Annotated in this window: 118 protein-coding genes (1 of these 118 only partly in view); 81 read left to right on the forward strand and 37 right to left on the reverse strand. The window is 70.9% G+C overall.

The features are described from left to right. The first annotated feature begins 144 nt into the window (after positions 1-144). Complete coding sequence (locus tag IO39_RS16845; RefSeq protein ID WP_043623413.1) at positions 145-4,020, forward strand: DNA-directed RNA polymerase subunit beta'; 3,876 nt, start codon at positions 145-147, stop codon at positions 4,018-4,020. Positions 4,021-4,265: 245 nt separating this feature from the next. Here the strand turns inward: IO39_RS16845 and IO39_RS16850 are convergent, their stop codons facing one another. After that, entirely contained in the window at positions 4,266-4,634 is a 369-nt protein-coding gene (locus IO39_RS16850; RefSeq protein WP_157548487.1) for a DUF5955 family protein, read from the reverse strand. Then, positions 4,631-6,631: an FHA domain-containing protein gene (locus IO39_RS58900; RefSeq protein ID WP_043623418.1), complete on the reverse strand. Its 2,001-nt coding sequence runs from the start codon at positions 6,629-6,631 to the stop codon at positions 4,631-4,633. Before IO39_RS58900 ends, IO39_RS16850 begins: the two co-directional genes overlap by 4 nt. Positions 6,632-7,152: 521 nt before the next feature. On the opposite strand from IO39_RS58900, the gene rpsL reads away from it, so the two are divergent. The 38 genes from rpsL to truA all read left to right on the forward strand — a co-directional run bounded on the left by rpsL (position 7,153) and on the right by truA (position 31,024). Continuing rightward, positions 7,153-7,527 (forward strand): 30S ribosomal protein S12, encoded by a 375-nt coding sequence (gene rpsL / locus IO39_RS16860; protein WP_043623420.1) that lies wholly within the window; start codon positions 7,153-7,155, stop codon positions 7,525-7,527. Between the two features lie 2 nt (positions 7,528-7,529). Next, positions 7,530-8,000: a 30S ribosomal protein S7 gene (gene rpsG, locus IO39_RS16865; RefSeq protein ID WP_043623423.1), complete on the forward strand. Its 471-nt coding sequence runs from the start codon at positions 7,530-7,532 to the stop codon at positions 7,998-8,000. Between the two features lie 84 nt (positions 8,001-8,084). Then, on the forward strand, positions 8,085-10,133 hold the full coding sequence (gene fusA / locus IO39_RS16870) for an elongation factor G (RefSeq protein ID WP_052423021.1): 2,049 nt from the start codon (positions 8,085-8,087) through the stop codon (positions 10,131-10,133). Positions 10,134-10,283: 150 nt separating this feature from the next. Then, positions 10,284-11,477, forward strand: a complete 1,194-nt coding sequence (gene tuf / locus IO39_RS16875) for an elongation factor Tu (RefSeq protein WP_043623429.1) — start codon at positions 10,284-10,286, stop codon at positions 11,475-11,477. Positions 11,478-11,743: 266 nt separating this feature from the next. Next, positions 11,744-12,052 (forward strand): 30S ribosomal protein S10, encoded by a 309-nt coding sequence (gene rpsJ, locus IO39_RS16880; protein WP_012887830.1) that lies wholly within the window; start codon positions 11,744-11,746, stop codon positions 12,050-12,052. Between the two features lie 14 nt (positions 12,053-12,066). Further along, positions 12,067-12,720 (forward strand): 50S ribosomal protein L3, encoded by a 654-nt coding sequence (gene rplC, locus IO39_RS16885; protein ID WP_043623433.1) that lies wholly within the window; start codon positions 12,067-12,069, stop codon positions 12,718-12,720. After that, the gene (rplD, locus tag IO39_RS16890; protein ID WP_043623436.1) at positions 12,717-13,364 is read left to right on the forward strand and encodes a 50S ribosomal protein L4; all 648 of its coding nucleotides are present in this window, start codon (positions 12,717-12,719) and stop codon (positions 13,362-13,364) included. The genes rplC and rplD overlap by 4 nt, the downstream gene beginning before the upstream one ends. A gap of 62 nt (positions 13,365-13,426) precedes the next feature. Further along, positions 13,427-13,729 (forward strand): 50S ribosomal protein L23, encoded by a 303-nt coding sequence (rplW, locus tag IO39_RS16895; RefSeq protein WP_043623741.1) that lies wholly within the window; start codon positions 13,427-13,429, stop codon positions 13,727-13,729. A gap of 107 nt (positions 13,730-13,836) precedes the next feature. Next, positions 13,837-14,673 carry a 50S ribosomal protein L2 gene (rplB, locus tag IO39_RS16900; protein WP_043623439.1) on the forward strand — a complete coding sequence of 279 codons (837 nt, stop codon included), beginning with the start codon at positions 13,837-13,839 and terminating at the stop codon, positions 14,671-14,673. Positions 14,674-14,684: 11 nt separating this feature from the next. After that, the gene (gene rpsS, locus IO39_RS16905) at positions 14,685-14,963 is read left to right on the forward strand and encodes a 30S ribosomal protein S19 (protein ID WP_043623441.1); all 279 of its coding nucleotides are present in this window, start codon (positions 14,685-14,687) and stop codon (positions 14,961-14,963) included. Between the two features lie 24 nt (positions 14,964-14,987). Beyond that, entirely contained in the window at positions 14,988-15,341 is a 354-nt protein-coding gene (gene rplV / locus IO39_RS16910; protein ID WP_020542306.1) for a 50S ribosomal protein L22, read from the forward strand. Further along, a complete protein-coding gene (gene rpsC, locus IO39_RS16915; protein ID WP_043623446.1) occupies positions 15,341-16,189 on the forward strand; it encodes a 30S ribosomal protein S3 in 849 nt (282 codons plus the stop codon). Before rplV ends, rpsC begins: the two co-directional genes overlap by 1 nt. 2 nt (positions 16,190-16,191) lie before the next feature. Next, positions 16,192-16,611, forward strand: coding sequence for a 50S ribosomal protein L16 (rplP, locus tag IO39_RS16920; protein ID WP_020542304.1), 420 nt, complete (start codon positions 16,192-16,194; stop codon positions 16,609-16,611). Beyond that, positions 16,611-16,847, forward strand: a complete 237-nt coding sequence (gene rpmC / locus IO39_RS16925; RefSeq protein WP_043623744.1) for a 50S ribosomal protein L29 — start codon at positions 16,611-16,613, stop codon at positions 16,845-16,847. The genes rplP and rpmC overlap by 1 nt, the downstream gene beginning before the upstream one ends. After that, positions 16,840-17,142, forward strand: coding sequence for a 30S ribosomal protein S17 (gene rpsQ, locus IO39_RS16930; RefSeq protein ID WP_043623449.1), 303 nt, complete (start codon positions 16,840-16,842; stop codon positions 17,140-17,142). The genes rpmC and rpsQ overlap by 8 nt, the downstream gene beginning before the upstream one ends. A 266-nt stretch (positions 17,143-17,408) precedes the next feature. Then, positions 17,409-17,780, forward strand: coding sequence for a 50S ribosomal protein L14 (gene rplN, locus IO39_RS16935; RefSeq protein ID WP_043623452.1), 372 nt, complete (start codon positions 17,409-17,411; stop codon positions 17,778-17,780). A gap of 11 nt (positions 17,781-17,791) precedes the next feature. Continuing rightward, positions 17,792-18,085, forward strand: a complete 294-nt coding sequence (rplX, locus tag IO39_RS16940; RefSeq protein ID WP_245642029.1) for a 50S ribosomal protein L24 — start codon at positions 17,792-17,794, stop codon at positions 18,083-18,085. Beyond that, positions 18,085-18,660: a 50S ribosomal protein L5 gene (gene rplE, locus IO39_RS16945; RefSeq protein WP_043623458.1), complete on the forward strand. Its 576-nt coding sequence runs from the start codon at positions 18,085-18,087 to the stop codon at positions 18,658-18,660. Before rplX ends, rplE begins: the two co-directional genes overlap by 1 nt. A gap of 2 nt (positions 18,661-18,662) precedes the next feature. Continuing rightward, positions 18,663-18,848, forward strand: a complete 186-nt coding sequence (locus IO39_RS16950; RefSeq protein ID WP_020542298.1) for a type Z 30S ribosomal protein S14 — start codon at positions 18,663-18,665, stop codon at positions 18,846-18,848. A 199-nt stretch (positions 18,849-19,047) separates the two neighbouring features. Continuing rightward, positions 19,048-19,446: a 30S ribosomal protein S8 gene (gene rpsH / locus IO39_RS16955; protein WP_020542297.1), complete on the forward strand. Its 399-nt coding sequence runs from the start codon at positions 19,048-19,050 to the stop codon at positions 19,444-19,446. A 16-nt stretch (positions 19,447-19,462) separates the two neighbouring features. Next, positions 19,463-20,005 carry a 50S ribosomal protein L6 gene (gene rplF, locus IO39_RS16960; protein WP_043623462.1) on the forward strand — a complete coding sequence of 181 codons (543 nt, stop codon included), beginning with the start codon at positions 19,463-19,465 and terminating at the stop codon, positions 20,003-20,005. Positions 20,006-20,007: 2 nt separating this feature from the next. Then, a complete protein-coding gene (gene rplR / locus IO39_RS16965; RefSeq protein ID WP_043623465.1) occupies positions 20,008-20,391 on the forward strand; it encodes a 50S ribosomal protein L18 in 384 nt (127 codons plus the stop codon). A 28-nt stretch (positions 20,392-20,419) separates the two neighbouring features. Continuing rightward, the gene (gene rpsE / locus IO39_RS16970; protein WP_043623468.1) at positions 20,420-21,049 is read left to right on the forward strand and encodes a 30S ribosomal protein S5; all 630 of its coding nucleotides are present in this window, start codon (positions 20,420-20,422) and stop codon (positions 21,047-21,049) included. Positions 21,050-21,051: 2 nt separating this feature from the next. Beyond that, on the forward strand, positions 21,052-21,234 hold the full coding sequence (gene rpmD, locus IO39_RS16975) for a 50S ribosomal protein L30 (RefSeq protein ID WP_020542293.1): 183 nt from the start codon (positions 21,052-21,054) through the stop codon (positions 21,232-21,234). Positions 21,235-21,236: 2 nt separating this feature from the next. Then, positions 21,237-21,692 carry a 50S ribosomal protein L15 gene (rplO, locus tag IO39_RS16980; protein ID WP_043623471.1) on the forward strand — a complete coding sequence of 152 codons (456 nt, stop codon included), beginning with the start codon at positions 21,237-21,239 and terminating at the stop codon, positions 21,690-21,692. A 168-nt stretch (positions 21,693-21,860) separates the two neighbouring features. Continuing rightward, entirely contained in the window at positions 21,861-23,165 is a 1,305-nt protein-coding gene (secY, locus tag IO39_RS16985; protein ID WP_043623473.1) for a preprotein translocase subunit SecY, read from the forward strand. Next, positions 23,165-23,815: an adenylate kinase gene (locus IO39_RS16990; protein ID WP_043623475.1), complete on the forward strand. Its 651-nt coding sequence runs from the start codon at positions 23,165-23,167 to the stop codon at positions 23,813-23,815. Before secY ends, IO39_RS16990 begins: the two co-directional genes overlap by 1 nt. A 109-nt stretch (positions 23,816-23,924) precedes the next feature. Further along, entirely contained in the window at positions 23,925-24,734 is an 810-nt protein-coding gene (gene map / locus IO39_RS16995; RefSeq protein ID WP_043623477.1) for a type I methionyl aminopeptidase, read from the forward strand. A 17-nt stretch (positions 24,735-24,751) separates the two neighbouring features. Then, on the forward strand, positions 24,752-25,183 hold the full coding sequence (locus tag IO39_RS17000) for a DUF1707 SHOCT-like domain-containing protein (protein ID WP_043623480.1): 432 nt from the start codon (positions 24,752-24,754) through the stop codon (positions 25,181-25,183). A 102-nt stretch (positions 25,184-25,285) separates the two neighbouring features. After that, positions 25,286-25,699, forward strand: coding sequence for a hypothetical protein (locus IO39_RS17005; RefSeq protein WP_043623483.1), 414 nt, complete (start codon positions 25,286-25,288; stop codon positions 25,697-25,699). Positions 25,700-26,130: 431 nt separating this feature from the next. Continuing rightward, complete coding sequence (gene infA / locus IO39_RS17010) at positions 26,131-26,352, forward strand: translation initiation factor IF-1 (protein WP_012887858.1); 222 nt, start codon at positions 26,131-26,133, stop codon at positions 26,350-26,352. 22 nt (positions 26,353-26,374) lie between these two features. Next, positions 26,375-26,488 carry a 50S ribosomal protein L36 gene (rpmJ, locus tag IO39_RS17015; protein ID WP_003956441.1) on the forward strand — a complete coding sequence of 38 codons (114 nt, stop codon included), beginning with the start codon at positions 26,375-26,377 and terminating at the stop codon, positions 26,486-26,488. A 263-nt stretch (positions 26,489-26,751) separates the two neighbouring features. Continuing rightward, positions 26,752-27,132, forward strand: coding sequence for a 30S ribosomal protein S13 (gene rpsM / locus IO39_RS17020; protein WP_043623489.1), 381 nt, complete (start codon positions 26,752-26,754; stop codon positions 27,130-27,132). Between the two features lie 45 nt (positions 27,133-27,177). Next, the gene (rpsK, locus tag IO39_RS17025; protein WP_020542285.1) at positions 27,178-27,582 is read left to right on the forward strand and encodes a 30S ribosomal protein S11; all 405 of its coding nucleotides are present in this window, start codon (positions 27,178-27,180) and stop codon (positions 27,580-27,582) included. Positions 27,583-27,605: 23 nt separating this feature from the next. Next, positions 27,606-28,232: a 30S ribosomal protein S4 gene (gene rpsD, locus IO39_RS17030; protein ID WP_043623492.1), complete on the forward strand. Its 627-nt coding sequence runs from the start codon at positions 27,606-27,608 to the stop codon at positions 28,230-28,232. Positions 28,233-28,329: 97 nt separating this feature from the next. Further along, positions 28,330-29,346, forward strand: a complete 1,017-nt coding sequence (locus IO39_RS17035; RefSeq protein ID WP_043623495.1) for a DNA-directed RNA polymerase subunit alpha — start codon at positions 28,330-28,332, stop codon at positions 29,344-29,346. 123 nt (positions 29,347-29,469) lie between these two features. Then, positions 29,470-30,039 (forward strand): 50S ribosomal protein L17, encoded by a 570-nt coding sequence (gene rplQ, locus IO39_RS17040; protein WP_043623497.1) that lies wholly within the window; start codon positions 29,470-29,472, stop codon positions 30,037-30,039. Positions 30,040-30,142: 103 nt separating this feature from the next. Then, the gene (gene truA / locus IO39_RS17045; RefSeq protein ID WP_043623500.1) at positions 30,143-31,024 is read left to right on the forward strand and encodes a tRNA pseudouridine(38-40) synthase TruA; all 882 of its coding nucleotides are present in this window, start codon (positions 30,143-30,145) and stop codon (positions 31,022-31,024) included. On the opposite strand, the gene IO39_RS52655 is transcribed toward truA, so the two are convergent. The 3 genes from IO39_RS52655 to IO39_RS50710 all read right to left on the reverse strand — a co-directional run bounded on the left by IO39_RS52655 (position 30,989) and on the right by IO39_RS50710 (position 37,083). Further along, positions 30,989-32,890 (reverse strand): hypothetical protein, encoded by a 1,902-nt coding sequence (locus IO39_RS52655; RefSeq protein ID WP_157548490.1) that lies wholly within the window; start codon positions 32,888-32,890, stop codon positions 30,989-30,991. The genes truA and IO39_RS52655 overlap by 36 nt on opposite strands. A gap of 1,403 nt (positions 32,891-34,293) precedes the next feature. Continuing rightward, a complete protein-coding gene (locus IO39_RS54495) occupies positions 34,294-36,348 on the reverse strand; it encodes a hypothetical protein (protein WP_157548493.1) in 2,055 nt (684 codons plus the stop codon). Between the two features lie 24 nt (positions 36,349-36,372). After that, complete coding sequence (locus IO39_RS50710; protein WP_052423008.1) at positions 36,373-37,083, reverse strand: CAP domain-containing protein; 711 nt, start codon at positions 37,081-37,083, stop codon at positions 36,373-36,375. Positions 37,084-37,453: 370 nt separating this feature from the next. On the opposite strand from IO39_RS50710, the gene rplM reads away from it, so the two are divergent. From rplM to glmM, 3 genes are all read left to right on the forward strand, one after another. After that, the gene (gene rplM, locus IO39_RS17070) at positions 37,454-37,897 is read left to right on the forward strand and encodes a 50S ribosomal protein L13 (protein WP_043623506.1); all 444 of its coding nucleotides are present in this window, start codon (positions 37,454-37,456) and stop codon (positions 37,895-37,897) included. Positions 37,898-37,967: 70 nt separating this feature from the next. Then, the gene (rpsI, locus tag IO39_RS17075; RefSeq protein ID WP_043623509.1) at positions 37,968-38,489 is read left to right on the forward strand and encodes a 30S ribosomal protein S9; all 522 of its coding nucleotides are present in this window, start codon (positions 37,968-37,970) and stop codon (positions 38,487-38,489) included. Between the two features lies 1 nt (position 38,490). Then, the gene (glmM, locus tag IO39_RS17080; protein ID WP_043623513.1) at positions 38,491-39,837 is read left to right on the forward strand and encodes a phosphoglucosamine mutase; all 1,347 of its coding nucleotides are present in this window, start codon (positions 38,491-38,493) and stop codon (positions 39,835-39,837) included. 47 nt (positions 39,838-39,884) lie between these two features. On the opposite strand, the gene IO39_RS17085 is transcribed toward glmM, so the two are convergent. The 6 genes from IO39_RS17085 to coaA form a co-directional block, all read right to left on the reverse strand. Continuing rightward, a complete protein-coding gene (locus tag IO39_RS17085; RefSeq protein WP_043623516.1) occupies positions 39,885-40,601 on the reverse strand; it encodes an ABC transporter permease subunit in 717 nt (238 codons plus the stop codon). A gap of 38 nt (positions 40,602-40,639) precedes the next feature. Continuing rightward, entirely contained in the window at positions 40,640-41,554 is a 915-nt protein-coding gene (locus IO39_RS17090) for an ABC transporter ATP-binding protein (RefSeq protein ID WP_043623519.1), read from the reverse strand. Further along, positions 41,551-42,408, reverse strand: coding sequence for an ABC transporter permease (locus IO39_RS17095; RefSeq protein WP_043623525.1), 858 nt, complete (start codon positions 42,406-42,408; stop codon positions 41,551-41,553). Before IO39_RS17095 ends, IO39_RS17090 begins: the two co-directional genes overlap by 4 nt. Continuing rightward, positions 42,401-43,309: an ABC transporter ATP-binding protein gene (locus IO39_RS17100; protein ID WP_043623528.1), complete on the reverse strand. Its 909-nt coding sequence runs from the start codon at positions 43,307-43,309 to the stop codon at positions 42,401-42,403. Before IO39_RS17100 ends, IO39_RS17095 begins: the two co-directional genes overlap by 8 nt. 40 nt (positions 43,310-43,349) lie before the next feature. Next, positions 43,350-44,276: a DUF389 domain-containing protein gene (locus IO39_RS17105; RefSeq protein ID WP_043623756.1), complete on the reverse strand. Its 927-nt coding sequence runs from the start codon at positions 44,274-44,276 to the stop codon at positions 43,350-43,352. A 169-nt stretch (positions 44,277-44,445) separates the two neighbouring features. Continuing rightward, on the reverse strand, positions 44,446-45,348 hold the full coding sequence (gene coaA / locus IO39_RS17110; protein WP_043623758.1) for a type I pantothenate kinase: 903 nt from the start codon (positions 45,346-45,348) through the stop codon (positions 44,446-44,448). A gap of 185 nt (positions 45,349-45,533) precedes the next feature. Between coaA and IO39_RS17115 the strand changes: the two genes are divergently transcribed. From IO39_RS17115 to tsaD, 12 genes are all read left to right on the forward strand, one after another. Beyond that, positions 45,534-46,943, forward strand: coding sequence for an alkaline phosphatase PhoX (locus tag IO39_RS17115; RefSeq protein WP_043623760.1), 1,410 nt, complete (start codon positions 45,534-45,536; stop codon positions 46,941-46,943). Between the two features lie 13 nt (positions 46,944-46,956). After that, positions 46,957-47,307 (forward strand): holo-ACP synthase, encoded by a 351-nt coding sequence (locus IO39_RS17120; protein ID WP_043623533.1) that lies wholly within the window; start codon positions 46,957-46,959, stop codon positions 47,305-47,307. A gap of 3 nt (positions 47,308-47,310) precedes the next feature. After that, positions 47,311-48,801, forward strand: a complete 1,491-nt coding sequence (locus IO39_RS17125; protein ID WP_052423010.1) for a bifunctional ADP-dependent NAD(P)H-hydrate dehydratase/NAD(P)H-hydrate epimerase — start codon at positions 47,311-47,313, stop codon at positions 48,799-48,801. 4 nt (positions 48,802-48,805) lie between these two features. Continuing rightward, complete coding sequence (alr, locus tag IO39_RS17130; RefSeq protein WP_043623536.1) at positions 48,806-49,966, forward strand: alanine racemase; 1,161 nt, start codon at positions 48,806-48,808, stop codon at positions 49,964-49,966. A 19-nt stretch (positions 49,967-49,985) separates the two neighbouring features. Continuing rightward, a complete protein-coding gene (locus IO39_RS17135) occupies positions 49,986-51,059 on the forward strand; it encodes an alpha/beta fold hydrolase (RefSeq protein WP_052423011.1) in 1,074 nt (357 codons plus the stop codon). Beyond that, positions 51,059-51,517 carry a tRNA (adenosine(37)-N6)-threonylcarbamoyltransferase complex ATPase subunit type 1 TsaE gene (gene tsaE / locus IO39_RS17140; RefSeq protein ID WP_052423012.1) on the forward strand — a complete coding sequence of 153 codons (459 nt, stop codon included), beginning with the start codon at positions 51,059-51,061 and terminating at the stop codon, positions 51,515-51,517. Before IO39_RS17135 ends, tsaE begins: the two co-directional genes overlap by 1 nt. Before the next feature lie 210 nt (positions 51,518-51,727). After that, the gene (locus IO39_RS17145; RefSeq protein WP_157548496.1) at positions 51,728-52,381 is read left to right on the forward strand and encodes a hypothetical protein; all 654 of its coding nucleotides are present in this window, start codon (positions 51,728-51,730) and stop codon (positions 52,379-52,381) included. 4 nt (positions 52,382-52,385) lie between these two features. Beyond that, positions 52,386-52,931, forward strand: coding sequence for a class F sortase (locus tag IO39_RS17150; RefSeq protein ID WP_043623546.1), 546 nt, complete (start codon positions 52,386-52,388; stop codon positions 52,929-52,931). Between the two features lie 6 nt (positions 52,932-52,937). Next, positions 52,938-53,867, forward strand: a complete 930-nt coding sequence (locus IO39_RS17155) for an aminoglycoside phosphotransferase family protein (protein ID WP_043623549.1) — start codon at positions 52,938-52,940, stop codon at positions 53,865-53,867. A gap of 78 nt (positions 53,868-53,945) precedes the next feature. Then, a complete protein-coding gene (gene tsaB, locus IO39_RS17160; protein WP_043623552.1) occupies positions 53,946-54,593 on the forward strand; it encodes a tRNA (adenosine(37)-N6)-threonylcarbamoyltransferase complex dimerization subunit type 1 TsaB in 648 nt (215 codons plus the stop codon). A gap of 11 nt (positions 54,594-54,604) precedes the next feature. After that, positions 54,605-55,036: a ribosomal protein S18-alanine N-acetyltransferase gene (gene rimI, locus IO39_RS17165; protein ID WP_052423022.1), complete on the forward strand. Its 432-nt coding sequence runs from the start codon at positions 54,605-54,607 to the stop codon at positions 55,034-55,036. Continuing rightward, complete coding sequence (gene tsaD, locus IO39_RS17170) at positions 55,029-56,060, forward strand: tRNA (adenosine(37)-N6)-threonylcarbamoyltransferase complex transferase subunit TsaD (protein WP_043623558.1); 1,032 nt, start codon at positions 55,029-55,031, stop codon at positions 56,058-56,060. The genes rimI and tsaD overlap by 8 nt, the downstream gene beginning before the upstream one ends. Before the next feature lie 241 nt (positions 56,061-56,301). Here tsaD and IO39_RS17175 read toward each other — a convergent pair whose 3' ends face one another. After that, complete coding sequence (locus IO39_RS17175) at positions 56,302-58,221, reverse strand: hypothetical protein (RefSeq protein ID WP_043623559.1); 1,920 nt, start codon at positions 58,219-58,221, stop codon at positions 56,302-56,304. A 195-nt stretch (positions 58,222-58,416) separates the two neighbouring features. After that, the gene (locus tag IO39_RS17180; RefSeq protein WP_043623562.1) at positions 58,417-59,607 is read right to left on the reverse strand and encodes a class I SAM-dependent methyltransferase; all 1,191 of its coding nucleotides are present in this window, start codon (positions 59,605-59,607) and stop codon (positions 58,417-58,419) included. Positions 59,608-59,911: 304 nt separating this feature from the next. Between IO39_RS17180 and groES the strand changes: the two genes are divergently transcribed. From groES to IO39_RS54500, 5 genes are all read left to right on the forward strand, one after another. Then, entirely contained in the window at positions 59,912-60,223 is a 312-nt protein-coding gene (groES, locus tag IO39_RS17185) for a co-chaperone GroES (RefSeq protein WP_043623565.1), read from the forward strand. Between the two features lie 71 nt (positions 60,224-60,294). Further along, complete coding sequence (gene groL / locus IO39_RS17190) at positions 60,295-61,914, forward strand: chaperonin GroEL (protein ID WP_043623567.1); 1,620 nt, start codon at positions 60,295-60,297, stop codon at positions 61,912-61,914. Between the two features lie 280 nt (positions 61,915-62,194). Beyond that, positions 62,195-62,794, forward strand: coding sequence for a DUF7711 family protein (locus IO39_RS58905; protein ID WP_157548499.1), 600 nt, complete (start codon positions 62,195-62,197; stop codon positions 62,792-62,794). 339 nt (positions 62,795-63,133) lie between these two features. Next, a complete protein-coding gene (locus tag IO39_RS17200) occupies positions 63,134-63,769 on the forward strand; it encodes a sigma-70 family RNA polymerase sigma factor (RefSeq protein WP_090930520.1) in 636 nt (211 codons plus the stop codon). Beyond that, positions 63,766-63,939, forward strand: a complete 174-nt coding sequence (locus tag IO39_RS54500) for a hypothetical protein (RefSeq protein WP_157548503.1) — start codon at positions 63,766-63,768, stop codon at positions 63,937-63,939. The genes IO39_RS17200 and IO39_RS54500 overlap by 4 nt, the downstream gene beginning before the upstream one ends. On the opposite strand, the gene IO39_RS17205 is transcribed toward IO39_RS54500, so the two are convergent. Both IO39_RS17205 and IO39_RS17210 read right to left on the reverse strand, forming a co-directional pair. After that, positions 63,900-64,277, reverse strand: a complete 378-nt coding sequence (locus IO39_RS17205; protein ID WP_043623573.1) for a DUF5319 domain-containing protein — start codon at positions 64,275-64,277, stop codon at positions 63,900-63,902. The two genes, IO39_RS54500 and IO39_RS17205, sit on opposite strands and share 40 nt — an antisense overlap. 39 nt (positions 64,278-64,316) lie before the next feature. Then, entirely contained in the window at positions 64,317-65,333 is a 1,017-nt protein-coding gene (locus tag IO39_RS17210; RefSeq protein ID WP_043623576.1) for a helix-turn-helix transcriptional regulator, read from the reverse strand. A gap of 636 nt (positions 65,334-65,969) precedes the next feature. On the opposite strand from IO39_RS17210, the gene guaB reads away from it, so the two are divergent. From guaB to IO39_RS17235, 5 genes are all read left to right on the forward strand, one after another. Continuing rightward, positions 65,970-67,451, forward strand: coding sequence for an IMP dehydrogenase (gene guaB, locus IO39_RS17215; RefSeq protein ID WP_043623580.1), 1,482 nt, complete (start codon positions 65,970-65,972; stop codon positions 67,449-67,451). A 4-nt stretch (positions 67,452-67,455) separates the two neighbouring features. Further along, positions 67,456-68,577, forward strand: coding sequence for a GuaB3 family IMP dehydrogenase-related protein (locus tag IO39_RS17220; RefSeq protein WP_211267052.1), 1,122 nt, complete (start codon positions 67,456-67,458; stop codon positions 68,575-68,577). Between the two features lie 160 nt (positions 68,578-68,737). Continuing rightward, positions 68,738-68,992: a hypothetical protein gene (locus IO39_RS17225; RefSeq protein ID WP_043623587.1), complete on the forward strand. Its 255-nt coding sequence runs from the start codon at positions 68,738-68,740 to the stop codon at positions 68,990-68,992. A 48-nt stretch (positions 68,993-69,040) separates the two neighbouring features. Next, positions 69,041-70,246 carry an RNA polymerase sigma factor gene (locus IO39_RS17230; protein ID WP_043623591.1) on the forward strand — a complete coding sequence of 402 codons (1,206 nt, stop codon included), beginning with the start codon at positions 69,041-69,043 and terminating at the stop codon, positions 70,244-70,246. Positions 70,247-70,298: 52 nt separating this feature from the next. Continuing rightward, on the forward strand, positions 70,299-70,733 hold the full coding sequence (locus tag IO39_RS17235; protein WP_043623594.1) for a GNAT family N-acetyltransferase: 435 nt from the start codon (positions 70,299-70,301) through the stop codon (positions 70,731-70,733). On the opposite strand, the gene IO39_RS17240 is transcribed toward IO39_RS17235, so the two are convergent. The 4 genes from IO39_RS17240 to IO39_RS17255 are packed head-to-tail and all read right to left on the reverse strand — an operon-like array spanning position 70,723 to position 74,606. Further along, positions 70,723-71,547: a class II fructose-bisphosphate aldolase gene (locus IO39_RS17240; protein ID WP_043623598.1), complete on the reverse strand. Its 825-nt coding sequence runs from the start codon at positions 71,545-71,547 to the stop codon at positions 70,723-70,725. The genes IO39_RS17235 and IO39_RS17240 overlap by 11 nt on opposite strands. A gap of 10 nt (positions 71,548-71,557) precedes the next feature. Then, complete coding sequence (locus tag IO39_RS17245) at positions 71,558-72,604, reverse strand: 1-phosphofructokinase family hexose kinase (RefSeq protein ID WP_043623601.1); 1,047 nt, start codon at positions 72,602-72,604, stop codon at positions 71,558-71,560. Further along, positions 72,604-73,737, reverse strand: coding sequence for an N-acetylglucosamine-6-phosphate deacetylase (nagA, locus tag IO39_RS17250; protein WP_043623604.1), 1,134 nt, complete (start codon positions 73,735-73,737; stop codon positions 72,604-72,606). Before nagA ends, IO39_RS17245 begins: the two co-directional genes overlap by 1 nt. Then, positions 73,734-74,606: an SIS domain-containing protein gene (locus IO39_RS17255; protein WP_043623774.1), complete on the reverse strand. Its 873-nt coding sequence runs from the start codon at positions 74,604-74,606 to the stop codon at positions 73,734-73,736. Before IO39_RS17255 ends, nagA begins: the two co-directional genes overlap by 4 nt. 131 nt (positions 74,607-74,737) lie before the next feature. On the opposite strand from IO39_RS17255, the gene IO39_RS17260 reads away from it, so the two are divergent. Then, entirely contained in the window at positions 74,738-75,508 is a 771-nt protein-coding gene (locus IO39_RS17260; RefSeq protein ID WP_043623607.1) for a DeoR/GlpR family DNA-binding transcription regulator, read from the forward strand. A 99-nt stretch (positions 75,509-75,607) separates the two neighbouring features. Then, positions 75,608-77,344: a glycerol-3-phosphate dehydrogenase gene (gene glpD / locus IO39_RS17265; protein WP_043623610.1), complete on the forward strand. Its 1,737-nt coding sequence runs from the start codon at positions 75,608-75,610 to the stop codon at positions 77,342-77,344. A gap of 83 nt (positions 77,345-77,427) precedes the next feature. On the opposite strand, the gene IO39_RS17270 is transcribed toward glpD, so the two are convergent. From IO39_RS17270 to IO39_RS54505, 5 genes are all read right to left on the reverse strand, one after another. Further along, positions 77,428-78,675, reverse strand: coding sequence for a S8 family serine peptidase (locus IO39_RS17270; RefSeq protein WP_043623613.1), 1,248 nt, complete (start codon positions 78,673-78,675; stop codon positions 77,428-77,430). Positions 78,676-78,829: 154 nt separating this feature from the next. After that, positions 78,830-80,851, reverse strand: a complete 2,022-nt coding sequence (locus tag IO39_RS17275; RefSeq protein WP_043623616.1) for a beta-propeller domain-containing protein — start codon at positions 80,849-80,851, stop codon at positions 78,830-78,832. A gap of 31 nt (positions 80,852-80,882) precedes the next feature. Then, complete coding sequence (locus IO39_RS56755) at positions 80,883-83,285, reverse strand: serine/threonine protein kinase (RefSeq protein WP_211267053.1); 2,403 nt, start codon at positions 83,283-83,285, stop codon at positions 80,883-80,885. 186 nt (positions 83,286-83,471) lie between these two features. Beyond that, entirely contained in the window at positions 83,472-83,705 is a 234-nt protein-coding gene (locus IO39_RS17285) for a hypothetical protein (protein WP_043623619.1), read from the reverse strand. Positions 83,706-83,841: 136 nt separating this feature from the next. Continuing rightward, the gene (locus tag IO39_RS54505) at positions 83,842-84,585 is read right to left on the reverse strand and encodes a hypothetical protein (protein ID WP_052423015.1); all 744 of its coding nucleotides are present in this window, start codon (positions 84,583-84,585) and stop codon (positions 83,842-83,844) included. 76 nt (positions 84,586-84,661) lie between these two features. Here IO39_RS54505 and IO39_RS17295 point away from each other — a divergent pair, with 76 nt between their 5' ends. Both IO39_RS17295 and IO39_RS17300 read left to right on the forward strand, forming a co-directional pair. After that, positions 84,662-86,155 carry a DUF885 family protein gene (locus IO39_RS17295; RefSeq protein ID WP_043623779.1) on the forward strand — a complete coding sequence of 498 codons (1,494 nt, stop codon included), beginning with the start codon at positions 84,662-84,664 and terminating at the stop codon, positions 86,153-86,155. A gap of 144 nt (positions 86,156-86,299) precedes the next feature. Then, positions 86,300-87,118: an SDR family NAD(P)-dependent oxidoreductase gene (locus IO39_RS17300; RefSeq protein ID WP_043623782.1), complete on the forward strand. Its 819-nt coding sequence runs from the start codon at positions 86,300-86,302 to the stop codon at positions 87,116-87,118. A gap of 95 nt (positions 87,119-87,213) precedes the next feature. Here the strand turns inward: IO39_RS17300 and IO39_RS17305 are convergent, their stop codons facing one another. Beyond that, a complete protein-coding gene (locus IO39_RS17305; RefSeq protein ID WP_043623625.1) occupies positions 87,214-88,143 on the reverse strand; it encodes a DUF2207 domain-containing protein in 930 nt (309 codons plus the stop codon). A gap of 97 nt (positions 88,144-88,240) precedes the next feature. Between IO39_RS17305 and guaA the strand changes: the two genes are divergently transcribed. From guaA to IO39_RS17320, 3 genes are all read left to right on the forward strand, one after another. Next, on the forward strand, positions 88,241-89,788 hold the full coding sequence (guaA, locus tag IO39_RS17310; RefSeq protein WP_043623629.1) for a glutamine-hydrolyzing GMP synthase: 1,548 nt from the start codon (positions 88,241-88,243) through the stop codon (positions 89,786-89,788). A gap of 108 nt (positions 89,789-89,896) precedes the next feature. Then, on the forward strand, positions 89,897-90,499 hold the full coding sequence (locus IO39_RS17315; RefSeq protein ID WP_043623632.1) for a type IV toxin-antitoxin system AbiEi family antitoxin domain-containing protein: 603 nt from the start codon (positions 89,897-89,899) through the stop codon (positions 90,497-90,499). Continuing rightward, on the forward strand, positions 90,496-91,362 hold the full coding sequence (locus IO39_RS17320; protein WP_043623635.1) for a nucleotidyl transferase AbiEii/AbiGii toxin family protein: 867 nt from the start codon (positions 90,496-90,498) through the stop codon (positions 91,360-91,362). Before IO39_RS17315 ends, IO39_RS17320 begins: the two co-directional genes overlap by 4 nt. A gap of 77 nt (positions 91,363-91,439) precedes the next feature. Here the strand turns inward: IO39_RS17320 and IO39_RS17325 are convergent, their stop codons facing one another. Continuing rightward, positions 91,440-91,658, reverse strand: coding sequence for a heavy-metal-associated domain-containing protein (locus IO39_RS17325; protein ID WP_043623638.1), 219 nt, complete (start codon positions 91,656-91,658; stop codon positions 91,440-91,442). Then, entirely contained in the window at positions 91,655-92,071 is a 417-nt protein-coding gene (locus IO39_RS17330) for a nuclear transport factor 2 family protein (protein WP_043623641.1), read from the reverse strand. Before IO39_RS17330 ends, IO39_RS17325 begins: the two co-directional genes overlap by 4 nt. 75 nt (positions 92,072-92,146) lie before the next feature. Between IO39_RS17330 and IO39_RS17335 the strand changes: the two genes are divergently transcribed. Further along, positions 92,147-92,902: a TetR/AcrR family transcriptional regulator gene (locus IO39_RS17335; protein WP_084773001.1), complete on the forward strand. Its 756-nt coding sequence runs from the start codon at positions 92,147-92,149 to the stop codon at positions 92,900-92,902. Here the strand turns inward: IO39_RS17335 and IO39_RS17340 are convergent. Then, positions 92,892-93,164, reverse strand: coding sequence for a winged helix-turn-helix domain-containing protein (locus tag IO39_RS17340; protein ID WP_043623644.1), 273 nt, complete (start codon positions 93,162-93,164; stop codon positions 92,892-92,894). The two genes, IO39_RS17335 and IO39_RS17340, sit on opposite strands and share 11 nt — an antisense overlap. 93 nt (positions 93,165-93,257) lie before the next feature. Between IO39_RS17340 and IO39_RS17345 the strand changes: the two genes are divergently transcribed. The 8 genes from IO39_RS17345 to IO39_RS17380 all read left to right on the forward strand — a co-directional run bounded on the left by IO39_RS17345 (position 93,258) and on the right by IO39_RS17380 (position 100,794). Next, a complete protein-coding gene (locus IO39_RS17345; protein WP_043623647.1) occupies positions 93,258-93,545 on the forward strand; it encodes a hypothetical protein in 288 nt (95 codons plus the stop codon). A 229-nt stretch (positions 93,546-93,774) separates the two neighbouring features. Beyond that, the gene (locus IO39_RS17350) at positions 93,775-94,662 is read left to right on the forward strand and encodes a LysR family transcriptional regulator (protein ID WP_043623650.1); all 888 of its coding nucleotides are present in this window, start codon (positions 93,775-93,777) and stop codon (positions 94,660-94,662) included. Positions 94,663-94,799: 137 nt separating this feature from the next. After that, positions 94,800-95,180 carry a VOC family protein gene (locus tag IO39_RS17355; protein WP_043623653.1) on the forward strand — a complete coding sequence of 127 codons (381 nt, stop codon included), beginning with the start codon at positions 94,800-94,802 and terminating at the stop codon, positions 95,178-95,180. A gap of 274 nt (positions 95,181-95,454) precedes the next feature. Further along, positions 95,455-96,678, forward strand: coding sequence for a serine hydrolase domain-containing protein (locus IO39_RS17360; RefSeq protein ID WP_043623656.1), 1,224 nt, complete (start codon positions 95,455-95,457; stop codon positions 96,676-96,678). A gap of 53 nt (positions 96,679-96,731) precedes the next feature. Continuing rightward, entirely contained in the window at positions 96,732-97,133 is a 402-nt protein-coding gene (locus IO39_RS17365) for a hypothetical protein (RefSeq protein ID WP_043623658.1), read from the forward strand. Positions 97,134-97,407: 274 nt separating this feature from the next. Continuing rightward, positions 97,408-98,631, forward strand: a complete 1,224-nt coding sequence (locus tag IO39_RS17370) for a PP2C family protein-serine/threonine phosphatase (protein WP_043623660.1) — start codon at positions 97,408-97,410, stop codon at positions 98,629-98,631. 31 nt (positions 98,632-98,662) lie between these two features. Then, positions 98,663-100,324, forward strand: a complete 1,662-nt coding sequence (locus tag IO39_RS17375; RefSeq protein ID WP_084773020.1) for a sensor histidine kinase — start codon at positions 98,663-98,665, stop codon at positions 100,322-100,324. After that, entirely contained in the window at positions 100,321-100,794 is a 474-nt protein-coding gene (locus tag IO39_RS17380; RefSeq protein ID WP_043623662.1) for a response regulator, read from the forward strand. Before IO39_RS17375 ends, IO39_RS17380 begins: the two co-directional genes overlap by 4 nt. Before the next feature lie 21 nt (positions 100,795-100,815). Here the strand turns inward: IO39_RS17380 and IO39_RS17385 are convergent, their stop codons facing one another. The 9 genes from IO39_RS17385 to IO39_RS17425 all read right to left on the reverse strand — a co-directional run bounded on the left by IO39_RS17385 (position 100,816) and on the right by IO39_RS17425 (position 110,624). Beyond that, a complete protein-coding gene (locus IO39_RS17385) occupies positions 100,816-101,442 on the reverse strand; it encodes a polysaccharide deacetylase family protein (protein WP_052423016.1) in 627 nt (208 codons plus the stop codon). Between the two features lie 266 nt (positions 101,443-101,708). Beyond that, complete coding sequence (locus IO39_RS17390) at positions 101,709-102,407, reverse strand: class I SAM-dependent methyltransferase (RefSeq protein WP_043623665.1); 699 nt, start codon at positions 102,405-102,407, stop codon at positions 101,709-101,711. Beyond that, the gene (locus IO39_RS17395) at positions 102,408-103,580 is read right to left on the reverse strand and encodes a glycosyltransferase (RefSeq protein ID WP_084773004.1); all 1,173 of its coding nucleotides are present in this window, start codon (positions 103,578-103,580) and stop codon (positions 102,408-102,410) included. A 108-nt stretch (positions 103,581-103,688) separates the two neighbouring features. Next, positions 103,689-105,884, reverse strand: a complete 2,196-nt coding sequence (locus IO39_RS17400) for a hypothetical protein (RefSeq protein ID WP_043623669.1) — start codon at positions 105,882-105,884, stop codon at positions 103,689-103,691. Continuing rightward, on the reverse strand, positions 105,881-107,215 hold the full coding sequence (locus IO39_RS17405; RefSeq protein ID WP_084773006.1) for an acyl-CoA reductase: 1,335 nt from the start codon (positions 107,213-107,215) through the stop codon (positions 105,881-105,883). Before IO39_RS17405 ends, IO39_RS17400 begins: the two co-directional genes overlap by 4 nt. Then, on the reverse strand, positions 107,215-108,246 hold the full coding sequence (locus tag IO39_RS17410; RefSeq protein ID WP_043623671.1) for a LuxE/PaaK family acyltransferase: 1,032 nt from the start codon (positions 108,244-108,246) through the stop codon (positions 107,215-107,217). The genes IO39_RS17405 and IO39_RS17410 overlap by 1 nt, the downstream gene beginning before the upstream one ends. Continuing rightward, complete coding sequence (locus IO39_RS17415) at positions 108,243-109,550, reverse strand: AMP-binding protein (RefSeq protein ID WP_043623677.1); 1,308 nt, start codon at positions 109,548-109,550, stop codon at positions 108,243-108,245. The genes IO39_RS17410 and IO39_RS17415 overlap by 4 nt, the downstream gene beginning before the upstream one ends. Further along, complete coding sequence (locus IO39_RS17420; RefSeq protein ID WP_043623683.1) at positions 109,550-110,401, reverse strand: SDR family NAD(P)-dependent oxidoreductase; 852 nt, start codon at positions 110,399-110,401, stop codon at positions 109,550-109,552. Before IO39_RS17420 ends, IO39_RS17415 begins: the two co-directional genes overlap by 1 nt. Then, positions 110,376-110,624 carry an acyl carrier protein gene (locus tag IO39_RS17425; RefSeq protein WP_043623801.1) on the reverse strand — a complete coding sequence of 83 codons (249 nt, stop codon included), beginning with the start codon at positions 110,622-110,624 and terminating at the stop codon, positions 110,376-110,378. The genes IO39_RS17420 and IO39_RS17425 overlap by 26 nt, the downstream gene beginning before the upstream one ends. 164 nt (positions 110,625-110,788) lie before the next feature. On the opposite strand from IO39_RS17425, the gene IO39_RS17430 reads away from it, so the two are divergent. Next, on the forward strand, positions 110,789-111,525 hold the 5' portion of the coding sequence (locus IO39_RS17430) for a hypothetical protein (RefSeq protein ID WP_245642027.1). It continues 184 nt past the right edge of the window; 737 of the gene's 921 nt are visible here — the first part of the coding sequence; the start codon lies at positions 110,789-110,791; its stop codon lies off the right edge, out of view.

Below are 111,525 nucleotides of genomic sequence, written 5' to 3' on the forward strand. Positions count from 1 at the left end.
CGAGGTGCTCTCCAGCGACGGCATGTCCATCGAGATGCGCGACACCGACGAGGACGTCTTCCGCGCCGCGGAGGAGCTCGGTATCGACCTGTCCCGGCGTGAGCCGAGCAGCGTGGAAGAAGTCTGAGGGGGAGATCGCACACAATGCTAGACGTCAACTTCTTCGACGAGCTTCGGATTGGGCTGGCGACGGCCGACGACATTCGTCAGTGGTCGCACGGCGAGGTCAAGAAGCCGGAGACGATCAACTACCGGACTCTCAAGCCGGAAAAGGACGGGCTCTTCTGCGAGAAGATCTTCGGTCCGACCCGCGACTGGGAGTGCTACTGCGGCAAGTACAAGCGCGTCCGGTTCAAGGGCATCATCTGTGAGCGCTGCGGCGTCGAGGTGACCCGCGCCAAGGTCCGCCGTGAGCGGATGGGCCACATCGAGCTGGCCGCGCCGGTCACGCACATCTGGTACTTCAAGGGCGTCCCGTCGCGTCTGGGCTACCTGCTCGACCTGGCCCCGAAGGACCTGGAGAAGGTCATCTACTTCGCGGCGTACATGATCACGCATGTCGACACCGAGATGCGTGAGCGTGACCTGCCCTCGCTGGAGGCGAAGATCTCCGTCGAGCGGCAGCACATCGAGCAGCGCCGTGACGCCGACGTCGAGGCCCGGCAGAAGAAGCTCGAGGCCGACCTGTCCGAGCTGGAGGCCGCCGGCGCCAAGGGCGACCAGCGCCGCAAGGTCCGTGAGGGCGCCGAGCGCGAGATGCGTCAGCTCCGCGACCGGGCCCAGCGCGAGCTGGACCGGCTCGACGAGGTCTGGAGCCGCTTCAAGAACCTCAAGGTCCAGGACCTCGAGGGCGACGAGCTGCTCTACCGCGAGATGCGCGACCGCTTCGGCCGCTACTTCAAGGGCGGCATGGGCGCGCAGGCGATCCAGGACCGCCTGATCAGCTTCGACCTCGACGCCGAGGCCGAGAACCTGCGCGAGACCATCCGCAGCGGCAAGGGCCAGAAGAAGGCCCGCGCGCTCAAGCGGCTCAAGGTCGTGTCGGCGTTCCTCAACACGACCAACTCGCCGCGCGGCATGGTGCTCGACTGCATCCCGGTCATCCCGCCGGACCTGCGCCCGATGGTGCAGCTCGACGGTGGCCGGTTCGCGACCTCCGACCTCAACGACCTGTACCGCCGGGTCATCAACCGGAACAACCGCCTCAAGCGTCTGCTCGACCTCGGCGCGCCCGAGATCATCGTGAACAACGAGAAGCGGATGCTGCAGGAGGCCGTGGACGCGCTGTTCGACAACGGCCGCCGCGGTCGCCCGGTCACCGGTCCCGGCAACCGGCCGCTGAAGTCCCTCAGCGACATGCTGAAGGGCAAGCAGGGTCGTTTCCGCCAGAACCTGCTGGGCAAGCGAGTCGACTACTCCGGCCGTTCGGTCATCGTCGTCGGCCCGCAGCTCAAGCTGCACCAGTGCGGTCTGCCCAAGCAGATGGCGCTGGAGCTGTTCAAGCCGTTCGTGATGAAGAGGCTCGTGGACCTCAACCACGCGCAGAACATCAAGTCGGCCAAGCGGATGGTCGAGCGCGCCCGCCCCGTGGTGTGGGACGTGCTCGAAGAGGTCATCACCGAGCACCCCGTGCTGCTCAACCGCGCTCCGACGCTCCACCGCCTGGGCATCCAGGCGTTCGAGCCGCAGCTGGTCGAGGGCAAGGCCATCCAGATCCACCCGCTCGTCTGCACCGCGTTCAACGCGGACTTCGACGGCGACCAGATGGCCGTGCACCTGCCGCTGTCGGCCGAGGCCCAGGCCGAGGCGCGCATCCTGATGCTCTCGACCAACAACATCCTCAAGCCGGCCGACGGCAAGCCCGTGACGATGCCCACCCAGGACATGGTCATCGGCCTCTACTGGCTGACCACCCAGAAGGACGGCGCGCTGGGCGAGGGCCGCGTGTTCGGCTCGATCGCCGAGGCGCAGATGGCCTTCGACCGCCGCGAGCTGGAGATCCAGGCGAAGATCCAGATCCGGCTCAAGGACGTCCTGCCGCCGCGCGACTGGGTGGCCCCCGAGGGCTGGGAGCAGGGTGACCCGATCCGGCTGGAGACCACGTTCGGCCGGTGCCTGTTCAACCAGACGCTGCCGGACAGCTACCCCTTCGTCGACTTCCAGGTCGGCAAGAAGCAGCTGTCCACGATCGTGAACGAGCTGGCGGAGACCTACCCCAAGATCGAGGTCGCCAACTCGCTCGACGCGCTCAAGGACGCCGGCTTCCGCTGGGCGACCCGCTCCGGTGTCACGATCTCGATCGAGGACGTCGTCGCGCCGCCCAACAAGCAGGACATCATGGAGAACTACGAGCGCCGGGCCGACAAGGTCCAGCGCGAGTACGAGCGCGGTCTGATCACCGACGAGGAGCGCCGCCAGGAGCTCATCGAGATCTGGACGCACGCGACGGCCGACGTCGAGACCGACATGGTCAACGCCTTCCCGGCGACCAACCCGGTCTGGATGATGGTCAACTCCGGCGCCCGCGGTAACAAGATGCAGGTCCGGCAGATCGCCGGCATCCGCGGCCTGGTGTCCAACACCAAGGGTGAGACGATCCCGCGGCCGATCAAGGCCTCGTTCCGCGAGGGCCTGTCGGTGCTGGAGTACTTCATCTCCACCCACGGCCAGCGGAAGGGTCTGGCCGACACCGCCCTGCGTACCGCCGACTCGGGTTACCTGACCCGTCGTCTGGTGGACGTCGCGCAGGACGTCATCGTGCGCGAGATCGACTGCGGCACCGACCGCGCGGTCCCGCTGCACGTCGGCGACAGGGACGCCTCGGGCAACCTGGTCAAGGCGGAGAACGCCGAGTCCAACGTGCACGGGCGCATCCTGGCCGAGGACGTCGAGGTCGACGGCAAGGTCATCGTCCCGGCGGGCGTCGACATCAACGACACCCACGTGACGAAGCTGGTCGAGGCCGGCGTCGAGACCGTCCGCACCCGCAGCGCGCTCGTCTGCGAGGCCAAGATCGGTGTCTGCGCGACCTGCTACGGCCGTTCGCTGGCCACCGGCAAGCTCGTGGACGTCGGCGAGGCGGTCGGCATCATCGCCGCCCAGTCGATCGGTGAGCCGGGCACGCAGCTGACCATGCGGACCTTCCACACCGGTGGTGTGGCCGGCGCCGACATCACCCACGGTCTGCCCCGTGTCACGGAGCTGTTCGAGGCGCGCATCCCCAAGGGTGTCGCCCCGATCTCCGAGGCCGAGGGCCGGGTCCGCATCGACGAGACCGACAAGACCAGGAAGATCGTGATCACCCCCGACGACGGGTCGGAGGAGATCGCCTACCCGGTCTCGATGCGCTCGCGCCTGCTCGTGCAGGAGGGCCAGCGCGTCACGGTCGGCCAGCAGCTCGTGGCCGGTGCGGTCAACCCCAACGAGGTGCTGCGCATCCTCGGCCCGCGGGCCGTGCAGCTGCACCTGGTGGCGGAGGTCCAGCAGGTCTACCGCTCGCAGGGTGTGTCGATCCACGACAAGCACATCGAGATCATCGTGCGGCAGATGCTCAAGCGCGTGAACGTGCTGGAGTCCGGTGACACCGACCTGCTGCCCGGCGAGCTCGTGGAGCGCCCGCGCTTCGAGCAGATGAACCGCGAGACCGTGGCCGAGGGCGGTTCGCCCGCCGCCGGCCGTCCGGTGCTCATGGGCATCACGAAGGCGTCGCTGGCCACCGAGTCGTGGCTGTCGGCGGCCTCCTTCCAGGAGACGACCAGGGTCCTGACGGACGCGGCGATCCACGCCAAGTCCGACTCGCTCCTGGGCCTGAAGGAGAACGTCATCATCGGTAAGCTCATCCCGGCCGGTACCGGCATGCCGCAGTACCGCAACATCCGGGTGGAGCCGACCGAGGAGGCCAAGGCGGCCATGTACACCGTCGGTGGTTACGACGGTTCGGCGGCCGACTACACCTTCGGCACCGGCAGCGGCGAGGCCGTGCCGCTGGAGGAGTACGACTTCGGCCAGTACAACCGGTAATCGCGCTGAGTGACGCGCCCGGCCTCTCTCCTTGAGAGGCCGGGCGCGTCGCGTTTCGGGGGTCGTTCCGGCGGAGGCTGAGGATCTTGCGGGGAGACGCGGGCTCTCGGTTCGTTACGGCGGTGCCGTGGTTCCCCCAGACGCCGTACGGGGCTGAGGACCTTCCAGGGAGACGCGGGCTGAGCCCTTCAGCGGCGGGCCGCCGTCACGGCGCCACGCCGGCCGGGTTCCGTGGTCCGAGCCGGTCAGAAGAGGCCCTTGATCTTGGTGATGGCGTCGGTGACGGCCGTCACGCTGCCCGCGGCCATCGTCAGGCTGTTCAGGAACAGGCTCAGGCGCCTGGGACTCGGCTGCTCCGACTCCGTCTCCTCCTGGAGCGCCTCCACCGCGTCCGCGGCCGTCTGCGGGTCGGCGAGATGGGCCCGGTAGCGCGTGACCAGCGTGCTCAGCTCGCCGATCAGGGCCCGCAGCTCCTCCTGCTGCGTCGTGGGGCCGCCGTAGTTGTACGTCGCGCCGAAGTGGGAGCCGGACTCGGCGGTGCCGAAGTTGATGCCGTGCTGCTGTCCGCCGGTGAAGTGCACGCCCTCGCGGTGGCGTGACGGGTCTTCGCTCATGGGGTGCCGCCCTTCTGAGGTTGGCCGGTTCTGGCGCCGAAGTGGGAGCCGGCCTCGGCCTTGCCGAAGTTGATGCCGTGCTGCTGGCCGCCGCTGATGGTGACCTTGTTGTTGGTGATCTGGGTGATGCGCGCGGCCGCCTCGCCGGTGTCGATGTTGTGCTCGGCGAGGAACCTGGCCAGGCCCTTGTCCACGGCTTCGAGCACGACCTTGTCGAACATCTCGACGTCGCGGGTGATGAAGAAGCGCCGCGGGTCGTCTCCCATGGCCATCTCGCGCACGCTGTAATGGGCGCCGTAGTCGTACAGGCCGTGGCCCTGGATGACGGCGCGGTCGTCGCGCTCCTGGCGGCGTCTGGCGGCGCCGCGCCCCCAGAGGCGGGCCAGGCGCAGCGGGGCCGTCACCAGGCGGGGGACGGCCTGGGCGGCGCCGTGGGTCAGCGCGACGAACAGGCCGGTCAGCAGGTCCGAGGAGACCCTGTCGACCAGGGAGTACTCCGGGGCCAGCGGATACAGCTCGTACGTCGAGCCCTCCAGGAAGAGGGAGCCGCGCAGCCGTACCGCGCGCAGGAAGATCGTCACGACGAGCTGGCCGCCCCAGCCGATGACCTCCACGCACAGATAGGCGCGCGCCGAGGACTCGGGAGCGCGGGACACCGCGCGGACGAGCTCGGAGTCCACCGTGGTCACCGGCGGAGCCAGCCGGTCGGGCAGCAGCTCGGAGGCGTGGTTGATGTCCACGCCGTTGATGAACAGCCGCTCGGAGATGCCCAGGTTGGGCAGGCCGGTGGCGGCGATCTCCCTGGCCAGGCAGGCGTGCACGTCGTCGGAGTGGAAGGGCCTGGGCGGTTTGCCCTCCTGCGCCACCTTGGTGATGTCGATGGCGAAGGACCAGCCGTGGTCGTGCGGGAACCCGCAGCCGACGAAGGGCAAGTAGTCGGTGAAGACCACCACGTTGCCCCGCTGGGCCCTGGTCAGGCGGGCGACCTCGCGGCGGGCGGCGGCGGAGACCGGGGAGGGCGCCTCGGCCACGGAGAAGCGGCGGGCGGACAGCCGCCGGCCGAGCACGACCACCCGCGTGTGGAAGACGTGCGCCGCCACCACCAGCCAGGCGAGCGCCAGCGGTAACAGGACGAGCGGCGCGAGCCGCAGCAGCCCGGAGCCGCCGAGAGCACCCAGGTCGTCCAGGTCGTTGACGGAGTCGAGCGCGTCCAGGTCGGGCAGCGCGCCGGCCACGCCCGCAGCCAGGAGCGCGATCGTGCCCGCGCCGATGAGCAGCAGGAGCACGTCGCGGGCGGTGCGGCGGCGCTCGGCGGCCAGCGCGTGCTTGAGCACGGCGGGCAGGTCCACGCCGTAGGAGGGGGCGCAGGCGCGGAAGGGGTGGCCCAGCGTCTCGTCGATGACCGCGCGGGCGAAGGGCTCGCTGATGTGGGCGGCGGCGCACAGGTAACGGGTGGTGTTCGTGGGCCGCTGGATCGGCGCGGAGGTGGTGTGGTGCTCGTCCGGGACGCCCCCGCCCTGGATCTGCAGCACCGCCTCGACCCCGCCCATGCGGACGCGTTCGCCGACGGGCAGGCGTACGGGCTGGTGGATGCGGGTGCCGTTGACCCAGGTGCCGTTGGTGGAGTCGCAGTCGGCGATCCACGCCGAGCCGCCGGCCAGCCAGACCCTGGCGTGCCTGCGGCTGATCTCCTGGGAGTCGATGCGCAGCGGGGCCGTGCGGCCGATCTCGGCGGGCACCTCTGAGACGGGCAGGCGCAGGCCGCGCAGCTCGCGGGGGCGGACGAGGACGAGTTCGAAGGGGGAGATGGGGGAGCCCGGCCAGGGCCGGTCGGCCGCCTCAGACAAGGAGCCCTCCACGCCGGCGTGGCCGGAGCTTCCGACGCCGCCCGATCGCCGGTCGGCACTGCCGGCCCGGGTGGTCTGGGGGGTCTGGGCGGCCTGGGTGGTCTCGGTGGTGCGGGGGGTCTGGGCGGTCGTCCCGGAGGCGTCGGTCAAGGAGCATCGACATGGGGGTCATCCCTCTCGACGTGTCGCCAGATGACGGTATCCGGACAGTGAGGCGACCGCTTCAGGGAGTGACCTAGGGATCACCCTAGCCCCGGCCGTGGAGTCTTCACCTTTCCGATGCCGGAGCTTCGGCGAAGAGCTCGCGAGTTGGTCGCGAAGGCCGATATCATGGTCGGCGGAGCTGTAGATGGGCTGGATGAAAAGGCCCCGGCGACCCGGAGTGGCAAGACTTGTCGGTCTTGTCGCGCCGTTTTGACGTGTCGCTGGGGGCTGGGTAGTCTTGAGCATCGTGCCCGTCTTCTAACGGGCTCTCGACCGTGCGCTCAATTACGGGCGCGGGACGGCTTCCTGGCTCGTAATCCTCGCGGACGTGTCTGTGCGACTAGCGCGACACGCCCGAGCGCGGGGGCACCGAGACAAGAAAAACCAGCAGGTCATGACACCGGCAGCACCTGCGAAAAGCAAGACCTGATGACGTAACACCGGCCAAGGCACGAAACGGAGTGGCAGTGCCCACTATTCAGCAGTTGGTCCGCAAGGGCCGGCAGGACAAGGTCGCCAAGACCAAGACTCCTGCCCTCAAGGGGAGTCCGCAGCGGCGCGGCGTGTGCCAGCGCGTTTACACCACGACTCCGAAGAAGCCCAACTCGGCACTGCGCAAGGTGGCCCGCGTTCGGCTCACGAACGGCATCGAGGTCACGGCCTACATCCCCGGTGTCGGCCACAACCTTCAGGAGCACTCCATCGTGCTCGTGCGTGGCGGTCGTGTGAAGGACCTGCCTGGTGTTCGCTACAAGATCATCCGTGGTTCGCTGGACACCCAGGGTGTCCGCAACCGCAAGCAGGCCCGCAGCCGCTACGGCGCGAAGAAGGAGAAGAGCTAACAATGCCTCGTAAGGGTTCTCCTGGCCGTCGTCAGCTCATGTCTGACCCGGTTTACAGCTCGCCGCTGGTGACCGCCCTGATCAACAAGGTGCTCCTGGACGGCAAGCGCTCCATCGCGCAGTCGATCGTCTACGGCGCCCTTGAGGGCTGCAGGGAGAAGACGGGCAACGACCCGGTCGTCACCCTGAAGCGCGCGCTTGACAACGTCAAGCCCACCCTTGAGGTCCGCAGCCGTCGGGTCGGTGGCGCGACCTACCAGGTGCCGGTCGAGGTGCGCGCCGCGCGCAGCACCACCCTGGCCCTGCGCTGGCTGGTGCAGTACTCCCGCGCCCGCCGCGAGAAGACCATGACCGAGCGCCTCATGAACGAGCTCCTCGACGCCAGCAACGGCCTCGGGGCGAGCGTCAAGAAGCGCGAGGACACCCACAAGATGGCCGAGTCCAACAAGGCCTTCGCTCACTACCGCTGGTAGTGGGATCGACGAGACGACGAGGACGCGAGAGAAGTGGCCACGCAGACCGCTCTTGACCTGGCCAAGGTCCGAAACATCGGGATCATGGCCCACATCGACGCGGGCAAGACCACCACGACCGAGCGCATCCTGTTCTACACCGGGATCAACTACAAGATCGGTGAAGTTCATGAGGGCGCTGCCACCATGGACTGGATGGAGCAGGAGCAGGAGCGCGGCATCACGATCACGTCTGCCGCGACGACCTGTGAGTGGGCCGGTCACACGATCAATATCATCGACACCCCGGGCCACGTCGACTTCACCATCGAGGTCGAGCGCTCGCTGCGCGTCCTCGACGGCGCCGTCGCCGTGTTCGACGGTGTGGCCGGCGTCGAGCCGCAGTCGGAGACGGTGTGGCGTCAGGCCGACCGTTACAACGTGCCCCGGATCTGCTTCGTCAACAAGATGGACCGTGTCGGCGCGGAGTTCCACCGCTGCGTCGACATGATGATCGGCCGTCTGGGCGCGACCCCGGCTGTCATCCAGCTTCCGTGGGGCGTTGAGGCCGACTTCAAGGGCGTCATCGACCTCATCAAGATGAAGGGCCTCATCTGGAGCGCCGAGGCGGCCAAGGGCGAGATGTACGACATCGTCGACATCCCGGCCGACCACGCCGACGCCGCTCGCGAGTGGCGTGACAAGCTGGTCGAGACCGTCGCCGAGAACGACGACGAGCTGATGGAGCTCTTCCTGGAGGGCACCGAGCCCACCGAGGAGCAGCTGATCGCGGCCATCCGCCGCGCGACGCTGTCCAGCGCCATCAACCCGGTCCTGTGCGGCACCGCGTTCAAGAACAAGGGCGTGCAGCCCCTGCTCGACGCGATCGTCGCCTACCTCCCCGCCCCGACCGACATCCCGGCCTTCAAGGGCCACGCGGTCGGCAACGAGGAGAAGGTGATCGAGCGTCACGCGGACCCGACCGAGCCGTTCTCCGCCCTGGCCTTCAAGATCGCCAGCGACCCGCACCTGGGCAAGATCACCTACATCCGCATCTACTCGGGCACGCTCGAGTCCGGTTCACAGGTCATCAACTCTGTGAAGGGCAAGAAGGAGCGGATCGGCAAGATCTACCAGATGCACGCCAACAAGCGCGAAGAGCGCCCGTCGGCGATCGCTGGTCAGATCGTGGCCGTCATGGGTCTGAAGGACACCACCACGGGTGACACCCTCTCCGACCCGGCCAACCAGGTCGTGCTCGAGTCGATGACGTTCCCGGCTCCGGTCATCAACGTCGCCATCGAGCCCAAGACCAAGGGCGACCAGGAGAAGCTGTCGACCGCGATCCAGCGGCTGGCCGAGGAGGACCCGTCCTTCCAGGTCCGCCGTGACGAGGAGACCGGCCAGACGGTCATCTGGGGCATGGGCGAGCTTCACCTCGAGATCCTCGTCGACCGTATGCGCCGCGAGTTCAAGGTCGAGGCCAACGTCGGCCGCCCGCAGGTCGCCTACCGCGAGACCATCCGCCGCAAGGTGGAGAAGGTCGACTACACCCACAAGAAGCAGACCGGTGGTTCCGGTCAGTTCGCGCGGGTGATCATCGACCTGGAGCCGCTGGGCGAGGGCAACGACGGTTACGAGTTCGAGAACAAGGTCACCGGCGGCCGCGTCCCGAGGGAGTACATCCCGTCGGTCGACGCCGGCGCGCAGGAGGCCGCCGAGTTCGGCGTGCTGGCCGGTTACCCGATGGTGGGCGTGAAGGTTACGCTGACCGACGGTGCGGCCCACGACGTTGACTCCTCGGAAATGGCGTTCAAGATCGCCGGTTCGATGGCCTTCAAGGAGGCCGCGCGCAAGGCGGACGCCGTGCTCCTCGAGCCGATGATGGCTGTCGAGGTGACCACGCCCGAGGACTACATGGGTGACGTCATCGGTGACCTCAACGGTCGCCGCGGGCAGATCCAGGCGATGGACGACCGGGCCGGCGCCAAGGTCGTCCGAGCGCTCGTGCCGCTGTCTGAGATGTTCGGCTACGTGGGTGACCTGCGTAGCAAGACGCAGGGGCGCGCGAGCTACAGCATGCTGTTCGACTCCTACGCTGAGGTGCCTCCGGGCATCGCCAAGGAGATCGTCGCGAAGGCCCGGGGCGAGTAGTTTCCGATCCGATCCCGCGAGGGATCGGGCCGGGACTTCTGTCCTGGTCCCTGGTGGGGTGGTGCGAGCCACCCCGCCGCCAAGGGGTTCGGGAGTTCCCGGGCCCGAGTGTGTAGACGAAAGTCAGTCAGATTCTCAAGGAGAGAACCAGTGGCTAAGGCCAAGTTCGAGCGGACCAAGCCGCACATGAACATCGGCACCATTGGGCACATCGACCACGGCAAGACCACGCTGACCGCGGCGATCACCAAGGTGCTCCACGACCGCTACCCCGAGCTGAACAAGGCGACCCCGTTCGACAAGATCGACAAGGCGCCCGAGGAGAAGGCTCGTGGCATCACGATCTCCATCGCGCACGTCGAGTACCAGACGGAGAAGCGTCACTACGCGCACGTTGACTGCCCGGGTCACGCCGACTACGTCAAGAACATGATCACCGGTGCCGCTCAGATGGACGGCGCCATCCTCGTGGTCGCCGCCACCGACGGCCCGATGCCGCAGACGAAGGAGCACGTCCTCCTGGCCCGCCAGGTCGGCGTTCCCTACATCGTCGTGGCCCTCAACAAGTCCGACATGGTGGACGACGAGGAGATCCTGGAGCTCGTCGAGCTCGAGGTCCGTGAGCTCCTGTCCGCTCAGGAGTTCCCCGGCGACGACCTGCCGGTCGTCCGCGTCTCCGCGCTCAAGGCTCTTGAGGGCGACGAGAAGTGGGCCGACAGCATCATCGAGCTGATGAACGCCGTCGACGAGAACGTCCCCGAGCCCCCGCGTGAGACGGAGAAGCCGTTCCTCATGCCGGTCGAGGACGTCTTCTCGATCACCGGTCGCGGCACCGTCGTCACCGGCCGTATCGAGCGCGGCATCGTCAAGGTCAACGAGCAGGTCGACATCATCGGCATCAAGCCGGAGAAGACCACGACCACCGTCACCAGCATCGAGATGTTCAACAAGATGCTCGACGAGGGTCACGCGGGTGACAACGCCGCCCTGCTGCTCCGCGGCATCAAGCGCGACGACGTCGAGCGCGGCCAGTGCATCATCAAGCCGGGCACGACCACCCCGCACACCGAGTTCACCGGCCAGGTCTACATCCTGTCCAAGGACGAGGGCGGCCGCCACACGCCGTTCTTCAACAACTACCGTCCTCAGTTCTACTTCCGTACGACTGACGTGACCGGTGTTGTGAACCTCCCCGAGGGCACCGAGATGGTCATGCCGGGCGACAACACCGAGATGCGCGTTGAGCTGATCCAGCCCATCGCCATGGAGGAAGGCCTCAAGTTCGCGATCCGTGAGGGTGGCCGCACCGTCGGCGCCGGTCGGGTCACGAAGATCATCAAGTAGCTAGACCGTCGGGGCGGCGGTCGGCCCCGCACCTTCGGGCCGGCCGCCGCACCGTGTAGGGCCCCATGCAAGGCGCCGTGATCCAGCAGTCGCTTCGGCCAACGAGCGAAGGCGAGTGACCGAAGTCACTGCCGGATCACGGAAGAAAAGGCAGATCGACTACGTCTGCCTCGTGGGGTTAATGCGGGGTTTCACCTGCATGAACACACAGCGGCACAGGCCGCACGATACTTTTTCAGACGACAGCGAAGGACACCGAGGCCACTATGGCGGGACAGAAGATCCGCATTCGGCTCAAGGCCTATGACCACGAGGTCATCGACAGCTCGGCCAAGAAGATCGTCGAGACGGTGACGCGGACTGGCGCGAAGGTCGCAGGCCCGGTGCCGCTGCCGACCGAGAAGAACGTGTACTGCGTCATCCGCTCGCCGCACAAGTACAAGGACAGCCGCGAGCACTTCGAGATGCGCACGCACAAGCGGCTGATTGACATCATCGACCCGACCCCCAAGACCGTCGACTCGCTCATGCGGCTCGACCTCCCCGCGGGTGTCGACATTTCGATCAAGCTCTGAGGGAACGCACTGACATGGCTAAGACGATCAAGGGTGTCCTGGGCAAGAAGCTCGGCATGACCCAGGTCTTCGACGCGGACAACCGGATGGTTCCGGTCACCGTGGTCGAGGCCGGTCCGTGCGTGGTGACCCGCGTCCGCACCGCAGAGAAGGACGGCTACTCCGCCATCCAGCTCGGCTTCGGGCAGGTCGACCCCCGGAAGGTCAACAAGCCGCTCGGCGACTACCTGCGTAAGCACGACATCACCCCGCGCCGTTACTTCGCGGAGATCCGCACCGACGACGCGAGCGACTACACCCTGGGCCAGGAGCTGCTGGCCGACACCTTCGAGGCGGGCCAGTTCGTCGATGTGACGGGCAAGAGCAAGGGCAAGGGCTTCGCCGGTGTCATGAAGCGGCACGGCTTCGGTGGTCTGGGCGCGTCGCACGGTACGCAGCGCAAGCACCGTTCGCCGGGTTCCATCGGTGGCTGCGCCACCCCGGGCCGCGTTTTCAAGGGTCTGCGCATGGCTGGCCGGATGGGTAACGTCCGTACCACCGTGCAGAGCCTCAAGATTCACGCCGTGGACGCCGAGAAGGGCCTCATCCTGATCAAGGGTGCGATCCCCGGCGCCAACGGCAGCCTGGTCCTCGTCCGCACCGCTGCCAAGAAGGGGGCTGCCAAGTGAGCACCACTATTGACGTCCTCGACGCCAGCGGCGCGAAGGCCGGCACGGTTGACCTGCCCGAAGACGTCTTCGGCGCCAAGGTCAACGTTCCGCTGATCCACCAGGTGGTCGTGGCCCAGCTCGCCGCTCGCCGGCAGGGCACCCACAAGGCCAAGACCCGTGGTGAGGTCTCCGGCGGCGGCAAGAAGCCGTACCGCCAGAAGGGCACCGGCCGCGCCCGTCAGGGCTCGACCCGCGCGCCGCAGTTCACCGGCGGTGGCACCGTCCACGGCCCCGTGCCGCGCGACTACTCGCAGCGCACGCCCAAGAAGATGAAGGCCGCCGCCCTGCGCGGCGCCCTGTCGGACCGGGCGAGCGGCAACCGCGTGCACGTGGTGAGCTCCCTGGTCTCGGGCGAGACGCCCAAGACCAAGGCCGCGCTGGAGGCCCTGCGCAAGATCACCCAGGCTCCGCGCGTCCTCGTCGTGGTCGACGCGGACGACGAGCTGACCTGGCTGAGCCTGCGCAACGCTCCCGAGGTCCACCTGCTGGACGCCGGGCAGCTCAACACCTACGACGTGCTCGTGCACGACGACGTGGTCTTCACCCAGGAGGCGTACGACCAGGTCGTGGCGCGGCTGAGTGGCGGGAAGGAAGACGCCTGATGGAGAACACCACCGAACCGCAGGACGTCGCCCAGGCCGCCGAGTCCGAGGTCAAGGGGCGGATGAAGCGGGTCACCGACCCGCGCGACGTCATCATCAAGCCGGTTGTCTCCGAGAAGAGCTACGGTCTGATCGACGAGAACAACAAGTACACGTTCCTGGTGAAGAAGACCGCGAACAAGACCCAGGTCAAGATCGCCGTTGAGCAGATCTTCGGGGTCAAGGTCACCAGCGTGAACACCATCAACCGGCAGGGCAAGCGCAAGCGGACCCGGACCGGTTTCGGCAAGCGTCCCGACACCAAGCGCGCGATCGTGAGCCTGGTCGAGGGCGATCGGATCGACATCTTCGGTCAGATCGGCTAGCGGCCATAGAAGTGAGCGCGGGCCGGATCGGCTCGCGCGGGGCTGAGACCGTCGCACTCAGGTGCGGCGGGCTCACCCATGTAACCGACGAAGGATGAACGAAAAAGATGGGCATCCGTAAGTACAAGCCGACGACTCCGGGTCGCCGCGGATCGAGTGTCTCGGACTTCTCCGAGATCACCCGCAGCACCCCTGAGAAGTCGCTGCTTGCGCCCCTTCACAGCAAGGGCGGCCGCAACGTACACGGCCGAGTCACCGCTCGCCACCAGGGCGGCGGTCACAAGCGCGCCTACCGGATCATCGACTTCCGTAGGCATGACAAGGACGGCATCCCGGCCAAGGTCGCTCACATCGAGTACGACCCCAACCGCACCGCCAACATCGCTCTGCTCCACTACGCCGACGGTGAGAAGCGCTACATCATCGCGCCGACCGGCCTCAAGCAGGGTGACCGCATCGAGAACGGTCCCGCCGCCGACATCAAGCCCGGCAACTGCCTGCCGCTGCGCAACATCCCGACCGGTACCTTCATCCACGCGGTGGAGCTCCGTCCGGGTGGTGGCGCCAAGCTCGGCCGTTCCGCCGGCGCCCAGATCCAGCTGCTCGCCAAGGAGGGCACCTACGCCACGCTGCGTATGCCGTCCGGCGAGATGCGCATGGTCGACGTGCGCTGCCGCGCGACGGTCGGCCAGGTGGGCAACGCCGAGCAGGCCAACATCAACTGGGGCAAGGCCGGCCGCATGAGGTGGAAGGGCAAGCGCCCGACCGTCCGTGGTGTCGCGATGAACCCCGTCGACCACCCGCACGGTGGTGGTGAGGGTAAGACCTCCGGTGGTCGTCACCCGGTGAACCCCAAGGGCAAGCCCGAGGGCCGTACCCGTCAGGCGAACAAGGCCAGCGACAGGCTGATCATCCGCCGTCGGTCGAAGAGGAAGAAGCGGTAGGAGCAGCCGAAATGCCACGTAGCCTTAAGAAGGGTCCCTTCGTGGACGAGCACCTTCAGAAGAAGGTCGACGTCCAGAACGAAAAGGGCACCAAGAACGTCATCAAGACGTGGTCGCGGCGCTCCATGATCGTCCCCGACATGCTCGGGCACACGATCGCCGTGCACGACGGCCGCAAGCACGTCCCGGTGTTCATCACCGAGTCCATGATCGGTCACAAGCTCGGAGAGTTCGCCCCGACGCGGACGTTCCGCAGCCACGTCAAGGAAGACCGCCGCAGCCGGCGGTAAGCGTCCCGGAAGTAGGAGAAAGCGATGGAAGCCAGGGCTCAGGCGCGGTTCGTCCGTGTCACGCCCCAGAAGGCCCGCCGTGTGGTGGACCTCATTCGCGGGCTGCCCGCTTCGGAGGCGCAGGCCGTGCTGCAGTTCGCTCCCCAGTCGGCGAGCGAGCCGATCTACAAGGTTCTCAGCAGCGCCATGGCGAACGCTGAGCACAACTTCGACCTCGACCCGCAGACGCTCGTCGTCAGCCGGGCGTGGGTCGACGAGGGCCCGACGCTGAAGCGGTTCCGCCCGCGTGCACAGGGTCGCGCCTATCGGATCAACAAGCGGACGAGCCACATCACTGTGATCGTGGAGTCCCGCGAGCCGAAGGGAAGGACCCGATAGTGGGCCAGAAGGTTAACCCGCACGGGTTCCGCCTCGGCATCACGACCGACTTCAAGAGCCGGTGGTACGCCGACAAGCTGTACAAGTCGTACGTCGCCGAGGACGTGGCGATCCGCCGCATGCTGCAGAAGGGCATGGAGCGGGCCGGCATCTCCAAGGTCGAGATCGAGCGCACGACGGACCGCGTCCAGGTGGACATCCACACCGCGCGTCCCGGCATCGTGATCGGCCGTCGTGGCGCCGAGGCCGACCGCATCCGCGGTGACCTGGAGAAGCTGACCAAGAAGCAGGTCCAGCTCAACATCCTCGAGGTCAAGAACCCGGAGATCGACGCCCAGCTCGTCGCGCAGGGCGTCGCCGAGCAGCTGTCCAGCCGTGTCTCGTTCCGCCGCGCCATGCGCAAGGCGATGCAGTCGGCCATGAAGTCCGGCGCCAAGGGCATCCGTGTCCAGTGCTCCGGTCGTCTGGGCGGCGCCGAGATGTCGCGGTCGGAGTTCTACCGTGAGGGCCGCGTGCCGCTGCACACGCTCCGCGCGGACATCGACTACGGCTTCTACGAGGCCCGCACCACCTTCGGCCGCATCGGCGTGAAGGTGTGGATCTACAAGGGCGAGGCTCCGACGAGCCGCGCCGAGCGCGAGGCGGCCGCCGCCGGCGCTCGCGCCGGCCAGCGTCGTGACCGCGACGACCGTCGTGGTGGCGGCGGCGGCGACCGTCCGCGTCGTGGTGGCGGTGACCGCCCCCGTCGTGGTGGCGGCCGCGGCGACCGCGCCCCCCGCAATGAGGCGGCCTCGCAGGCCGCCCCCGAGACCGGCCCGGCTGCGCAGCCGGGTGCTGAAGGGAGCTGACCATGCTGATCCCGCGCAGGGTCAAGCACCGCAAGCAGCACCGGCCTGACCGCAGCGGAGCCGCCAAGGGCGGCACCAGGGTCGTGTTCGGCGAGTTCGGCATTCAGGCCGTTGAGCACTCCTACGTGACCAACCGCCAGATCGAGTCCGCTCGTATCGCCATGACCCGTCACATCCGCCGTGGCGGCAAGGTGTGGATCAACATCTACCCCGACCGTCCGCTCACGAAGAAGCCGGCCGAGACCCGCATGGGTTCCGGTAAGGGTTCTCCGGAGTGGTGGATCGCCAACGTCAAGCCCGGACGCGTGATGTTCGAGCTGTCGGGCGTGGCGGAGCCGGTCGCTCGCGAGGCGCTTCAGCGTGCGATCCACAAGCTCCCGATGAAGTGCAAGATCGTTAAGCGTGAAGTGGGTGAGGCGTGATGGCTAAGGGCCTGACCGCCGGCGAGCTGCGGCTCGAGGACGAGGAGACCCTCGTCCAGAAGCTGAAGGAGGCGAAGGAGGAGCTGTTCAACCTCCGCTTCCAGGCGGCGACCGGTCAGTTGGAGAGCCACGGGCGGCTGCGTGCCGTCCGCCGCGAGATCGCCCGTATCTACACCGTGATGCGCGAGCGCGAGCTGGGCATCGTCACGGTCGAGAAGGAGACGAGCGATGGCTGAAACTGAGACCACCGAGACCACCGCGGCCGCCGAGGCCGGCGACCAGCGGAACTTCCGCAAGGTGCGCGAGGGCCTCGTCGTCAGCGACAAGATGGACAAGACCGTCGTCGTCGCCGTCGAGGACCGCGTCAAGCACCGCCTGTACGGCAAGGTCATCCGCCGTACGACCAAGTACAAGGCGCACGACGAGGCCAACGCCTGTGGCGTCGGCGACCGCGTGCTGCTGATGGAGACCCGCCCCCTCTCCGCCACCAAGCGGTGGAGGGTCGTGGAGATCCTCGAGAAGGCCAAGTAAGGCCCTCTCGGATATACCGCGCCTCGTGGGGGCTCTCAGAGCCCCCATGACGGCGTCCAAGGACGCGGGGCCCATGCCCCGCGTCGCCTGCGGTGCGGCGCCCTGAGGGGCGCTGTGGCCGTGGGAACAAGACAATGCCAGGTTCCGCCAGGCTGCGCGAAAGCCCGCTTTCGCGCCCTCAGACACGGGCGCAGCACGATGCCTTTGTCGGGGGGTCGCAGGGGCGAGCCCCCGCGTGAGAACCGGCGCGACTATCAGGAGAAGACGTGATCCAGCAGGAGTCGCGGCTCAAGGTCGCCGACAACACGGGCGCGAAGGAGATCCTTTGCATCCGCGTTCTCGGTGGCTCGGGCCGACGCTACGCCGGTATCGGCGACGTCATCGTCGCCACTGTCAAGGACGCGCTGCCGGGCAGCACGGGCGTCAAGAAGGGCGATGTGGTCAAGGCCGTCGTCGTCCGCACGGTCAAGGAGCGCCGCAGGCCCGACGGCTCCTACATCCGCTTCGACGAGAACGCCGCGGTCATCATCAAGGACAGCGGTGACCCTCGCGGCACTCGTATCTTCGGCCCGGTCGGCCGGGAGCTGCGCGACAAGAAGTTCATGCGCATCATCTCGCTCGCCCCGGAGGTGCTGTAATGCCGAAGTCGCTGCATGTGAAGAAGGGTGACCTGGTTCAGGTCACCGCCGGCAAGGACAAGGGTGCCAAGGGCCGTGTGATCGCCACGCTGCCGCGCGAGGACCGCGTGGTGGTCGAGGGCGTCAACATGATCAAGAAGCACTCGAAGGAGACCCACCAGGGTCCGCGCGGCGCCAAGGCAGGCGGCGTGCAGACCATGGAGGCTCCGATCCACGTCTCGAACGTGAAGAAGCTCAAGGACGACAAGCCCGCCGACAAGAAGGCCGACGAGAAGAAGGCCGACGAGACGGGTGAGGACAGCTGATGACTGCCACGACCACTGAGACCGAGCGCCCGACGCCGCGACTCAAGACGAAGTACCGCGAGGAGATCGCGGCCCAGCTTCGCGAGCAGTTCGGCATCGAGAACGTCATGCAGATCCCCGCGCTGACCAAGATCAAGGTCAACATGGGCGTCGGCGAGGCGGCTCGCGACTCCAAGCTCATCGAGGGTGCCGTCCGCGACCTCACCGCGATCACCGGCCAGAAGCCGGCCGTCGTCCGGGCGCGCAAGTCCATCGCGCAGTTCAAGCTGCGCGAGGGCATGCCGATCGGCGCGCACGTCACGCTGCGCGGCGACCGCATGTGGGAGTTCCTCGACCGTCTGCTGGCGCTGGCCCTGCCCCGTATCCGGGACTTCCGCGGCCTGTCGCCCAAGCAGTTCGACGGCAACGGCAACTACACCTTCGGTCTGACCGAGCAGGTCATGTTCCACGAGGTCGACCAGGACAAGGTCGACCGCCCGCGGGGCATGGACATCACGATCGTGACCACCGCGAAGAACGACGACCAGGGCCGGGCGCTGCTGAAGCTCCTCGGGTTCCCCTTCAAGGAGGCCTGATCATGGCGAAGAAGTCGCTGATCGCCAAGGCGGGGCGCAAGCAGAAGTTCGAGGTCCGGGCGTACACGCGGTGCTCGCGCTGCGGCCGTCCGCGCGCGGTCTACCGCAAGTTCGGCCTCTGCCGCGTGTGCTTCCGCGAGATGGCGCACCGGGGCGAGCTGCCCGGCATCACCAAGTCGAGCTGGTAGGTAACCTGGTGGGCGGCCCTCGTGCCGCCCATCGGGCACTCATATTTCAGTAGAAGAAACAGGACGTCCTTCACAAGGAAGGGCGTTCGTGACCACGCCGAAGGTCCACCGGCAGAGCAGGGAGAGGTAGCCGAAAGGCGGACTCGACCATGAGAACTGCTTGGCCGACTGGAAACCGCGGCGAGGAAGGCCACTGGCCATGACGATGACCGACCCGATCGCAGACATGCTCACGCGTCTGCGCAACGCGAATTCGGCGTACCACGACAGCGTGTCGATGCCGTACTCGAAGATCAAGGCGCACATCGCCGAGATCCTCCAGCAGGAGGGTTACATTCAGGCCTGGACCGTCGAAGACGCCAAGGTCGGAAAGAACCTCGTGGTGGAGCTCAAGTTCGGGCCCACCCGTGAGCGGTCGCTCGCGGGCCTGCGCCGGGTTTCCAAGCCCGGTCTGCGGGTTTATGCGAAGAAGGACAACCTGCCTCGAGTCCTGGGCGGACTGGGCGTCGCGATCATCTCGACGTCCCACGGCCTCATGACCGACAAGCAGGCCGGCAAGCGTGGTGTGGGCGGGGAAGTCCTCGCCTACGTCTGGTAGAGGGGAGGAACACAGCATGTCGCGAATCGGTCGACTGCCCATCCCTGTGCCCAGCGGCGTAGACATCACGATCACCGGCCAGGATGTCCAGGTCAAGGGCCCGAAGGGCACGCTCACTCACTCGGTCGCCGAGCCCATCAAGGTGGCTCGCGACGAGGACGGCGCCATCGCCGTCACCCGGCCCAACGACGAGAACAAGGTCCGTGCGCTGCACGGCCTGTCCCGGACGCTGATCGCCAACATGGTGCAGGGCGTCACCCAGGGCTACTCCAAGTCCCTGGAGATCGTCGGCGTCGGTTACCGCGTCCAGGCCAAGGGCCCGACGCAGCTGGAGTTCTCTCTGGGCTTCAGTCACCCGGTCATCGTCGACGCCCCCGAGGGCGTCACCTTCCGCGTCGAGAAGCCGACCCTGTTCCACGTGGACGGCATCGACAAGCAGAAGGTCGGCGAGGTCGCGGCCAACATCCGCAAGTTGCGCAAGCCTGACCCGTACAAGGGCAAGGGCGTGCGTTACCAGGGCGAACAGATCCGCCGCAAGGTCGGAAAGGCTGGTAAGTAGGCATGGCTCCGAAGACTGCGTTCAGCAAGCACACGGCTGCCCGCACCGTCTCGCGGGCCCGCCGTCACCGCCGCGTCCGCAAGTTCGTCGTCGGTACGGCCGAGCGTCCGCGCCTGGTCGTCAACCGCTCGACCCGTCACATGTTCGTCCAGATCGTGGACGACTCCGTCGGCCACACGCTGGTGAGCGCGTCCACCATGGACGCCTCGCTGCGCTCGCTGGAGGCGGACAAGACCGAGAAGGCGAAGAAGGTCGGCGAGCTCCTCGCTCAGCGGGCCAAGGAAGCCGGGATCACCAAGGTCGTCTTCGACCGCGGTGGCAACCGCTACGCCGGGCGCATCGCCGCGCTGGCGGACAGCGCCCGCGAAGGCGGGCTCGAATTCTGATGACCGCAATTGAGATGAGGAACCACTGATGGCTGCAGCTCCGCGTCGCGGTGGCGGCACCGGTGGCGAGCGGCGGGACCGTCGTGACGATCGCCGCGGTGGCGCCGCCGACAAGGGCGTCTCGTACATCGAGCGCGTAGTGAAGATCAACCGAGTGGCCAAGGTCGTGAAGGGTGGTCGTCGCTTCAGCTTCACCGCCCTCGTCGTCGTCGGTGACGGCAACGGCCTGGTCGGCGTCGGCTACGGCAAGGCCAAGGAAGTCCCCGCGGCCATCGCCAAGGGTGTCGAAGAGGCCAAGAAGCACTTCTTCAAGGTGCCGAGGATCCAGGGCACCATCCCGCACACCGTGCAGGGCGAGGAGGCGGCCGGCGTCGTCTTCCTGCGTCCGGCCTCGGCCGGTACCGGCGTCATCGCCGGTGGCCCGGTGCGCGCGGTCCTGGAGTGCGCGGGCATCCACGACGTGCTGTCCAAGTCGCTCGGCTCGGACAACCCGATCAACATCGTGCACGCCACCGTGGCGGCTCTGAAGGGCCTGTCCCGGCCCGAGGAGATCGCCGCCCGCCGTGGCCTGCCGATCGAGGACGTGGCCCCGCCGGCCATGCTCAAGGCCCAGCGCGAGGGCCTGGCCGAGGCGGCGGCTGCGAAGGCGGTGAGCTAGTCATGGCACGCCTGAAGATCACTCAGGTTCGCTCGAAGATCGGTGGCAAGCAGAACCAGCGTGACTCGCTGCGTTCGCTTGGCCTGAAGCGAATCGGCGATGTCGTCGTCAAGGAGGACCGGCCCGAGATTCGCGGGATGGTCGCCGTGGTGACGCACCTCGTCGAGGTGGAAGAGGTCGACTAGTCATGACTGACAAGGCTCCGCTCAAGATTCACGACCTGCGTCCCGCCCCCGGCGCCAACAAGGCCAAGATCCGCAAGGGTCGCGGCGAGGCGTCGAAGGGCAAGACCGCCGGTCGCGGCACCAAGGGCAGCCACGCCCGCACGACGGTCCCCCTCGGTTTCGAGGGTGGCCAGGTGCCGCTGCAGAGGCGTCTGCCGAAGCTCAAGGGCTTCTCCAACGCCCTGTTCAAGACGACCTACCAGGTCGTCAACCTTGACAGGATCGGCGAGCTGTTCCCCGAGGGTGGCGAGGTCACCGTCGAGGCGCTGGTCGCCAAGGGTGCTGTTCGCAAGAACCAGCTCGTGAAGGTGCTCGGCACCGGCGAGATCTCCGTCGCGGTGAACGTTACGGCTCACGCCTTCTCGTCCTCCGCCAAGGAGAAGATCGCCGCCGCCGGTGGTTCCGTTACCGAGCTGTAAGAGCTATTACGAGGCGTGGGGGCTTTGACAATGGGCCCCCACGCCCGTAGTGCGTTAGAGTTCGCGAGACGGCAGGCTTCTGTCCGGCTCGTTTGACATGAGACTTCAGATGGCAGATCCCCGCACCATCGCTTACTCACACCGCCGTAAAGGCGCGCAGGAGGGACCGTGCTGACCGCGTTTACCCGGGCGTTCCGGACACCGGACCTGCGCAAGAAGTTGCTCTTCACCCTGGGCATCATCGCGCTTTTCCGTCTCGGCTCGGTTCTGCCGACCCCGGGAGTCCACGTCCAGAACCTCGCCGCCTGTTTCGACCAAGCCCGTAGCGGCGACACCGGCAACATCTACGGGATGGTCCAGCTCTTCAGCGGCGGTGCGCTGCTGAAGCTTTCGGTGTTCGCGCTGGGCATCATGCCTTATATCACCGCGAGCATCATTCTCCAGCTGCTCGTCGTGGTCATCCCACGGCTCGAAGCGCTGAAAAAGGAAGGCCAGTCCGGTCAGTCCAAGATCACGCAGTATACGCGTTACCTGACCATCGGGCTCGCGGTGCTGCAGTCCACGGCCTTCATCGCGCTGGCCCGCACCGGTCAGCTCTTCCCGAACTGCCAGCAGGACGTCCTGCTCGACCCCGACAACATCTTCATGATCGTGACGATGGTGGTCATCATGACCGCCGGCACGTCCGTGATCATGTGGCTCGGTGAGCTCATCACCGACCGCGGCGTCGGCAACGGCATGTCCATCCTGATCTTCACGCAGGTCGTGGCGGTCTTCCCGTCCGAGCTCGCCAACATCTTCCAGGCCAACAAGTTCACCTTCGCGGTCGTCATGGTCGTCGGCGTCTTCATGATCGCCGCGGTGGTCTTCGTCGAGCAGGCCCAGCGCCGCATCCCGGTCCAGTACGCCAAGCGCATGGTCGGCCGCAGGATGTACGGCGGCACCTCGACCTACATCCCGCTGAAGGTCAACCAGGCAGGCATCATCCCGGTGATCTTCGCCTCCTCGCTGCTCTACCTGCCACAGCTGGTCACGTCCCTCTTCTCGACCAGCGACAACGTGGTGATCACCTGGATCTCTCAGAACCTGGCCACGGGCGACACCCCGATCTACATGGCCACGTTCTTCCTGCTGATCATCTTCTTCACGTACTTCTACGTGTCCATTACGTTCAACCCCACTGAAGTCGCCGACAACATGAAGAAGTACGGTGGTTTCATTCCGGGCATCCGCCCCGGCCGTCCGACGGCTGAATACCTGAACTTCGTGCTCACCCGTCTGACCGCGCCCGGCGCGCTCTATCTGGGTCTGATCTCCATGGTCCCGATCGTCGCGCTGGCGATCGCCGGTGCGAGCCAGAACTTCCCGTTCGGAGGGACGAGCATTCTGATCATGGTAGGCGTCGGCCTGGACACGGTGAAGCAGATCGAGAGCCAGCTGCAGCAGCGTAACTACGAAGGTTTCCTGCGGTAGTGCGTCTCGTTCTGGTCGGGCCCCCCGGAGCGGGTAAGGGGACACAGGCCCAGTTCATCGCATCGAACCTGTCCATCCCGAAGATCTCGACAGGTGACATCTTCCGTGCCAACGTCTCGGGCGGCACGGACCTCGGCAAGCTGGCCAAGACGTACATGGACCGCGGCGACCTGGTGCCCGACGAGGTCACCATCGCCATGGTCCGCGACCGTCTGTCCGAAGACGACGCGCAGGACGGGTTCCTGCTCGACGGCTTCCCGAGAAACGTCGCACAGGCGGAGATCCTGCGCGACATGCTCAAGGACTGGGGCCAGGCACTCGACCTCGTGCTGGAGCTCGTCGTCGACGACGACGAGGTGGTCAGGAGACTGGCCGGCCGGCGCACCTGCAGCCAGTGCGGCCGCATCTGGCACGTGGAGTTCGACGACAAGAAAGACGACAAGTGTGACGCGTGCGGGGGCGCGCTGTTCCAGCGGGACGACGACAAGGAGGAGACGGTCCGGCACCGCCTGGAGGTCTACCAGGAGCAGACGGCGCCGCTGGTCTCCTACTACGCGGACGAGGGCATCCTGGTCGGCGTCGACGCGACCGGCCCGGTGGAAGAAGTCACTCAGCGGGCCATGGACGCGATCCGGCCCTTCATGGGCTGACGAAGCACGACGGATTCGCGGAGGTGGCACGGGTTTCCGTGCCACCTCGCGGCTATTGTGGGGGAATTGGGCCCCCATCGTGGCCCGTTGAGACCCTGGGGGGCAGAAGATGTTCAAACGCAACAGACACGGCATCCAGATCAAGTCGCCGGAGCAGCTGGAGAAGATGCGCGCGGCCGGCCTGGTGGTCGGGCGCACGCTCGACCTGCTCAAGCGGTCGGTCGAGCCCGGCATGACGCCCCTCGACCTCGACGTCATCGCCGAGAAGGCGATCAGGGAAGCCGGCGCGATCCCCTCGTTCAAGGGCTACCAGGGCTTTCCCGCCACGATCTGCGCGTCGGTGAACGACGAGGTGGTGCACGGCATCCCGACCAACGCCCGCAAGCTGCGCGAGGGCGACATCATCTCGATCGACTGCGGCGCGATCCTGGAGGGCTGGCACGGCGACTCCGCCGTCACGGTCCCCGTCGGCGAGGTGGACCCCAAGCTGACCGAGCTGATGCGGGTCACCGAGGAGGCCATGTGGCGCGGCATAGCCGCGCTGAGGCCCGGGCGGCACCTGTCCGACATCGGGCACGAGATCGAGCGTTACGTGAAGTCTCAGGGCCGCTACGGCATCCCTCCGGAGTATGGCGGCCACGGCATCGGCACCGAGATGCACATGGACCCGTGGATCGCCAACCACGGCAAGCCCGGCCGGGGCCCGGCGCTCGAAGAGGGCATGTGCCTGGCCATCGAGCCCATGGTCAACCTCGGCACCGAGCGGACCCGCGTGCTGGCCGACGACTGGACCGTGGTCACGATCGACGGCAAGCACTCCGCACACTTCGAGCACAGCGTCGCCGTGACACATAATGGTCCTTGGGTGCTGACCGCTCTTGACGGCGGCGAGGAGCGCCTGGCGCAATTGCAGAACTGACCCCGGGAGTGGGTGGGATGGCCAACAGCCCCGAGATGCGTGCCTCCGACGGCGACCGTGACCGGGTGGCCGCCATCCTTCGCGAGCACACCGCGCAGGGCCGCATCACGATGGACGAGTTCAACGAGCGGCTCGAAGCGCTCTACAAGACCAAGACCTACGGCGAGCTGGCCAAGCTGACGGCCGACCTGCCTGAGGTGGACCTGCGTCACCTGCCCGTCAAGGCCACCGCCGCCGACCCGGCCAAGAAGCAGGGGATGCACCCCGGCATGCGGGCCGCGTGGGCCGCGTGGGCCGCGGCCAGCGGCATCAACTGGGTCATCTGGTTAATCATCAGCATCACGTCCGGTGACCTGGTCTACCCGTGGCCGCTGTGGGTCATGGGGCCGTGGGGCATGATCCTGCTGATGAGCACCATCTTCGGGGACAACAAGCCGAAGAACGCCTAGGGGTTTGTGCACTAGTGCACTGTGTGCATTCGTGCGCAGTGCGGATATGTCCGGATTCCTAACGTGAGCGGTGTCGGGAACACGACTCACGGAGGAAACGACATGCGCAAGGTCTTCGCAGCCACCGCTCTCGCCGGCTCGATCGCGCTCACCGGTCTCGCCGTCGCCCCCGCCGCGCAGGCCGCCCCGGCTTCCGCCGGCGCGACCCGGGCCGGCGCCTCGCTGGGCGGCTGGGGCACGTACCACTCCGGCAACCAGAAGGCGTACACGTTCGGCAAGACGTTCCGGTCGGGCGGCCGGGTGCACACCCACTGGCACGGCAAGGAGTTCTCGCCGAGGAAGGGCTACGTCTGGTTCCGCTACGAGTTCAAGAACGGCGGCACCGGCAAGCGCTTCTACGGGTGGAACGGGTCGTACCAGCACAAGTGGAGCATCAAGGGGATCAAGAAGCTCTACACCTACACCTGCTGGGGCGGCAAGGCCACGTTCTGCGGCCCGTCGCACCGCATCTACTGACCCGGCCGTCACCGTCAGGGCCCGCCGAGCTGCTCGCGGCGGGCCTTCGGTCATGTCCGGAGAGGCGTCGGGCGGCCGGGGTGTCAAGCGACGCGGGTGTCGGGAGGCGCGGGTGTCGGGAGGCACGGGTGTCGAGAGGCGCGGGTGTCGAGAGGCGCGGGTGTCGAGCGGGTGCCGAGAGGTGCGGCGGGGCGGGCGTCAAGGGGCGTCGGGCATGACCGGCGTGGGGTACACTCGGACATGGTTGTGTCAGGACACCTGGCACGCGTTTCGCGTTTTTGGCTCAGGTGTCGTACACTCCTTAGTCGGCTCACTATGACTTGTCACGCGTCGGCGGTCTTTGCCGATCGCCGCTCTCTTCGAAGCGTGAAGGTCGCGGCTGCGTAGTGAACCGGAGCCTCAGACGACCGATCAGTGAAACGCGAGGAATTTTGGCCAAGAAAGACGGCGCCATCGAGATCGAGGGCACTGTGGTCGAATCGCTCCCGAACGCCATGTTCCGGGTGCAGCTCGACAACGGCCACAAAGTCCTGGCCCATATCAGCGGACGGATGCGGATGCACTACATCCGAATCCTCCCCGACGACCGGGTCGTCGTTGAACTGAGCCCCTACGACCTGAGTCGTGGGCGGATCGTCTACCGATACAAGTAAGACGTCTGAGGAACAAAGGACAATGAAGGTAAAGCCGAGCGTCAAGAAGATCTGCGACAAGTGCAAGGTGATCCGCCGGCACGGTCGCGTCATGGTGATCTGCGACAACCTGCGCCACAAGCAGCGTCAGGGCTAGTCGCCGCAAGGCTTCTCCGAGTCCGCCCCGTCAGGGTGCGGGCTCGACGCATGAGGAGCCTGTAACAGTTGGCGCGTCTCACACCTGAACAGGCGGCGAGCACCACGGCGCCCCGCGCGAGCGGAGCCCGGTGGCCCGGATCACCGGGCCGCGTGCCGAACCGTTCAGGAGACCCCCGGTCGGAGGCCGGGGCCCTCACCCCGGGCATGGGGAGGGGTAGTGCGGCGTAAGACCTCCGCCACAAAGAAGGAGAATGCCCGACCATGGCTCGCCTGGTTGGCGTCGACCTCCCCCGCGACAAGCGGCTGGAGATCGCTCTCACCTACATCTACGGAATCGGCCGCACCCGCGCCCAGGAGATCCTCCAGGCGACCGGCGTGAGCGGCGACCTGCGTGTGCACCAGCTCAGCGACACCGAGCTCGTCCCGATGCGTGACTACATCGAGGCGAACTTCAAGATCGAGGGTGACCTGCGCCGCGAGGTCCAGGCCGACATTCGTCGCAAGATCGAAATCGGTTGCTACCAGGGCATCCGGCACCGCAAGGGCCTGCCCGTGCACGGTCAGCGCACGCAGACCAACGCGCGCACCCGCAAGGGCAAGAAGAAGACCGTCGCCGGCAAGAAGAAGCCCGGTAAGAAGTAGTCCACGCAGCCGCGGGACCGAAGACCTCAGGAGTGAAGGCAAGCAATGCCTCCTAAGAGCCGCCAGGGTGCGCCTAAGAAGGTGCGCCGCAAGGAGAAGAAGAACGTCGCTCACGGGCACGCCCACATCAAGAGCACGTTCAACAACACGATCGTCTCGATCACCGACCCGAACGGGAACGTGATCTCCTGGGCCAGCGCCGGCCACGTGGGTTTCAAGGGCTCCCGTAAGTCCACCCCGTTCGCCGCCCAGATGGCCGCCGAGAACGCCGCCCGCCGCGCCATGGAGCACGGCATGCGCAAGGTCGACGTCTTCGTCAAGGGTCCCGGCTCCGGCCGCGAGACCGCGATCCGCTCGCTGCAGGCCACCGGCCTGGAGGTGGGTTCGATCCAGGACGTCACCCCGGTTCCGCACAACGGTTGCCGGCCGCCGAAGCGCCGCCGCGTCTGATTTAGCCCAGGAGATACAGAGAAATGGCTCGTTACACGGGCGCGGACTGCAAGCTCTGCCGTCGCGAGAAGACCAAGCTCTTCCTCAAGGGCAGCAAGTGCGAATCCGCCAAGTGCCCCATCGAGATCCGTCCTTACCCCCCGGGTGAGCACGGCCGCGGACGCCCCAAGGAGTCCGAGTACCAGCTTCAGCTTCGCGAGAAGCAGAAGACCCGCCGCATCTACGGCGTCCTCGAGAAGCAGTTCCACAACTACTACGAGGAGGCCGCCGGCCGGACGGGCAAGTCGGGTGAGGTGCTGCTCCAGATCCTGGAGAGCCGTCTCGACAACGTCGTCTACCGCGCCGGTTTCGCCCAGTCGCGCGACGCCGCCCGCCAGCAGGTCCGTCACGGGCACTTCCTGGTGAACGGCAAGAAGGTCGACATCCCGTCCTACCGCGTGCGCGAGCACGACATCATCGAGGTCCGCGAGACCAAGCGCAACCTGATGCCGTATGAGGTGGCCCGCGCCACCGCCGGCGAGCGCACGGTCCCCGCGTGGCTCGGCGTCGTGCCGGAGAAGCTCCGCGTCCTGGTTCACCAGCTGCCGGTCCGCCAGCAGATCGACACCCAGGTCCAGGAGCAGCTCATCGTCGAGTACTACTCGAAGTGAGCCTCGGTCGGGGTGCGGATTTCCGCACCCCGGCTACGCTTTATATCGGAGTGGCGTCATATAGCGGTCGCCACACGAAACAGGGGAGAACCCGCACATGCTGATCGCTCAGCGCCCGACTCTTCTCGAAGAGTCGATCGACGAGACCCGGTCCCGCTTCGTCATCGAGCCGCTGGAGCCGGGCTTCGGCTACACCATCGGCAACTCGCTGCGCCGCACGCTGCTGTCGTCCATCCCGGGCGCGGCCGTGACGAGCATCCGCATCGAGGGCGTGCTGCACGAGTTCTCGACGGTTCCCGGGGTCAAGGAAGACGTCACCGACATCATCCTCAACCTCAAGGAGCTCGTCGTCTCGTCCGAGCACGACGAGCCGGTCGTGATGTACCTGCGCAAGCAGGGCCCGGGTGAGGTCACCGCCGCCGACATCGCGCCGCCGGCCGGTGTCGAGGTGCACAACCCCGAGCTGCGCATCGCCACGCTCAACGGCAAGGCCAAGCTGGAGATGGAGCTGACCGTCGAGCGCGGTCGCGGCTACGTCTCCGCCGCCCAGAACAAGCAGCCGGGCCAGGAGATCGGCCGGATCCCGATCGACTCCATCTACTCCCCGGTGCTCAAGGTCACGTACAAGGTCGAGGCGACCCGAGTCGAGCAGCGCACCGACTTCGACCGCCTCATCCTCGACGTCGAGACCAAGCCCGCCATGAAGCCGCGCGACGCCGTGGCCTCCGCGGGCAAGACGCTCGTCGAGCTCTTCGGCCTGGCCCGCGAGCTCAACGTCGAGGCCGAGGGCATCGACATCGGCCCGTCGCCGACCGACGCCGCCCTGGCCGCCGACCTGGCGCTGCCGATCGAGGAGCTCAACCTCACCGTGCGCTCCTACAACTGCCTCAAGCGCGAGGGCATCCACACCGTGGGTGAGCTCGTCGCCCGCAGTGAGCAGGACCTGCTCGACATCCGCAACTTCGGCGCCAAGTCGATCGAAGAGGTCAAGCAGAAGCTGCACGAGATGTCGCTGGCGCTCAAGGACTCCCCGCCCGGGTTCGACCCGAGCGCGGTGGCCGGCGGCGGCTACGACGACGACGACAGCGCGTACGTCGAGACCGAGCAGTACTGATTCACCGTCAGCCCCCGCGTCTGATCGCGGGGGCTCAATAACGGACCGCGCCTGCGACCGCGGTCCGGCCCGACTCCGGTACCTGGTACGGCCGGGGCGGGTTAACCCAGGAGGAGAAAGACCATGCCCAAGCCCACCAAGGGTGCACGTCTTGGCGGCAGCCCGGCGCACGAGCGGCTGATCCTGGCCAACCTGGCCACGGACCTGTTCCGCCACGGCAAGATCCGCACGACGGTCGCGAAGGCCAAGCGCCTGCGTCCGCTGGCCGAGCGCCTGATCACCAAGGCGAAGAAGGGCGACATCCACAACCGGCGTCAGGTCCTGACCGTCGTTCGGGACAAGGGCGTCGTGCACCACCTCTTCACCGAGCTGGCGACGACGTTCGCCGAGCGGCCCGGTGGTTACACCCGGATCACCAAGATCGGTGCGCGTAAGGGCGACAACGCGCCCATGGCGGTCATCGAGCTGGTGACCGAGCCGCTGAACGGCGTCACGACCCGCCGCGTCGAGGCCCCGGCCGCCGCCGCGCCGGCCGCGACGGAGGAGGAGACCAAGGCCGAGGCCCCCGAGGCCGCCGCCGAGGAGACCCCCGCCGCCGAGGCTCCGGCCGCCGAGTCCGCCGAGTCCGCTGAGTCCGCTGAGGCTTCCGAGGCCAAGGCCGAGGCTCCCGAGGCGAAGAAGGACGAGGCCTGATCCGTCAGGCCGCGTGAGTGTGCCTGATCTTTGAGGCCGCATGAGACGGGCCCGGACCCCCTGACGGGGGTTCGGGCCCGTCGCCATTCCTAGGAGGATCATCGTGGTACGGCTCCGCCTCGATCTCGCGTACGACGGGACCGACTTCTCGGGCTGGGCCAGGCAGCCGGGGCTGCGCACCGTGCAGGGGGAGATCGAGCAGGCGCTCGGCCGGATCCTGCGCCTGGGCGGGCCCGCCATGCTGACCGTGGCCGGGCGCACGGACGCGGGGGTGCACGCGCGCGGGCAGGTGGCCCACGTGGACGTGCCGGAGGCCGCGCTGGGGGAGCTCGACGGGAACCGGGGGCCCCTGGGCGTGGACGAGCGGCTCTCTGCGCTCGTGCGGCGGCTCGGCGGTGTCCTGGAGCCGGACGTACGCGTTCACCGGGTCACGGTGGCTCCTGAGGGCTTCGACGCCCGGTTCTCGGCGATGTTCCGGCGGTACGCGTACCGGGTGAGCGACGCCGCCGGCGGCGTGGACCCGCTGCTGCGGCGCGAGGTGGTCTGGCACAACCGGCCGCTGAACCTCGCCGCGCTGAACGCCGCCGCCGCGCTGCTGCTCGGCGAGCACGACTTCGCGGCGTACTGCAAGCGGCGCGAGGGCGCCACGACGATCAGGGAGCTGCAGCGGCTGGAGTGGGCCCGCCGGCCCGACGGGGTGCTGGAGGCGACCGTGGTGGCGGACGCGTTCTGCCACTCGATGGTGCGGGCGCTGGTCGGGTCGTTGCTGGCGGCCGGCGACGGGCGGCGGCCGGTGGAGTGGCCGGGCGAGGTGCTGGCGCGGGGCGTGCGTGACTCGGGGGTGCACGTCGCGCCGGCGCACGGGTTGTGCCTGGAAGAGGTGGGCTATCCGCCGGAGCCGGAACTCGCCGCGCGGGCCCTGGCCACGCGGCGAGTGCGTACGGCCGGCTCAGCCCTTGGTGGCGCGGCGCTCGAGGACGAGTGACAGCTCGTCCCTGAACGCGCCGCTGACCTTGGGCAGCGTCTTGTCATCCGGCTTCGGGGTGCGGCCGTCGGCGTGGGTGGCGTAGCTGAACACGATGTACCTGCCCCAGACCAGGCCCGCCGCGTAACCGCCCGCGATGTGCACGCGCTCGCCGCCCGAGCCCGCGGCGCCGGGCAGCCCGCGGAACCAGACGTTGCGGCCGAGGTCCTTCGCCCCGTCGGCGGTGGCGGCGGCGTTGTTGTCGGGCAGCACCGCGATGCCGGTGGTGACGGCGTAGCGGCGCTTGCCGTCCACGTACGTCGCCCGCAGCACCCGGCTGCACTTCTGCTCCTTCAGCGCGTCGGCGAACGCGCCGGTGGCCGCCTTCTCGCAGGTCGTCTCCATGTCGGCCTTGACCCGGGTGAACGTCGTGCCCGCCGCGCTCACCTTCTTCTTCGGGAACGCCTCCGACAGCGACAACTTCTGCGGGTCGGTCGCCTCCGAGTCGAGGACGGACGTGCCGGCTGCCGTGCCGGACGCGTCGGTGGACGGGGTGGCGGCCGGCGTCGAACTCGCCGCCGGCGTCGGTGACGTCGTGATGCCGGCGGCGGCCGTGGGCGTCGGCGCGCTGACGGCCTGGAAGGCGAAGAAGCCGCCCGTCGCCACGCCCGCCAGGGCCAGGGCGCCCACCGTCACCAGCAGGGCGCGCTTGCTCTTGGGCGGCGGGGGCGGAGGTGGGGGCTGGGTCTGGAACGGAGGTTGCTTGAACGCGCCCGCCGGGAAGGCCGGGGCGCCCTTCTGCTGCTGTGCGGGCAGGTTCAGGGAGGTGGAGGGGCGCTGGCCCCAGGTGTCTCTGGAAAACGGGAGCTCGGGCAGTTTGTCACCGGTTGCGGGTGTGGGGGGCCAGACGGGTACGTCGCCTGGCTCCGGTGGACGGGTGGACGGATTCACCGGCGGCCGGCCCGCCGGGTCGGTGGGCGGGCCGTCCGGATCGGTCGGGTCGGCCGGGTTGGCGGGGCCTTCGGAGGCTCTGACGCCTCTGAGGTCTTTGTCTTCCTTGGAGTCTTTGGGGCCGTTCGGCTGACCGGCGGGGCCGGTGGCCGGCTCGGCGGGGTGGCCGGTCGGACCCGCTGCCGGGTCGGTGGGGTGGGCGGTTGGAGCGGTGGCCGGGCCTGCGGTGGGGCTGTCGGCTGGGCCGGTCGGGGTGGTGGCCGGGGCGGCTGGACCGGCTGGGGTGGTGGTTGGGCCGGCGCCTGCGGTGCCGGCTGGGGTGCCGGCTGGGGTGGCGGCCGGGGTGGCGGCGCCGCGCTTGGCCGCCTCCGGGTCGAAGTAGTGGGCCGGGTGGTTGCCTGGCTGGGGCAGGGCCGGGCGGGTGATGTCCTCGTGCGTGTAGGACTCGGCCTCGTCCTGGTCGGCCGCCGCCACGGGGATTGCGAGGGGGGCACCGCTCTGCCCGCCCTCGGCGCCGGGGCGACCGGTCTCCGTGGGGTCGGTGGGGTAGGCGTCCTGCTGGTCGGGGGCGCCCGGGCGCGGGGACGGCGGTCGGACGGCACCCTGAGCTTCGGGTCGGACGGCACCCTGAGCTTCGGGTCGGACGGGGCCCTGGCCTGCCGGTCGGGTGGCGTCCTGGGCTCCCGGGCCGGTGAAGCCTTCTGAGGCGGTGGCGTTCGGGTCGAAGGGCGGAGGGAGGCTCGGCTCGTCCGGCTCGGCCTCCAACTCGCCCGTGGCGGCGGGCCAGGGCGGCATGGGGTGCGGGTCGGTGACGGGTGCGGGCCACACCGGCATGCCGGCCGCGGCGGCGGTGAACGCGGGCGGCGGCTCCCAGGACGGAGCGCCCGGCACCGGGTTCGCCGGCCAGCGGCTCGTCTGCCGGCCATGGTCTTCCATGGGCTCGTTCCACGGGCGGATGTCACGCAGGCGTCCCGGCCGGGTCCGGTCGTCCTCCCCTTGGGCCGGAGCCTGGGCAGGACGCACCTGACGCGGCTCCGTGTGACCGGACTGCGGGTGGCCCGGCTGTGGGTGGCCCGGCTGTGGGTGACCGGGTTGCGGGTGATCGGGCTGCGGGTGACCTGGGTGTGGCTGGGCCGGGTGGGCCTGGAAGTGGGCCTGTCCGGGCCAAGGCCGGCCGGCCTCGGGCGTCCCGAACGGCGGGTGACCCGCTGCCTCGGATGCGCCCAATGGTGGGTGGGCCTCGGCCGTCCCGAATCGTGGGTGACTTGCCGTCTCAGCCGCGCCGAACGGTGGGCGGGCCTCGGATGTGCCGAATGGTGGGTGGGCCTCGGGCGCGCCGATCGGTGGGTGGTCGGCTGCCTCGGGTGTCCCGAACGGTGGATGGCCGGCCTCGGGCGCACCCGATGGCGGGTGGGCCTGGGGCGCCCCGAAGGGCGGGTGGTCGGCCTGAGACGTGAAGAAGTGCCCGGGGGCGGCGGCCGGGCCGCTCGGTCCCTGGCCTGTGGGCGGATCGAAGGGCGGCCGGCCTGTGGCCGGAGTGAACGGCTCCTCGCCCGCGGGAGGAGCGAACGGCCCCGGAACTGCGGGCGGGGCGAAAGGGGCCGGGCCTGCGGGTGCGGCGAGAGGCCCCTGACCCGTGGGTGCGGCGAATGGCTGCTGGTCGGCGGGTGGGCCGAACGGCTCCTCGCCCGAGGGGGGAGCGAACGGCTGCCGGCCTGCGGGCGGAGCGAACGGTCCTTGACCGGCGGGTGGAGCGAATGCTCCTTGGGCCGGGGGTGAAGCGAACGGCCCTTGGGCTGCCGGGGCGAAGGGGCCCTGGCCCGAGGACGGAGCGAAGGGGCCCTGGCCCGAGGACGGAGCGAAGGGGCCCTGGCCCGAGGGCGGGGTGAAGGGGCCCTGGGCCGGGGTGGAGGGGGCCTGGGTGGTGGCCGAGGTGAGGAGAGGGGGAGCGACGTTGGGGTGGGTGGGGTCGGAGAACCAGTCGTAGGCGGCGTCGCCGCCCGGCACCTCCCACGACGGGGTGCCGGGCGGCTCTTCCTGATCGGGCATGTCGGACGGCGCTCCCCGGAAGGCGGGAACGGTGGAGCGCGTCTCGGCATCCGCCGCCTCGTCGGATGGAGTGATCGCCGGTGGGACGTCTCGCCCGTGGGTCTGACCGAAGCTCGGCGGTGGCGTCGCGGGGACGGCCGAGCCATCGGCCTGCCTGCGATCGTGCTCAGACCCGGGTTCCTGGCCACGCATAGCTGGAGCCTAGCGAGAGTAGCGAGATCGTTATGTCGGTATGGATGTTCCCAGGAGCATCAGGCGTCCCGTTCGTCACTTTTGGCGCGCAAAGCCGGTCAGCTCAGCGCGCTGCCGGTCATCGCACGATGCTCCAGGGCCACGAACACGGTGGACTTGGTGATGTCGTTTATGGCCTGGGAGATCCGCTTCGCCCCCTCCGAGTCGGGCTTCGTGCCGTCCTTGTTCTGGAACCAGACCAGGACCGCGTAGTGGCCGAACGCCGAGATCTGCGCGCCCCCGCTGCCCGAGCCGAGGAACTTCGTCACGGTGTCCTTGCCGGCCAGCGGCTTGACGTAGTTCTTGGAGTCGCCGACCTTGGCGACCTTGCTCGCCTGCTTGCTCGAACTGAGGTTGGCCACGCCGACCGTGCCGATGATCTTGCCGTCCTTGTCGCGGAAGCTCGCGCGTACGTACTGGGTGCACTTGGCGGACTTGAGCGCCTTCTGGAGGCCGTCGCCGAGTGCGCCGTCGGTGCACTTCTTGTCCTTGCTGGTGATCGTCATCTCGTAGCCGCGCTTCGAGACCGTGAACTTCTTCTTCGAGCCGAAGAGCTCCTTGACCGAGATCGGGTCGGGGTCGGTCTTGCGCTCGGCGGCGAAGCCGTACTTTCCGGGCGGGGCCGACGGCAGCGGAGCGCTGGTCGGGCGGGTCGCGGCGGTCTGCGCGGTGACCGGGTCCTCGACGTTGTACATCAGGTAGAGGCCGCCGCCGAGCAGGCCGAGCACCGCCACACCGCCGATGGAGGCCCACAGCGGGCCGCGCGAGCGGTGGCCCTCGTCGTAGGGGCTCCAGCCGACCTTGCTCTGTGGCGCCCGCGTGGAGTCGCCGGGGGCGCCCTCGTCGGCCGCCTTGCGGTCCCTGCGGGAGCGGCGGCCCTTGCCGGTCGAGCCCGCGTCGTCGGCGAACGGGTCGGGCTCGGGGGCGTCCGCCCCGAACGCGCCGGGGCCGGAGGTGTCCGCGCCGAAGGGGTCGGAGCCGGCGTTGCCGGCGCGGCGGCGTCCGGGCTTGCGGCCCTCGCCGCCCCGGCCGGAGGCGGAGCCGGGGGTGTCGTCCCCGGGAGCGCCGGGGCCGGAGGGGCCCGAACCGGAGGGCCCGGAGGAACCGGGGCCGGAAGGGCCGGAGGGGCCAGGGCCGGAGGAACCGGAGGAGCCGGGGCCGGAAGGGCCGGCGCCGGGAGGCCCGGAGGGGCGGCCGTCGGGGCCGGGGCCCGTGCCGGTTCCGGATGCGCCGGCGCCGGGCATGCCGAAGGGGTCGCCGCCGAACGGGTCACCACCGAAGGGGCGTCCCGGCTGAGGGCCGCCCGACTGTGGCCCGCCGCCGGACTGGGGCCCGCCGGGCTGGGGTCCACCGGGCTGAGGCCCGCCGGGCTGAGGCCCGCCGGGCTGAGGCCCGCCAGGCTGAGGGCCACTGGGCTGAGAGCCGCCGGGGCCGCCGTACGGCCTGCCGCCCGAAGCGCCGCCGCCCGAGGCCCCGCCGCTCATGAAGAGGCTGCCCGCGGACTCGCCGCCCCCGGGCCCTCCCGTACGGCCGTCGCTCCGGCCCTCCCCGGACCCGCCCGGCCCGAAGAAGCCGCCCCCGGGCTCACCCGCACCGGGCCCGCCCGCGGAACCGCCGTTCGAGGAGAAGAAGCCGCCGGAGTCGCCGGCGCCGGGCCCGCCCTGGGAGGCGGCGGGGGAGAAGAAGTCGTCGCCGGGCCGGTTGGAAGGGGCGCCGCCGCCGAAGAGGCCGCCGCCGGGCTCGCCGGCGCCGGCGCCGCGCTGGGAGGCGCCGGAACCGCCCTGGGAGGCGGCGGGGGAGAAGAAGTCGTCGCCGGATCGGTTGGAAGGGGCGCCGCCGGAGAAGAAGTCGCCGCCCGGCTCGCCGGCGGGGCCGCCGCTCGACGGGCCGCCGCTCATGAAGAGGCTGCCGGCGGACCCGCCGCCGGCCGGGGCGCCGGGGAAGGCGTCGGTCCCGGGGCCGCCGCCGGGCGTGCCCGAGGGGCCGCCGGCGGGTGTGCCGCTGGTGAAGGGGTCACCGTCGGGCGCGCCGCCGGGGCGCTTCTGGGCGCCGCCCATCCCGTAAGGGGCGCTGCCCGTACCGTGGTCGCGTTCCCCACTACCGTTGGAAACCATGCGGCGACATTACCGTGATGTTCGTCATTGGGTTCCGAAGTCCTGAGTCCACCATGGACCTCCGGGCCCCGAGGCGACGCCGACGCCGATGGCCTTCAGGCGGCAGTTCAGGATGTTCTGGCGGTGGGCGGGATTGTCCATCCAGCCGCGAATGGCCTCGTCCGGAGTGGTGTATCCGGCGCCGATGTTCTCGGCCGCGCCCCAGTGGTATCCGGCGCGCTCCATCCGGTCCCAGGGCGTGGAGCCGTCGGGGGAGTTGTGGTCGAGCAGCCCCGTACGCGCCATCTCCAGCGAGTGCGTACGGGCCGAGCGGGTCAGCCCTCCGTTCACCCGCAGCGGCCCGCACCCGTGCCTGGACCTGGCGGAGTTGGTGAGCGTGACGACCCGGGAGGCCATGCCCGTCAGCACCCGCACCTCCTCGCCTCCCTCGCCGCCCTCGTCGAGCATCGCGGGATCGTCGTGCGCGTTGAAGCCGGGCACCTGGTCCTGCGACGACCTGGCCGGCCTGGGGGTGGGGGTGGTGCCGCGCGGGACCTTCCTGGTGGTGACGCCCCGGGGGATGCGCTCGGCCTGCGGCTGCGCCTTCCTGGCCGGCGTCGGGGCGGGGTTGGCGGAGGCGGCGGCGGGTGGGGCGGTCTCGTGGAGGTAGATGTGGCCGGTGGGCTCCGCGTCGTCGGTCATCCGGCCGATCAGCACGCCCGTGAAGAGCACGGCCAGCATGAGGCAGACGAGCATCCCCAGGTGGCTCCGGCGCCGAAGGCCGCGCTGGGTTTGCCGGGTGTGAGTGTTCCGCCACATACCGCCGCTAACGATAGAGATGTCTGGTCCTGGGAAAGAAGGGGTCCCAGGGAAACGAAACCGAACCGTTCTGCGTCAGGTAGACTCATCGGCGGTTACCGGTCTTTTGACCTGCACGCCTTCGGGCGGGTAACGTAGTCGTCTGTTGTGTGCATAGGTCCAGCGTGACCAATGCGCGGCGCGTCCGGCGTCATCTCCCGTGTTGCGGAGACGGAAGGTCCGGGCCGTCGTGTGCCCGCACCGACCGACCAATGTAGCTGTCGCATCCGACAGCGCCGAAGACGCGAGCATAAAGAAGGCTACGACCGTGCGCACGTACTCACCGAAGCCCGCCGACGTCCAGCGTCAGTGGTACGTCATCGACGCGACCGATGTCGTGCTGGGCCGGCTGGCCAGCCACGTCGCGACCCTGCTCCGCGGCAAGCACAAGCCGATCTTCGCCAACCACGTTGACACCGGTGACTTCGTCATCGTCATCAACGCGGACAAGATCGCGCTGAGCGGCAACAAGCTTGAGCAGAAGAAGGCGTACCGCCACTCGGGTTACCCCGGCGGTCTGCGTTCCGTCAGCTATGGCGAGCTCATGGAGAAGCGGCCCGAGAAGGCTGTCGAGAAGGCCGTCAAGGGCATGCTGCCCAAGAACTCCCTCGGCCGGAAGATGGCCAAGAAGCTGAAGGTCTACGCGGGTTCCGAGCACCCGCACCAGGCCCAGCAGCCGGTGCCGTTCCAGATCACCCAGATCGCCCAGTAGTAGACCTGCGGGGGGACACCCCTCCGCGCCCTCCGGGGTTACCGAGTTTCGAAAGATTTAGAGGAGAACCGTGGCTGAGCCCACCGGTGTCGAGACGGTCGTCGAGGCCGAGCTGGAGGACCTCTCCGGCGAGGACTTCCCGTCCGAGTACACCACCGAGTCCGCCGCCAGCGCTGACGCTCCCGTGCGCAAGCCCGTCACCACGGGCAACTCGTACGGCACCGGCCGCCGCAAGGAGGCGATCGCCCGCGTGCGCATCGTCCCCGGCAGCGGCAAGTGGACGATCAACGGTCGTTCGCTGGACGTCTACTTCCCGAACAAGGTCCACCAGCAGATCGTCAACGAGCCCTTCGTGGTGCTCGGCGCCGAGGAGGCGTTCGACGTCATCGCGCGCATCGACGGCGGCGGCGTGACCGGCCAGGCCGGCGCGCTGCGCATGGGCCTGTCCCGCGCGCTGGCGATCCTGGACGTCGAGGTCAACCGCCCGCCGCTGAAGAAGGCCGGCTTCCTGACCCGTGACGCCCGCGCCACGGAGCGGAAGAAGTACGGCCTCAAGAAGGCCCGTAAGGCTCCGCAGTACAGCAAGCGCTAAATTGGGGCGCCTTTTCGGCACCGACGGGGTACGCGGGGTCGCTGGTCGCGACCTCACGGCCGAGCTCGCCATGGATCTGTCCGTGGCGGCGGCCCACGTCCTCGGCGATGCAGGCGCTTTCGCCGCCACCGGACGCCGTCCGGTGGCGGTCGTGGGCCGGGACCCGCGTGCCTCGGGAGAGTTCCTCGAGGCCGCCGTGGTCGCCGGCCTCGCGGCGTCTGGAGTGGATGTGCTGCGCCTCGGCGTGCTGCCCACCCCGGCCGTCGCGCACCTCACCGCCGCGCTCGGCGCCGACCTCGGCGTCATGCTGTCGGCCTCGCACAACCCGGCGCCCGACAACGGCATCAAGTTCCTGGCGCGCGGCGGCTTCAAGCTGTCCGACGCGGTCGAGGACGAGATCGAGCGGCGACTCGGCGAGGAGTGGAGCTTCCCCGTCGGCTCCGGCGTGGGCCGCGTGCGCGACGCGTACGGTGAGGCCGACCGCTACATCTCGCACGTCCTGACCACGATGACGGCGCCGCTCGACGGCCTGAGCATCGTGATCGACTGCGCCCACGGCGCCGCCCACATGGTGGCCCCGGAGGCGCTCGTGCGCGCGGGCGCCAGGGTCGAGGCCATCGGCGCCCGGCCCGACGGGCTCAACATCAACGCCGGCCACGGCTCGACCCACCTGGACAAGCTCCAGCAGGTGGTCGTCTCGCGCGGGGCCGACCTGGGCGTGGCCTACGACGGCGACGCCGACCGCTGCCTGGCCGTGGACCACACGGGCGCGATCGTCGACGGCGACCACATCATGGCCATCCTGGCCGCCGCCATGCACGGCGACGGGCTGCTGGCCAAGGACACCGTGGTCGCGACCGTGATGTCCAACCTGGGCTTCAAGCTGGCCATGCGCGACGCGGGCATCACCGTGGTGGAGACCGCGGTGGGCGACCGCTACGTGCTGGAGCGGATGAAGTCCGACGGCTTCAACCTGGGCGGCGAGCAGTCGGGGCACGTCATCATGCTCGACCACGCCACCACGGGCGACGGCCTGCTCACCTCGCTCCACCTGCTGGGCGTGGTGGCCAAGTCGGGCGTGCCGCTGAAGGAGCTGGCCTCGGTGATGACGCCGCTGCCGCAGATCCTGATCAACGTCAAGGGCGTGGACAAGGGCAAGGCCTCCGTGCCCGAGCTCGTCGCCGCCGTCGCCGAGGCGGAGGCCGAGCTGGGGGAGACGGGGCGGGTGCTCATTCGTCCCAGCGGGACCGAGCCGATGATCCGGGTCATGGTCGAGGCCGCCTCGGAGGAACACGCCACCCAGGTGGCCGGCCGCCTGGCCGACGTCGTACGCACGGCCTGCGTCTGAGATCTGCCGACGACGGCCCGCGGAACGTTCCGCGGGCCGTCGCCGCTTTACTCGTCGCCGGTGAGGGAGAAGGAGCGCAGGCGGTGGCCGGCCCACAGGACGGCGGCCACCGTGACGGCGAGCAGGGCCGGTACGGCGAAGCCCAGCGTGACGTCGGACTTGAAGAAGGGCGAGTCGGTGAGCTGGTCGGCGATCGACTGGCCCCAGTGCTGGATGGAGAACTTGCGGGCCCCCGGGATGAGGTTGCCCACCAGGCTCTCCCAGACCAGGGCGTAGACGATGCCGATGGTGACCGCGTGCCGGGTGACGATGCCGAGCAGCAGGAAGACGGCGGCGTAGGCGATGCCGGCGACCAGGGTGCCGACGGCGAAGCCGGCCGCGATGCCGTCCTCACCGCGTACCAGGAGCCAGCCCGACACGTACGTCGGCACGGCGGCGAAGAGCGCCAGCAGCGAGGCCGCCACCAGGAACTTCGTCTGGACGATGACCGGGCGGGAGATCGGCTTGGACATCAGGTGGATGATGGTGCCGTCGTCGATCTCGGGGGCGATGACGCCCGTGCCGGCGATCAGGCCCAGCAGCGGCAGCATGGTGCCGATGGCGAAGTTCTGCAGCAGGAGCACGGCCGTGCGCTGGTCGCCGTTGCCGAAGACGCGGAACAGCACGGCCAGGCCGATCAGCGCGAGCGGCAGCAGCAGGAGCAGGATGATCCGCCGGCGGCCCAGGAGCGCGCGGTAGGTGATGCCCGCCACCACGGTGTTCATGGCCTGGCTCCGTTCGGTGGCTCGGTCGGGGTGTGCATTCAGGTGCTCCGGTTGATCAGGTAGGAGAAGACGCTTTCCAGGTCCTCGTCCGCGGGGGAGACCTGGTGGAGGCGTACGCCCTCGTCGCGGGCGACCCGGGGCAGGAGGCGGGCGAAGCGGCGGAACTCCGTGGCCTGGACCTCCAGGCCGTCGGGGCGCAGCGTGATGCCGCCGGTCGAGCCGTCGCGCACGAGGGCGGCGGCGAGCTTCCTGTCGTCGCTGGAGCGGATCATGAACAGGTGGGGCCGGTCCGTCATCAGGCGCCGGATCTCGCGGAAGTTGCCCGACGCCGCGTGCCGGCCCGCGACCAGCACCTCGATGTGCTGGGCGACGCGCTCGACCTCCTCCAGGATGTGCGAGCTGAACAGGATCGTCTTGCCCGCCGTGCCCATGGCGCGGATCAGGTCCATGAGGTGCAGGCGCTGGCGCGGGTCCATGCCGTTGAACGGCTCGTCGAGGAGGAGGATCGCCGGGTCGTGGACGAGCGCGGCGGCGACCTTGACGCGCTGGCGCATGCCCTTGGAGTACGTCTCGACGCGCCGGTCCTTCGGCTCCTCCATCTCGACCGTGGCCAGGGCCTTGCGGGCGGCCTCGACCGGGTCGGGCAGGCTGTGGAGGCGGGCGGCGGACAGGACGAACTGCCAGCCGGTCAGGAAGCCGTACACCCCCTCCCGTTCCGGGACTAGGCCGATATTTCGGTAGATGTGGTGGTTCTTCCAGACGCGGGTGCCGTCGAGGGTGACCGTGCCGTTCGACGGGGCCAGGAAGCCGGCCATCATGTGCAGGAGCGTCGACTTGCCCGCGCCGTTGGGGCCCAGCAGGCCGGTGACGCCCGGCCCGATCGTCATGGTGACGTCGTTGACCGCCACCACGTTGCCGTACCAGCGGGACACCTGTGAGAGCTCGATCTTCATCGCGCGGCCGCCTTCCGGTAGCGCAGGGCCAGGCCGAGCAGCGCGACGCCGATCAGCACCACCACGAGCAGCGCCGAGACGGGCCCGCTCGGGTAGTCGCCCTCGATGGAGTGCGGCGGCGTGCCGAACAACCAGTGCTGTACGGAGTCGACCAGCCAGAACGGGTTCGCCAGCCACGCCCAGGCCGCCCCCGCCTCGTCGCCCGTCGAGGCCAGCGTGGCGTAGATGATCGGCACCGAGGCCGACGACAGCAGGTAGACCGTGATCACCGAGGCCACGCCGAGCCCGCGCCGCGGCGTGAACGAGGCCAGCGCCAGCCCGAAGGCCGACAGCAGCACCGCCAGCACCAGCGCCATGAGCAGCGCGCCCAGGTACTCGCCGGTGGCCGGCGGCCCCGGCATGTCGACCACCAGCTCGCCCACGTAGATCAGCGTGATCGGCACCGCGATCAGCGCGAACACCGCCACGGTCATCGCCGCCACCTTGGCGCCGACGTACTCGGTGATCGAGACCGGGCGGGAGAGGTAGAGCGGCAGCACGCGGTGGCGCAGGTCGGGCGCGACCGCCGTGGGCGCCTGCGCGGCCAGGAAGATCGCCACCACGGCCTGCATGACGACCGCGAAGCCGCTGTAGGCGATGCCGCGCTGCTGGAGCAGGGCCATCATGGCGATGTTCACGACGGCGGGCAGCATCATGATGGCGGCCAGGGAGAACGGCACGATCTTGCTGCGCGCCGGGCGGCCGAGGCCGAAGATGCCGCGCAGGCTGTGCACGGCCAGGGCCCTGGTCGAGTGGCCCCGGCCGAGCCGCACGCCGTCGTAGTGGCGATATCCGATGTCGTAGATCTCAGACACCCGCGGCCTCCTCCCTGAAGACGTCCTCGATGCGGTGGCGCCCCTGTTCGAGGCGGATCAGGCACAGGTCCAGCTCGGCGGTGGCGTCGCGGATCACGTCGTACGTCTCCGGCCCCGCAACCTTGACCACCAGCAGGCGCCCCTGCCGCGAGACGGTCTGCCCGCCGCCGGACAGCCGGGCCGCCAGCTCGTCGAGCCCTTCGTCCACCTCCACCGTCACGGTCTGCGTGACCTGGGTGAAGTCGCCGATCGCCGAGGAGCGCAGCAGCCGCCCGCCGTCGATGACGATCACGTGGTCGCAGATGCGCTCCAGCTCGCCGAGCAGGTGGGAGGTGACCAGCACGCTGATGCCGAACTCCGTGCCGATGCGCCTGATCAGCGTCAGCATCTCGTCGCGGCCGCGCGGGTCGAGGCCGTTCGTGGGCTCGTCGAGGAAGATCAGCTTGGGGTCGTGGACGAGCGCCTGGGCCAGCTTGACCCGCTGCTTCATGCCGGTCGAGTAGCCCCCGACGGCACGGTAGCGCTCTTCGGCCAGGCCCACGTGGCGCAGCACGTCGGCGGCGCGCTCGCGCGCGGCGGCGCGCGGCAGGCCGGACATCCGCGCGAGGTGGACGACCAGTTCGGTGGCGGAGACGTCGGGGGGCAGGCACTCGTGCTCGGGCATGTAGCCGACGAGCCTGCGGATCTCGGAGCCCTGCGCGGTGACGTCCAGATCGAGCACCCGCGCGGTGCCGCCGGTGGGCGGCAGGAGGCCGAGCAGGATCTTGATCAGCGTCGACTTGCCGGCGCCGTTGGCCCCCACCAGCCCGGTGACGCCGGGGCCCACGGTGAGCGTGAGCTGGTCGACCGCGGTGACGGTGGGGAAACGTTTGGTCAGCCCCTCGGTGGCGAGGATGTGCATGAGCCGGACCCTATCGGGGCGAACCCGGCCAACGCCTCGGTCATACGGATGAACGCCGTCCTACTTGAGGCCAGAATCTGCGCTGGACGAACAGGGTGACGGTGCCCGCGATCACCATGCCCGCGACGTTGAGCGCGAGCTGCGCGACCGAGCCCGCGACCTCGTTCCAGTGGCCCAGCGCCGAGGCGACGGCCACGTAGCCGGCGGCGGGCACGGTGGTGACCGAGATGAAGACGCCGATCAGGGCCGAGGACTTGCCCGCCGTGATCGACAACACCCCGGCCGCGCCCGCCAGCAGGGCCACGATGAACGACCAGCGGTCGGGCTTGACGATGAACTGGAACTCCTCGGTCACGCGCAGGTTCTCCGGCCCGATCCACTCCAGCCCGTACGAGGCGAGCGCGCAGGCGTACGTGATCGCCATCGCCACCCCGAACCCGATGACCAGCGTCCGCAGCGCGGTCGCGATCAGGTGCCACTTGCGGTGCAGCAGGCCGAAGCAGATGGCCGCGATCGCGCCGAACTCCGGGCCCAGCACCATCGCGCCGACGATGAGGATGACGGAGCTCTGCAGCACGGCGATGCCGGAGAGCTGGGTGGCGATGGCCAGGAAGGTCAGGTACGCCCACGTGATGCGCGACTCCGCGTAGACCTTCTGGCTGAGCTCCTCCCAGATGACCGCGTCGTCGGGCTCGCCCGGCGCCTCCAGGATCGCCTCCTCCGCCGCCCTCGACAACGACAGATCGATCTGCTCGGCGGCGATGGAGCCCTCGGTCTCCAGCCACTTGAGCCGGCCCAGCACCTCGTTGGCCGCCTCCCTGGCCGCGTCGCAGAGGACCACGTCGCCCCGGGGCTCGCGGGCCGCGCCGGGCAGGACGACGATGTTGGTGACGCCGGGGCAGTCCTCCAGCACCGCCGTCGCCTCTTCGGTGCGCGCGGCCGGGATGATCAGTCGCAGATGTAGCACGGGCACATTGTCGTCGATCGGACCTTGACGAGGTGTTGATAGGGATACGCCAGGCTCCCTCGCATGATCTGGATCGTGTGCCATGACCATGGTGAGGAGTGCTGGTTCGCCGACCTCGACGACCAGGAGTGCGCGGGCAGGTTCGGCAGATATGTGCTGGAGGAGACGGTCATGTCCGGCGCAGGCGCACCCGGCGTACGGAGTGGTCGGCGCCCTTCTTGAGCACGAGGCCGGCGCGGCCCCTGGTGGGGGCGATGTTCTCGATCAGGTTGCGCTCGTTGATGTCGCGCCAGACGTTGCGCGCGAACTCCGTCGCCTCCTCGTGGGAGAGCTCGGCGATGTGCCGGAAGTACGACTTCGGGTCCTCGAAGGCGGTCCGGCGGAGTTTGTGGAACCGCTCGACGTACCAGGTGCGGATGTCCTCGACCTTGGCGTCGACGTAGATGGAGAAGTCGAAGTAGTCGTTGACCGCGAGGGACGTGGGCGGGGCCGGCTGGAGGACGTTGAGCCCCTCGATGATCAGGATGTCGGGGTTCTTCACGGTCTGGGTGGCGCCGGGGACGATGTCGTACTCGAGGTGGCTGTAGATGGGGGCGTGCACCTCCGCCGCGCCCGCCTTCACCTCCGCCACGAACCTGACCAGCGCCCGCCGGTCGTAGCTCTCGGGGAAGCCCTTGCGATGCATGATCTTCTTGGCCTCGAGCACCGCGTTGGGGTAGAGGAAGCTGTCGGTGGTGATCAGCTCCACGTGCGGGTGCTCGGGCCAGCGGGCCAGGAGGGTGTGCAGCAGGCGCGCGGTGGTCGACTTGCCGACCGCGACGCTGCCCGCGATGCCCAGGATGTACGGGACGCGCTGCCCGGGGTGGCCGAGGAACGCGCTCAGCACGCTGCTGCGCTGCTTGGACCCGGTGAAGTGCAGGTTGAGCAGCCGGGTCAGTGGGAGGTAGATGTCGGTGACTTCGGTCAGGTCGATCGGGTCGTCGACGCCGCGAAGCTCTTCCAGCTCTGCTGCGGTGAGAGTCAAGGGCGTGTTCTTGCGGAGCTCGCTCCACTGCTCCCTGCTCAGTTCCACGTAGCCGTTGTTCACCTAGGCAGCGTAGCGACGGCGGCCGAACCGGATTTCCGCGGGTCGGCGTCCACAACCTGTGGACAAAATCGTGGGATTACCGAGAACCAGTTCGGGGAAGGAAGATGGGTCTCGGCGAATCGGGTATGCGGTCGGTCACGGGGGGCTACTGTCCCGACGGGAGGTATTCCGTGGACCGTCGTCGCTTCATCACCAACGTCGCCGCCGCCGGCATCGCCGGCCCCTTCACCGGCGTGGCCTGCGCCGGCGCGCAGGGCGGGGTCAGACCCGTGCGGGGGTACGGCCCCCTGCGCCCCGTCCGCGACCTGCGCGACGGGAAGGTGCGCCTGCACCTGCCCGGCGGCTTCAGCTACCGCTCGTTCAGCGCCGCGGGCGAGAGGTTCAGCGACGGCTCCACCGTGCCGGGCAGACACGACGGCATGGCCGCCTTCGCCGGGCCCAAGGGCAGCGCCATCCTGGTGCGCAACCACGAGGTGCCCGGCCCCGTGGGCGCGTTCGGCGACAAGAGGCGGGCCTACGACCCGATGGCCGGCGGCGGCACCTCGACCCTGCAGGTCACCCGGCACGGCGAGATGATCAGGAGCCTCCCCTCGCTGAACGGCACCCTGAACAACTGCTCCGGCGGCCCCATGCCCTGGCGGGCCTGGGTGAGCTGCGAGGAGACGGTCAACGGGCCCGACGTGGCCGACGACCACACCGGCGCCGACAACTCCAGGCTCGCGCGCCGCCACGGCTACCTGTTCGAGGTGCCGCTCGGCCGCGCCGCCACGGCCAGGCCGATCCGGGCGGCGGGCCGCTTCCCGCACGAGTCGGCCGCCTTCGACCCCTCCTCGGGCGCCGTCTACCTGACCGAGGACAACTTCGCCTTCCCCTCCGGCTTCTACCGCTACCTGCCGCCCGAGCACCCGCTGCGGGCCGGGCGGCTGCTCGACGGCGGCAGGCTGCAGATGCTCGCCGTCGCGGACGAGGAGCGCAAGGACCTGTCCGCCGGGCAGCGCCGCGGCGCCGCGTACGCGACCGTCTGGGTGGACATCGACGACCCCGACCCCGCCTTCTCCGGCAGGCCGTCCTACGACAGGGCCGCGCAGGCCGTGGGCGCGCAGGGCAGGAAGAAGGGCGCGGCGATCTTCTCCCGCCTGGAGGGGGCGGTGCACCACCAGGGCACGATCTACTTCGTCTCCACCCAGGGCGGCGCCACCGCGCCCGGCGACACCCCGCCCGACGGGTTCGGCGACGGGCGGGGGCAGGTGTGGGCGTACGAGACGTGGAGCGGGCGGCTCAAGCTCGTCTACGAGTCGCCGCGCTCGTCGGTGCTCGACCTGCCCGACAACGTGACGGCCGGCCCGCGCGGCACGCTGGTGCTGTGCGAGGACGGCGACGGCGCCAACTTCCTGCGCGGCCTGACCCGGGCGGGGGAGCTGTTCGACTTCTGCCGCCTCCAGCCGATCCCCGGCGACCCGGGCGCCGAGTTCGCCGGCACCACGTTCGGCCCCGGCGGGCACACGCTCTACGTCAACATCCAGGCCAAGCAGGGCATGTCGCTGGCCATCTGGGGGCCGTGGGAACGCGGCCCCTTCTGAGTAGGCTGGGACGATGATCCTGGGTATCGGCGTCGACATCGTGGACATCGCGCGCTTCGAGGCCGCGCTGGAGCGCACACCGGCGCTCAGGGACAGGCTCTTCACCGAGGCCGAGCGGCCGCTGCCCGCGCAGTCGCTGGCGGCCAGGTTCGCCGCCAAGGAGGCCGTGGCCAAGGCGCTCGGCTCGCCCCGGGGGCTGGGCCACCTGGAGGCCGAGGTGTGCCGCGGCGAGCTGGGCAGGCCCGAGCTGCGGGTCACGGGCAAGGTGGCCGAGGCCGCGTACGAGCTGGGCGTCAAACGCTGGCACGTCTCGCTCAGCCACGACGCGGGCGTGGCCGTGGCCTACGTGATCGCGGAGGGATAGCTCATGCGCACCGCTTACACCGCCGGCCAGATCAGGGCCGCCGAGCACGCGCTCATGGCGACGCTGCCCGAGGGCACGCTCATGCAGCGGGCCGCCGCCGGGCTCGCCGCCGCCTGCGCCGACCTGCTGGGCCGCGTCTACGGCACCCGCGTGGTGCTGCTCGTCGGCAGCGGCGACAACGGCGGCGACGCGCTCTACGCGGGCGAGCGGCTGGCCAGGCGCGGGGCCCGGGTGGGCGCGGTGCTGGCCGGGTCGAAGACGCACGAGGCGGGCCTGCGGGCGCTGCGCGAGGCCGGCGGGCGGGTCGTCGAGGCGTCCGCGATCGAGGGGGCCGACCTGATCATCGACGGGCTCGTCGGGATCGGGGCCTCGGGGGCGCTGCGGGAGCCGTACGCGCGGCTCGCCGAACGGGCGAACGCCGCCGGGGGCACGATCGTGGCCGTGGACGTGCCGAGCGGGGTGGACGCCGGCAGCGGGCGGGTCGAAGGGGCGGCCGTCAGGGCGCGGGTGACCGTGACCATGGGGGCGTACAAGACGGGGCTGCTGGTCGATCCCGGGGCCTCCTGTGCGGGGCGCGTCGAGCTGGTGGACATCGGGCTGGCGCCACACCTGCCCGAGCCCGACGCCACCGCGCTCACCGGCGGCGACGTGGCCGCGCTGCTGCCCAGGCCCGGCAACGAGTCCGACAAATACCGCAGGGGCGTGCTGGGCGTCGCGGCTGGCGGCGACCTGTTCACCGGCGCGGCCGTGCTGGCCGTGGGCGGCGCGCTGCGCGGCGGCGCGGGCCTGGTCAGATACGCCGGGCGCGCCGCCCCGGTCGCCCAGGTGCGCGCGCACTGGCCCGAGGCCGTGGTCACGCAGCTCGACGAGCCCTGCCTCGACCAGGTGGGCCGGGTGCAGGCGTGGGTGCTCGGGCCGGGGCTGGGCACCGGCGACTGGGCGCACGAGCTGGCCGCCGCGGTGCTCGGCTCCGACGTGCCGGTGCTCATCGACGCCGACGGGCTGACGCTGGTCGCCAAGGACCGCGCGCTGCTGCGGCGCGCCGCGCCGGTCCTGATCACGCCGCACGCCGGCGAGCTGGCCAGGCTCATCGGGGCCGACCGCGCCGACATCGAGGCGGCCAGGCTGGCGCACGCCCGGCGGGCGGCGGCGGAGCTGGGCGTGACCGTGCTGCTGAAGGGCTCGACCACGGTGGTGGCCGAGGAGGGCAGGCCGGTGCGGGTCAACACCACCGGCACCCCCTGGCTGGCCACGGGCGGCACGGGCGACGTGCTGTCCGGGCTCGCGGGCGCGCTGCTCGTGCAGGGGCTGAGCTGCTACGACGCCGCCTCCGCCGGCGCCTTCCTGCACGGGCTGGCGGGCCGGCTGGCGGCCGGCGGCGCGCCCCTGGCCGCGGCCGACGTCGCCACGGCGATCCCGGCCGCCGTCCGGGCGCTGGCCGGGCCCGCGAGCGGGAAAACCGCTCTCGACCACGTGCCGGAGCTGCCACACTAGAAGGATGTACTCCTCAGTGGCGACGCCCGCGGAGGCCCGCGTCGATCAGGCCGCCATCAGGCACAACGTGGCCCTGCTCAAGGAGCGGGCCGGCGGCGCGGAGCTGATGGGCGCGGTCAAGGCCGACGCCTACGGGCACGGGCTGGTGCGCACGTCCGAGGCGGTGCTGGAGGGCGGGGCGAGCCGGCTCGGCACGGCGTTCGTCCGCGAGGCGCTGGAGCTGCGGGCCGGCGGCGTGACCGCGCCGATCCTGGCCTGGCTGATCACCCCGGCGGAGCCGCTCGACGAGGCGCTGGCCGCCGACGTCGAGCTGTCGGCCGCCGACGCGCGGCTGCTCGACGAGATCGCCGCCGCCGCCCGCCGCACGGGCCGCGTCGCGCGGCTGCACCTGGAGGCCGACACCGGCATGAGCAGGGGCGGCGCGCCGCTGGCCGCCTGGCCGGAGCTGCTGGCCAGGGCGCTGAAGCTGCGCGCCGAGGGGGTCGTCGAGATCGTCGGGCTCTGGTCCCACTTCGCCTGCGCCGACCTCCCGGGGCATCCGTCGATCGAGCGGCAGCTGGAGGCGTACGCCGAGGCGCTGAAGCTGGCCGAGCAGGCCGGCGCGGCCGGCTCCCACGTGATCAGGCACATCGCCAACTCCGCCGCCGCCATGACGCTCCCCGCCGCCCGCTACGACCTGGTCAGGCCCGGCATCGCGATGTACGGCCTGAGCCCCATCCCCGAGCTGGGCGACTTCGGCCTGCGGCCGGCCATGACGCTGGTGGCCAGGATCGGCCTGGCCAAGCGTGTCACCGGGGGCTCCGGCGTCTCCTACGGGCACCTCTACACCACCGGCGGGGAGACCACGCTCGGCCTCGTCCCCCTCGGCTACGCCGACGGCATACTCCGGCACGCGACCGGCCGGGCCGAGGTCCTGGCGGGCGGCCGCCGCAGGGTGATCGCCGGCCGGGTGTGCATGGACCAGTTCATGATCGACATGGGCGACGACCCCATCGCGGCGGGCGACGAGGTCGTGCTGTTCGGGCCGGGCGACGGGGGCGAGCCGACCGCGCAGGAATGGGCGGATACCCTCGGCACGATCACGCATGAGATCGTGACGAGGATCGGCTCGCGGGTGCCACGGGTCCACCTGAACGTGACGACGGGCACTTCGCGGCGGCCATGAGCGGAGAAGGATCGGGGACATGACGACGACGCCAGCACGGCGCAGGGCAGGGATCGCCGGCGCGCTCGTCGGTGCGGCTTCCGCCGGTGTCGCGGCGGCGGCACTGGCCAAGCGCTACGCGGTCGGCCGGATCAGGCTGCGCCCCGACACCGAGGCGAGCGAGCCCTTCGGCGAGCTGCGGGGCAGGGAGCGCACGCTCGTCACCTCCGACGGCTACGCGCTGCACGTGGAGATCGACGGCCCCGAGGAGCCCGGCGGCCAGGAGGACGAGGCGCCGCTGACCGTGGTGTTCTGCCACGGCTACTGCCTCAGCCTGGAGTCGTGGCACTACCAGCGCAAGGACCTGCGCGAGAACTACCGCATGGTGCTGTGGGACCAGCGCTCCCACGGCCGCTCCCAGCGCGTCGGGGCCGACGACTCCTCCATCGACCGGCTGGGTGAAGACCTGGCCGAGGTGCTGGAGACGTTCGTGCCGGGCCCGTGCGTGCTCGTCGGCCACTCCATGGGCGGCATGACGATCATGGCGCTGGCCGACCGGCACCCCGAGCTGTTCGGCGAGAAGATCCGCGCGGTGGCGCTCATCGCCACCTCGGCGGGCAAGCTGGCCGAGCTCACGCTGGGCCTGCCGGCCGCGCTGTCCAAGGTGGTGCACAAGGTGGCCCCCGGCACGGTCTCCCTGCTGGGCAAGCGCGGCTCGCTGATCGACCGGACCCGCCACGCGGGCAGCGACATCGCGTTCCTGATCACCCGCCTCATCGGCTTCGGCGACTCCAGGAACATCAGCCCCACCGTGGTCGACTTCGCCGAGTCGATGATCAGGGCGACGCCGACCGAGGTGGTCGCCAACTTCTACCCGGCCCTGATGAACCACGACAAGCTCTCCGCGCTCCACGTGCTCGACCCGGTCCCCACCGCGATCCTGGTCGGCGACCGCGACTGGCTGACCCCGCCCGACCACAGCAAGGCCATCGCCGCCGCGCTGCCCAAGGCCCAGCTCACCGAGGTGCCCGACACCTCGCACCTCATCCAGCTCGAACGTCCGGGAATCGTCAACGACGCGCTGCGCGACCTGCTGAAGAGGGTGGATCTCTAGTGCGCCTGCCCACACCCGAGGACATGCGGGTCTACGGCGCCCGCCTGGCCGCCCACCTGCGCCCCGGAGACCTGGTGGTCCTGTCGGGCCCGCTCGGCGCGGGCAAGACCACGCTCGTGCAGGGCATCGCCGAAGGGCTCAAAGTCCGCGGCCCGATCACCTCGCCCACGTTCGTGATCGCCAGGGTGCACCCGTCGCTGCGGCAGGGCCCGCCGCTGGTGCACGTCGACGCCTACCGCCTGGGCGGCGACCTGGAGGTCGACGACCTCGACCTCGACGCCTCGCTGGACGAGTCGGTCACCGTCGTCGAGTGGGGCGAGGGGCTCGTCGAAGGGCTGGCCGACGACCGGCTGGAGATCCACATCGACCGCGAGGCCGGCGACGAGGCCCGCGTCGTGACGCTGCGCGGCGTGGGCTCCAGGTGGGCCGACACGCCGTCTGATTCGCTACAAGAGTGAAACCTCGGTAAAACCCCGGTACGGCTGGCACCCTGGACATACCAGGCCAGAGATATAAAACATGATCGTTGGTCTGGGATTCGCCCAGAATTTCTGGGTATCAGGAGGGGCGACATCCATATTTCTGGTGGATGCTGGGTTGCAAGACGGCGGAGTGGGGTGCGGCCGGTGCTCAGGGTCAGGCGAGTCGCGTACGCGGGAGCCATCGTCATGGTCGGTGTGACCGGCTGCACAGCAACAGCGGAGGCTGATCCGACACCCACCCCCACCACGTCGGTCTCCGGCACCCCGACCGCCGGCCCGACCGGCAGCCCGACCGCCACCCCGCGCACGACCACCACCAGGCAGACCATCTCCGTCCAGCTCAACCCCGACCGCGTCAACGCCGGCGAGACCTCCACCGTGTGGATCCTGGCCAACTGCCCGGTCCCGACCGGCGGCCCCGCCCACACCGGCACCGCCACGTCCCGGGCGTTCGTCAACGGCGTCACGCTCAACCCGGTCCCCGCCGCCTCGGCCAGCCCCACCGGCAACGCCACGTCCGCCGCCGGCTCGCCCTGGGTGCGCGGCGAGGCGCAGGTCTCGGGAACGATCCGGCGCGGCAACTACCGGGTCGACGTCAAGTGCGACGGCACCAACGACATGGGCCGGGCCACGCTCAGGGTCGTCTCGCCCGAGCCCGACCCGGAGCCCGAGCCCACCAGGACCGTTCCGACCGGGGCGCCGAGGGCCGGCGGCGGAGGCACCTACGCCCAGGACGCCGCCGAGGACTCCTCGATCCCGTTCGGCCCGGCCGGCGTGGTGGTCGGGCTGGCGCTGGCCGCGGGCATCGGCTTCGCCGTGAAGCGGCGCAACCGGGCATAACGCCATGGCCCGCCCCGGACGGGTGGTGCTCGCCGGCGCCGTGACCGGCCTGCTGCTGGTCGCCTTCGGCAAGGGCATGCAGACCACCACCACGACCACTCCCGCGGCCGCCGGAGTGGTGCCCAAGAGCATCGACATCCCCTCGATCGACGTCGAAGCCTCGCTGATGAAGCTCGGCCTGGAGAAGAACGGCGAGGTCGAGCTGCCGCCGTACGAGAAGCCGAAGGTGGCCGGCTGGTACACCGGCAGCGCCGTGCCCGGCGAGAAGGGCGCCTCGGTGATCATCGGCCACGTCGACACCAAGACCGCGCCCGCCGTGTTCTACAAGCTCAAGGAGTTACGCAAGGGCGAGACCGTCAAGGTGGAGCGCAGCGACGGCAAGGTCGTGGAGTTCGAGGTGGACGCGATCGAGCAGGTGCACAAGGACCGCTTCCCGGCCGAACGCGTCTACATCGAGGACGGGCTGAAGCTGGTGACCTGCGGCGGCAGGTTCGACTACGCCACGGGCGAGTACCTTGACAACGTCATCGTGTACGCGTCCCAGGTCTGAGGTGAGATGACCAGCGTGGACCACCTGCCCGCGTCCGGCTCCCGAGTCCCCTGGGACGAGGTGCACCCGCGGGTGCGCGCCGCGGTCGAGGACTTCCTCGGCGCCCCCGTGACCGAGGCCGTCACCCAGCCGGGCGGCTTCTCCCCGGCCGCCGCCGTGCGGCTGCGCACGGCCGGCGGCGGGCGCGCCTTCGTCAAGGCCGTCGGCCCCGGGCCCAACCCTCTCACCGCCGGCATCTACCGCGCCGAGCTGCGGATCGCCGCCGCCCTGCCCGCGTCCGTGCCCGCACCCAGGCTGCTGACCGGGTTCGAGCTGGCAGGCTGGGTGACGCTCGTCTTCGAGGACGTCGAGGGCCGGCATCCCGATCTGCCCTGGCGGCGCGACCAGCTCGACCGGGTGCTGACGGCGGTGCGGGAGATGTCGGCGGCGCTGACCCCGGCGCCGATCGACGCCCCGGCCATCGCGGAGGTGTTCGGGGGCAAGCTCCAGGGGTGGCGCGACCTGCTGGGCGAGGACACCACGGGGCTCGACCCGTGGGCGCTGCGCCACCTCCACGAGTTGGCCGAGCTGGAGGACGGCTGGGTCGAGGCCGCGGCGGGCGACAGCCTCGTCCACGGCGACCTGCGGGCCGACAACATCCTGCTCACCGGCGAGCGCGTCTATGTCGTGGACTGGCCGTGGGCCTGCCGGGGCGCGCCCTGGTTCGACCTGCTGGCCATGCTGCCCTCGGTCGGGATGCAGGGCGGGCCGGCGGCGTACGAGCTGGTCGACCTGCCCGGCCCCGAGGTCACCAAGGTGCTGGCGGCGATCACCGGCTACCTCGTGCGGCAGGGGCGCATGCCCGGCCCGCCGGGCATGCCCACGCTCCGGGCGTTCCAGCGGGCCCAGGGCGTGGTGGCCCTCGACTGGCTGAAACACCGCACGGGCTGGTCCTGACGGCCTCGCCCGGGCGGGGCGGGGCGGTGTGCGTGAAGCGGGCGGGTGCGAGTCGTGCGGCGGGTAGGCTAAACAGTCGTGCTGGTCCTGGCCTTTGATACCGCGACGCCCGCCGTCACCGCCGCGCTCCACGACGGGCAGCGCGTGCTCGCCGAGTCGACGACGATCGACGCCCGGCGCCACGGCGAGCTGCTCGTCCCCACCATCGAGCGCGTGCTGGAGCAGGCGGGCGCGCCGCTGCGCGAGGTGACGGCCATCGTGGCGGGCAGCGGTCCCGGCCCCTACACCGGGCTGCGCGTCGGCCTGATGACGGCCCAGGGGCTCGCCACGACGCTGGGCGTCCCCTCCTACGGCATCTGCACGCTCGACGCCGTCGCCTACGGCAGCGGCCGCACCGAGCCCTTCCTGGTGGCCACCGACGCGCGGCGCAAGGAGGTGTTCTGGGCGCGCTACGCCGACCTGCGCACCCGCCTCGACGGCCCGTTCGTCGACCGGCCGGCCGACGTCCCGGTCGAGGGGCTGCCGGTCGTGGGCGCCGGCGCCGGGCTCTACCCCGACCTCCTCGGCGACGGCGGCGACGCGCCCCCCTACCCCTACGCGGGCGCGCTGGCCTCCCTGGCCGCCGAGCGGCTGGCCGCGGGCGTCCCGCTCGACCCGCCGCGGCCGATCTACCTGCGCAGGCCCGACGCGGTCGTGCCGGGCGCGCCCAAGAAGGTGACGGCGTGAAGCTGCGCCCGATGACCCTGGCCGACCTGCCGGCGGTCATGGCGATCGAGCGGGCCACGTTCCCGCTCGACGCGTGGAGCGAGGGCATGATGCGCGGCGAGCTGGCCGAGATGCCCCGCTCGCGCCACTACGTGGTGGCCCTGGTCGACGACGAGATCGTGGCCTACGCGGGCCTGGCCGCCGCCGCCGACCAGGCCGACGTGCAGACCATCGCGGTGCTCGACAGGCACCAGGGCACCGGCATCGGCAGCGCGATGCTGACCGAGCTGCTGGCCGAGGCGCGCCGCAGGGGCGCGCGGGAGATCTTCCTGGAAGTACGCGCCGACAACCCCCGCGCGCAGGCGGTCTACCGGCATTTCGGGTTCGAGGAGATCGGCACCCGCCGCCGCTACTACGACGACGGCACCGACGCGATCATGATGAGAAGGAAGCTGGATGGCTGACGAACCTCTGGTCCTGGGCATCGAGACGTCCTGCGACGAGACCGGCATCGGCATCGTCAGGGGCCACACGCTGCTGGCCAACACGATCGCCTCCAGCATGGACGAGCACGCCAGGTTCGGCGGCGTGGTGCCCGAGGTCGCCTCGCGGGCCCACCTGGAGGCCATGACGCCCACCGTGGAGGCCGCGCTGGCCGAGGCCGGGCTCCGCTTCGCCGACATCGACGCCATCGCCGTCACGGCGGGCCCGGGGCTGGCGGGGGCGCTGCTGGTCGGCGTGGCCGCGGCCAAGTCCTACGCGCTCGGCCTCGGCGTGCCGCTCTACGGCGTCAACCACCTGGCCGCCCACGTCGCGGTCGACCAGCTCGAACACGGGCCGCTGCCCAAGCCGTGCATCGCCATGCTCGTCTCCGGCGGCCACTCCTCGCTGCTGCTCGTGCCCGACGTGGCCGAAGACGTGATCTCGCTGGGCTCGACCGTGGACGACGCCGCGGGTGAGGCGTTCGACAAGGTCGCCCGCGTGCTCGGCCTGCCGTTCCCCGGCGGGCCGCACATCGACAGGGCCGCCCGCGAGGGCTCGGGCACGGCCATCGCGTTCCCGCGCGGCAAGCTCGACGACGGCACGCTCGACTTCTCCTTCTCCGGGCTCAAGACGGCCGTCGCGCGCTGGGTCGAGGCGCGCGAGGCGTCGGGGCAGTCCATCCACGTGCCCGACGTGGCCGCCTCCTTCCAGGAGGCCGTGGTGGACGTGCTGACCCGCAAGGCGCTGCAGGCGTGCCGGAAATACGACGTGCACGACCTGCTGATCGGCGGCGGCGTGGCGGCCAACTCCCGGCTGCGCGCGCTGGCCCAGGAGCGCTGCGACGCGGCCGGCGTGCGGCTGCGGGTGCCCCGGCCGGGCCTGTGCACCGACAACGGCGCCATGGTCGCCGCCCTCGGCTCCGACCTGGTCGCGGCCGGCGTCACGCCGTCCACGCTGGAGATCCCCGCCGACTCCTCGCTGCCGATCACGACCGTGCACGTGTGAGCGCCTGTGGGAGAGCGCCCGCAGGCGCATCACCAGGGCCACCGTCGCCAGCGCCGAGAACAGCGCGAGCTGCCACCAGTCGCTGTCCCGGCCGCCCAGGTGCCGGTCCAGCAGGTGGTTGACGGCGTGGAAGGTGTTGGTGAACACATATCCGGCCAGCACCACCGCGATCACGTCGCGCCACCACAGGCGCGGACCGAGGGGTCAGCCCCTGGCCCGGGTCGCTCTGGCCCGCGGCGCGTCAGTCCTTGGGCCGGGTCGGGCGCAGGAGGGCCTCGGCCAGGGCCAGCATGGTCTCCTCCAGCGCGTCGAGCCGCTTGTTCAGGTCGGCCGCGGCCGGCTGGACGATGCCGGTCACCGTGCCGGCCAGCTCGTCGCCGTCGGGCCGGGCCCTGACCAGCTCGGTGAGCGCCTCGGTGGCGGCGGTCAGGCGGTCGGCCTGCTCGCCGGCGTGCGCCTGGAGCACCTCGCCGACCCGCTCCTGGATGGCCAGGTCGGCGGGCAGCCGGCTCACGCTCTCGGTGACCGTCTCGATGCGCTCGTCCACGGACTCCAGGTGCGCGCTCGCCTGCTCGGCGCGCGCGGCCAGCCCGTTGAGGTGGGTGTCGAAGCCGTTGAAGCGGGTGTCGAGGCCGCCGAAGTGGCCGTCGATGGCGTCGAAGCGGCCGCTCAGGTGCTCCTCGGCCTCGACCAGCCGCTCGTCGATGGCGTCGATCTGGTTGTCGAGCTTGTTGAAGCGGCCCTCGTTGCGGGTGGCGATCTCGCCGGCGTGCTGGTCGGCGGCGGCCATGCGCTCGTCGAGGGAGGCGAAGCGGGCGTCGACGCGTACGTCGAGCGCGTCGAACCGGTCGTCGTGGCGCCCCAGGTGGCCGTCGAGGGTGCCCAGCCGCTTGTCGACCGCGCCGAGCTGCCCGTCCATGGACACCAGCCGCTTGTCCACCCCGCTCATCCTGCCGTCGAGCCCGTCGAGCCGGGTGTCGATGTCGGCCAGGCACTCGTCGGCGGACTCCAGCCGGCTGTCGAACCCGGTGAGCCGGGAGTCGAGGGCCGTGAGCTTGCCCTCGGCCCGGTCGAGCCGGGCGTCGACGCCGCTGAGCCGGGCCGTCAGGCGCTGCTCGCTCTCGCCGAGCTGCACGGCCAGGTGCCGGTCGGTCTCGTCGAGCCGGGTGGTCAGGCGCTGCTCGACCTCGGACATCCGCGCGCCGAGCTGCTCGTCGGCCTCCTTGAGCCGGACGACGAGCCGCTCGTCGGCCTCCAGGAGCGCCGTGGCCAGCCGCTGGTCGGTCTCGGCCAGCCGGGCGCCGAGCCGCTGGTCGGTCTCGTCGAGGCGGGCGCCCAGCCGCTGCCCGGTCTCGTCGAGCCGGGACGTGAGCCGTTCGTCGGTCTCGTCGAGCTTGGCGGACAGGCGCCGGTCGGCCGCGTCGAGCTTGGCGGACAGGCGCCCGTCGGTCTCGTCGAGGCGCGCGGTGACGTGCCGCTCGGCCGCGTCGACCTTCTCGGACAGCTGCTCGGCGGTGCCGGCGATCCGGTCGTTGACGCTCTCGGACAGGTCGCTGATGACCAGCTCGACCCGGTCGGTACGGCCCACCAGCTCCGCCATCGACTTGTCGAGCCGGGTGAACCGGCTGGCCGCGGCCTCCATGCTGGAGTTGAGCCCGGCCAGCATCGCCGCGAAGTCGGTCATGCCCCTGGTGAGCCCGTCGGTGGTGTCGAGCACCGACTGCAGCCGGGTGAGCGCCTCGTCGACGTTCTCGCCCACGGTGCCCAGGTCGGCCCACAGGCTGGGCAGCTCCGCCACCGGGGCCACCCGGGCGTCCACGTGGCCGACGCGCTCGCCGACGGCGTCGACGTGGTCGCGCACGGCCTCCACGTGCTGGGCCAGCCCCTCGGCCCACATCGGCGGCCTGGCGGAGATCTCCTCCAGCCGGCCGCTGACCGACTCCAGCGTGCCGCTGAGCCCGCCCAGCTCGCGCTCGCGCACCTCGCGCAGCAGCCATTCCATCCCTTCGAGCCGCTGGCGGATCTCGTCGAGCACCGCGCCCTGGGTGCGTTGCTCGTAGACGTGGTCCTGGGCGGCACGCGCGAGCAGGTCTCGCATCCTCTTGGGCACGGCGTCGTGGGCGCCTGCCTGAAGAACGGCGGTGTGGTTGGAATGGTCCACCGAAAGCTCCTTCGCTCGCCGACGGTCTGCCGCGCAGCGGTGGGATAGGTCCGGTTTATAGGTGCAAGGCGAAGAACGCGGTTAACCGCAATAAGGAGGAGAACTCCCGCCCGCCCACCTTAGCCTTTCGATCAAGGTCCGTCAGGGCTGAATTGAAAGATCGCGGTTAACGCGCCGATGGCCGGATTCGGTGGTTCAGGCAGGTGAGAGCGGTTTGCAGATGAGAACCGAGGGTTTGTCGGCGATTCTGGTCAGGATGATGACCGCGGAAGCGGGGCCTTTGAGCCGCAGGTCGGCGCGCAGGCGTTCGATGTCGAGGGCGGAGCCGCGCTTTTTGATGGTGACATTGCCGATTTGTCGCTCGCGGAGGGCGGCACGCAGCTTTTTCAGAGAAAACGGAAGAATGTCCTCTACTTCGTATCGGGTGGCCCAGGGGGTGTCCACCGGCTCGTCGGCCGCGATGTAGGCGATCTGCGGGTCGGGCAGCCGGCCGCCGACCAACTCGGCCACCTCGCCGACGAGGTGCGCGCGGATCGCGGCGCCGTCGGGCTCGTAGACGTAGCGGCCGGGAGGGCCGGTCGGGGCCCGCACGCCGGTGGCGGTCAGGCTGTGGCCGCCGGGCAGCAGGGTGGCCCGCCTGCCGCCGCCCCCGCCCGTCCAGAGGGTCGCCTCCTTGACCTCCCCCTTGTACGAGATCCACTCGGCCTCCGCGCCCTCGGGGATGAACGCGTACGGGATGCCGGGGGCGACCTTGAGGCAGGCCAGCCGGGCGCGGGAGAGCAGGCCGAGCACCACGGGCCAGGGCGGCGAGTAGGCCATGGGGTCGAACGTCCTGCCCCTGCCCGTGCGCCTGGCCGGGTCGGCGAACAGCACGTCGTACTCCTCCGGCGCGACCCCCGCCGCGTCCCCCACGGTCACCGTCACGCGGCCGGAGAGGCCGAGCGCCTCGGCGTTGGCCCGGGCCACGGCCACGGTCAGCGGGTCAGTGTCCACGGCGGTCACGACGCAGCCGGCGCGGGCCAGCGCGACGAGGTCCCCGCCGACCCCGCAACACGCGTCCACCACCCGCGGCCCCGAGCCGGTGGGTGACGGGGGGTGGTGGAGGGCGAGGAGGCGGCGGGCGCGGTGGGCGGCGACCTCGGCGCGGGTGGACTGCTCCAGGCCGTGCGGCGTGAAGTACATCAGGGCGGCGTCCGCGCCGAACTTGGCCCTGGCCCGCTCCCTGAGCCCGGCCTGGGTGAGCGCCGCCGAGGTGAGCGCCGCGTCGTACGTCCGGCGCAGCGCGGTGGCGGCGGCGACCGGGTCGGCGCCCGTCAGCTCCCCGGCCTCGGCGAGCGCGCGCCTGCCGCGCGGGGTCAGCAACTCGGTGAAGGCGTCGAGGTCCACGTCACCTGACGTTAGCGCCACGCCCGGGACGGGGGGACGGCCGGGCGGCCCGCCGCCGGGCCGGAAGCCGGGCCGGAAGTGCGCGCACGTGGCAGACTCGCGGGACCGCCGCCGCGGTTTTACGTGTCTGATCGCTCTCAGCGGAGGCGTTCGTGTTGACTGTCAAGCCCCTCTTGCATATGTTTCCTGTTGGCACTCTCCCCTTGAGAGTGCCAACGTGCGACGAGGCAGGTCTGACACCCGCGACGGCAGGCCCCGCTGGTCGCCTCTTCTGATCATTCAAATCTGAAGGGGAGGTCCGATCGTGACGACCGCCACCAAGGTTCCCGTTAAGCCGCTCGGCGACCGCATCGTGGTCCAGCCGCTTGAGGCCGAGCAGACCACCGCTTCCGGCCTGGTCATCCCGGACACCGCCAAGGAGAAGCCGCAGGAGGGCAAGGTCCTCGCGGTGGGCCCCGGCAACTGGGACGAGGACGGCGACAAGCGGATTCCGCTCGACGTCTCCGAGGGCGACATCGTCCTCTACAGCAAGTACGGCGGCACCGAGGTCAAGTACGGCGGCGAGGAGTACCTCGTGCTCTCCGCCCGCGACGTTCTCGCGATCATCGAGAAGTAAGCCGGATGTGTCGAGCCCCGGGCGCTCTTGAGGGCGGCCGGGGCTTTCGACGCTAGGAGAGGACTTTCAGCATGGCGAAGATCCTGGAGTTCGACGAGGACGCCCGCCGCGCGCTCGAGCGCGGCGTGAACGCCCTCGCGGACGCCGTGAAGGTAACCCTCGGCCCGCGTGGCCGCAACGTGGTCATCGACAAGAAGTTCGGTGCGCCGACGATCACGAACGACGGTGTGACCATCGCTCGTGAGATCGAGCTGGAGGAGCGCTACGAGAACCTCGGCGCCCAGCTCGCCAAGGAAGTCGCCACCAAGACCAACGACATCGCGGGCGACGGCACCACCACCGCGACCGTCCTGGCCCAGGCCATGGTCCGCGAGGGCCTGCGCAACGTGGCGGCCGGCGCCTCGCCGCTGTCGCTCAAGCGCGGCATCGACAAGGCCGCCAAGGCCGTCAGCGACAAGCTGCTGGCCAGCGCCCGTGAGGTCGGCGACAAGAAGGAGATCGCCAACGTCGCGACGATCTCCGCGCAGGACGCGCAGATCGGCGGCCTGATCGCCGAGGCGTTCGACAAGGTGGGCAAGGACGGTGTCCTCACCGTCGAAGAGTCCAACGCCATGGGCATGGAGCTCGAGTTCACCGAGGGCATGCAGTTCGACAAGGGCTACCTGTCGGCCTACATGGTGACCGACCCCGAGCGGATGGAGTCCGTCCTGGAGGACGCCTACATCCTGCTCACCCAGGGCAAGATCTCCTCCATCGCGGACTTCCTGCCGCTGCTGGAGAAGATCGCCCAGACGAAGAAGCCGCTGCTCGTGGTCGCCGAGGACGTCGAGGGCGAGGCCCTGGCCGTCCTGGTCACCAACAAGATCCGCGGCACCTTCACCTCCGTGGCCGTCAAGGCCCCGGGCTTCGGCGACCGCCGCAAGGCGATGCTGCAGGACATGGCCATCCTCACCGGCGGCCAGGTCGTCAGCGAGGAGGTCGGCCTCAAGCTGGAGCACGTCGGTCTCGAGGTGCTCGGCACGGCCCGCCGCGTCGTCGTCACCAAGGACGCCACGACCATCGTCGACGGCGCCGGCGACCCGCAGGCCATCGAGGACCGCGTCAAGGAGATCAAGATTGCCATCGAGCAGTCCGACTCCGACTGGGACCGCGAGAAGCTGCAGGAGCGCCTGGCCAAGCTCGCCGGCGGTGTGTGCGTGCTGCGCGTCGGCGCCGCCACCGAGGTGGAGCTGAAGGAGAAGAAGCACCGCCTCGAGGACGCGATCTCCGCGACGCGCGCCGCGATCGAGGAGGGCATCGTCTCCGGCGGTGGCTCCGCGCTGATCCACATCTCCAAGGAGCTCGACGACCTCGGCCTGACCGGCGACGAGGCCACCGGTGTCGGCATCGTGCGCCGCGCGCTGGTGGAGCCGGCCCGCTGGATCGCCGAGAACGCCGGCCTCGAGGGCTACGTGGTGACGCACAAGGTCGCCGAGCTGGAGGCGGGCCACGGCCTCAACGCCGCCACCGGCGAATACGTCAACCTGCTCGACCAGGGCGTCATCGACCCGGTGAAGGTCACCCGCTCGGCCGTCCAGAACGCGGCGTCGATCGCGGGCATGCTGCTCACCACCGAGGCGCTCGTGGTGGACAAGCCCGAGGAGGAGGCCCCGGCCGCCGGCCAGGGTCACGGTCACGGCCACGGCCACTGACCGATCCTTCCGCCGTCCGTACGGCCCGTGCCCCGTCGGGGGTGCGGGCCGTACGGCTTTTCACGGCCGGGGCGCGGGCGGACGGCCGTTCCTGGCGGCCGTTCATGGCGGGCGGCCAGGATGGGGCGGCCAGGATGGGGCGGCCAGGGTGGGCGGCCTTCCACGGCGGGGCCGGAGGCCGGGGGTGGGCGGGCGACGGCCTGACGGCGGGCGACGTTACGGTGGGGTGCGTGGGGCGTTCCGGGCTGGAGCGCGGGCCGGGGCCGGAGAGGTGACGGGCGTGCGGTACGTACGGGCGGTGGAGCGGCTGCGGATGCTGGCCGAGGCGTGCGAGCAGACCCGGCGGGTGCCGATGGACGAGCCGTTCCTGCGCGGCGCGTACGTCTTCGGCGACCTGACGGCCGGGGCCGATCCGATCGAGGCGATCGAGGTCGTCCTCCAGCTCAACCTGCCCCCGCAGGAGGTCACCTGGGAGACCCAGCCGCCCGGCACGGCGTGGCTGGTGGACTTCCTGCGGCTGGACAAGGGCGGCATCGCGTACTGGTGGCGCTCGCACCTGGACCCGGTGGCCAACCATCGCATCCGGGAGCCCGTACGGTTCTGGTCGCTGGACGGGATCGAGGAGGGGGTGCTCGAGGCGCTGCGCGAGCGGCGGTTCGAGGCGCTGGGCGGTGCCGTGACCGGCATCGGGGAGCGGGAGCGGGCCGCGCGGACGGAGGAGGACCTGGAGCGCGCCCTGGCGCACCTGCGGGCCGTGCACGGGCAGTACTGGGACCGGCGGTGGCGGCGGGAGCACCGGGGGCTGGGCCGGTATCCGGAGCACCACCTGTGGGAGGCCGTCCAGGGATATCTGGATCTGCTCGACGCGCGGGACGAATGAGCCGACACCTCCGACCTTTGCCCGGGAAAAGGGACCGGCGGGGCTCGTGAGCCGAGGGCCGCGGGGGGTTTCGGTCCATGGGAAGGCTTTCGGGAGGCTGGGAGGAACAGCCGGGTTTGGGGGGAAGTGGGGGAAAAGGGTGGATTATTGGAGTAAACCGGAGGTACGCGATAAGCGTCTGAGGTCTGACAAATGTCGTGCATTCCGGGTTATCAGCTGAAACATTATGTCACTATTAAGGCTTAGTGTGGTCGGTCGATTACTCCTCGTTATCGCCGCTTCAATGTGACCAATCCGTAGCCGTTCGCTATGACGACAGGCCGGATCAGTGCGGGCATCATGCCTATCGTGAGCGAGGGAAGCGTCGCCGACGCCAAAATTGGGGTAAGGCTCGCGTCGAGACTTCCGGCACGGACGGATGACTCCGACCTTAGGGAACTGACGAGCCTCGCCGTGCAGGGAGATCGCAGTGCGATCGAATCTCTGCTCGGTGAGTTGCGTCCGATGGTGGTGCGGTATTGCCGCGCCCGGCTGGGCAGGGTTTCAGGGCAATATCACATTGCCGATGACGTGGCCCAGGAGGTGTGCATCGCGGTGTTGTCCGCGCTGCCGCGATACCGCGACATGGGGCGGCCGTTCGCGTCCTTCGTGTTCGGGATCGCCTCGCACAAGGTGGCCGACGCGCTGCGCAGCTCGGTGCGCTCGGCCGTGCCGACCCAGGACCTGCCCGACGGGCCCGACGACGGCCCGGGGCCCGAGGAGACGGTGGTCCGCTACATCGAGGTCGAGCACGCCAGGCGGCTGCTGGCCAGGCTGCCCGACAACCAGCGCGAGTTGCTGCTGTTGCGAGTGGTGTCAGGGTTGTCGGCCGAGGAGACCGGTAATGTACTCGGCATGTCACCAGGTGCGGTCCGCGTCGCCCAGCATCGGGCGCTGGCCAGGTTGCGGCAGATGGCGGAGCTGGAGTCGGCTTGACGCCGGAGGAGGAGACCGAGGCGCTGCTCGACGCGCTCGGTCGCGGACAGGTGCCCGACCCGGCTGATCCGGCCGTGCGCCTGCTGGCCGCGCTGCTCGACGACGTCGATCAGCGGCGCCCGCAGAGGTCTCAGCGGCGCTCTTCCGTGTCGATGACGCCGTCGACGTAGCCTCGGGCGTAATCCCAGCTGACATAGTCTGCCGGGTCCGGGTGAAAGGCCGGCTCGTGCACCTGCGGCTGGCCTTTCTCGATCATCTGTTTCAGGTTGCCGCGCAGCAGCTCCCAGTCGAAGAAGTGCTGCTCGCCGCATTCCGGGCAGTCGAGCACGAGCCCCAGCACCCCCTGCGGTTCGAGCAGGGAGCGGAAGACCTCGACATCGGCGAGGTCGGTGATGGCCTCGTCGCGCTCGGCCGCCGTGAGCGGCTCGGCGTCGTCGAGCGCGCCCATCGCGGCGGAGGGGTCGTTGGGGTCGTCCGCGAACGGATCGCGGGGGACGTCTTCCAGCACCTTCCCACCATATGACCGAAGCGGCCCGCGCGGTGGGGATTACCTCAGCCATCCACGTCTGGCGGCCTCGACCCCAGCGTGGAAGCGGGATTGAGCGCCCAACTCGGTCATGGCGTCGGCGAACCTGGCGCGTACCGTACGGACCGAAAGGCCGAGCTGGCGGGCGATGGACTCGTCGCACATGCCCTGCGCGGCCAGGCGCATGACCTGGATCACGCCGTCGCCCCTGCGGCTCCAGGGCAGGGGCAGGGCGCGCGCCCACAACTCGTCGAAGAGCGAGGTCAGCACGCCGACCACCACGGAGGTGCGCACGAGGTAGAAGTGGTAGGCGTGGTCGGGCAGGTTGCCGCCCCAGTGCGCGGGCAGGCCGGCCACCTCGGGGCCCATGGTCATGAACCAGCTCGGCACCCGGTCCAGCGTGCGCACCCTGCCGCCGGCCTCGACGAGGCGGGTGAGCTGGTCACGGACGCCGGGGAGCAGGAGGGTGGAGACCGGGATGATCGCCTGAACGGTAAGCAGGTTTCGTTCTTGCGCATCAATCCATGGATCCGCAAATTTCCGGGCAAAATCCACCATTGTGCGTTCGTCGGGAAGTGCGGTGAGTAATGACATCGGTGGTGTTTGACACTGTACGGCGATGCCGATCACGCTCTCGTACAGGATGTCGGCCCCGCTCGCCATCTCCACCGGGAAAGCGCCATTGCGATAGTCACGGCCGGCGTCATAGTCGCGGATCAGCCCGCGGATGGAGCCGAGCGCCGAGTCGATTCTGCGGCTCTCCTCCGCCAGCCGGTCGAGGCGTTCGGCGATCAGCCGGCCGAGCGCCGCGGCGGGATGCCGGGCGAGATATTGACCGGATTGTTCGTCAATGACGCCCAGTTTGACGAGATCGTCCAACTGGCGGCCGACTTTTTCGACCGGATCGTCCATCGCCTGCGCCAGATCCGAACGGGTCGCCCTGTGCAGGCGCAGCACCGCCGAGTAGAGCTCGGTCTGGGCCGGGTCGAGACCCAGCGTCTCCAACGGGTCGGACGCGATTCGGGGCTCGTTGCGCATTCTGGGCGGCTCCGTCGGGGGGACACGGGCGTGCGGTGAGGATAACCCCGCATTGCGCCGCTGTCCGGATGTTGCGCCGACTCGTTCCAACCACCGTGCAACTTCGTGCAATTGCACGTTTGCACATTGCGGTGTGCCGCTGAGTGACGCAGGCTTTACCCAGCGTCGGCATCCAGCCAAGGGCGCGGTCGCGCCGGCCATCAGGACGCGGAGGGGGGTTCGGTGGTTGCGTTGCGCGGCCACCGCCCGGATGCCGGTGGCCGGGGGATGGGACGGATCACCGACCGTCCCATCCCCCGGCACTTTGGCGATGCCGGGAGCACGTCGGACCGTGGGGGTTCACGCGTGCTCCCGGCATCTTTGTCCCGGGCCTTCCGCGATGGGACCCGCTTCCCTGTCCCGGCCTTTTCCCTGTCCCGGCCTTCCGTTTCTGGGACCGGCCTTCCGTTTCCGGAATCTCCTGGGGCCCGGGCGTCCGTCCGGGAGCTGTGCTCCAGGGTTTCGTCCCGGTATCCGGGGTCCTGGCCCTGTTCGCTCCTGACGCTCGTCACGGCTTGTGCGCGCCCGCCCTCCGTGCGGTTTGGAGGCAGGCCCTAGACTTGGTGGAATCAGTGCGAGGCAGGAGGGGGCCGCGGCATGTCCAAGTTCACCGAGATGGGTTTGACCTTCGATGACGTGCTGTTGGTGCCGGGCTATTCAGATCTCCAGCCAGGGGAGGCCGACACCCGATCGCGCCTGTCCCGGGGCATCACGCTGTCCATCCCGCTGATCTCCGCGGCCATGGACACCGTCACCGAGGCCCGCATGGCCGTCGCCATGGCGCGCCAGGGCGGCATCGGCATCCTGCACCGCAACCTGTCGGTCGAGGAGCAGGCCCAGCAGGCCGACCTGGTCAAGCGGTCCGAGGCCGGCATGGTCACCAACCCGGTGACGTGCAGCCCCGACGACACGCTGGCCGACGTCGAGCGCCTGTGCGCCACCTACCGTATCTCCGGGGTGCCCGTGACCGACGTGTCCGGCACTCTCGTCGGCATCGTCACCAACCGCGACATGCGCTTCGAGACCGACCAGACGCGGCCCGTGCGCGAGGTCATGACCAAGATGCCGCTCGTCACCGCCCCGGTCGGGGTCTCGCGTGACGACGCGTTCGCCCTGCTCAGGCAGAACAAGATCGAGAAGCTGCCGCTGGTCGACGCCGACGGCAGGCTGCGCGGCCTGATCACGGTCAAAGACTTCACCAAGAGCGAGCAGTACCCGCTGGCCACGAAGGACGCCGACGGGCGGCTGATCGTCGGAGCGGCCATCGGCGTCGGCGGCGACGCCGAGCTGCGCGCCAAGGCCCTCATCGAGGCCGGGGTCGACGTCGTGGTGGTGGACGTGGCCCACGGCCACTCCAAGGGGCTGGCCGACATGATCGCCAAGATCAAGGCCAACAGCAAGGTCCAGGTCATCGGCGGCAACATCGCGACCAGGGCCGGCGCCCAGATGCTGGTCGACGCGGGCGCCGACGCCGTCAAGGTGGGCGTGGGCCCCGGCTCCATCTGCACCACCCGCGTCGTGGCCGGGGTCGGCGCGCCGCAGGTCACGGCCATCTACGAGGCCTCCAAGGCGTGCGCGCCCGCCGGGGTGCCGGTGATCGGCGACGGCGGCCTGCAATACTCCGGCGACATCGTCAAGGCGATCGCCGCCGGGGCCGACACGGTCATGCTGGGCTCGCTGCTGGCCGGGTGCGAGGAGTCGCCCGGTGAGCTGATCTTCATCAACGGCAAGCAGTTCAAGTCGTACCGCGGCATGGGCTCGCTCGGCGCGGTGCGCAACCGCGAGCGCGGCGGCACCTCCTTCAGCAAGGACCGCTACGCGCAGGCCGACGTCGGCGGCGAGGACAAGTACATCCCCGAGGGCATCGAGGGCCAGGTGCCCTACCGCGGCCCGGTCGCGGCCGTCGCCCACCAGCTCGTCGGCGGGCTGCGCCAGGGCATGTGGTACGCCGGCTGCCGCACGATCGAGCAGATGCACACCGACTGCGAGCTGATGCCGATCACGGCGGCGGGCCTCAAGGAGAGCCATCCCCACGACATCCAGATGACCGTGGAAGCTCCGAACTATCACAGAAGGTAAGTTCATGACTCAGCAGGTGGAGATCGGCCGGGGCAAGGCCGGGCGGCGGGCGTACTCGCTGGACGAGATCGGCCTCGTGCCGTCGCGGCGCACGCGTGACCCGGAGGAGGTCTCGATCGCCTGGCAGATCGACGCCTACCGGTTCGAGCTGCCCGTGGTCGTCGCTCCCATGGACAGCGTGGTCTCGCCGGCCACCGCCATCGAGATCGGCCGGCTCGGCGGCCTGGCCCCGCTCGACCTCGAAGGGCTGTGGACGCGCTACGAGGACCCGCTGCCGCTGCTCGAAGAGTGCGCCGCCCTCGACCAGGAGGCGGCCACCAGGCGGCTGCAGGAGATCTACGCCGCGCCGATCAAGGAAGAGCTGATCGGCCGCCGGATCGAGGAGATCCGCGCCTCCGGGGTGACCACCGCCGTGCGGCTGTCGCCGCAGCGCACGGTCCAGTACCACAAGACCGTGATCGACGCGGGCGTCGACATCTTCGTCATCCGCGGCACCACGGTCTCCGCCGAGCACGTGTCGGGGCGGGCCGAGCCGCTCAACCTCAAGCAGTTCATCTACGAGCTCGACGTGCCGGTCATCGTGGGCGGCTGCGCCACCTACACCGCCGCCCTGCACCTGATGCGCACCGGCGCGGCGGGCGTGCTGGTGGGCTTCGGCGGCGGCGCCTCCCACACCACCCGCAACGTGCTGGGCGTGGCCGTGCCGATGGCCACCGCCATCTCCGACGTGGCCGCCGCGCGCCGCGACTACCTCGACGAGTCCGGCGGGCGCTACGTGCACGTCATCGCCGACGGCGGCATGGGCACCTCCGGCGACATCGCCAAGGCCATCGCCTGCGGCGCCGACGCCGTGATGGTGGGCTCGCCGCTGGCCCGCGCCGCCGAGGCGCCGGGTCACGGGTTCCACTGGGGCTCCGAGGCGCACCACCCCGACCTGCCGCGCGGGCGCCGGGTGGAGTTCGGCACCGTGGGGACTCTGGAGCAGATCCTGCACGGGCCGTCGAGCGTGGCCGACGGGTCGATGAACCTCATGGGGGCGCTGAAGCGCACCATGGCGTCCACCGGCTACTCCGACATCAAGGAGTTCCAGCGGGTCGAGGTCGTGGTCGCGCCCATCCAGCGCTGAGCCGCCCGCCCAGGGGCCGCCGCCTCCGTGCCGGGCCGCCGCCTCCGCCCGCGGGGCGGCGCCTCCGCCCGTGGGGCGGCGCCTCCGCCCGTGGGGCGGCGCCTCCGCTGGCGGGGCGGCGCCTCCGCTGGCGGGGCGGCGGCCGACGTAGGGTTTCGGCATGGAATCGCTCGAAGACCGGGTCGCCCGGCTGGAGAAGCAGGTCGCCTACCTCAACCGCCACCTCGGCATCGACCCCAGGTTCATCGACTCGCTCGCCGAGGGGCCGTCGCTGCCGCCCGACTTCTACCGCGAGCTGGGCAGGGGCAAGCTGGTCAAGGCCATCAAGATCTACCGCGAGGCCACCGGGTCGTCCCTGCTCGTGGCCAAGAACGCGGTGGAGGCCATGGCCAAGCAGGCCAGGAGCATCGAGTAGCACACCACAGGCGCCGAGTGTCGTACCGCGCGGCTACGGTGGGGCGTTATGCCGGATGTCGAGCAGGTGTTCCGCGCGGAATACGGCAGGGCCGTGGCCGTGCTCGTCCGCGTCTTCGGTGACATCGACCTGGCCGAGGAGGCGGTGCAGGAGGCGTTCGCCGTGGCGGTGCGCCAGTGGCCGCAGGCCGGCCCGCCGCCCAGCCCGGCCGGCTGGATCATCACCACCGCGCGCAACCGGGCCGTCGACCGCCTGCGCAGGGAGGCCGCGCGGCACGGCAAACACGCCCAGGCCGCGCTGCTGCACGCCCCCGCCGAGCCGGTGGCGGAGGGGGCCGTGCCCGACGAGCGGTTGCGGCTGATCTTCACCTGCTGCCATCCCGCGCTGGCCATGCCCGCCCGGGTGGCCCTGACGCTGAGGTTGCTGGGCGGGCTGACGACCGCCGAGATCGCGCGCGCGTTCCTGGTGCCCGAGCCCACCATGGCGCAGCGGCTGGTCAGGGCGAAGGGCAAGATCCGCGCGGCGCGGGTGCCGTACCGGGTGCCGGGGGAGGACGAGCTGCCCGGGCGGCTGGGCTCGGTGCTGGCCGTGATCTACCTGATCTTCAACGAGGGGTACACCGCCAGCTCCGGCGAACGGCTCGTACGCGAGGAGCTGTGCGCGGAGGCCATCAGGCTCGGGCGGCTGCTGACCACGTTGCTGCCGGACGAGCCCGAGGCCGTGGGCCTGCTGGCGCTCATGCTGCTCATCGAGGCGCGGCGGGCGGCGCGCACCGGGCCGGACGGCGAGCTGGTGCCGCTGGCGGAGCAGGACCGCGGGAGGTGGGACCGGGCGCTGCTGGCGGAGGGGCAGGAGCTGGTGCGGTGGTGCCTGCGGCGGGACGAGCCGGGGCCGTACCAGGTGCAGGCGGCGATCAACGCGGTGCACGGCGACGCGGCGCGCGCGGAGGAGACCGACTGGGAGCAGATCCTGCGCCTGTACGACCTGCTGCTGACCCTCACGCCGACGCCCGTGGTGGCGCTGAACCGGGCGGTGGCCGTGGCCGAGGTCGAGGGGCCGGAGCCGGCGCTGCGGCTGGTGGACGAGACCGGGGCCGGGGGCTACTACCTGTTCCACGCCATACGCGCCGGGCTGCTGCGGCGGCTGGGGCGGGAGGAGGAGGCGGCGCGGGCGTACGCGGCGGCGATCGAGCGGGCGGGCAACGCGGCGGAGCGGGAGTTCCTGCGCCGGTCCGCGCAGCGGAGCGTCCCCTGAGATCGGAGGGCGCCGGGGGACGGGCCGAACACCTGCTCGCTACATTGGGCGCGTGAGAATCGCGGAGGCAAGCGACAGGGACGCCGTCGAGCGGCTCGTCCACGACGCCTACACGCCGTGGATCGAGATCGTCGGCATGCGGCCGCTGCCGCTCGAAGCCGACTACGCGGCGCTCATCGCCGCCGGCCGGGTGCACGTCACCGACGGGCTGGAGGGGCTCATCGTGCTCGTCCCCGAGGACGGCGCGCTGCTGGTGGACAACGTCGCCGTCCGCCCCGAGTTGCACGGCCGGGGCATCGGGCGGGCCCTGCTGGCCTACGCCGAGCAGGAGGCGCGCCGGCTGGGGCTGCCCGCCGTGTGCCTCTACACCAACGTCAAGATGGCCGCCAACATCGCCCTGTACGCGTCTCTCGGCTACGTCGAGACCGGCCGCCGGGGCATCGAGGGCCGCTCGGCCGTGCTGATGCGCAAGCGGCTCACCCCGTGAGGACGCCGAGCAGGTGGCTGACCTCGCGGGAGACCGCGTCGCGGCCGGCCTTGAGGTATTTGCGGGAGTCGACGACCCGCTCGTCGTGGGCCAGGTAGTCGCGCACGGCGCCGGTGAACGCCTTGTTCAGGTGGGTCGCGATGTTGATCTTCTTCATGCCGCGGCGCACGGCCTCGCGCAGCACGTCGTCCGGCACCCCCGAGGAGCCGTGCAGCACCAGCGGCACGGGCACCGCCGCGCGCAGCTCGGCGATGAGCTCCAGGTCGAGGACCGCGTCCTTGCTGGTCATGGCGTGCGAGGTGCCCACGGCCACGGCCAGCGCGTCCACGCCGGTGCGGGTCACGTAGTCCACCGCCTCGTGCGGCTTGGTACGGGCGCCCGGCGCGTGCACGCCGTCCTTGCCCCCGACCTCGCCCAGCTCGGCCTCCACCCACACGCCGCGCTCGTGGCACCAGGCCGTCACCTCGGCCGTGGCGGCGACGTTGTCCTCGTCGGGCAGGGCGCTGGCGTCGTACATCACCGAGCCGAGGCCCAGCGTCACCGCCTCCTCGACCAGCGCGCGGTCGGTGGCGTGGTCGAGGTGGACCGCGACCGGCACCTCCGACCGGCGCGCCACCGCGAGCGCGGCCAGCGCGATCGGCTCCAGCGCGCCGTGGTAACGCACGCAGTTCTCGCTGATCTGCAGCACGACCGGCAGGCCGAGGGCCTCCGCGCCGGCCACGATGGCGGTGGCGTGCTCCAGCTGGATCACGTTGAACGCGCCCACCCCGGCGGGTGACTGGCTGACGATGTCGCCGATGGCGGCGAGGGGCATGGCGGGCTCCTTACGTGATGACGATCTGGGGGTGGATGGCGGAGTAGACGCCGGGGTCGAACTCCCCGGCCACGGGCATGGCCACGGCCGCCGCGCCGAGCGCCGCGGCCCGCCTGAGCCGGTCGGGCCACGGCTCCGACTCGACCAGGCCCAGCGCGAGCCCGGCGACCAGCGAGTCACCCGCTCCCGTGGGGTTGCCGCGCACGGTGTACGGCATGCGCGCGGAGAAGGTGCCCTCCCCGGTGACGGCCAGCAGCCCGGCGGCGCCCATGGACACCACCACGGCCGCCGCGCCCCGGTCGCGCAGCGCCTGGGCGCCCTCTTCCGGGGTGCCGCCGGGGACGGCCCTGGCCAGCTCTTCCGCGTTGGGCTTGAGGATGGCGGGGCGGCCCTCGGGCGCGTGGCGCAGGGGGTCGCCGTCGGCGTCCACGATGGCGGGCACGCCGTGGTCGGCCGCGAGGGCGGCCAGGGTGGCGTAGGCGTCGGCGGGGACGCCCCGGGGCAGGCTGCCCGACAGCACGACCGCGCCGGCGCCGGCCAGGAGCCGCTCGTAGTGCCGGACGAAGCCGGCCAGCTCGGCGGGCGTCACCTCGGGGCCGGGCTCGTTGAACAACGCCGTCCGCCGCGCCCCGCCGCCGCCCGGCGCGCTGCCCTCGTCGGGCGGGCCGCCGCCCGGCGAACCGGCGCCGTCCGCCGCGCCGTCGTCGTAGTCGGGCGGGCCGCCGCCCGGCAGCCCAGCGTCGCCCGTCCGCCCGCCGGAGGGGGGAGGGAGGTCGCAGATGGCCAGGGTGGTGCGGGAGTCGGCGGCGATGGGGTGCAGGGCGGCGGGCAGGCCGGCCGCCCGCAGGTCGGCCTCGACGGCGCGGCCGGTCGGCCCGCCGGCCAGGCCCGTGACCAGCACGTCGCGGCCGAGCGCGGCCAGCACCCTGGCCACGTTGACGCCCTTGCCGCCCGCGCGCCGGTGCACCGAGCCGACCCGGTTGACTCCGTCCCAGTCGACGCCGGGCACCTCGTAGGTCACGTCGAGGGCGAGGTTGAGCGTCACCGTGAGGATCATCAGGGCTCCGTGGTCCAGACGCCGTCCTTCAGCACGCCGTCCACCTCCAGGTCGTCGGAGAGCACCACCAGGTCGGCGGCCTTGCCGACGGCGATCGAGCCGATGCGGTCGGCCAGGCCCAGCACCCGCGCGGGCGTGAGCGAGGCCACCTGGACCGCGTCGGGCAGTGACAGGCCCATCTCCCGCACGCCGCGCCGGAAGGCGACGTCCATGGTGAGCGTGGAGCCCGCGATCGAGCCGCCCTCGGCCAGCCGGGCCACGCCTTCGCGCACCCGGACCGCCATGGGGCCCAGCACGTAGTCGCCGTCACCGAGTCCGGTGGCCGACATGGCGTCGGTGACCAGCGCGGTCCGGCCGGGCCCGGCCACCTCGTAGGCCAGCCGCAACATCGCCGCGTGCACGTGCACCCCGTCGTTGATCAGCTCGACCGTCACCCGCTCGTCGTCGAGCAGCGCCGCGATGGGCCCCGGCGCGCGGTGCCCGAGCTGCGGCATCGCGTTGTAGAGGTGGGTGGCCACGCTCGCGCCCGCCTCGATGCCCTCGATCGTGCGCTCGTAGTCGGCGTCGCTGTGCCCGATGGCGGCGATCACGCCCTCCGCGACGGCCGCCCTGATCGTGTCGAGCGCGCCGGGCAGCTCGGGCGCGATGGTCAGCATGCGCACGTGGCCGCGCCCGGCCTTCACCAGCCCCGCGAACTCCTCGGGCGAGGGCTCGCGCAGCAGCGCCGGGTCGTGCGCGCCGCAGCGGGCCCCCGAGATGTAGGGGCCCTCGAAGTGGATGCCGGCCAGCAGCCCCTCCTCGCACAGCTCGGCCAGCGCCGACGCCGCCCTGGCCAGGCCCTCGACCGAGTCGGTGACCAGGCTGGCCATGGTGGTCGTGGTGCCGTGGCGGCGGTGCAGCGCCACCGCCGCACGCGCCTGGTCGAGGTCGCCGGTGGGGAAGGAGCCGCCCGCGCCGCCGTGGTTGTGCAGGTCGACGAAGCCCGGCACGACGTGCCGGCCGCCCAGGCCGAGGCCGGGACCGGGGGCAGATCCGTGGCCGACGTGCGTGATGCGGCCGTCTTCGATGGTCAGCCACCCTTCGTGCACACCTTCGGGCGTCACGATCCTGGCGTCGGCAAGAGTAAGGCTCATGAAGAAAGGATCACAGATCGCGTGAGGTGCATGGGCTCGTCGGGGTTCAGCCCTCGGGCGAAGGCCCGCGCCACGGCGACCCGCTGGGCCCTGATCAGCTCGGCCATCGGGTCGAGCGTGCTCTCCAGGAAGGTGCCGCCGGTCTGCTCGACCTGCGCGCGCAACCCCTCGGGGGCGGCGCCGAGCATCCACGTCACCCGCCCGGGCGCGGCGATGCTGATCGGGCCGTGCCGGTATTCCATCGCCGGGTACGCCTCCGTCCACGACCGGGACGCCTCGCGCATCTTCAGCGCCGCCTCCAGGGCCAGGCCGACCGACCAGCCGGCGCCGAGGAAGCTGAACTGCTCGGCCGTCACCAGCGTGTCGGGCAGCGGCTCGGACACGGCGCGCTCGGCGTCGTCGATCGCCTGCGTGAGGTCCTCGCCCAGGGCGGCGCGCAGCAGCGCGAGCTGCGTGGTGGCGAACCGGGTCTGCACGACCGAGCGCTCGTCGGCGTAGTCGAGCACGACGACCTCGTCGGCGGCCGACATGATCGGCGTGTCGGGGTCGGCGGTGATGGCCGTGGTCCGGGTGGAGACCCTGCCGAGCAGGTCGAGCACCTCGGTCGTGGTGCCCGAGCGCGACAGCGCCAGCACGCGGTCGTAGCGGCGGCCCTCGGGGAACTCGGAGGCGGCGAACGCGTCGGTCTCGCCGTGCCCGGCCCGCTCGCGCAGCGTCGCGTACGCCATCGCGATGAACCACGACGTGCCGCAGCCGACGACGGCGACCCGCTCGCCCTCGCGCGGCAGCGCGTCGACGGGGACGCTCGCGACGGCGCGCCGCCAGCAGGACGGCTGGGACGCGATCTCGGCCTCGGTGTGGGTGGTCACCACATGCCTCCCATGTTTGATTGTTTCTGACTTTTTTATAGCAGAACACGGCAGCTTTGAACATCGGTGGCTCTGGTGCCCCAGGTTGTGCCACGCTTGCTCCTGTTCCCCCATCCCCTAGGGAGGCCCTGGTGTCCCGCTATGACCGCTGGAACGCCATCCTGGAGCTGCTGGCGCAGGAGGGCAGGCTCTCGGTGGAGGAGGCCGCACAGGCGCTCGACGTCTCCACCGCGACGATCAGGCGGGACTTCGACCAGCTCGCCCAGCAGCAGATGCTCATGCGCACCCGGGGCGGCGCGGTGGCCCAGAGCGTCAGCTACGACCTCCCGCTGCGCTACAAGACGGCCCGGCACGCCGACGAGAAGCACCGCATCGCGCTGGCCGCGGCCGAGCTGGTGACGCCCGGCGCGGTGATCGGGCTCAACGGCGGCACCACCACCTCCGAGCTGGCGCGCACCCTGGCCACCATCCCCTCCCTGGAGAGCGGCTTCACGATCGTCACCAACGCGCTCAACATCGCCTCCGAGCTCACCGTCCGCCAGCACGTCAAGATCGTGGTGACCGGCGGGGTGGCCAGGCAGCAGTCCTACGAGCTCATCGGGCCGCTGGCGAGCGGGGTGCTGGAGCAGGTGACGCTCGACGTGGCCTTCCTCGGCGTCGACGGGCTCGACGTCGAGCTGGGCGCCTCGGCCCACCACGAGGGCGAGGCCAGCGTCAACAACCTGCTGCTCAGCCGGGCGGCCCAGGTCGTCGTCGTGGCCGACTCCTCCAAGGTGGGCCGCAGGGCCTTCTCCCGCATCTGCCCGATCGGCCGGATCGACACCCTGGTCACCGACGCGCAGCTCTCCGACGCGCTCGCGGGCGAGCTGACAGACGCGGGCGTCAAGGTCGTACGCGCCTAATCCCGGCGTATGCCCTGATCAGCTCCTCACCGGCGGTTACAGGACAAGCCTTGCGCGGGTAGGTACGTAACGCAGGCGACGGCCGTTCCAGGGGGAGTTATGACGTCGGCAAAGAGCGCGGCCAGGCTCGGGCCCGCGGAGCGGGCAGAGGCGCTGCGGCGCATGCGGGCCCGGGAACTCGACGTGGTCGTGGTGGGCGGCGGCGTCACCGGGGCGGGGATCGCGCTCGACGCCGTGACCCGCGGGCTCGACGTGGGCCTGGTGGAGGCGCGCGACTTCGCCTCCGGCACCTCCTCGCGCTCGTCCAAGCTGATCCACGGCGGCCTGCGCTACCTGGAGCAGCTCAACTTCGAGCTGGTGCGCGAGGCGCTGCAGGAGCGCGCCCTGCTGCTCCAGCGCCTCGCGCCGCACCTGGTCAGGCCGGTGCCGTTCCTGTTCCCGCTGACGCACTACGGCTGGGAGCGGCCGTACGTGGGGGCGGGCGTGGCGCTCTACGACACGCTCGGCTTCGCCACGGGGCTGACCAGGGGCGTGCCCGGCCACCGGCACCTGTCCAGGTCGCGGGCGCTGCGGCTGGCCCCGGCGCTGAAGAAGAGCGCCTTCACCGGGGCGGTCCAGTACTGGGACGCCCAGGTGGACGACGCGCGGTTCGTGGTGGCCGCGCTGCGCACCGCGGCCACGTACGGCGCGCACGTCGCGCAGCGGGCGCAGGTGGTGGGGTTCCTGCGCGAGGGCGAGCGGGTCACCGGCGTGCGGGTGCGCGACCTGGAGTGCGGGGAGGACTTCGAGATCCGCGCCCGGCAGGTCGTCAACGCCACCGGCGTCTGGACCGACGACATCCAGGAGCTGGTCGGCGGCCGGGGCCAGATCCACGTCCGCGCCTCCAAGGGCATCCACCTCGTCGTGCCGCGCGACCGCATCCACTCGCTGACCGGCATCATCCTGCGTACGGAGAAGTCGGTGCTGTTCGTGATCCCCTGGGGCCGCCACTGGATCATCGGCACCACCGACACCGAGTGGACGCTCGACAAGAGCCACCCCGCCGCCTCCCGCACCGACATCGACTACCTGCTCGACCACGTCAACGCGGTGCTGTCCGTGCCGCTGACCCGCGACGACGTGGAGGGCGTCTACGCGGGGCTGCGTCCGCTGCTGTCGGGCGAGTCCGACGAGACCTCCAAGCTGTCCAGGGAGCACGTGGTCGCGCATCCCGTGCCGGGGCTGGTGATGATCGCCGGCGGGAAGTACACGACCTACCGGGTCATGGCCAAGGACGCCGTGGACGCCGTGGCGCACGGGCTCGACCAGCGGGTGCCGCGCTCGTGCACCGACCGCATCCCGCTGGTGGGCGCCGAGGGCTACCAGGCGCTGTGGAACTCCCGCCACCGCATCGCGCAGGACTCCGGGCTGCACGTGGCCCGGATCGAGCACCTGCTCCAGCGCTACGGCACGCTGATCGACGAGGTGCTGGAGCTGGTCGAGCAGGACGACTCGCTGGGCCGGCCGCTGTCGGGGGCCGACGACTACCTGCGGGCCGAGATCGTCTACGCCGCCACCCACGAGGGGGCCCGGCACCTCAACGACGTGCTGACCCGGCGCACGCGCATCTCCATCGAGACCTTCCACCGGGGGGTGGCGGTGGCGCGGGAGGCGGCGGAGCTGATGGCGGGGCCGCTCGACTGGGACGGCGAGCAGGTCAAGCGGGAGGTGGAGTACTACACGAAGCGGGTGGAGGCCGAGCGCCGCTCGCAGGAGCAGGACTCCGACCACGAGGCCGACGCGATCAGGCTCGGCGCGCCGGAGATCGTCCCCGTCGTCGTGCCCGAGCACACCTGAGCCCCCGCCGTGCCGGAGGGGGATGGGCGGCCCGCGGCGCTGCGGGATCCGCGGACCGCCCGTTCCTGGATGGTTCCCCTAGCTCACGACGGCGGGTAGCGCGTGGCGTCGTGGATGTCGAGCAGCGGCTCCTTGACGCCGTCGCCCGAGTCGTCGGTCCAGTTGAAATTGCCGGTCGAGACCAGCGTGCCGCGCACCGCGAGCGAGCCCGCCCGCGTCGTCGGCTTGTTGCCGCCCGAGGTGAGCAGCGCCGCCGCGCCCGCGACGTGCGGGCTGGCCATCGAGGTGCCGCTGATCGTGGCGTAGCCGCCCGCGCGGTACGTCGAGTAGATGCAGGTGCCCGGCGCCGTGATCTCCACCCTGGAGCCGTAGTTGGAGTAGAACGCCGAGGTGTCGTCCTGATCGGTCTCGCTGCGGCACGAGAGCGTGCTGCCCCCGAGGCCCCCGGCCAAACCGTCGTTGTCGGTCAGCGCGGAGACGGTGACCACGTCGGCGTGGTTGGCCGGGAAGAACGAGGAGGTGTTGGCGCGGCTGTTGCCCGCGGCCACCACGACCACGATGCCGGCGTTGACCGCGTTCGTGATCGCCGTGCTGATCGCGCTGCTGGAGCAGCCTTGGCAGCCCAGGCTCAGGTTGATGACCTCGATCGTGGAGGCGCGCGCCACCACCCAGTTGATGCCGGCGGCGATGCCGGACAGGGAGCCGGAGCCGGAGGCGTTGAGCACCTTCACGCCGTGGATGCGGGCGCCGGGCGCGACGCCCACCGGGCCGATCGTGTTGTCGAGGGCGCCGACGGTGCCCGCCACGTGCGAGCCGTGGCCGTTGTCGTCGGTGCCGGAGTTGTTGACGCAGAGGCCCGTCAGGCAGTTGGCGCGGGCGACCACGTTCAGGTCGGGATGGGTGTGGTCCACGCCGCTGTCGACCACGGCCACGTCCACGTCGATGCGGACGTCGTCGACGCCGTCGATGTCCAGGTTCGGGTTACTGGGGCCGAAGATCCGGCGCACGCCCGTGGGGACGGTCTGCACGAACGCCCTGACCTCGGCGTCGGGCTCCACGCTGATGACGTTGGGCGCGTGCTTGAGCTCCTCCGCGGCCTTCGCGCTCAGGCGGGCGGTGTAGCCCTTGAATGCGTGCTCGTACACGCCGACGAGGTCGCCGCCGAGCTCGGCCACCTGGTCCTGGGCGGCGCCGTGGGTCCCGCGGGTCGCCGGGTCGAGCTGGACGATGTACGTGCCTTCCGGCGGGGCGGCTGCTGAGACGGGGAGCGGCGCGGCGAATAACGCCAGCGCGCCGACGAGCGATGCGAGCAGGGGGGTGCTTGGTCGCATGGCAGCGTGGGCCCTTCCTCGATCTGGGACCGGGGCCCGTTATGACACGAACCAACCGGTCCGACACTGGGGTGTAAGCAGAGTTTTCCCCCTTTGTTGGGATAAGTCCATAAAAAGGGTGCCGATTCGCTACGAAACGGCACCCTTTGGTTGCTTAACGGAGTGGGATCCAGGCTTGTGAGGTGAGGGTCGTCGCGTCATTGACCTGGACGCCCTCGTACGAGAGCGTCCACAACGACTCACCGATGATCAGCGAGCGCTGGATGCCCGGCTGGTACGGGTAGTCGCCGCGCTGCGTCGGATGCCGGACCATGCCGACCTCCTTGACGCCCGAGTCGTCGATCTTCAGCACCAGCGCGCCCGACCCCTTCTGCGTGGTCAGCGGGATCACCGACAGACCCGTCTTCGGCCAGTACAGGAACGCGTGCGGGTCCCACTCGGCCTCCGAGCCGGAGTCCTTCTGGAACAGCTGCGACAGGCGGCGCGGCGCGGCCGGGTCGCCGACGTCGAACAGCGAGACCTGCGTGCCCAGCGTCCTGCCCTTCTCGCTGGCCTCCTGCCCGATGCCGATGAGCCGGCCATCGCCGGCGGGGTGCAGGTACGCCGAGTACCCGGTGATCTTCAGCTCGCCCGTCACCTTCGGGGCGGCCGGGTCGCGCAGGTCGAGCGTGTAGAGCGGGTCCACCTGGCGGAACGTGACGCAGTAGCCGACCGGGCCGATGAACCTGACCGAGTAGATGCGCTCGCCCTTGCCCAGGCCGCCGACCTCGCCGACCTTGGCCAGCGTGTCGGCCTTGAGCACGTAGACGGCGCTGGAGCTGGACCGCTCGTCGGCGGAGTCGTCGGTGGTGGCGACGCGGAGGTGGCCGTCGTGCTCCGACAGGGAGTACTGGTTCAGCAGGCGTCCGGGCACCTTGCCGGAGGCGACGTACTTGGGGGCGCCGGGGGAGGCGACGTCGAACCGGTGGATCTCCGTCTCCTCCGGCGGGACGGTGGGGGTCGGGCGCGGGCGCGGGTCCGCGGGTGTCGAGATCGTGGCGGACACGCTCGGCTCCTCCGGGGTGGGCTCCACCGCCGGGGCCACCGCGTCGTCGCCCGGCGAGGCCGGCGAGGTCGTCGTGACCTGGGGCTCCTCGACCGGGAGCGGGCGCACGACGGGGAACCACCAGCGCGGGTTGCTGGCCACGTACAGGCTCTGGCCGGTGCCGTAGACGATGTCGCCGTCGGCGGCCAGGCTGATCGGGTCGGTGCCGGCCGCGGTGACGCCGCGCGCCAGGTCGATGGTGTGCAGGGTCAGCATCGAGGTGCCGGTGTAGTCGGCGGGGTGGCTGACCCGCTCGCACGGGACCGACTGCTTGGTGACGTTCCCCGACGCGTCCGTGACCTCGATCCTGGGCAGCCAGGCCGACGCGGGCGCCTGCCGGACGGCGTCCTGGTTCCGCGCGAGCCGCTCGGCCTCCGAGGCGTCGGGCCGCAGCTCGGGGAAGGTGATCTCGGGCTGGCTGCGGGTGACGAGCCGGACGGTGGTGCCGACCATCCTGGCGTCCACGTACGAGCCCTGCGGCCTGATCGTGCTCAGCACCTTGGGCTCGCCCGCCAGGTCGACCAGCACGTACCGGGTGTCGCCGGGCGGCGGCGGGCCGGCGGTCTTGTACATGATGTCGCCGCCGCGCATCAGCACCAGCGCCCGGTCGCCCGAGACCAGCAGGTCGGCGGGGACGCCGGGGCCGGTTTCCCCCTCCGTCAGCCTGAGCGACGCGGTGACCTTCCTGGTGGCCGTGTCGATGATCCGCAGGGTGCCGTCCGAGGCCGTGATGACCCGGTTGCCGTCGGTCTTGACCAGGTCGGGCTCGTCCACGCCGGCCTCGTGCACGTTGGTCGTGGAGTGCTCCGGCGTGTCGGCCCTGGCCTTGAGCTGGGGGCGGCCCGCCATGGCGTCCTCCGCCACCGCGAACGGCATGACGTTGCCCAGGCCGTACGGGCCGACGTTGCGCGCGGCCTTCTCGCGCAGGCCGGCCAGCAGGTCGTCGCAACTGTCGTACGCCACCAGACGGACGGCGCCGAGCTCGACCCGCGGCGGCGGCCGGTCCGGGGCCCCTCCCGTCGAAGAGGTGCAGGCGGCCGCCACCGTCGCCAGCGCCGCGGCGGTCGCGGCCGTGCGGATCAACGTGTTCATGCCCTCATCACGGCTGCGTGCGCGGGATGGTTCAGGAGCCTCTGGCCGGATTGACGGTGAACGCGGGGCTGAACCTGAGGTCGTCGGGCACTTCCAGCAGCTTGCGCACCAGCCTGCCCTTGAAGTCGACCACCTGGACCTCGTCGTTGTCGCCGTTGTCGTTCTCCCAGCAGTAGAGGTGGGTGGCGTCGTAGAAGCCGAGCACCTTGTCGCAGTCGGAGGAGAACTTGTGCAGGCGCCGGCCCGAGCCCGCGTCCCAGACGCAGTGGTCACCGTCCCCGCCCTTGGGGCAGTTCGTGACGAACTCGCCGCCCGAGGGCGAGAAGATGTCCTGCGTGCCGGCCGACATCGTGCCGATCTCCGGCAGGGAGCGGGTGGCCTTGCCCGAGGTGTCGAAGAAGCGCAGGTCGAGGTTCTTCTCGTCGCCGGAGACGTTCACCACGCCCTCGTCGTCGCCGTCGAATCCGAAGGCGGTCTCGCGGATCGAGGTGTCGGCGACATTGACCACCTCGGCGTCCTTCGTCGCCACGTCCACGATGACGAAGCCGAGGTAGACCCAGTTGTCGCCGTTCTTCTTCTCGATGTTCAGCAGGATCTTCGAGCTGTCCCTGGACCAGGCCCGGATGCTGCTGATCAGCGGCTCCTTGACCGTCTTGATCGTCGCGCGGTCGCCGCTCTCCCGGTCGGTCAGGACGACGAAGTCGTAGTCGTCGGAGCTGTAGCTGCGGCCCCTGGACACCAGGTAGCGGCCGTCGGGGGAGGTCAGGGTCTCCCAGTTGCCCGCGTACTTGCCGAAGCTGCCCTTCAGCGAGCCCCTGGCGTAGTCGATCCAGTCGTCCTTCTTCTCGTCGAACACCTCGTAGGAGGTCAGGACGATGGCGTCGGCCGGGTTCTCGTACAGGGAGATCCGGCCGCCGGGCAGCGTGCGCCTGGTGCCGCTCGGCGGCACCGCGACCTGCCGCGTGGCGGTCGGGTCGGGCTGGGCGGTGTCGGTGGGGCTGGGGCGGTCCGTGTCTCCCGTCCGTTCGGGGTCGGAGGTGTCCCGCGTACGCGACGTCGCGGTGGTCTCCGGGCCCGCCACCGAGGCGCGGTCGATCTGGATGACCACGATCACGCCGACGAGCAGCAGCAGCGCGACCGCCACCGTGATGCCGGCGATCAGCGGGCCCTTGCCGTTCTTGCGTGGCACGTGCGTGTACCCGCCCGGCCCGCCCGGTCCGCCGTGGCTCCCGGGGCCGTACGGCGGGGGCGTGGGCTGGTGCTGCTGCGGCTGGGGGAAGGGGTGGTAGGCGGCCTGCGGGGCCTGCCCCGGGTAGGGCGACGGGCCGGACAGGTGCCCTGACGGCGGGCCCGAGACCGGGCCCGAACCCGCCTGCGATCCGAACGGCGGGCCGGACGTGGGACCCGAGGACGATCCGAACGGCGGGCCGGACGTGGGACCCGAGGACGATCCGAACGGCGGGCCCGAGGCCGGGCCGCCGGCGGGCGAGAAGGGTTGCCCGGCGGCGGGCCGGCCGGGGACCGGTTGACCGGGGCCGGCTTGGCTGGGGCCGGCTTGGCCGGGGGGCTGCCGGCCGGGGGCGGCCTCGGCCGCTCCCTGGGCCAGCATGCCGGAGTTCGCCGCGGGCTGCTGGAGCAGCCGCATGATCACCTGCTCCGCCGTGGGCCGCTGCGCCGGGTCCTTCGACAGGCAGGCCACCACCACGTCACGCAGCGGGCCCTCGCCCAGCGCGCTCAGGTCGGGCTGCTGGTTGAGCACCCGGTTGATCACCGCGGGCATCGTGTCGCTGCCGAACGGCGTCCGCCCGGAGGCGGCGTAGACCATCGTCCCGGCCCAGGCGAACAGGTCCGCGGCCGGCCCGACGGTATGCCCCATGATCTGCTCGGGCGGCATGTACGACGGCGTCCCCACGACCATGCTGCTGATCGTGGAGGTGGCGTTCAGCGCCCGCGCGATGCCGAAGTCGATCACCCGCGGCCCGTCCGAGCCGATGATCACGTTGGCCGGCTTGAAGTCGCGGTGCACGATGCCGGCCTGATGGATCGCGGCCAGCGCCGTGGCGGTGCCGATGGCCAGCCGGTGCAGGACGGAGCCCGTACGCGGCCCCTCCTCCTGCACCACGCGCTGTAAGGAGGGGCCCTCGATGAACTCGCTGATGATGTACGGCCGGTCCTGCTCGACCCCCGTGCCCAGGACGGCGGCGGTGCAGAACGGGGCCACCTGCTGGGCGACCTGGACCTCGCGCAGGAACCGCTCCACGCTCACCTGGTCGCCCGACAGGTCGGGCCGCAGCCACTTGACCGCCACGTTGCCGCCCGCGTGGTCTTTGCCCAGGTAGACGACGCCTTGACCGCCCTCTCCGAGACGGCCGAGGAGTTCGAGACCCCCCAGCCGCTGTGGGTCTCCGGGTCGGAGCGGTGCGAAGGTTGCCATGAAGGGATTCTGGCCCTATGCCACGAATCCGCAAAAACTACCCGCCAGTAAGCCCCCGAATCCCCACCCGCCCCAACGGCCCCACCCGGCGGCCCGGACGGCTCCGGTGACGGCCGCGGTGACGGCTGAGGTGACGGCTGAGGTGACGGCTGCGAGCGTGATGGTGCGTGCGGACCGGGGTTCCGGTCAGTGCCACACGTACAGGTAGTAGTAGACGTACTTGCTGCTCTTGACGCAGGACCAGGGGAAGCCCGTCTTCAGCTTCTGCAGCTTGCCGGCGGCCCGGCACTTCGCCTCGGTGGTGTAGGACCCCTTGAGGTGCCAGACCTCCGCCTGCGCGACCCCGGTGCCGGAGACGAGCACTCCCCCCGCGAGCACCGCGGCGATCGTCGCCTTCCCCGCCAGCCTACGCATCCTCATCCGCACTCCTCGCGACTCCCGATTGCCTCGGGGCGGGCTCCGGTGCCACTGAGCCCGCGCCCCGCGCCGAGCCTATGAACGCCGGCACGAAACCCGCGTCAGGCGAACACCCGACACTTGCGCGGGAATGGAGCGGTCAGGTCAGGGGGTGGCTGACCCAGACGTTGGGTTCGACGTAGACGGCGTGGTCGTGGGGGACGTCGCAGTGGACCGGGGTCAGGGCGCCGGGCACCTCCACCGGGCCCGTGCGGTCGAAGGGGAGGCCCGTCCAGGCGCGCCACTCCGCCAGGGTGCCCGGGACCACCATCGACCGGGGCGCCACCTTGACGATCGTTCCGCCGGCGCGTACGTGCACGCGGAGCCACGGGTCGTGGGGGAGGCCGTCGGGGCGGGTTCTGAAGGCGTACTCGCTCATGGGGGTGTGCGGTTCGAGGTGCTTGTGGTTGGGGCGTACGGGGGCGACCAGCTCGCGGTGGCCCAGGCGGGCGGCGTGGTCGCGCATCACGGCCACCATCACCGACGACAGGCCCTTGCCCTGGAGGTCGCGGCGGACGGTGATCTCCAGCGCGGAGACGGCGTCGGCCGCCAGGCCACGCTCGCGGGCCAGCCGGCCGGACCGGATCACGCCGTCCCATCCGTCGTCGGGCAGCTCGCCGCCCTCCCGGACGAACGGGATCATGCACGCCCGCGCCACCAGCCGCCCCGGCTCGCTGTCGTCGTCGGCCACGAGCACGTGGTCGCGGTACGTCGTCGTGGCGAAGGCGTAGAACAGATCGGCGATGGGGTCGTTCAGGACGAACGGCTGCCAGGTGTGGTCCATGTCCCACAGCGAAGCGGTGAATTCCGGACGTTCGGCCAGTGTCGTGATCTGTAGCGCCATGGGCATCATCCTGCCCGTTCGTACCGACCGGGCGCGTGCCCTTTTCTGGCGCTTCGCGTGCGCTAGCGTCGGCGGCATGACAGAACTTGACGCCAGGCTGCGAGCCATCACCGACCTGATCGTGGCCGAGGCGCGCGAGGGCGGCGGCAGGCACGAGTACGACGGCCGTATCCAGGACCTGTCGCCCGGCGGCGTACGGTCCGGGCTGGCCCGGCTGGGCCAGGACCCCGCGCCCGAGGACGCGCACGACGCCAGGCACCTCCAGGTGTTCGAGGAGAGTCTGCGCACCCAGCTCGGCGAGCTGGAGCTGCACCGCAAGAACCCGCTGATCCATTTGTCCAACCTCGACCTGGCCTGCTACGACCGCGACTACGCCCCGGAGGAGGAGCGCGCCGCCGCCAAGGCCGCCCACCTCGCGCTCTGGCCCGAGGCCGTGGAGCAGTCGCTCGCCTCGCTCGACCAGGTGCCGGCCCCCGTCGCGAAATCCCTGCTCGGGGCCGTCAAGGGCCTGTCGGCGGGCGTCACGGACGAGGCCGCGCTGCGCGCGCACGGCCGGCTCGTCGCCCACATCGAGCACGCCGCCGCCGAAGGCGACCCCGACGCGTCGCTCGGCGGCGCGGCGCTGGCCCGGCTGATGGGCACGGCCGAAGGGCTGCCCGTCGACCTGGGCGCGCTGGCCGAGCGGGCCGACGCCGAGCGCGACCGGCTGATGGCGCTGCTCACCGAGTCCTGCGCCAAGCTGGGGGAGAAGGACAGGCCGCCGCTCGACGTCGTACGCGAGCTGGTCAAGGACCACCCCGACGCCGACGGCGTGATCGAGGCCGCGCGGATCGGCACGGAGAAGGCCATCGCGTTCACCCGCGAGAAGGACCTCGTGCCCTACCACGACGGCGAGTGCCTGGTGGGCCTGGCGCCCGAGTCGCGCCGCTGGGCGATGGCGATGATGGCGTGGAACTCGCCGGGCGAGCCGGAGGGCCCGTCCTGGTACTACATCACGCCGCCCGAGGCGTCCTGGCCGGAGCGGGACCAGGAGGAGTGGCTGGAGGTCTTCAGCCGTACGACGTTGCCGGCCATCAACGTGCACGAGGTCGCCCCCGGGCACTTCTCGCACGCCAGGGCGCTGCGGCGGGCCCCGTCCGAGGTGCGCAGGCTGCTGCAGTCGATGGCGTTCATCGAGGGCTGGGCGCACTACGCCGAGGAGCTGTGCGTCGAGGAGGGCTTCGAGGACGGCGACCCGCGCTTCGAGATCGGCGTCTGGGTGGAGGCGCTGATCCGCGTCACCCGCCTGGCCTGCGCGATCGGCGTGCACACCGGCTCCATGACGGTCGAGGAGGCCGCGCGGCGCTTCGAGTCCGACACGCACCTGGCCGGTCCCGCGGCGCTGTCGGAGGCGCGGCGGGCCTCGTTCGACCCGACGTACGGGCGCTACACCTGGGGCAAGCTGCTCATCCAGGACCTGCGCGAGCGGGCCCGCGCGGAGTGGGGGGCGGGCTTCACCCTGCAGCGCTTCCACAAGGCGCTGTTCGACCTCGGTTCGCCGCCCCTGGGCCTGATCGACGCCATCCTGTAGCGTCTCCTGAAACTGGTTGGGGAACGACCTGTGGCGTCTGCGGGGCCGGTCGATGGTAAGGCCCCGCGGCGTCTCCGGGGCCGGTCGTCTTCGGGGATCGGTCGGGAACGGCCTGTGGCGTCGAGTCGCCAGGGAGGTTTGTCCGTGCGCGAGCTCTCCGGCAAGGTCGCGGTGGTGACGGGCGCGGCGAGCGGCATCGGGCGGGCGCTGGCCCTCCGGTTCGCGGCCGAGGGGATGACGCTGATGCTCGCCGACGTCGATCACGGCGGGCTCGCGCGGACGGCCGCGCTGGCCGGCCGGGAGACCAGGGTGCTCACGCAGATCACCGACGTGTCCGACGCCTGGGCCGTGCGCCACCTGGCCAACCGGTGTTTCGGCGAGCTGCGCGCCGTACACGTGTTGTGCAACAACGCCGGCGTCTTCCAGGGCGGCCACATGTGGACGCGCGGCGAGGAGGACTTCGCCTGGCTGCTCGGCGTGAACGTGTGGGGCGTGCTGCACGGCATCCGCGAGTTCGTGCCGCGCATGATCGCGCAGGACACCGAGGGCCACATCGTCAACACCGTCTCCGTGGCCGGGCTGTTCACCTCCCCGGGGACGGGCGGGTACGCGGTCGGCAAGCACGCCGCGCTGGCCGCGTCCCTGTCGCTGGCCCAGGACCTGGCCGCCACCGGCTCCCGGCTGCGCGTCACCGCGCTGTGCCCGGGGGCGGTCAGGACGCGCATCGCCGAGTCCGACCGGTCCCGGCCGGCGGGCCTGCCCGCCACGCCGACGCCGGACGAGGTGGACTCGCGGGAGCGGGCCGGACGGGCGGCCGAGCGCGGCATCGAGCCGTCGGAGGTGGCCGACCTGGCGGTCAAGGCCATCCATGAGGAACGGTTCCTGCTGCTGACCGACCCCCGGTACGCCGACCGGCTGCGCGCCCAGACCGAGACCCTGCTCACCGGCGACGTGCCCCCGTGACGATCGGACGGTGACGGTTCACCGGTGGCGGTCGTGGGCCGGCATCCGGACGGCGATGCCGGTGCGCGGCCGGACCGGCATCGGACGGTGACGGTTCACCGGTGGCGGTCGTGGGCCAGCATCCGGACGGCGATGCCGGTGCGCGGCCGGACTAGCAGCCGTACCTGGTCGCCCGGCAGCACGTCCTGATAGACCGCCTGCTCGACCTCGAACGCCGTGGCCGTGCGGGAGCTGCCGTCGTGCAACGCCACGTAGTGGTGCTCGCCCGTCTCGTCCGTCCACCGTTTGACGACGTACCCGGCGACCTCCTGCCGGCCCGAGCCCTGCGGCGGGGGCCCGGCGGGCACGATCTCGCCGCCCTGCCAGCCGCTGCCCGTGAAGATCCACTCTTGCCGGGGGTTCGCGGGGCCCGTCCTGGCGATCTCGCGGCCGCGTTCGGTGAGCAGGAAGCCGCGCCCGCCCATGAGCAGGCCGATGCCCGCCACGAGGGAGACCATCGTGGCGATCATGCCGGGCCACGCGAGGCCGGCCGCCGCGATGGTGGCGTACCAGGGGACGACGAGCCCGGCCGCGAGCAGCACCGGGACGAGCATGCTCGGCCAGCGCCGCCGCGCCAGGCCCAGCTCGATCGCGCGCCGGCGGACGAGGGGGACGAACTGCCCGTCCAGCTCGGCCTCGTGGGGCATGAGCTCGATCTCCGGGGTGTCGGGCGCGCCGGCCAGGCGGGCGCGCACCCGTTCGAGCACCCACCTCTCGTACGCCGCCGGCGGCTCCTCCTGCCCCGGGCCCTGATCGCCCAGGGAGAAGCGGTCGCCCTCGGCCCGCAGCCAGCCGCGCCCGGCCAGCTCGAACACCGTCGCGTGGAACACCTCCTGCGCCCGCATGCCGCGTAAGAGCTCGGCCACGGGCACGGCCACCGGCTCCCCGGAGGGCCGCAGGTGCCTGTCCCGGCTGGACACCTTGAAGGCGGCGGCCAGCGTGGCGGCCCACAGGGCCCACGCCGCCGCCGGCCAGACAAGATCCATTGTTCTGTGTTAGCACGTCGGCTCGTGCCAGGCCAGGTGTAAGACCCAAGGCCGATACACTGGGGTTACCGCATTTCGCCTTTGGGGGGTTCTCACGGTGTCTGAGTTCGACACGGTTCTGGTGGTCGACTTCGGCGCGCAGTACGCGCAGCTGATCGCCAGACGCGTGCGCGAGTGCCACGTCTACTCCGAGATCGTCCCCTCGACGATGCCGGTCGAGGAGATGATGGCCAAAAACCCCAAGGCGATCATCCTGTCCGGCGGCCCCTCGTCGGTCTACGCCGAGGGCGCGCCGCCGGTGCCGCACGGGCTGTTCGCCACGGGCGTGCCCACGTTCGGCATCTGCTACGGCTTCCAGGCCATGGCGCAGGCGCTGGGCGGCGAGGTCGCCCGCACCGGCGTCGCCGAATACGGCGGCACCGCGCTGCAGGTGCTCGACGAGGGCGTCATCTTCGCCGGCCTGCCCGCCAGCCAGACCGTGTGGATGTCCCACGGCGACAGCGTGGCCGCGGCCCCCGAGGGCTTCGCGGTGACCGCCTCGACGAGCCAGACGCCGGTCGCCGCGTTCGAGGACACCGAGCGCGGCCTCTACGGCGTGCAGTTCCACCCCGAGGTGCTGCACAGCGAGCACGGGCAGGCGGTGCTCAAGCACTTCCTCGACGCGGCCGGCTGCCGCCCGTCGTGGACCATGCTCAACATCGTCGAAGACTCCATCGAGGCCGTGCGCCGCCAGGTCGGCGACGGCCGGGCGATCTGCGCGCTGTCGGGCGGGGTCGACTCCGCGGTGGCCGCCGCGATCGTCCAGCGCGCCATCGGCGAGCGCCTGACCTGCGTCTTCGTCGACCACGGCCTGCTGCGCAAGGGCGAGGCCGAGCAGGTCGAGCGCGACTTCGTGGCCGCCACGGGCGTCAAGCTGCGCGTCGTCGACGCCGCCGACCGCTTCCTGAAGGCCCTTGAGGGCGTCACGGACCCGGAGGAGAAGCGCAAGATCATCGGGCGCGAGTTCATCCGCGTCTTCGAGGACGAGCAGCGCGCCATCATGGCCGACGGGCCCGTGGAGTTCCTGGTCCAGGGCACGCTCTACCCCGACGTGGTCGAGTCGGGCGGCGGCACCGGCACCGCCAACATCAAGTCCCACCACAACGTCGGCGGCCTGCCGGAAGACCTGCAGTTCAAGCTGGTCGAGCCGCTGCGGGCGCTGTTCAAGGACGAGGTGCGCCGCGCGGGCGAGGAGCTGGGCCTGCCGTCCGCCATGGTCTGGCGCCAGCCGTTCCCCGGCCCCGGCCTCGGCATCCGCATCGTCGGAGAGGTCACCCGCGAGCGGCTGGCCCTCCTGCGCGAGGCCGACGCCATCGCCCGCGAGGAGCTGTCGCGCGCCGGCCTCGACCGCACGATCTGGCAGTGCCCGGTGGTCCTGCTGGCCGACGTCCGGTCGGTGGGCGTGCAGGGCGACGGGCGCACGTACGGGCACCCGGTGGTGCTGCGGCCGGTCACCTCGGAGGACGCCATGACGGCGGACTGGGCGCGGGTGCCGTACGACGTGTTGTCCCGCATCTCCACCCGGATCACCAACGAGGTGCGCGAGATCAACCGCGTCGTCCTCGACGTGACCAGCAAGCCCCCGGGCACCATCGAGTGGGAGTGACCCCGGTCCCTGTCCTCGCTCCCGACGTCTAACTACAAGAAATTTTTAGTTTGGTGCACGGGCGAACGCCAAACTAAAAATTTTTTGTAGGAGTTAGGGTGGGCCAGTATGGGGGCAAGTGACGACAAGCCTCGCGCCCGGCTCTGGCGACGGGCGGCGGGTCAGCGCGGCTACTTCACTGCGGCCCAGGCGCTAGAGGACGGCTTCTCCTACCAATCACAACGCTTCCAGGTCGTGAGCGGCCATTGGGAGCGGGTCGATCGCGGCGTCTATCGGTTCGCCGAGTTCGCCGATCTCCCCGCGGGCGAACACGATCACCTCGTACGATGGGCGCTGTGGGGCCAAGGGCAGGCGGTCGTGTCACACACCACGGCACTCGCCGTCCATGATCTGGGGATAGCCAATCCGGCTCGGATTCATCTGACGGTTCCGCCGGGATTCCGCCGGCGGCACTCCTCCGTGGCTCTCCACCGTGCCGAGTTGAGCAGTGATGATGTGGAAGAGCACGAGGGGTTTCGGGTGACAAGACCTGTGCGCGCCATCGCGGAGTCCGCGGGGGACGGTGCGGACCAAGACGTGATCGACTCGGCCGTCGCCGAGCTGCTCGAACGTGGGTCCGCCACGAAGGCCCAGCTGGTCCGCGCGGCCCAGCGCGTCGGGTCCCGCGCCGAACTCGCGGTGGAGCGAGCCATGCGTCAAGAGTCGGCGTGAGCCGCTACGCGAACTCGACCGACCTCCGGCGGGCTCTGGAGGCCAGGCTCAAGCGCCAGGCCGACGAAAGTGCCACCGACCTCAGCCGATTGCGAAGAATCGCGGTGTTCGACCGGATATCCGCAAGGCTGAGTGTCGTCGAAGGCCGCTGGGTCCTCAAGGGCGGCACGTCCCTGGAATTTCGCCTCGGAGGGCGGGCACGTGCCACGAAGGACCTTGACCTGGCGCTGCGGGACGACTCCTGCGATGGGGAGGCCCTGCGCGAAGAGCTGATCGAGACTCTGGCGAACGATGTCGATCGGGATGGGTTCATGTTCTCGGTCGGACGGCCCATCGCGTTGGACGTTGACGCGGCCGGACGGCCAGGCTGGAGGTTCTCGGTCGACAGCACTCTTGCCGGCAAGACCTTCGCGCAGATCCGGCTGGACATCGTGCGGCGTGACGAGGAACTCGCGGCCGTCGAACGCATCCTCCTGCCCGGTGTGCTCGCGTTCGCCGGTGTGCCCGCCCGTACGATCGAATCGGTCGATCGCCGCCAGCATTTCGCAGAGAAGCTGCATGCCCTCACCCGTGACTACGACTCACGTCCCAACACCAGGGTGAAGGACCTCGTCGATCTGATCCTGCTCATCGAGGACGGCCTCCCCCCTGACGGCGGGCTGCTGGAAGTGGTGCAACACGTCTTCGCCGTACGAGGCACCCACCTCGTTCCGCTTCTCATCCCCGATCCGCCACCGGCCTGGGAGTGGGACTACCCGAAGCTCGCAGAGGGCGTCACGCACGCGGAGCCGGACCTGTCCACTGCTCTCGGCCGGTTGCGCGCTTTCTGGAAGTCGGTGCGGGATCGGGGCACGGGCGGCTGACCGAGGGCCGCCATCTGCGGACGCGTGCACCGGGTGGCTCCGCCAGTCACGCCCTGGGCGCCGTCGAGAGCAATGGCCTACGCGTCGGTCGTGGGCGTGAGCTCGTAGCCTGCTGCCTCGACGGCGGCTCGTACGTCGGTGAGGTCGAGGGGGGTGGCGCTGGTCAGCGTGACCGTGTCGTTGGCGACGTCCACCGTGACCGCCGTGACGCCGGGGAGGCGTTCGAGTTCCTCGGTGACGAAGCCCGCGCAGTGTCCGCAGGCCATGCCGCTGACGGTGTAGGTGCGCGTGGTCATGCCGGCGTTCCCTCCTGTTCGGCGGGTGCCTCGGGCAGGGTGCGGGTGAGCATGTGGGCGCTGCGCATCCGGCCGTCGGGGGCGAACCGGCCGAAGAAGTGCACGTCCATGGCGAACTGCTTGCCGCGCTGCCGTACGTGCAGGGTGTAGCGGGCGGCGAGCCGGTCACCGTTCACCAGCGCTTCGTGAACCTCCAGCCGGCCTTCCGGCCGGTTCTTGCGCACCGGGCGGGTGTGGGCGATGAGTTTGTCCCGATCCATCCGGTGCCCGTCGGCGATCTGCACGATGTCGGGCGTGTGGTACCGGTCGACGATCGCTCCCGCGTCCTCGTCGCTGTTCAGCAACTCCTCGGAGAAGGAGGTCAGGAAGCCAGTGATGAACTCGGCGGGGTCGGTGTCGTGGAGGGTGTTCACGGTACTCCTGTCGCGCCATAACTCTTACGCGCTGTAAGATATACACACCCCGCTAACTTGGACAAGGTGTAAGAGATGAGCTCCTCGCCGCCCCGCGACGCCGCTGACCGCCCTCTCGCCGGCAGCTCCGCCGGCGACGGCACTGTTGGGGGCGGTACGGCTGGCCCGGTTGGGGACGGCGCCGTCGGCCTCACCTCCGTAAGTGCCGCTCGTGGCGGCACCCGTAAGCGTCGTGCCGATGCCCGCCGCAGCCGGGCCGCCATCCTCGACGCCGCGGTCCAGGTCCTCAACGCCGACGCCGACGCCAGCGTCGACACCATCGCCACCGCCGCCGGGGTGAGCCGCCAGACGGTCTACGCCCACTTCCCGTCGCGCGAGCAGTTGCTGGCAGGCGTGCTCGACCACCTCACCCAGCAGACCGTCGCCGCGATGGACGCCGCCGACCCCGACAGCGGCCCGGCCGCCGAGGCCCTGCTGCGCCTGCTGGACGCCAGTGAGCGCACGGCCGGGCGGTACCCCGTCCTGCTCCAGAAGATCGGCACGCTGCCCGTGACCGCGCAGGACGACCACGACCGCCACGCGCCGGTCGCCGACCGGCTGGAGCGGGTGATCCGGCGCGGCCAGCGGGCGGGGGAGTTCGACGAACGGGTCTCGCCGGGCTGGCTGGTCACGGTCATCGTCAGGCTCGCCCACGCGGCGAGCGAGGAGACGGCGGCCGGGCGGATGTCCCGCGAGGACGCCACCCGCGCCCTCCACGCCACCCTCCTACGCGCCTGCGGCGCCCCCGCCCCCGACTCCGCCACGCCGGCCGAGAGGGTGGTCAACCCGTAGGAGGCCGCTCTGGGCGTGCGATGTAGGTGCCCTTCGCTGGCAGTGTGACCACCAGCCCGCGATCCCGAAGCTCCTGTACGGCCCGGCGCACCGTGCCGATCGCGACGCCGTATTCCTGCGCCAGATCGCGCTCGCCCGGCAGGCGTGTGCCGGGAGTGAGCTCGCCTGCCTCGACCCGGGCGGCGATGTGGTCGGCGACCTGGACATAGACGTAGCCGGGGCCCGCTGCGTCGGGGTCGAAGGCGGGCACGGTGCTGCTCATGCCTCACAACAGTAGAACTATGCCCTGCAGCATATATATGCACGTAGCGGCCTACCGCTATACACCGCTCTATGCCGCTCCTATATTGGACTCATGACGGAATCCCCTGATTTCCATGGCCCGCACATCGGTCCCCACCGCCGCGACGCCGAGCTGGTCGACTGGCGGGAGCCGGAGCCGCGCTTCGACCGCGTCCGGATCAGGCGTCACACGTGCGACTGCAAGGCCCGCATCCTGGAGCTCTGCACGGCCGGCGGGGTGGCCTGGGTGCGCAAGACCGACCGGTTCGAGAGCGGGTCGCTGGTGTGGGAGAGCCGTCCGCTGAAGACGAACGAAGCAGAGGAACTGTGGCGCAAGCTGCTCGACGGTAAGGCGAGATGACCAGCTTCGACGACGAGGGACTCGAAGCCGGAAGCTCGGAGATGCGCCGCAAGCACCGGGGACCCTGACGTACGGTTCCCGGACCGGTTCGCCTTCGTGTTCGGCGTGAGACCCGGAGCGTAGGCCTCCCACCGCAGCGGCAGATATGCCGCCCCCATGGTGGTCGACATGTCATACTTACGCCCCGAATACACGGTCTCGGTGGTGGGATCGACGGGAGGGGGGTCGTGTGGAGCTGCGCGACATCGAGATCTTCCTGACCCTCGCCGAGGAGCTGCACTTCGGTCGTACGGCCGAGCGGCTGCACGTTTCCGTGGCGGCGGTCAGCAAGGCGCTCAAGAAGCAGGAACGCGCCGTCGGCGCCGAGCTGTTCGCCCGGAACAGCCGCAACGTACGGCTGACGCCGGTGGGCGAGCGGCTCCGCGACGACCTGCGCCACCTGTACCAAGGGCTGACGCAGAGCCTGGAGCGGGCCCGGCTGGCGGCCAGGGGCAAGACCGGTACGCTCCGGGTGAGCCTGTTCCCGATCAACGTTCAGGAGCTGCGCCGCTACTGGGAGACCTTCCGCTCCCGGCACCCCCAGTGGGAGCTGCGGCTGCGGATGTCGAGCTATTCGGACCCGTTCGCGCAGTTGCGCGACGGGGAGGCGGACGTCCTGGTCACCTGGCCGCCCGGGGAGGAGCCCGACCTGACCGTGGGGCCGCTGCTGTGCGCCGAGCCGAGGGTGCTGGCCGTGGCCGCCGACAACCCCCTCGCCAAGCGGTCCACGGTACGGCTGGACGCGCTCGGCGACCACCGGCACGTGGCCGTGGAGCCGGCGCCCGACGAATGGTTCAACCGATACGTTCCCGAGCTCACCCCGAAGGGCCGGGTGATCGAACGCGGGACCGTCGTGCACCGCGTCGAGGACATCTTCATCCACACGGCCATGGGGGAGACCGTCTCCCTGTTCCCGGCCCACATGACGCGCTACTACCCGCAGCCCGGCATCGTGTACCTGCCCGTCACGGACATGGAGGCGCTGCCGTACGCGCTGGTGTGGCGCACCGAGGCGGAGAACGACATGATCACGGCCCTCGCCCGCGTGGTGCGCGAGCTGGGGCCGCTGCCCGGCTGAGACCGTCAACCGTGGGTTAACGACCATTGCGACAGTCGTCGTTGATCCGCGGTGCCGCCCGGCAGGATGCTTGACCCGTCCGAAGAACAGACCTTCTGGGAGGTGGATGGGGACATGCACTTTTCTGGTGCCGTGGGGTGAACATCATCTCTTCCGCGGTGTCCCTGACCGTCGCCGACCCGGCCGCGTCCAGCCGGTTCTTCACCGGCCATCTCGGCTTCCGGGAGATCCTGACCGGTGACGGGTTCATCGTGCTCGGTCGTGACGACGGGGCCGCCGACCTGGTCCTGGAGGAGCGCGACCCCGAGCGGTGGCGGCCGGGGCAGGGGCCGGCGGACGTGCGCGTGGTGTTCACGGTCACCGGACTGGCCGCCGAGTACGAGCGGCTGCGCCGTGAAGGCGCCACCATCACCATCCCGCTCCGGCGGGAGCCGTGGGGTGAGCTGCTGACGCAGCTCACCGACCCCAACGGCGTGACGATCCAGCTCATCGAGTGGATCTCCCCGATCACGGACTGACCACGGGACCGGCCGCTCCGGCCGGTCAAGGCCGTGCCGGTCAGGCCGTGCCGGGCCCGTTCGCTGCCCCGTTTCGCCATCCCTTTTCCCTGGTCACGGGCACCGCCATGCCCCGCGGTGCCCGTGTCAGTGATGGCGTCAGGACGGTGACGGTCCCGTATCAGGGCGATCGGCGACGCTGAATGACATCAGCCGCCGGGTGATGGCGGACAAGTCCCGCAAGCATCGCCGGCGGGTTTCACCAGAACGACAACGATGGCAAGGAGAATTGACGATGGGAAACAACGGCTTCTCGGTGGCGGGGCTGCGCAGGGTGCGTGACGTGCTGGCGCGGCATGTCGACTCCGGGCGGATCCCGGGCGTGGTCGCGCTGTTCAGCCGGGGCGGTGAGACGCACGTCGAGACGCTCGGCACCATGCGGCACGACGGTGGCGCGCCGATGCGCCGGGACACGATCTTCCGGATGGCGTCCACGTCCAAGCCGGTGTCGATCGCGGCGGCGATGGTGCTGCTGGACGAGTGCCGGCTGCGGCTGGACGACACGGTGGACGAGTGGCTGCCGGAGCTGGCCGACCGCCGCGTGCTGACGCGGCTCGACGCGGAGCTGGACGACACCGTGCCGGCGCGCCGGCCGATCACCGTACGGGACGTGCTGACCTCCACGTTCGGGCTCGGCATGGACATGACCGCGCTGGGCACCCCGATCCTGAACGCGATCTTCGAGAGGGGGCTCACCCCCAACCTGCCGGTGCCGGTGCCCGAGCAGGACGAGTGGATGCGCCGCCTGGGCGAGCTGCCGCTGATGCACCAGCCCGGCGAGCACTGGCAGTACCAGATCAGCAGCGACCTGGTCGGCGTGCTCGTCTCCCGGGTCACCGGCCGCTCCTTCGAGGACTTCCTGCGCGAGCGCGTCTTCGAGCCCCTCGGCATGAAGGACACCGGCTTCCACGTGCCCGCCGACCAGATCGACCGCCTGCCGACGCTGTACGCGCCGGACCCCGCCAGCGGCGAGTTCCTGGTCTGGGACGAGGCCAAGGGCGGGCGCTGGAGCGAGGCCCCGGCGTTCCAGGGCGGCGGCGGCGGGCTGGTCTCCACGGCCGACGACTACCACGCCTACTTCCGGATGCTGCTCAACGGCGGCGTGCACAACGGCAGGCGGATCCTGTCGCGGGCGGCCGTCGAGCTGATGACCACCAACCGCCTCACGCCCGAGCAGCAGGCCGCGCGGCACGCCCTGGCGGTCAACAACGTGCACATCTCCTTCGGCCAGGGCCAGCAGGGCGGCTGGGGCTTCGGCATGGCGGTGCGCACCTACCGCGGCGACTACGCCCCGATCGGCCAGTTCGGCTGGGACGGCGGAGCCGGCACCTCGACGTACGCCGACCCGGCCAACCAGCTCACCGGAATCCTGCTCACCCAGGTCGGCTACTCGGTGCCGAGCCCGGCCCGGCTGATGAACGACTTCTGGACCACGCTCTACCAGGCTCTCGACGACTGACCGGCGAAAGCCCGTCCACCCGAACCCACCAAGACCCCGAGGAGAACCCCATCATGTCGATCACCCTTTCCGAGCAGGACACGCAGACCCTCCGCACCGCCGCGTGGGGCGCCGTCTCGCTGATGGCCGCCGCCGGCGCGGCCGGCTCGGCCCACAAGGCCGCCACCGAGGCCTCCATCGCCCTGACCTCCGCGACCGGCGTGGTCGGGCACGCGCTGGCCAAGGCGCCGAAGGGCCTGGGCGGCAAGTCCACGGCGGAGCTGGCCGACCAGGTCCTGCCCGCCCTGACGGCGGCCATGAGCCTGCTGAAGGAGCAGGACCCGGCCGAGGCCGACAACTTCCGCCGCACCGTCACCGTCGCCGTCGAGTCGGCCGGCCGGCACGAGAAGGGCGACCCCCGCCCCGCCATGGTGGAGATGGCCCGCAAGATCACGGAGGCCCTCGACGCCGCCTGACCCCGCGCGTCCCGCCCCGGCCCCCGGCCCGCCCGGCCCGCCCACGCCTGGGCGGGCCGTTCGCGTTGCCGCAAGGACGGTGTACGCGGGCCGGGACCGTGCGCGCCGGCCCCGTTCATGCATGGTGCGTTCGAATCCATGCATATAAGGAGCGATGATGGGAAGAGACGTCACTCCTGGGCCAACTCGCGACCGTGGTTGGCAGTGGGACACCTGAGGTGCACCACGGACGGGGTGTTCGGCGCACACGGTCTGGAAGGATGGCAAGGCCTGCATGGCCCATGCGAGCGAGTACGGCAGACAGCCGAGAGTGCTGCTCGTCGAGGACGATCCGCAGGACGCGTTCATCGTCGAAGAGCTGCTGGCGGACAGCGGCCTGTCGGTGCGCCTGGAGTGGGTGCGCTCGGTGGACGAGGCCCGGCGGGCGCTGACCGCGCTGCGTCCCGAGTGCGTGCTGCTGGACCTCGGCCTGCCTGACGCGCACGAGTTCTCCGCGCTGTCCGCGGTGATCGAGGAGGCCGGCGACGCGGCCGTCGTGGTGCTCACGGGGCTGGCCGACGAGCAGGCGGGCATGGCGGCGCTGACGGCCGGCGCCCAGGACTACCTGGTCAAGGGCCGGGTGGAGCCGGAGTGGCTGGGCCGCACGCTGCGCTACGCGATGCAGCGCAAGCAGGCCGAGCAGGCCGCCGTGGCCCTGCACGCCGAACGCATGCGCGCCAAGGAGAACGAGCGCCTCGAACGCGGCCTGCTGCCCACGCCGCTGCTGCACAGCATGCCGATCGAGGTCGCCTCCCGCTACCGCGCCAGCAGGGGCTCGGCCACGCCCGGTCCGGGCGGGGCGGCCCTGCGCGGCCGGGCCTCGGCCACGCTGGGCGGCGACTTCTTCGACGTCGTGGAGTCCGACGACAAGGTCGTGCACGCGGTGATCGGCGACGTCTGCGGCCACGGCCCCGACGAGGCGGCGCTCGGCGTCTGCCTGCGCATCGCGTGGCGGGCGCTGGTGCTCAGCGGCGTGACGGGCGCGGCGCTGCTGCGCCAGCTCGAACGCCTCCTGGAGGCCGAACGGCCGGGGACGGAGATCTTCGTCACGATGTCCACGCTCGTCCTCGAACCCGACCAGCGCACGGTCAGGATCTGGCGGGCCGGCCATCCCGGCATGCTCCTGCACGACGGCGACAGGGTGAAGCTGGCCGAGCCGCGGCACACGCCGGCGCTCGGCCTGCCCGTGGAGGTCGACTGGCACGAGGAGGTGCTGGAGCTGCCGAAGGGCGGCGGGATCACGCTCTACACCGACGGCCTCTTCGAGCGCCGCCTGCCCGGCGCGCCGGCGCGCTGGCTGGGCGAGGAGGGGATGCTGGAGCTGGCACGGCGGTACGCGCACCTCGACGGGGAGCGGTTCCTCGACGCCCTGATCGCCGACGTCGAGTCGGTCACCGCCCCCGACGCCCCCGCCGACGACCTCGCCGTGGTGCACCTGCGCTGGAAAGATCCCGCATGAGTCCCCTGTGTTCGAGGTGGAGAGATCCCTCGTGAGTGAAGTGCCCGTGGTCGGGTTCCGGCGGTTGACGGTGCACGGCTGGTTCGTGCTGGTGATCGTGGCCATCACCATCCTGGTGGTGGTCTGCGGGGCGATCGGCGCCGTGATGCTCGACCGTACGAGAGAGCTCTCCGACGACCTCACCACCCGCATCTCCCCGGCCGCCATCGAGGTCGGCGTGATGCAGAAGGCGCTGATCGACCAGGAGACGGGGGTCAGGGGCTTCCTGCTGACCGGCAGCCAGGAGTTCCTGCGGCCGTACGCCGAGGGCGTGACGGCCGAGCGGCGCAGCCGTCAGCAGGCGGCCGTGCTCCTGTCGGACCACCCCGACCTCGTCGCCGAGCTGGACGCCATCTCCGCGCGGGCCGCCGCCTGGCGCAGGGACTACGCCGAGCCCATGACGGCGGACCGGGAGGGCGACAGCAGGGTCCCGGCGGCCACGGTGGAGGGCGGCAAGCAGGCGTTCGACCAGATCAGGGCGTTGCTGGAGCGGCAGGACGAACGGCTGGCCCAGACCCGCGAGCGGGCGCAGCGCGAGCTGGAGGCGGCCGAGCGCATCCGCAACTGGGCCTTCCTGGCCATGCTCGTGGTCTTCCCGCTGGCCGGCGCGGCCATGGCGATCCTGCTGCGGCACGCCGTCGGCCGGCCGCTCGACGAGCTGCACGCCGCCTCGCGCCGCATCGCGGACGGCGACTTCGACCACGCCATCCCCGCCCGCGGCCCCGCCGACATCCGCGAGGTGGCCACGGCCGTGGAGCTGATGCGCAGGCGGATCGTGCAGGCGCTGGCCGACTCGCACGACCAGCAGGTGCTGCTGCGCAAGCAGGCCGCCGACCTCGACGCGCAGGCGGTGGAGCTGCGCGAGCAGGCCGCCGACCTGGACGCGCAGGCGGTCGAGCTGCGCCGCTCGAACGGCGAGCTGGAACAGTTCGCGTACGTGGCCTCGCACGACCTCCAGGAGCCGCTGCGCAAGGTCGCCACCTTCTGCCAGCTCCTCGACAAGCGCTACGGGCAGGTGCTGGACGAGCGCGGCAAGCAGTACATCAACTTCGCGGTGGACGGCGCCACCCGGATGCAGGTCCTCATCAACGACCTGTTGAGGTTCTCCAGAGTGGGCAGGGTCTACGACGACCGCGAGCCCGTCGAGCTGGAGGAGGCGCTGAACAAGGTGATCGACGACCTCTCGACGCCCATCGAGGAGTCCGGCGCCCGCTTCGAGCGCCCCGACCCGCTGCCGGTCGTCGTCGGCGATCCGACCATGCTGCGCCTGCTCTGGCAGAACCTCATCAGCAACGCGATCAAGTTCCGTGACCCGGGCCGGGCGCCGGTGATCCGCATCGGCTGCGAGCCGGCCACCGACCTGGAGGGCTGGCAGTTCTCCGTGTCGGACAACGGGATCGGCGTCGAACCGGAGTTCGCCGATAAGATCTTCATCATCTTCCAGCGCCTGCACAGCCGCGAGGCCTACAGCGGCACCGGCATCGGCCTGGCGATGTGCAAGAAGATCGTCGAGAACCACGGCGGCCGGATCTGGCTGGACACCGCCTACACGGGCGGCGCCCGGCTCTGCTTCACCCTGCCCGCCGACGACCCCGCACGTCAGCGGACGCAGCTCGCGGCCGCCGGCGCCGATCACGAAGGAAACGGCTCATGACGACCGGGCAACCCATCGAAGTCCTGCTGGTCGAGGACGATCCCGGCGACGAGCTGATCACTCGCGAGGCGTTCGAGGACAACAAGATCCGCAACAACCTCCACGTCGTCAGGGACGGCCTGGAGGCGATCGACTTCGTCTACCGGCGCGGCCCGTACGCCGACGCGCCGCGCCCCGACCTCATCCTGCTCGACCTCAACCTGCCCAAGTACGACGGCCGCCAGGTGCTGGGCAGGATCAAGAGCGACCCCGAGCTGAGGTCGATCCCCGTCGTCGTCCTGACGACCTCCTCGGCCGAGGAGGACATCCTGCGCAGCTACGAGCTGTTCGCCAACGCGTACGTGAGCAAACCCGTCGACATCGATCGCTTCATGGCCGTGATCCGGCAGATCGACGAGTTCTTCGTCACGGTGGTCCGCCTGCCTGGCCGTGGCCGCGACTACGGCATCGGCGAGGAGGGCTCCCTCTAGTCCCGCCCGCGCCGGAGCCGGTCAGAAGTAGCTCACCCCGGGCTTCGGCCGCTCGCCGCGCAGCAGCACGGGCACCGTGACGAGGTGGTAGCCGCGCTTCCTGAGCTCCTTGAGGATCCCCGGCATGGCCCGCACCGTCTGCGGGACCACGTCGTGCATGAGGATCACGCCGTCGCGCCTGGCCTGCTTCAGCACGGTGGCCTTGATCTTCGCGGTGTCCTTGAGGCTCCAGTCGAGCGTGGTGTGCGTCCAGAGGATCTCCGACAGGCCCGCCTCGCCGGCCGCGCGCAGCACCCGCTCGTCGGTGCGCCCGTACGGCGGGCGGAACATGTCCGGCCGCCGTCCCGTCGCCTTCTCGATCACTTCCTGCGTGACCTTGAGCTCGTCGAGGATGTCGCCGTCGAGCCGCGCGGTCAGCTCGGCGTGCGAGTAGGTGTGGTTGCCGATCGCGTGCCCCCGCGCCACGATCTGCCTGGCGATCTCGGGGCGTTCCTCCACCCGCTTGCCGACCAGGAAGAACGTGGCCTTGGCGCGGGCCTTGGCCAGCGTCTTGAGCAGCGCCGGCGTGTGCGCGCCCGGCCCGTCGTCGAAGGTCAGCGCCAGGCACTTGACCCGGGCGCAGTCGACGGGAGCCGCCTGGGCGGGCACCGACGTAAAAGCTAAGGAAACAGCGAGAAGGGCATGAATCACCACATGGCAAAGCCTAGAGCCAATGCCGCCCGCCACAACGGCGGCCCAGGTCTCGCTCTGGGCACGGTCCCCCGCCCCCGCCCCTCACCCGGCCGAGGCCGCCCCGCCCGTCACGCGGACGCGCCGGTCGCACCGGTCGCACCGGTCGCGCCGACCGCCGCGGGCGTCATGGAAGCGCGCCGGCCGCCGCGGGCGTCACCGAAGCGCGCCGGAGGCCGCGCCCGTCATTCGCCGCGCCTGGCGCGCAGGAACAGGGTCACGCCCTTCAGTGACCTGACCGGCAGCCAGCGCTCGGCGCGGACGATCGCCGCCAGCCCCGCGTTGACCAGGGACGGCGTCCTGCGCAGGTCGCTGCCCCTGGAGCGGCGCCGGTGCCGGGCCACGAGCGGGCGCAGCAGGACGTTCCAGCTCCAGACGCGTTCGACGGTGAGCCCGGCCTTCTCGACGACGACGGTGAGCGAGTCGCGGTCGTAGCGGCGTACGTGGCCGACGGCGTCGTCGTGCGCCGACCACAGCGCCATGTCGCACGGCACCGCGATCAGCGCGTGCCCGCCGGGCGCCAGCACCCGGGCGATCTCCTCGGTGACCAGGTGATCCTCGCGGACGTGCTCCAGCACGTCGAGCGCGGTCACCAGGTCCAGGCTGGCGCTCTCGAACGGCAGCGCCCGCGCGTCGGCGCGCACTGCCTTGAGCCCGCGCCGCCTGGCCGTCTCCACCGCCGTGTCACAGTGGTCGGCCGCCGTCGCGTCCCAGCCCGCCTCGGCCAGCACCCTGGTGTTCCCGCCGCCGGCCGCGCCGACGTCCAGCGCCCGCCCGGGACGGCCCAGCCCGCGCACCTCCCTGCGCAGCACGGCCCGGCGCTCGCGGTACCACCAGTGGGTGTCCTCCAGCGCGATCAGGCGGCGGATCTCAGAGTCGTCCATTCATCGTTTCCTTGACTTCGACAGCGCCCAGCGGAGCAGGCAGTAGGTGGCCGCGGCCACGCCCGCCTCGCCCGGCGGCCCCGTGCCGGCGGGCAGCGCGAGCACGGTCGTGGTGGTGAGGACATAGGTGGCCGCGAGGAGCAGCGCCGCGCCGGAACGCGTCCTGCGGCGCCGCCGGCCGGCCGCGCGGCGCTGGGCCACGACGTGCGCGACCCCGGTCAGGAGGAGCGCGCCGAGGTTCGCCGCCGCCGGCGCCCAGAGGTGCCGTAACGGGAGGTAGGCGAGAGCGTACAGGAGGGTGAAACAGGCGATGGAGCAGAACGTGGCCACCGCCGCCGCGCGCGAGCGGGTGAGCACCGCGTCCGGATGCGTGGGCGTCGGCTCGGGCCGGTGCACCTCGACCCGCGCCCGCCCCGTCGCCATCGACCAGGCGACCCTGGCCAGCCCCTTGAGGTCGTCCACGGCCGTCCTGACCACGCGGACGCGCGAGTCGCCGTCCTCGATCCAGTCCACCGGCACCTCGTGCACCCGCAGCCCGTTGTGCTCGGCCAGCAGCAGCAACTCGGTGTCGAAGAACCAGGAGTCGTCCTCGATCCGGCCCATGAGCGGCCTGACCACGTCCGTCCTGGCCGCCTTGAAACCGCACTGCGCGTCGCTGAAACGGACCCCGAAGCCGTACCGCAGCAGCGCGTTGTAGCCGCGCGAGACCACCTCGCGGCGCAGCGAGCGGCGGGTGCGCGCGCCGGGCGCCAGCCGGGTGCCGATGGCGATCTCCGAGTGGCCGCTGGCCACCGCCGCCACCAGCGGGAACAGGGCGTCGAGGTCGGTGGACAGATCGACGTCCATGTACGCCACGATGTCGGCCGGGCTGTCCTGCCAGGCCGCGCGCAGCGCCGCGCCCCGGCCCCTGACGTCCAGCCTGCGGGCGTGCACCCGCTCGAACTCCCCGGCCAGCGCCGAGGCGACCGGCCAGGTGGCGTCGGTGCTGCCGTTGTCCACGATCGTGACGCGCCACGGCAGCGGGAAGCCGTCGAGGTAGCGGGCCAGCGTGCGGACGCAGCCGGGCAGCGCGCGCTCCTCGTTCAGCACGGGGATGACGATGTCGACGCTCGCCGGCCGGACCCTCCGGTCGAGGACGCGGGGGCGCGGCTCCATGGCGGCACGCGTGTCCATAGACTCCCCTGATCTCGCTCGTGGCCGTGGGTCCACGGAAATGGTCCAAGGGGCGTCCGGAGTGGCGGGCGCGGTTTCCGGGCGGCATTCCCGGAGCTGGGGAGGGTTTTACCCGCCGGGAAGCCGGTAGATCGCGAAGGCCGCGTTCCTGAACCGCAAGGTGGCGAATCTGGCCAGCTCGGGACGGGGGCGGGTGAACAGCCAGGTGACGCCGTGCTCCGTGGCCAGGCGGCGGACGTTCTCCGCCGTGGGCGCGGCGAACACCGCGTCGTTGGCCGCGAGGCGGGCGCGGTCGGCGTACGGCAGCGTCAGGTAGGACGGGCCGGACGGCCCGGCCCGCGACAGCGTGCTCTCCGCGTAGGCCCAGCCCTCGACCAGCACCCGCCGCTCGCTGAACGCCGACACCCAGAAGTGCCGGCTGTCGCACACCTGCCACCACTCGTGCACGCAGTGCAGGTCCGTGGCCACCACGTCGCCGGGGGAGGAGTGCGCGCGCAACCACCGCCCCGCCGCCAGCGCCCCCGCCGGGACCAGCCGCTCGCGGCTCTCCCGCGCCGGCATGACGTGCACGGCGACGTCGATCGCGGAACCCGGCACGGCGTACCCCGCCAGCACCGCCACCATCCCCACGACCGGCCCGCGCCCGCACAGCAGCACCGCCGCCACCCCCAGCACCAGGTACGGCGTCACGACCCGCACCAGCGCCCCGCCGGGAAACTCCAGCCCCGAGACCACCAGCGCCGCTCCCGCCCCCAGCCCCGCCAGGCACGCGGCCCGCCGCCACGGCACGCGCGGCGCCGACAGCACGCCGCAGACGGCGGCGACCGACAGGTAGGGCCGGGCCGCCTCCAGGAAGTAGAGCTGCGACTGCGCCGGATGCCCGAGCGCCATGGCCGCCCCGATGCCCGCCGCCCCGATGCCCAGCAACAGCAGCACGGGCGGCTCCAGCACGCGCCGGCCCAGCCCCGCCACGCCGCCCCACACGCAGGCCAGGCAGAACAGGTGCACCCCCGCCAGCACCACCAGCGGCGCCAGGGGCACCGGGGCCGGCTCCGGCGTGCCCGCCACCGTCGCCCACAACGCGCGCACGGTCGCCAGCGGCGAGACGACCGTCCCCTGCCCGCCCTGCCGGAACAGGACGAGATGCGCGAAGGCCAGCCCCGCCAGCGTCAGCGCCGCCGCCCCGGCCCACCGCCCGCGCAGCCCCCGCCCCGCGATCATCCGCATCCGCGCCGGCCAGGGCAGGCCCGCCGACCCGCGCCACGCCACGACGCCGCGCCCGGCCAGCACCACGAGCAGCCCCGCCAGCAGCAACGGCAGATAGGTGGCCTTGGCCCCGGCCAGCACCGCCACCAGCACCGCCAGCGCCACCCACCGCGATCGCGCCCCGCCGAGCAGCAGCAGCACCACGGGGACGCACAGCAGCGCCCCGAACGTCTGCGTGGGGCTGGTCGAGACCGTGAACATCGAGCGCGAGCTGAACACCACCCCCTCCACCAGCGCCGGGCTGAACAGGAAGTACGTCACCCCGGCCGCCGCCACCCCCGCCCCCCAGCTCCCGCCCAGCCGCCGCCCGAGCACCGCCACCAGCACGACCATGGCCGCCGCCATCGGCAGCATGGACAACCGGTAGAGCAGGGTCGCCGGCTCGATCCCGGTGACCCAGCTCGTCGCGGCCAGCTCGGCGTACACGAACCAGTGGTAGGACAGCGGCTCGCCGAGCACCGCCGGCATCGTGGGCGGGACGTGGTGCCTGACCTCGCCGACCAGGGCCAGGTGGTAGGGCAGGTCCACGTACGCGGCGGCGATCGGCACGCCGTACACGTGCAGCGCGCCCCACGCGAGCAGGACGGCGACGATCCCCGCCAGCGCCCACGCGCACCACGCCGGCAGGCGCTCGCGCCGCCGCGCGCCCCGCCAGTGCCGCCGCAGGCGCGGCACGGCCGCGAACGCGCACACCACCACGGCCGGCGGCGCCAGCACGAGCAGCGGCAGCCCCGCCGCCCGGGCCGGGAGGTAGGCCAGCACCTCGACGGCGTATCCCAGCGCCAGCCCCGCCGCCACGTCCTCCGGCAGGGACCTGCCGCCGCCGGTCAGCCCCCGCCACAGTAGCGTCCCCGGCAGCGCCAGCCCGATCCCGAGATAGGCGGCGAAGGCGGTCAGATCCCGCCAGGACACCCCGCACCACACGAAGACGGCCACGGCCGCCACGCACACGACGGCGGCCGGCACCAGCCCGCGCCCCCGCGACCGGGCGGGCCCCTCCAGCCGGACGGGCCCGCGCGCGGGCGGCGCCGGCGTCATTTGACGACGGTCACCAGGCGCGTGAACTCGGCCGGCAGATCCACTCCGTCCCACACCCGGTGGAAGCTCAGCGCGCTGCCCACCGGCACCATGCGATCGACCCCGCGCCCGGCCAGCCCCCTGGCCAGCTCCTCCAGCTCGGCCCGGTCGAACCCGAAGTGCGTCATCGTCTGGTCGCGCCGCTCGACCAGCGCCACCAGCTCGGGCAGCGCCGCGAGCCTGGCGTGCGCGAAGGTGCCGGCCCCCAGCCACCGGCGCGGCGCCGCGGCGGCGGCCGACAGGCGCACGCTGGCCAGCGCGTTGCCGTGGAACTCCACGCTCTCCGCCAGCCCGTCGGCGGCCAGCCCGTAGGTCGAGACCCGCTTCTCCACGGCCATCGCCGCGTCGACCCCCCACCCGCGCACGGTCACCACCCGCGCCACGTGGTCGGTGAAGTCGGCCCGCGCCGCCTCGCAGTCGTCGGCGTCGCCGACCCAGTAGACGGTCCTCGGGGAGGAGCAGGCGGCCTGGTCGAACCAGTAGGTGTCGTTGACGAACCCCTCCGCGACCGTGACCCGCGCCGCGCGCGGCGCGCAGAGCCACGCCGCCGCCCGCAGCACGGCGAACGAGGACCGGTCGGGGAAGGTCAGGTCACGCGCGTGCGGGGCGAGCGCGTAGCGCCTGATCTCCCGCACCGTACGGTCGCCGCCCCACACCACCCGCAGGTCGCAGGCCGCCGACAGCGCGGCCGTCACGGCGTCGGAGCGGTCGTAGGAGATGACCCGCTGCGTGGCGGCGATGACGGGGTCGGCGTCGGCCAGCGCCTCGTGCAGGGTCTCCACGATGGCGTCGGCGACCGGGCCCGAGCGGGGCGACAGGCGCACGACGTTGCGGTTGCCCATCAGCGCGGAAAGGGCCCAGGAGTAGACGAAGACGGTGTCGACGTTGGCGGGCGGGACGTGGAAGACCAGGCCGCGCGGGACGCGTATGTGGTCGTGGCCGAGCCCCTCGACCGTGCGGGCCAGCTCGCTGGGGCGCAGGAAGAAGCCGAGCGAGCCCAGCTCGGGGTGGCGCCGCGCCAGCGCGGGCCGCAGCAGCCGCCGGCCGAACGCCGCGAGGAATTCCCGCACCCGCCCGTCCCCCACCTCCAGCACGCCACCGCCGGCCTGGGACGGCCGGCTCCCGCCCGCGGCCCCCGCCTGGGACGGCCGGCTCTTGTCCGGGTCGCCCGCCCGGGGCGGGACGCCGTGCGTGGACAGGGCGCCGAGCAGCGCCTCGACAGGTACGGAACCGCCGGCGGGGAACCTGACGTCCACGGCGCAGGCGTCGAGAATGGTGCGGTCGTCCAGCATCAGCCCTGCCCAAAGGTGTCACTGCAGCCGCGCGCCTCGGCCCGCGGCAGCCTGCCGAGGACCTCGAACCGCTTGCCCGGCCAGCTCCCGTCGTCCACGCCCCGCACCACGCCCAGGTCCTCGGTCAGCAGCACGTGGCCCGGATAGGAGGTGGGCAGCGTGCTGACCACCTCGATCAGCCCCGGCACCCCGACCGGCGTCTCCTGCCACGTCTCCGGGTCGCGGATCACGACGTCGGCGAAGTCGGGGCAGTAGAGGCCGTCGCCGTCGGGGCCCTCCAGGAAGACGGTGCCGATCTGCTCGACCATGCCGTAGAAGTTGTGCACCCTGCTCAGCCCGCACTCGGCCGCCAGCCGCCGCCGGAACTCGGCGTTGTCCACCGCCTGCTCGGCCAGCCGCTTCCACCCGCCCGAGTGGATCAGCACCGCCTGCGACAGGTCCGCGCCCAGCCCGCGAAGGTGCAGCCAGACCATGTAGGTGAACCCGAAGACCAGGAACCGCTCGCCGCCGTGCCGGGCCAGGAAGCCCTTGACCGCCTCGGCGTCCACCCGGCCCCGCTCGTCCAGCGCGAAGGTGTGGTCCCTGCCGAAGTTCATCATGCCCAGCACACCGGCGCCGCGCGCGCTCAGCGTCGGGTCGCGCACCACCGAACGGCTGTCGACCACCAGCATCGGCAGCCGCCGCTCGCCCAGCACCACCCTGACCGTGGCGGCCAGCATGCGGGTCTGCGCCGCCGCCGCCTCCCGGTCGAGGAAGACCCGGCTCGGCCGCTGCCCGGTGGTGCCGGAAGAGGTCAGCACGCGGAACACCCGCTCCTCGGGCACGCTGCGCAACTCGTGCGTCTTGAACAGCCGCACCGGCAGCCACGGCAGGTCGCACACCCGCTCGTAGGGCGGCGCCGCCCCGATCGCGTCGAGAATCCTGCGGTACGGCGGGCACGCCGCCCGGTGCCGCTCGGTCAGCCCGGCCAGCTCGGGCAGCAACACCGCCTCCCGCTCGGCCCCGCCCAACGTGAAGACACCGGCGCTCACGTCAGGGACTCCAGCCGCCGGTAGTCGATCTTGCCTGTCGGGAGGAGCGGCAGGTGCTCGATGTGGCGCACGTCGAACCCGCTCCAGTGCAGGCGCAGCTCGGCCGCCAGCCGCCGGGCCAGGCGAGCCCGGGTGGGCTGGTCGGCGGTCTCGGTCCAGATCGTCATCCGGTCGTCGCCCGCGGTGACCGCGATCGGGCCGGAGCCGCGGAGCAGGCGCTCGACGTCGTCGAGGTTGACGCGGGTGCCGAAGACCTTCGCGATGCGCTTGAGCCGCCCGGTGATGTGCAGGAACCCCTCGGCGTCGAGCCGCCCCAGATCGCCCGTACGCAGCCGGCCGCCCAGGTCGTCGCCCCTGGCCAGGTCTTCGGCGCGCTCGGCGTAGCCCATCATGACGTTGGGCCCGTAGTAGACGACCTCGCCGTCCTCGATCTCCAGCCGCCCTCCGGGGATGGCGACCCCGACCGAGCCCGGCCGGTCGGCGAGCCGGTCGGGCGGCAGGACGGCGATGCGCGCGGTGGCCTCCGTCTGGCCGTACATCACGTAGAAGCGCTCGGCCTGCGCGGCGAACTCCTCGACCAGCTCGGGCGCCAGCCGCCCGCCCGCCTGCGTGAGCGTGGTGAGCGACGGGTATTGCGAGCGGTCGAAGCGCAGGCGGCGCAGCATGGAGTATTGGTAGGGGACGGCGGCCAGCGAGGTGCACGCGTAGGTGCGCAGGTCGGCCCAGAACGAGCGCTCCAGCAGCCCCGCCTCCGTCAGCACCACGGCGCCCCCCGCCACCAGGTGGCTGTTGAGCACCGACAGGCCGTAGCTGTAGTGCAGGGGCAGGCTCGTGGGCGCGATCTCCTCGGGGCCGAGCGACAGGGCCGTGGCGATGGCGGCGGCGTTGGACAGCACCGCCTGGCGCGAGAGGCGCACGAGCTTCGGGCTGCCCGTCGAACCCGAGGTGGCCAGCAGCAGGCCCAGGTCGGGATGGGGATCGGGCACGTCGGTGCGGGGCGGCGGCGGGCCGTCGAGCGGATGCGTGAACCCCAGCAGCGCCGCCGGCCTGAACCGCTCGGCCAGGTCGGCCAGCGCGGCGGGAGGCAGGTCGGGGTCGAGCAGCGCGACCGGCCGGCCGGCGTGCCAGGCGCCGAGGTAGCAGAACACGGAGGCCAGGGTGTTGCGCATGGCGCAGAACAGCGGCCCGGGACGCAGCCCGTCGAGGTTTTCCGCGGCGCGCTTGATGTAGTGGGCCAGCTCGTCGCCGCCGATGCCCTTCTCGGCCCCCGACGGGATCAGCCGGGCCTGCGGGTGCGGGAACATCACGGGACCAGCCCGCCGTCCACGCCGAGCACCTGGCCGGTGATGAAGGCCGCCGCGGGCGACAGCAGGAACGCCACGGCCGCGGCCACGTCGCCCGGCTCGCCGAGCCGCCCGAGCGGGGTCGCCGCGACCGTGGCGGCGCGGGCCTCGTCGTCGAGCGTGGCGAGCAGGTCGGTGCGGATGTAGCCGGGGGCCACGGCGTTGACCCTGACGCCCCAGGGGCCCAGCTCTTTCGCGGCGGCCATGGTGAGGCCGAGGAGCGCGGCCTTCGTCGCGGAGTAGACCGCCTGCCCGGGGCCGCCCGCGCGGCCCATGACCGAGGAGACCAGCACCACGGCGGGCGAGGCGCTCCTGCGCAGCAGCCTGAGCGCGGCCTGCAGGGTGTGCGTGGCGCCGATGGCGTTGACCTGGAACAGCCGGGCGATGGTGTCGTGGGCCGTCATGCCGAGCGGCCCGGCGGCGTGCACGCCGGCGTTGACCACCAGCGCGTCGAGCCTGCCGTGCCGCTGGTAGATCGCCCGCATCAGCGCGGAGACCTGCCCGGGATCGGCCACGTCACCGGCCACGGAATCGACCACGGAATCGACCACCCCACGGATCTCCGGGACCACACCACCGGCCGAACCGCCCTCCGGCCCCGGGGGCGTGCCGGGCGGGGTTTGCGCGAGGGCTTCGGCGGCCACGTCGGCGGCCGCCTTGGCGGCGCGTTCGTCGTCGCGGCCGTGGACGACGACCGTGTGGCCGGACGCGGCCAGCGCGACGGCGACGGCGCGGCCGATGCCCGTCGTCGAACCCGTCACCAGGGCGACCCTGCGCTCCTGGTCCTCAGACGGCGGCGGCGCCGATGCCATGCTTCTCCAGCAGCTCGGCCGCCTTGGCGAACGAGCTCATGTCGATCATCTCGTCGGTGTCGATCATGATGGAGAACTCGTCCTCCATCGCGGCGATCAGCGCCATGTGCGCCAGGGAGTCCCACTGCGGGATGGCGCGGTATTCGAGGTCGTCGACGCCGGCGTCGGGCGGAAGGTTGAGCGCCACGCGGAACACGGCCCGCAGGCGGTCGAGATGACTCATGATCACTCACTCTCTGTCCTCAAGCCATGACGAAGTGTAGCGGGAATTTCGTGGCGAGGAGAAACCAAGGCCCCGCCCTCAGTAATGGAACCGTATAACGAGGCGTGACCCGCGATGAGGGCTGGGAATGTCGGATGGGACACGGCAACCGTACGGGGGGAATGATGGACGAATCCAATCACTGGTACGGGCACTCCCGCATACTCGGCCGATACTGCGGCATGCCGGAGGAGACGCCGAGGCGCATCCAGGGCTTCCTTCAGCACGGCTGGAACTATCTGCACGGATTTCCGCCGAACGACCACTGGTGCAGCCCCGGATATCCCCGTTTCATCTGGTCTGACGTGCTGCGGCGCAGGGGTTGGTCGATGGGGCGGAGGGGGCACTATCTGATCGGCGCGCCCTGGATCTATCTCCTTCATCTTGAGCCCGACCTGGGGGTGCGACGTGATCGGAAGGGGACGATCTGGTATCCCTTTCATGGGTGGGAGAAACATTCCGTCAGCGGGGACCATGCCCGGCTTGCCGACGAAATACGAGATGTCGAGACTGGTCCGGTCACGGTCTGCCTTTATTGGCTGGAATATGCGAATCCGGACATTCGGCGTTCGTACGAATCGAGGGGATTCCGGGTTATCTGTCATGGCGAACGGGGGTCACGCTGGGAGAGCAAGGGCCGCGACTTCCTGCGTAAGCAGCTCGTCGAGCTGCGGCGCCACCGCAGGGTGGCCTCCAACAGGCTCGGCAGCGCGCTGTTCTACGGGGCCTCGGTGGGCTGCGAGGTGGCCGTGTACGGCGATCCGATGCAGTTCGAGGACGAACGCCCCGAATACGGCGGCACCGCCCGCCGCATGCGGCTCTGGCCCGAGCTGCACGGCACGAGCGTCGATCCCGGGCTGGC

Origin of the sequence: Nonomuraea candida (assembly GCF_000725485.1) — a bacterium.
Taxonomy (GTDB): domain Bacteria; phylum Actinomycetota; class Actinomycetes; order Streptosporangiales; family Streptosporangiaceae; genus Nonomuraea; species Nonomuraea candida.

Bases quoted from the DNA above. Each gene is read 5' to 3' on its own strand.
- glpD (WP_043623610.1), top strand. From the start codon at position 75,608: ATGACGTCGGCAAAGAGCGCGGCCAGGCTCGGGCCCGCGGAGCGGGCA.
- IO39_RS17005 (WP_043623483.1), top strand. From the start codon at position 25,286: ATGCGCAAGGTCTTCGCAGCCACCGCTCTCGCCGGCTCGATCGCGCTC.
- map (WP_043623477.1), top strand. From the start codon at position 23,925: ATGTTCAAACGCAACAGACACGGCATCCAGATCAAGTCGCCGGAGCAG.
- rpmJ (WP_003956441.1), top strand. From the start codon at position 26,375: ATGAAGGTAAAGCCGAGCGTCAAGAAGATCTGCGACAAGTGCAAGGTG.
- rpsQ (WP_043623449.1), top strand. From the start codon at position 16,840: ATGGCTGAAACTGAGACCACCGAGACCACCGCGGCCGCCGAGGCCGGC.
- rpsD (WP_043623492.1), top strand. From the start codon at position 27,606: ATGGCTCGTTACACGGGCGCGGACTGCAAGCTCTGCCGTCGCGAGAAG.
- IO39_RS17415 (WP_043623677.1), bottom strand. From the start codon at position 109,550: ATGTTCCCGCACCCGCAGGCCCGGCTGATCCCGTCGGGGGCCGAGAAG.
- IO39_RS54495 (WP_157548493.1), bottom strand. From the start codon at position 36,348: ATGGTTTCCAACGGTAGTGGGGAACGCGACCACGGTACGGGCAGCGCC.
- IO39_RS17200 (WP_090930520.1), top strand. From the start codon at position 63,134: ATGCCTATCGTGAGCGAGGGAAGCGTCGCCGACGCCAAAATTGGGGTA.
- IO39_RS17360 (WP_043623656.1), top strand. From the start codon at position 95,455: ATGGGAAACAACGGCTTCTCGGTGGCGGGGCTGCGCAGGGTGCGTGAC.
- fusA (WP_052423021.1), top strand. From the start codon at position 8,085: ATGGCCCACATCGACGCGGGCAAGACCACCACGACCGAGCGCATCCTG.
- IO39_RS17340 (WP_043623644.1), bottom strand. From the start codon at position 93,164: ATGAGCAGCACCGTGCCCGCCTTCGACCCCGACGCAGCGGGCCCCGGC.
- IO39_RS16845 (WP_043623413.1), top strand. From the start codon at position 145: ATGCTAGACGTCAACTTCTTCGACGAGCTTCGGATTGGGCTGGCGACG.
- rplR (WP_043623465.1), top strand. From the start codon at position 20,008: ATGGCTCCGAAGACTGCGTTCAGCAAGCACACGGCTGCCCGCACCGTC.
- IO39_RS17405 (WP_084773006.1), bottom strand. From the start codon at position 107,215: ATGCTGGACGACCGCACCATTCTCGACGCCTGCGCCGTGGACGTCAGG.
- IO39_RS17390 (WP_043623665.1), bottom strand. From the start codon at position 102,407: ATGGACGACTCTGAGATCCGCCGCCTGATCGCGCTGGAGGACACCCAC.
- rplW (WP_043623741.1), top strand. From the start codon at position 13,427: ATGAAGCGGGTCACCGACCCGCGCGACGTCATCATCAAGCCGGTTGTC.
- rimI (WP_052423022.1), top strand. From the start codon at position 54,605: ATGACCCTGGCCGACCTGCCGGCGGTCATGGCGATCGAGCGGGCCACG.
- rplC (WP_043623433.1), top strand. From the start codon at position 12,067: ATGGCTAAGACGATCAAGGGTGTCCTGGGCAAGAAGCTCGGCATGACC.
- IO39_RS17145 (WP_157548496.1), top strand. From the start codon at position 51,728: ATGGTCGGTGTGACCGGCTGCACAGCAACAGCGGAGGCTGATCCGACA.
- IO39_RS17275 (WP_043623616.1), bottom strand. From the start codon at position 80,851: ATGAACACGTTGATCCGCACGGCCGCGACCGCCGCGGCGCTGGCGACG.
- IO39_RS17225 (WP_043623587.1), top strand. From the start codon at position 68,738: ATGGAATCGCTCGAAGACCGGGTCGCCCGGCTGGAGAAGCAGGTCGCC.
- rpsE (WP_043623468.1), top strand. From the start codon at position 20,420: ATGGCTGCAGCTCCGCGTCGCGGTGGCGGCACCGGTGGCGAGCGGCGG.
- IO39_RS16850 (WP_157548487.1), bottom strand. From the start codon at position 4,634: ATGAGCGAAGACCCGTCACGCCACCGCGAGGGCGTGCACTTCACCGGC.
- IO39_RS17305 (WP_043623625.1), bottom strand. From the start codon at position 88,143: ATGGATCTTGTCTGGCCGGCGGCGGCGTGGGCCCTGTGGGCCGCCACG.
- IO39_RS17425 (WP_043623801.1), bottom strand. From the start codon at position 110,624: ATGAGTCATCTCGACCGCCTGCGGGCCGTGTTCCGCGTGGCGCTCAAC.
- rplO (WP_043623471.1), top strand. From the start codon at position 21,237: ATGACTGACAAGGCTCCGCTCAAGATTCACGACCTGCGTCCCGCCCCC.
- IO39_RS17395 (WP_084773004.1), bottom strand. From the start codon at position 103,580: ATGGACACGCGTGCCGCCATGGAGCCGCGCCCCCGCGTCCTCGACCGG.
- IO39_RS17345 (WP_043623647.1), top strand. From the start codon at position 93,258: ATGACGGAATCCCCTGATTTCCATGGCCCGCACATCGGTCCCCACCGC.
- IO39_RS16950 (WP_020542298.1), top strand. From the start codon at position 18,663: ATGGCGAAGAAGTCGCTGATCGCCAAGGCGGGGCGCAAGCAGAAGTTC.
- rpsS (WP_043623441.1), top strand. From the start codon at position 14,685: ATGCCACGTAGCCTTAAGAAGGGTCCCTTCGTGGACGAGCACCTTCAG.
- guaB (WP_043623580.1), top strand. From the start codon at position 65,970: ATGTCCAAGTTCACCGAGATGGGTTTGACCTTCGATGACGTGCTGTTG.
- IO39_RS17380 (WP_043623662.1), top strand. From the start codon at position 100,321: ATGACGACCGGGCAACCCATCGAAGTCCTGCTGGTCGAGGACGATCCC.
- IO39_RS17135 (WP_052423011.1), top strand. From the start codon at position 49,986: ATGACGACGACGCCAGCACGGCGCAGGGCAGGGATCGCCGGCGCGCTC.
- rplE (WP_043623458.1), top strand. From the start codon at position 18,085: ATGACTGCCACGACCACTGAGACCGAGCGCCCGACGCCGCGACTCAAG.
- rplP (WP_020542304.1), top strand. From the start codon at position 16,192: ATGCTGATCCCGCGCAGGGTCAAGCACCGCAAGCAGCACCGGCCTGAC.
- nagA (WP_043623604.1), bottom strand. From the start codon at position 73,737: ATGAGCCTTACTCTTGCCGACGCCAGGATCGTGACGCCCGAAGGTGTG.
- IO39_RS17245 (WP_043623601.1), bottom strand. From the start codon at position 72,604: ATGATCCTCACGGTGACGCTCAACCTCGCCCTCGACGTGACCTACGAG.
- IO39_RS17220 (WP_211267052.1), top strand. From the start codon at position 67,456: ATGACTCAGCAGGTGGAGATCGGCCGGGGCAAGGCCGGGCGGCGGGCG.
- IO39_RS17125 (WP_052423010.1), top strand. From the start codon at position 47,311: ATGCGCACCGCTTACACCGCCGGCCAGATCAGGGCCGCCGAGCACGCG.
- rpsK (WP_020542285.1), top strand. From the start codon at position 27,178: ATGCCTCCTAAGAGCCGCCAGGGTGCGCCTAAGAAGGTGCGCCGCAAG.
- IO39_RS17035 (WP_043623495.1), top strand. From the start codon at position 28,330: ATGCTGATCGCTCAGCGCCCGACTCTTCTCGAAGAGTCGATCGACGAG.
- IO39_RS17420 (WP_043623683.1), bottom strand. From the start codon at position 110,401: ATGGCATCGGCGCCGCCGCCGTCTGAGGACCAGGAGCGCAGGGTCGCC.
- IO39_RS17090 (WP_043623519.1), bottom strand. From the start codon at position 41,554: ATGAAGATCGAGCTCTCACAGGTGTCCCGCTGGTACGGCAACGTGGTG.
- rpmC (WP_043623744.1), top strand. From the start codon at position 16,611: ATGGCTAAGGGCCTGACCGCCGGCGAGCTGCGGCTCGAGGACGAGGAG.
- IO39_RS54505 (WP_052423015.1), bottom strand. From the start codon at position 84,585: ATGGCGCTACAGATCACGACACTGGCCGAACGTCCGGAATTCACCGCT.
- IO39_RS17325 (WP_043623638.1), bottom strand. From the start codon at position 91,658: ATGACCACGCGCACCTACACCGTCAGCGGCATGGCCTGCGGACACTGC.
- IO39_RS17120 (WP_043623533.1), top strand. From the start codon at position 46,957: ATGATCCTGGGTATCGGCGTCGACATCGTGGACATCGCGCGCTTCGAG.
- IO39_RS17270 (WP_043623613.1), bottom strand. From the start codon at position 78,675: ATGCGACCAAGCACCCCCCTGCTCGCATCGCTCGTCGGCGCGCTGGCG.
- IO39_RS17150 (WP_043623546.1), top strand. From the start codon at position 52,386: ATGGCCCGCCCCGGACGGGTGGTGCTCGCCGGCGCCGTGACCGGCCTG.
- groL (WP_043623567.1), top strand. From the start codon at position 60,295: ATGGCGAAGATCCTGGAGTTCGACGAGGACGCCCGCCGCGCGCTCGAG.
- IO39_RS17085 (WP_043623516.1), bottom strand. From the start codon at position 40,601: ATGAACACCGTGGTGGCGGGCATCACCTACCGCGCGCTCCTGGGCCGC.
- IO39_RS17210 (WP_043623576.1), bottom strand. From the start codon at position 65,333: ATGCGCAACGAGCCCCGAATCGCGTCCGACCCGTTGGAGACGCTGGGT.
- IO39_RS17230 (WP_043623591.1), top strand. From the start codon at position 69,041: ATGCCGGATGTCGAGCAGGTGTTCCGCGCGGAATACGGCAGGGCCGTG.
- rplB (WP_043623439.1), top strand. From the start codon at position 13,837: ATGGGCATCCGTAAGTACAAGCCGACGACTCCGGGTCGCCGCGGATCG.
- alr (WP_043623536.1), top strand. From the start codon at position 48,806: ATGTACTCCTCAGTGGCGACGCCCGCGGAGGCCCGCGTCGATCAGGCC.
- IO39_RS17370 (WP_043623660.1), top strand. From the start codon at position 97,408: ATGGCCCATGCGAGCGAGTACGGCAGACAGCCGAGAGTGCTGCTCGTC.
- IO39_RS17000 (WP_043623480.1), top strand. From the start codon at position 24,752: ATGGCCAACAGCCCCGAGATGCGTGCCTCCGACGGCGACCGTGACCGG.
- rpsG (WP_043623423.1), top strand. From the start codon at position 7,530: ATGCCTCGTAAGGGTTCTCCTGGCCGTCGTCAGCTCATGTCTGACCCG.
- rpsH (WP_020542297.1), top strand. From the start codon at position 19,048: ATGACGATGACCGACCCGATCGCAGACATGCTCACGCGTCTGCGCAAC.
- IO39_RS17295 (WP_043623779.1), top strand. From the start codon at position 84,662: ATGACAGAACTTGACGCCAGGCTGCGAGCCATCACCGACCTGATCGTG.
- IO39_RS17400 (WP_043623669.1), bottom strand. From the start codon at position 105,884: ATGACGCCGGCGCCGCCCGCGCGCGGGCCCGTCCGGCTGGAGGGGCCC.
- IO39_RS56755 (WP_211267053.1), bottom strand. From the start codon at position 83,285: ATGGCAACCTTCGCACCGCTCCGACCCGGAGACCCACAGCGGCTGGGG.
- rpsM (WP_043623489.1), top strand. From the start codon at position 26,752: ATGGCTCGCCTGGTTGGCGTCGACCTCCCCCGCGACAAGCGGCTGGAG.
- IO39_RS17285 (WP_043623619.1), bottom strand. From the start codon at position 83,705: ATGAGGATGCGTAGGCTGGCGGGGAAGGCGACGATCGCCGCGGTGCTC.
- IO39_RS17335 (WP_084773001.1), top strand. From the start codon at position 92,147: ATGAGCTCCTCGCCGCCCCGCGACGCCGCTGACCGCCCTCTCGCCGGC.
- IO39_RS17240 (WP_043623598.1), bottom strand. From the start codon at position 71,547: ATGCCCCTCGCCGCCATCGGCGACATCGTCAGCCAGTCACCCGCCGGG.
- rplV (WP_020542306.1), top strand. From the start codon at position 14,988: ATGGAAGCCAGGGCTCAGGCGCGGTTCGTCCGTGTCACGCCCCAGAAG.
- IO39_RS17315 (WP_043623632.1), top strand. From the start codon at position 89,897: ATGGGGGCAAGTGACGACAAGCCTCGCGCCCGGCTCTGGCGACGGGCG.
- rplQ (WP_043623497.1), top strand. From the start codon at position 29,470: ATGCCCAAGCCCACCAAGGGTGCACGTCTTGGCGGCAGCCCGGCGCAC.
- IO39_RS50710 (WP_052423008.1), bottom strand. From the start codon at position 37,083: ATGCTCGTCTGCCTCATGCTGGCCGTGCTCTTCACGGGCGTGCTGATC.
- rpsJ (WP_012887830.1), top strand. From the start codon at position 11,744: ATGGCGGGACAGAAGATCCGCATTCGGCTCAAGGCCTATGACCACGAG.
- IO39_RS52655 (WP_157548490.1), bottom strand. From the start codon at position 32,890: ATGGAAGACCATGGCCGGCAGACGAGCCGCTGGCCGGCGAACCCGGTG.
- tsaD (WP_043623558.1), top strand. From the start codon at position 55,029: ATGGCTGACGAACCTCTGGTCCTGGGCATCGAGACGTCCTGCGACGAG.
- IO39_RS17100 (WP_043623528.1), bottom strand. From the start codon at position 43,309: ATGCACATCCTCGCCACCGAGGGGCTGACCAAACGTTTCCCCACCGTC.
- rpmD (WP_020542293.1), top strand. From the start codon at position 21,052: ATGGCACGCCTGAAGATCACTCAGGTTCGCTCGAAGATCGGTGGCAAG.
- IO39_RS17365 (WP_043623658.1), top strand. From the start codon at position 96,732: ATGTCGATCACCCTTTCCGAGCAGGACACGCAGACCCTCCGCACCGCC.
- rplF (WP_043623462.1), top strand. From the start codon at position 19,463: ATGTCGCGAATCGGTCGACTGCCCATCCCTGTGCCCAGCGGCGTAGAC.
- IO39_RS17155 (WP_043623549.1), top strand. From the start codon at position 52,938: ATGACCAGCGTGGACCACCTGCCCGCGTCCGGCTCCCGAGTCCCCTGG.